Raw genomic sequence first — 115,343 nt, forward strand, 5'->3', positions numbered from 1 at the left:
ACATAAGACATAGAGTCCTTTACTAAGGAATCTTCAAACCATTTCTTACCTTGGTCATTGAATGAGAATTGTACGGTATCATTTCCAACCTCATCTTTTTCAATAACAATGATCGAATCATCTTCATTCACAAAAATTAATCCTTGATCCGAAAAATCCCATTCTTCTTCATTCTGTTTTTCATAGTTACTAATAGCCCATCCTGGAACTTCACCATCTGCTGATAGGTCATCGAAATAACGACCGATCCACCCGGACCACTCCAGATTCAGAATAGAATATAGACCCTCTCTCGCCTTATCATCAGTCGGGCTACCAAATGCATTAAACTCCGCAACAAATGTAGATCCCTGCTGTACAGCTTCAGATATCAAACTAACTTCTTCTTGCTTCATTCCTCCGTAGATTATATCTGACCGATCCCCCTCAGACTCCTTCCCAAACCATTCTTCTTCGTATACTCCATATGAATCAGCAAGATAAATTAAGTCCTGTCCCACAAGTGTTTCGGGGAAGGAATCAATCGTATAGTCTTTTTCATCTTCTGGTCGGAATCCTGTATAATCCTCTACTTCTGAGTAAGGAGTCCCATCCCCTTTCACCCACTTCTCGTGATTCAGAACCCATGTTAGACCTTTGTGTTCACGATAGGTTTCATCAGGAATAGTTTTATCAATAATAAATACATCTTTCCTAGTCTCATCCCCCATATACCAATAAAGAACAGGAAACATTAGAATAAGTCCTAAAGCTAGTAACCCCACTACAAAACTAATAATTGTTGTTCGCTTTATACTACGCACTTATTTTGAAACCCCTTTTCTGCTCATTTCACCCCAGCTTGTGTTTCCACGAATCAGCTGAATAATACCTTCGACTCTCCAAAACACGGTCAATGGCCGAAACCAGAACGCTTCAGAAAGAGAATAGAAATACAACCGTACTAAATCTTGTACTCTTGTATATCGTCTTAAGCTCCATTCTTCTAGTAGCACTGCACTCATCGATAAGAGAGAACCATAAATGACTGCGAGCAAGAACAGAAGTACAGCAAATGAAGTATAAATACCACCAACAAATGGTGAAATAACCATAATAATATAACCAAGTAATTCAATGACAGGACCTAGAAATTCGACAATTAAGAAATATGGCATTGAAACAGTACCAACAAGACCGTACTTAGGGTTCCCTAGCATTTTCTTGTTATGCCAAAGACTCTCAAAAAGACCTCTATGCCATCTACTCCTTTGCCTCCTTAAAATCTTCGAAGATTCCGGTGCTTCAGTCCAGCAAACAGGATCAGGAACATAAACAATTCTCTTCCCTGATTTCTCTTCTTTGATTAATTTATGAAGCCTGACTACTAGGTCCATATCTTCTCCAACGGTGTCCGTTCGATAGCCGTTTACCTTTACAACGCTCTCACGATGAAAGACGCCAAACGCTCCAGAGATAATTAATAAGAGATTATGTTTTGAAAGGCCAATCCTCCCCATAAGGAACGCGCGGAAGTACTCAATAACCTGCATGACAACGAGAGGACTTTTAGAAAGGGCAACCTTCATGACTTCTCCACGTTCAATTGAACAACCGTTAGCGATTCTTACGCTCCCTCCTACTGCTACAATTTCTTCTTTAGAATCAATAATCGGTTTCATTACTTTAGCAAAAGCATCTCGTTCAATAATAGAATCGCCATCCAGAGAGCAGAAGTATGGATAATGAGCAACGTTTATCCCGGCATTGAGAGCATCTGCCTTTCCGCCATTCACTTTGTCAATTGCGTATAGGTTTTCATAAATAGTGGATTGGTAGACAGAAATAATTTCACTAGATTTAATCTGTTTACGAATCACTTTCTCAACCTTTACCATTTCAAATGATTCAATAACAGATTCTAATGTTTTATCTTTAGACCCATCATTAATCACAACCACTTCGTACTCAGGATAATTGATACTAAGGAGTGAACGAACGCTTGGCACAATTCCGGCTTCCTCGTTGTAAGCAGGAACAAGAATAGATACAGGTCTCGTAAAGGAGGATTGAGCTAATTCCTCATATGGCTCAAATTGATCGAGCTTATATTCTTTGCGAAGTTGAACAGAAGAAATCAGAAAAAGGATGAAATAGAAAATGATAATTCCAACCATATAGATAGCCACAAAAATTGTAAATATAAGAAGTAATGTTGAAAAAATACTAGCGATAGACACTGTTTCTCCCCTTTCTAAGCAGCCATTCCTTCGCTGCATCACGCGCAAACCGATCGACATGAGTAGCGGCAACATCTTCTAAGATTGCCTGGCCGTTCTGCTGCACAATAATAGACTCAGCAGCAGTAGTTCTAACCCACCAGTTTTCATCAGTAAGAAGGATTAACAGATCATCTAAGAAGCGACTATCCTTTAATGGCTTTACCAATCTAGCAGCCATCATTCTCTCTTGCCAGCTTGATGCGTGCAAAGAGGGTTTGATTTTGTTCGCATTTGTAACGTACCCGTACTTAACAAGAGATTTAAGAGCACGAATTCGAAATTCTGTGTCTTTAGAGTCTATGAAAGATTCAATTGCGGGCAAATACTTGTATTCTCCACTATCCCCCATTGCTTCAATAAGCGACAGCTGAATCCATTGGGGAAACTCTTCTATTGTTCCAATAAAGCGGTCTAATAGATCTTCATCTAATCTTCCAAACAAGTCCAAATAATAAAAGTTAGGATATTCTTTTTCCTCACTTAATAGAATCGTATAGATGCGTTCATCCTGTAGGTTCCCAAGTATACGTAATACCTGAATAGACTCCAGTTCACTCGTGCGTTTTTCTTTATAAAGACCGACACATTGCTCAACTAGCGAAATCATACGAAACTTCTCAATCCGATGGAGGGTATTCATACGTATACTCCATCGGTTATGAAGTAATCTTTTCTTGTAATAATCTTCAAGGGTTGTCTCAGCAAGTTCTTCAATTCTGCGTGAGGTATCGTTATCCCCTTTCATTAGAGAATAGTAGCGGGTCAGAACATCCTCAAAAGCTTCAATCATATAAGGTTCCTTCGGTAACTGGAGTTCTCCGTGGCCTTGAATATACGGGGTAATGTGCTCTAAGTAGTAAACTTTCCAATTTCCTTTTTTCTGTTCGAAACGGTTAGATCGAACTTTTTGACCTACAAGGAAGAGAAATAAAGCCGTTAAAGCAATAAAAAGAATAATAAACACTTGAAAAATAATAAAAACTGCACTCATATCTACATTCGCCTCATTCTTTCTCTTAAAGCATTTTTTGAATTAACCTTCTAATTCTAGCTTCTAATTCGCCCATGCTAAATGGCTTTGTAATATAATCATCGGCGCCAAGCTCTAAAGCTTTAACTATATCTTTTTCTGCTTTACGACCTGTCAGCATCATAACAGTGTATTTGCTTTGACTACTCTCCTTACGTAACTTGCGCAATACCTCAATCCCATCCATTCTTGGCATAATGCCATCAAGTAGAACAAGACAAGAAGAACCGGCTTTGTGCCAGCTATCTTCAAAGAAACTTTCTCCTTCACGATAGCTTTTCACTTCAACCTCATAATTTCCTTCTGGTTGAAGCTGTTGAAGTTGAGAAGTGAGTAATGTTCTGATGATCTCGTCATCATCAACAACAGCAATTCGAATCGTCTTAATAGGCTTTGTATTAGTTAAATCACTTTCATAAATAACCATTTGATTTCGCCCGTTTGCCTTTGCACGATACAGCGCTTCATCCGCTTGATTTAATAGCTTTTTGTTGGAAGAAGAACCATCAATGTCAACGATCCCGCCAGAGAATGTAACAGAGAATCTCTCTTCTTTAACCCGAAATACTTTTGAACGAAATCCGCTTAATAAACGTTGGAGAAATTTATCAGCCTGAATAGATGTTGTATCAGGTAAAATCAAGACAAATTCTTCACCACCGTATCGAATCAATGTATCAGTACGTCTTTTTTCATCCATAATAAATTGTGATAACTTTCTTAGCACCTGATCCCCAATTAAGTGACCGAAACGGTCGTTAATAGATTTAAAATGGTCTATATCAAAAATGGCTAATGAAGCTTTTTCTCCATTACGGACAAGGTCATAGCGCATATAATTCAGTTGGCTATCAAGAAATTTCCGATTGTATGCACCCGTCAATTCGTCTGTTAATACAGAATGAACAATGTTTTTTCTTTTGGAAATTTTCCCATTTACCCTTAATAAATATTCCTCTAAGGTTATATCTACATCAAAAAAGTCATCTGCTCCAAATCGATAACCGTCGATACGATTAGAAATCGAATTTTCTGTATCTGTCATAATAAACGGAGTAAACTGTAGCTCTGCTTTTTCTCTAACTTCTTTGGCTATACCTGATTTATCTGTTTTGATTAAAAGATAATCTACGATAATACAATCAGGATGCATATCATATAATGCCGTTTGCGCCTTTTTAAGGTCCATCGCTGCAAAAACGATATATCCTTCCTTCTCGAGCTGAGCTTTCCGCTCAATTAACGTCATCGGATTTTGATTGATAAGCATAATCATCTTCTGAACATTTGCTTCTTCATCCTTACCTTTGTTCTCAACAGCCGCTTCGAGAATTTCCTCCATCACACTATTTAGTAATTGAGTTGTTTCTTCATTTGTTAGGGTTCTTTCGCTTTCTAAATCCATCTTCATCAGCAACTCTTCCGCTTTATCAGCGGATACGTTATATCCAACTGTCCCAGCAGTACCTTTAAACGTATGTAAAAACTTATATAATTCCATCTCTGTTATACTCTCATTTTCTGCTATCATCTCGTCATATTTTTCTTTCATATTAGAAACAAACTTCTTTTTATATTTCTCCAATGTAAAGCCTCCTCTTTCAAATAAGAGTGAATTTTGTCGAATTACTAAATACTCTCATCATAATTTAGTTTTAGATGTTCCACAACAAAGATTGTGTATTTTTTCCACATTTTATAAACTTCTATCTTTCGATTCATACCTTTCTACACCTTTTTTATCATCGTATATATCAAAGTGAATCTTCCATCAACTAACAGCGAGGTTATGTTAATAAATTTAATAGAGTCTTATCTCATTGCAAACGACATTTGTTTACAAAGTTTACTTCCTTAGGTACACTAGTATCTATGCGAATTATTTACCCAGGTAAATAAAAGGGGGTTAACATGATTTCAACAAGCGATATTTTCCATTCGTTACATCAACAAGTGCGACACATCACAAAAGAAGTAAACGAGCTATTGAAAGAGTATAACTTATATAGTTCACAATGGACGATTCTCTATTGTCTTGATCAATTCGGTCCTATGAAACAGACAGATATCTGGAAATACTTAAATGTTGAAGCGCCAACTACCACTCGTACTCTTGTTCGAATGGAACAAAATAACTGGATTAATCGAATGGAAGGTTCCGATAAGCGTGAACGCATTGTTAGTCTTACTCATGAGGCAGAAGGGCTTTTGCCTACCATAAAAGATTCTATTAAAGAGATGGAAGAATCCCTCCTTCAACACCTATCAACTGAAGAGCAGATTCACTTTTATCATCTTTTAAACAAAATAGGGCAACAGAAAGGAGAGAAAACACATGTCTAATAAACAACCCATTTGGACAAAAAGCTTTTTAAATATCTCAACTAGTAATCTATTTATCTTCATTGTTTTCTATGCACTTCTAACCTTACTCCCTATATACGTTACAGAGGAACTTGGCGGAAGCGAATCTCAAGCAGGTCTTATTATTACGATTTTCTTACTATCTGCTATTATTGTTCGCCCTTTCTCTGGAAAATTAATTGATCGGTTTGGCAAAAAGAAAATGCTCGTAACGAGTGCTTCTCTATTTGCTGCGGCTTCTTTTATCTATCCATTAGTAGACAACTACTATGCTTTACTCTTACTACGATTCTTTCACGGTGTATGGTTTAGTATTGTTACCACGGCAGCCGGAGCAATTGCTGCAGACACAATTCCAAGAGAACGACGTGGAGAAGGTTTAGGTTATTTCGCAATGTCTATGAACCTTGCAGTTGTTACAGGTCCCTTCCTGGCCCTAACGCTTCTTCAATATGTTTCATATATAACAATTTTCCTTGTATTAAGTACCATAATGGTGATAGGGGTTCTTTGCACACTAGGCGTAAAAGCCATAGAAAATACCGAACCTATACCTAAGAAAAAATTGTCATTTGATGACCTTTTCGAAATAAAATCATTCCCAATTGCAATCGTTGGACTCTTTGTTGCTTTCTCTTATGCAAGCGTCATTTCATTTATCTCTCTATACGCGAAATCAATCGGTCTTCTTGAAGCTGCGGGATTCTTCTTCGCAGTATTCGCTGTAGCTATGCTTGTCTCACGACCATTCACTGGCAGGATGTTTGATTTGAGAGGACCTAATACTGTTATTCTGCCTGCATTTATTTTGTTTGCTCTTGGTCTCGTAACTCTTAGCTTTACAACACAAGCATGGATGTTACTTCTTGCAGGGGCATTTATCGGGTTAGGATACGGTTCGATTGTACCAAGCTTCCAAACACTTGCTATCCAAGCAGCTCCCGAATCAAGAAGCGCGCATGCAACGGCAACTTTTTTCACCTTTTTCGATACTGGAATCGCAACGGGGTCATTCGTACTCGGCATCATTGTGACTTCTCTCGGTTATGCTAATCTCTACATGATTCTAGGGCTCTTTGTGATTGGTATTCTTTTCTTCTATCAATGGATTCAGAAACAAAAAAGCTCGAGAAAACAACTTCAATCACAAATTAATTACTAAGGAAATGTATACCATAGCGATTTAATGGGTTGAAGTATAGTGAAAAAGTAAGCTATTATGGGAGAATCTTATTTTTTCATGAGAGCGAGTTGACAACAGTGCAAGTAATAGAAGCAATTAACGCGGTTCTTTGGGGACCCATAATGATTTCCCTCCTCCTTGGAACTGGGTTGTTTTTCACGATACGTCTTGGATTTATCCAGTTTACAGGCTTAAAAGAAGGATTTCGCCAAACATTTGGGCCCCTGTTTTCAAAAAAGAAACAAAAAGGTATTTCGCCTTACCAGGCTCTCTCAACAGCCATTGCGGCTCAAGTAGGGACTGGGAATTTAGCTGGAGTAGCCACTGCTATTGCAGCAGGGGGACCAGGAGCTATTTTTTGGATGTGGATCTCTTCCTTTCTTGGTATGGCGACGATCTTTGCTGAAGCTGTTCTAGCTCAGAAATTTCGCGTAAAAGAAAATGGGGTCGTAAAAGGTGGACCCGCTTACTATATTCGCGACGGTCTAGGTAGTAAAAAATTAGCCGCCTTCTTTGCGATTGCGATCATTTGTGCGCTTGGTTTTGTTGGGAATATGGTGCAATCTAATTCAATAGCCGAGGCTTTTCAAACCGCATTTCAAATTCCACCGCTTGCGATCGGCATAGGTGTAGCGATTTTAATTAGTTTAATACTATTCGGTGGTATCAATCGAATTGCTCGATTTGCAGGCAATGTCGTTCCGATTATGGCGTTACTCTACATTATCGGAGCTCTTATCATTCTTGTCTTACATTTCGATCAAGTACTTCCAGCACTATCACTTATCGTTGAATCGGCATTCACTCCAGAATCAGCTGGAGGCGGGGTACTTGGCGCTTCCATCAAAGAAGCCATTCGTTATGGAGTTGCAAGAGGTTTATTTTCAAATGAAGCCGGTATGGGATCAACGCCACACGCTCATGCTGTAGCGGAAGTGAAACACCCTGCCCAACAAGGATTTGTAGCCATGGTAGGTGTTCTCATCGATACCGTGATTATTTGTACCGTTACAGCACTCGTGATTCTTGTAACGGACGGGGCAAGTTCTAACCTTACTGGAATTGAATTAACCCAGGCTAGTTTCACGAGTGGACTCGGTGGCTTTGGCGTTTACTTTATTGCATTTAGTCTTTTGTTCTTTAGTTTCACAACAATTTTAGGCTGGGCTTACTTTGGCGAAACAAATGTAAATTATTTATTTGGACAAAAAAGCGTCCCTTACTATCGTGGTGCTGTTCTTGTTTTCATCGTCCTAGGAACTGTTTTAAATGTGCCGTTCGTATGGCAGCTTGCCGATACATTTAATGCATTCATGGTGTTGCCCAACGTCATTGCCCTGATCGCTTTAAGTAGCGTCGTAAAAAAATCATATAAAGAGCTTTCTCAATAAAAAAAGCGATGCAGCTGCATCGCTTTTTTCTATCTATCTGCACTTAGATGAGAGTTGATATTCAGACTGCGGATCACGATTTCATCGCCAGCCACATCAAGGATATTTATTCCTGTATTATCTTGAAAGATGCGACGATAGTTGGCAAAAGGCATCCCAAGTACTCCTGCTAGAAAGAAACGAATCGTGTTGTTGTGCGCAACAACGAGCACCGTTTCACCGGAATGCTTTTCACTTATTTCCTTAAAAAAAGATGACGCTCTTTCATACATTTCACGAGCCGTTTCACCCGTTCGCCCCGCTCTTGTTTCCCATGGGTTAGCCATCCAATTATCCCATGAGTCAGGATCTTCTTTAATAAACTCCGCTTTCGATCGACCTTCCCACTCTCCAAAATCACCTTCATAGATCCGTTCATCTATTTGAATCGGCAAATCTCGTTCTCCTAAAATGAGTTCAGCTGTATGACGTGCACGTATTAATGGAGAAGCATAAGCTCGATCAAACGAAACCGAACTTAGAAAGTCGCCTGCATTCTTCGCTTGAGTGGCTCCCTCCGTAGAAAGTCCAATATCTGTTCGTCCACAATAAAGATCTCCTGCTGCATTCCATTCACTTTCACCATGTCGTACAAGATAAATACGCGTATGACTTTGTTTCGTTGCTTTATTTATACTCTTATTGGTCACTACTTGTTCACTCTCTCCTACACAAATTCTAACCTTCATTATGGCTATCGTATCGAGAGGATGCAAGTAGAAGAAAATGTTTCTTTTTCTCATTACACACGAAATCCGCTAGCTATATGCCAGCGGATAATCATCTATAAAGTGGCCTGTAAACCAGCCTGATTTAGAAAGTTCCACGGTTTATTAAAATGTGGTTGGAAAAAGAAATCGATGTATCCTAATTCATCTATAGTCATTTTGTTTTGAATACAAACAGATAGTGTATTAATTGATTGCGTTACGTCTGCTTTAGAGATGACTTGAGCACCAAGAATTCTCCTCGTATCCTCTTCATAAACCACCTTCAGTGTAATCACTTCATAATCTGGCATAAACTCTGGACGATTGTTTTCTTTTATTGTGATTGTTCTCACATGCTTACCCACACTAATAGCTGCCTTCTCAGTTAAACCAGTAGAAGCCATACTATGATCAAAAAGGTGTAAACCAGATGTCCCCTGAGTGCCCATATATCTGATCGTTGGTTTCATAATGTTCTGCCCAACGAGGGTACCCATACGCACAGCATTTGTGGCTAAAGGTATATACGCATTTTCACCAGTTGGATTATATTGTATAGCACAGCTATCGCCAGCAGCAAAAATATTTTCCTTACTCGTTCTCATATATTCATCTACAATAATGGCCCCGTTTGGCATCATCTCTACCTGACCTTTAAGAAGATCTGTATTTGGACGAAAGCCTACAGAAAGAATAACGAGATCTGCTTCATATTCTCCACGGGTTGTCACAACTTTCGAGACGTGTTCCTCTCCTTCAAAACGAGTCACTGTTTCGTTAAGCGCAAGACGAATGCCCCGAGTCTTGAAGTCCTCTTCAATTATATCTGTAAACTCTGGATCAAGATACTTACTTAAGATACGGTCTTCTCCATCAATTAAGGTTACTTCTTTTCCATATTTCTGAAAAGCCTCTACTAACTCAACTCCAATATAGCCTGCCCCAATAACGGTTACGCGCTTAGCTTCCTTTGCTCGTTCGATAATTGTATTAGCTTGAGTATAGTTTTTTGATAAAAGGATATTATTAAGTTGAATTCCTTCAATAGGCGGAATAATCGGCCATGATCCTGTCGCCATCACAAGCTTATCGTAATCATCCTCAAACACTTCTTTTGTATTCAAATTCTTAACGCGAATGCGATTGTTTATAGAATCAATATCTAATACTTCATGCTTCATTTTCATTGTGACACCCATCTCTTCTAACTTCTCAGGAGATGAATAGAATAAACCTTTTGGATCTTTTACAACTCCTCCAACATAAAGAGCAATTCCGCAAGATAAGAAAGAGACATTATCATTACGCTCATAAACCGTAATATCTGCTTCAGGATAACGTGTTGCTATATTCGTAACTGCCGCCGTTCCGGCATGTGTACATCCAACAACTGCTACTTTCATCAATAATTCCTCCTTGTATAATTGTGAAGTATTTCACATAAAAGGATGCAATCATGTGATGTGTTTCACAATTTCTATATTCTAATTATATGTCCCTTTTTTATTAATTTCAATAAGTTTGTTCAATATTTCACAATAAATATCAAATAGAAAGTCGTCTTACTATCACATGCCTTCCTATCGCGTTACGATAATGGTAGAAGGTTAATACTACTTATTAAAGCGGAAGGAGTCTGACCATGGTTACATTAAGCATTCTTGATCAAGTCCCTATACCTTCAGGGAGTGATGCCTATAAAACACTTGAGCATACGCGTGAACTCGCACGTACTGCAGAAGCTCTTGGTTACTACCGATACTGGTTTGCAGAACACCATAGTACAAAAGGACTTGCCAGCACCTCTCCAGAGATTATGATGTCTCACATCGCAGCCTCAACCTCTAATATCAAGGTAGGCTCTGGTGGTGTCCTGCTTCCACAATATAGTCCATTCAAAGTGGCAGAGAATTTCCGACAACTAGAAGCTCTTCATCCAGGACGTGTAGACCTTGGAGTCGGCCGTTCACCCGGTGGTACAGCAAAAACACGATTAGCTTTAACAGATGGCATTAATAAAAGCTTGAATGAATTCCCACGTCAATTAGAAGAGCTCTCCCACTACTTGACTGACTCTATGCCGAGAGGACACGAGTTTGCCGGCATAAAAGCAGCTCCTCAAACCGACTCACCCCCTTCTCTTTGGCTATTAGGCATGGGTGAGAATAGTGCTAAAAAAGCAGCAGAATTGGGCATTGGCTATGTCTTTGGGCATTTTATTAAACCTGATCGAGGGAAGAACGCTCTCCAAACTTACTATCAACAGTTCCAACCTACTTATTATAGTCCTTCTCCCTCAGCTATTATTGCCTTATTTGTCGTATGTGGAGAAACTGACGAAGAGGCGGAAGAACTTGCTTTAAGTCAGGATCTCTGGCTTCTGCGAGTAGAAAAAGGTCTTGATAGTCGAGTGCCATCCATTGACGAAGCTAAACAGCACCGTTATACCGTAACGGAAGAAGAACGAGTAAAAAATAATCGAAAACGAATGATAATAGGATCTAGAGAAACAGTGAAGAAGAAAATCGACGAATTAGCCGAACACTATCAAACTGAAGAATTCATGGTCCTCACAAACATACATGATTATGATGAGCGAAGAAAATCATATGAGCGTCTTGCACATATTTATTTATAAGGCGATTACTCAACATGTTTTTAGGTGTTACTCAAATAAAAGCCCCTACTTCTCAATGAAATAGGGGCTTTTACCGTTATTCAGTTAATTCGGATCGATGCCGTATTCGATAAAATTCATAGAAATTCTTAACGATGACCTTAATGACGGAGTAAAGTGGAATAGCAATCAGCATCCCAATGAACCCATATAAAGCCGCCGCTACAATTAGTAGTAAAATGATGGTTAAAGGGTGTATGTTTAACCTTTTACCTAGGACAACAGGCGCTACCAAGTTTCCTTCTAACTGTTGAACAACTATCGTAATAATAATCACATACAAGGCTAACATCGGTTCTTGTGTTAAAGCGACAACCAGAGCAGGTATAACACCAATAATCGGCCCGAAGAATGGGACAACTGCTGTGACCATCACAAATAGTCCTAATATTAATGCATAAGGTAGTCCAATGATTAAATAACCAACATACATTAGGACACCGTCTACGATTGCTACAATAATTTGTCCGATAATATAGGCCGATAAAGTTTTATCAACCTTATGAAGGATCTTTTCTCCTTCACCCTGATGTTTATTTGGAATAAATCTCAGGAGAAATGGGCTTAATTTATGATCATCTTTAAGAAAATAGAATAAGACAAAAGGTACGATTACAAGGACTGTCGTAGCACTTGTTAATGCACTCACAACCTGCATAATATGATCACCGAGGCTTTGCGTTAAATTACCTAAATAGCTCGTTGCTTTTTGTTGAAGGTTTTCTACAGAAAGCATCCCCATATCATTTTTCTCCATCATTTTCTCAGCTTCTTTTGCTGATTCTTTCAGCTTCTCAGGCAACTCCTTCGAAAACTCTGAAACCTGACTCTGAATCGGATTTGCTAGAAAAGTGAATCCAGTATAGAGGATACCCGCAATCCCTATAAACACAATTAAAATCGCGACAATATCTGATACAAATGGAATCTTTTTTAATAACTTAACAATAGGCTTGATCGCATAATACAAAAAACCAGCAATTAGTACTGGATAAAACAATGTACCAATAATTGTTTTCACTGGTTTTAATAAATCTAATTCTGTCAAAAAGAAAAAACAGATTAATAATAGAATAATACCTGTTATATACTTGAAGAAATCATGTCTAATCCACATTGGCCGTCTCCTTTGTTTTTATTCATTTCACTCTCATCCCTATACCACTCAAAACTCTTTTACTAACTTGATTTCCACAAAAAGTTTACTATTCCAAGGGATCTAAAAAGGAGCCTCTCTCGTAAATATTGTTTCTATAAGAGTGAGGGGTGATTCCCTCTCCAATCAGCTAAATGTGGTTTTAAATACAAAACAACCATCTTTTAGAAAGGAGCCAAAATAAATCGATAAAATGTCTCACAACTAACAAAAGAGAGCCGGAATACTCCGGCCCTCTTTTCGGGTTATAACAACGTTAGGATGTTCCCTAGATTCTTGCTTGTTTCTTTACGATCCAATCTTGTTTGAGCACGTTTTTGGGCTAGTTCATTAAGTTGCCTCTCCCCTTCAGTTTCCGGCTGAATTCCAGGTACTTTCATTGGTCTTCCTTCGAGCAGGGCAACAAATGAAATAAAGCACGTCGCTGCTATTCGATTGGCACCCGTTAAAAGATGTTCGGCGTTTACTTTCACAAAAACTTCCATTGAGCTTTTACCTGTCCATATGACAAATGCTTCATAATGAATCGAATCTTCTTCCGTTATAGGATGTAAAAACTCAACCGTATCCATTGACACCGTCACGCACTCTAGACGAGAATGCCTTGTCGCCGCGATTGATGCTAGCATATCCATTTCGGCAAGGAGTTTACCCCCAAATAATGTCCCATGGCTGTTAAGGTCAGGCGGAAAAATACGGCTGCTCTTATACACTCTTGATTCGCTTACATTCTTTTTCATATCATCTCTCCTTTTCTAAACAATAAAAAATGCATACTCTTTTCATAAGAGCATGCATAACAAATAGACTTTTCCCAGTCTTCTCCGTTACACCCCCCTATCGTCCGTAGGTCAATCAGTGCTTTAGAAAAGGCAGGTCTCCTGGCTTGAAGCTTTGTTGAACGAATGCCCCTTCCCTATCATTGATAAGTGGGGTAACGCACCGTCCTTACTTCTTACAGTGGCGGGACCGCATTGGATTTTCACCAATTTCCCTATTAAGTACTGGAATCAGTACACCTTTTCCATTTTATTCAATTGTACTTCTCTATTCTTCATGCCGGGGATCTAAAAGTCAATACCATTCGTTAATCAAACGTTTGTTTAACTATTTATACCTTAAACAAACGTTTATTTAATGATTTTTCCGCCGGCAGAGGAACCAATTAATTAGAATGCAACAAAAAAAAGACGCCTTCACAGCGCCTTTATTTATTCGTCGGTTGAATCCTCAACCATTTGTTTTAATTCAGATAAACTAGTTCCGTCAAAACGCTTACCATCTACAAATAAGGTAGGCGTTTCTGAAACATTCTTTTTATTTGCATAAGCAAGGTCAGATTCTACTCGTTTCTCACCTGCACCACTCTTATAGGCTTTAACAACTCTGTCCGTTTCTTCTTCACTAACTAGACCACTAAGGGTTTTCGTTAAGAAAGATTCAGTTAAAACATCTTTCGTCTCAGATCCTTTTTTATGTTTGTCATACAGAACATGATGAAATTGCCAAAATACATCATTACCTAATTCTTTATAAACAACCTCAGCAAATTCAGCAGCCCTTGTGGAATCTTTATGGAGGAATGGATAATTAACAAAGTAGAATTTTACTTTCTCAGTCGCAATTAATTCCTCTTGGATTTTTGGAAACAAAGATTCATTAAAGGATTGACATGAAGAGCATTTATAATCACCAAATTGCACAATTTCAACTGGCGCTGTTTCCTCACCCAAGTGCGGTTGAGACTCTAATTTAAATCCTTTTGTATTTGCAAATGGATGAAACAGAAAGTTAATAAACAAAAATAGAATAACGAGTCCCGCAAATAATAATAACCATTTGGCACCCGGTTTTAACTTCTTTTTTGGTTTAGCCATTCAGTCACTTCCTCTTTAATCCTATGTTTCTTTCTCCTGATCGATCTTAAACGACCAACCTTTTCTCTTAAGGTATGTTGAAAGACTATATGGTCCGCCGCCTCCTAGAAATAAAGACACTGACATAGCTAGAAAAGCAATGTCTAGTTCATAACCGCCCAGCATTCCAGTTGATCGCTTTACAAAGAGAAGAGCTCCTAATAAAATCATAGAAAACAGTACGCTGACAATTCGCGTTCCTAAGCCGAGAATCATCAAAACTCCTCCAGTTAACTCAACTATAGCCACAACATAAGCAAGAAAACCAGAAATACCGATCGTCTCAAAAAAAGCTACTGTATTCGTGATCCCTTCAGAAAACTTTAAAAAACCATGAGCAAAAAAAAGCATACCTACGACCAATCGAATTGTTAACAACCCGAGATGGGGATAGGTTTTCATTATTGATCCTCCCCAGATACTAACATTATTTGACACCGTTCGACACAGATATCCAACTAAACGTTATCATAATGAATGCCTACATTGCAAAAGGATGAAGACCTATTTCTGACCCCTTGCGAGTGTGGAATGCCGAATGATTTGATTGATCACTTCCGAAAATACTAACCCTACTGCAATGGATCCCGATATCATAAATGCTCTGGCTGCAAGGTTAATGGCACTATTGTAATCATTTTGAACGAAATTCCTCATCGCATCGTAAGCCAGACCACCAGGAACAAGCGGAATAATCCCCGCTACACTAAATATAATCACTGGTGTCCGATACACCTTTGCAAAAACCTGACTAATAACGGCGATGACAAATGAGGCTGTTACAGTGGCGATGACAGCATCAATACCTGATGCCTCCATTCCGTAATAAATCATCCAGCCACACATGCCTACAAACCCGCCTTTAATAAGGGAGGATTTAGGAGCGTTAAATAACAATCCAAACGCTGCACTTGCCACAAAGCTCGTCAAAACCTGAGCAATAATTGTCATAATTGTCCTCCCTTTCTATAAAAATGATACAACAAGGGCAATGCCTGCTCCAATCGCAAATGCGGTAAGAAAGGCTTCTGCGCCTTTAGATAGGCCTGATATTAAATGCCCCGCCATTAAATCCCTTACAGCGTTCGTGATTAATAGACCAGGAACAAGTGGCATTACTGAACCAATAATAATTCTATCAAGTTGCCCACCGATTCCAGTAGACACAAAAAAGACAGCGAGTAATCCTATGACAAATGAAGCGAGGAATTCTGCGAAGAATTTTATCGGTACAAGGCGGTTAAATAGCGAAACACTATAAAAGCCACCTCCCCCTGCAAGAACCGCTGGAAGAAAATCTCCCCACTCCCCTTGAAACATAATTAGAAAACAACCGCTTGCAATCGCAGCAGCAACTAACTGCTTAGGAAATGTATACCGCTCGGTCATTTTATCCAATCGGTCAAGCTCTTCATAAGCTTCCTTAATCGAAAGACCACCACTGCTAATTCTCCTCGATATACTATTTACCTTCGTTACTTTATCTAAATCCGTCGTGCGTTCTGAAATGCGCATCAACTGTGTTTTGGAAGGTTCAGGACCTTCTAAAGAAAAAATAATCCCAGTAGGGGTTACGTAACTATTCGAATGCGTTGCCCCATAAGCGTCCGCAATTCTAGTCATCGTATCTTCTACACGGTAAGTTTCACCGCCATTTTGCAGCATTACCTTTCCAGCCAAAAGGCATACTTGAATAATGTCATAGGCATAACTCGTTTGATTTTCCATACGTCGCTCCTGACAACCGTGAAGTATTCATTGTTCGTTGTTTCTTAGTTTATATGAACCTACTTATGTTTATCAAATGTAATATAAAAAAAAGACGATCATTTTGAATGTCACTTTAACAAAAAGGCTATGTTAGCTTATACTGTTGATTCCCGATTTTTGGCTCATTAATATAGCCTAAAAAAATAGCGCTGGCATAAGCCAGCGCTATTGTTGAGACACTCTTTGCATTTTAGAATAAATCGACATATAGGTATTCGATTCTTCCACTTTACCCATCTCACGATAAACCTTCGTCAACCACTGAACAGGGGTTGGGTCCGTTGGATGCAGCTCCATCTCCCAATCGAAGCAGGTAATTGCTTCATCATATTGTTTAAGTTTATGGTAGAGCTTACCTAGCTGAAATTGCTTATCTGGATCATCTTGAATATCCGCCATTGTTTGTAGCGTTGATAGGATAGAGAGATCTTGGTTTCTCTCGAATAAAGGCTTCACCCAGCTATAGACGTATCCCAATCCAAATTCATGCAGCATCCTAGGGATGAGTGCTTGAAGTAAACCATCTAGATAAGGACGATTTTCTTTACGTTCCAAACAGCTTTGAAGGGAAGGATAATCAAAGGTTTTGAAATTTGTAGTCTCATCTTGAAATGCACTTAGAAGAAGGTCATATTCACTTTGGGTGATTTCACCTTTTCGTTCTGTCATTAATTGAATGGCTTCACTTGTTTTATTTAAATACATTAGAGCTTGAAAAGCATTGTTTCTTAGAGTTTTATGGTGAGGTGCTTCTGCATACATCAATGATAGCAGACGGGCTCGCTCAGATTCAGAGAGCGTAACATCGATGAGAGATAGTGGGTCCAGATCAACCTCTTCAGGTGATTGGAGATAGAGGTAAAGGCGTAAAGCGGATCGTTCAATAACACGTTTTTCCTTACGAAGGATTGATTCAAGGTAGGCTTGATGTGCTTCAAGGTCATCATAAGCCTGAATTTCAGCAAAAAGCGGATCCACTTCTTTAAGACCATCATGATCTCCTTCATAGAAGCTTCTAACTTTTTGATATTCTAATTTCCGCGATAGTTCGATCGCCCATTTATTTGTTGGATCGAAATAAAGCATCACAGCTAAAATTTGAAACGCCATCCGTAATTGGCCATTTCTGCGGTAGTCATAAAAATGCTTTCGCATTAATTTAATAATGGTTTCGGTTGAGAGAAATGAATCAAAATAAGAAAAGATAAAGGATGTTTCTTGAGGGGTGTACCGTTTCTGTACAGATTGAAAGACTTGCTTTGTAGATTTAAGATGAAGTGTTCGATCAGATAGAAAGTGATCAATAAGCGGGTGAGGTGCTTGGAGTACGATCCCTTTCTGGAAAGCTTTCTCAATAAGAGATCCATTTTTAACTTCTGCCGTTTTTCCAGTAATGAAATCATCTTTATAAAAGAAAAGGTAGAAGTTACTTCCATCTGTCTTCTTAGCTTCTACAATCTTCATTCTTTGATGAATTACGAGTCGCTCAACACGTAATTGGACTTGTCGTTGATTCGAGATAACAGTAACACGTTGTGGTTGCTCGATCATTAAAATCCCTCCCGGGCAGAGCTGATTTTTAATACTTCCATCTTTATTTTACCACTCCATTCATCAGGAAGAAAGTGATCATTCTTGAGCCTACAGAAGCTGCTAATATAAACGAATAGTTGAACCTCCTTTAGGTAATTTAAAGATGAAGCTAAAAATTCATTTGTTGAGGTTTTTTCTCCATATGCCTATCGCTTTTTTAACCATTCCGATACAAGTTTCATTAGCTCTGAATCTATAGGATGCTTTACCTGCTTCTTGTAATCATTGATGATACTCGAGAAACGATGTTCTACTTTCGTTTTTCGTAAAACATGAGTTAAGTCATCGACAATATAATGTTCACATTCACCTTTAACAAGAAGACAAACGTCTTTCACCTGCTCCTTCTTTACCTGAACATCTTTTGAGCCAGTGATTGCAATAACTGGACACTCTACCTTCTTTAAATATTCTCGCACGTCAAACTTCTCATGTTCACGATTCCATTTAGCATTTATTTTTTGACCATTGTATCGTATGGTTGGCGCATCAGTACTTTTAATTTTTCGGGTCATTTTATCATTCATCTTATCTAGCTTTTTATCTGCTTTAATGAATCGAAGCAACCACCCCTGGAAGCCACTTAGCGTTTGCATATCTTCTTTCATTTGACTTCTTTGCCAAGCTGTCGTTTCTGCAAGCGGCTCAGCTGAGGGAGATAATAGAATCATTCCTTGCACAGTGGTCCTAGTGTGGACGACAGGTGACACAAGACAGCCCTCACTATGCGCTAGAAGATAAATTCGCTCTTCATCAATACTTTCATGTGATTTAGCGAAATTCACAGCGTCTACAGCATCATCAATTAGATCATAGTACCCTGTTTTATAATAATCTCCTTTACTTTCACCAATTCCCCTCTTGTCATACCGAAGAGTGGCGTACCCTTCTCCTGTCAAAAAAGTAGCGAATTCCTTAAACGCATTTATTTTTAGCCTTTTGGCATTCTCATCACGATCTACAGGACCGCTTCCATGTATCATCACGATTACAGGATACTTATCTTCTGAATTGGAAGGAAGAGTAAGGGTTGCGCTTAAATCATATCCATTCTTAATCATAATATCGATCTCTCTCATGCTCATCGCTCCTTATCTCTGATTAAGTTAGAATTCACTTTTCATTTTCCCCAAGGGTTTTTCTATGTTATATCGAATATCAAAACATAGAGGAGAATAAATAAGATGGTTTATTTTACAATGTGAGGTTATCTTACATCAAGTATCCTTTTCAACCAATACTACCTGTATAATAAACAATTGTGTTGCTGCGTCTAACATCATTTATTTTCTGAAAATACGATTTATTTTCCATTTTTATTAAAACACTAATAAAGTAAGTTAGATTCAGTTGAATTAAGGGAAGTGTGATCATATCTTACATTCTTCTTTCCTAAATTATATATAGAAGGGGCCTACATATGGATATTTTAAAAACTATTGTTGATGCTGGTAATGAGCTTATTTGGTCAAATGTTCTAATCGTCATTCTAATTGGTGTCGGACTTTATTTTACAATTCGTTCTCGATTCGTTCAATTTCGCTTATTCGGTGAGATGTTCCATGTCCTTTCTGAAAAGGACACAATGAAAGGAAGAAAGAACTCTGTTTCAAGTTTACAAGCTTTCTTCATTAGTACGGCTTCACGTGTTGGAACCGGAAACCTTGCCGGCGTTGCCTCAGCAGTTAGTATCGGTGGTCCCGGTGCTGTATTTTGGATGTGGGTTATTGCCCTACTCGGTGCAGCAAGTGGATTTGTTGAAAGCACACTAGCTCAAATTTATAAAGTGCGCGATGGAGACGATTTCCGTGGTGGACCTGCTTACTATATGCAGCGTGCACTAAATGCTAGATGGTTAGGTATTATCTTCGCCGTCTTAATTACATTCAGCTTTGGTCTTGTATTTAACTCTGTACAATCCAATACAATCGCACTTGCTTTCGAAAATTCATTTGATGTGAATCGCTGGGTATTAGGTGCAATCTTAACTGTTGCAACGGCGATCATTATTTTCGGTGGCGTTCGTCGAATTGCTGTTGTTTCTCAAATCATTGTACCAATTATGGCAGGGATTTATATCATTGTTGCTGGTTTTGTTTTAATCGTTAATTTCACTGAAATTCCAGCTATGATCGCTCTTATTTTCCAACATGCTTTTGGTTTAAAAGAAGTGACAGGAGGCGGTGTTGGTGCCGCAATGCTTCTAGGAATCAAACGTGGTCTTTTCTCTAACGAAGCTGGTATGGGTAGTGCTCCCAATGCTGCTGCAACTGCAGACGTATCACACCCAGTAAAGCAGGGACTTATTCAGGCGCTTGGTGTGTTCGTGGATACTCTACTTATCGCTACAGCAACAGCATTTATGATCCTAATGTCAGATGGCTATGTTGATTCAAAGCTAGATGGTGTACAGCTTACTCAGGAAGCGATGAATCAACACTTAGGAAGTGGCGCAGGTATATTCGTAGCAGTTGCCGTTCTCCTCTTTGCTTTTAGTTCAATTATTGGTAACTATTACTACGGTGAAACAAATATCGAATTTATTAAATCAAGCAAAACCGCTCTTCTTCTTTACAGACTTGCCGTTCTTGCCATGGTTATGTTCGGTGCTAAAGCCGGATTCGGTATCGTTTGGGGCATGGCCGACCTTTCCATGGGTCTTATGGCACTCTTGAACTTAATCGTCATCTCCATTATTGGTAAAGTGGCGTTTGTAGCATTGAAAGACTATCGCGATCAGCGAAAAGCAGGTAAAGATCCTCAATTCTACGCCGATACGATAAAAGGCTTGAAATCAGATATTTGGACAGATAAGCCTGTAAAAGACAAATCAAACTAATGTACTATTTTCTGCCCCTTGAAGCAAAATGCCGTTTGGCATCCGCCTTCAGGGGGTATTTTCATTACTAGATAAAAGTAAGAGAAAGGAGCGTTTTTGCAATGAGTGATCGCAAAGGACTAAGTGATAAAGTGAAAGGCGCTGTTTCCAAAACTAAAGGTGAAGTAAAAGATCAAATTGGTAATGCAAAGGATGACCAACACCTTCAAGAAGAAGGCAAACGTGATAAGTCGAAAGGCGAATATCAGGAACGAACTGGTAACCTCAAGGATAAAAACTAAATAAAACTCAATTATAAATAAAAGGAGAGCGGGAACCCGCTCTCCTTTTATTTATGAACGTTTAGCATTATTACCGATTTGCTTCATGTTATCTTGAAGTTCAAGAATTCGCTTCGTACCTTCATCTCGCAGACGTTTATTCTCGTCCTCAATGGCTCTCGTTTCTTCCATACCTTTAACGATTGTATTCCAAGATTCTTCAATCGTCTCAATCTTAACACTCGGTCTACCAGATAATTTAGCTATCTCAACGCTTTGATTCGAGATGTTCTGCGCATTGTTTTTTAACATTTCGTTTGTACGACGGTCCAGCTCGTTCATTGAATCAGCAACAAGCTTCTGACGCTTCGCGGTCACAGCTTGAATGACACCGTTCTTAAAAACAGGAATGGTAATAATAAAGGCTGAATTGATCTTACCTATTAGCTTTGTGTTTCCGCGCTGCAACAGTCGAATTTGTGGAGCTGTTTGAATTGCAACCATTCTCGCCATCTCAAGATCGTAGATGCGCTCCTCTAGCGTCTGAATAGCATTATTCAAAGTATCTAGCTCCATTTGCGCCATTTGATCGCCAGCACTAACTTTTTGTTGGATCGCAGGAACCTTATCTTGAAGTTCTTCTAACTTTATTTGACCTGCAACGACGTACTTCTCAAGTTCTACATAATAGTTCAGATTATGTTGGTACATTTCATCCAACGTCCCAGTAGAACGAGACATTTCATCTTTGTACTTGGAGATTTCAACGTGTACCTTCTCAATTTCTCCACCGAGCGTCTGATATTTACCAAAAATCTTTTCTACCATATCATTGCTTTTTTTGAAAAACTTAGAGAGAAAGCCCGTTTTCGGCTCTTCAAAATCTTTTTTATCAAAACGATCCATGATTTTCCCAAGTTGTTTCAGCATCTCACCTGAGTCCGTGACGCTAGTTGTACGCATCATAGATAAGATTTTATCTGAGAACTTCGAAATCTCTACCGCTGGTTCTTTACCAAATTCGAGTAATGCCATTTGGTCTTTTACATCAATTTCACCGGCAAGCTTTTGAACTTCTTGCTCTTCGCGAAGTTTTAAACGTACATCTTCAGCCTTCGCTTCTGTAATCTCTTCATTCTTATCGAGCGTAGTTAGGCCTGTCTCATTCGTCATGGACGATCACTCCCTGATTATAATTTAATCGATTTAAATAGCTTACGAAATACAGAAGGTTCTTTAAAATCCTGCCGAAATGCCATTTCCTCTAACCAATGCGTATCAAACTGATTCGAATCAAGGTAGCGCTCAATACATTGATGACCAGGAGGATTATATAGAATGATATCAATACCGAACTCATTTAGCAGGTGTAACACTGCTGCATCTGATCGTGATAATGTACCGTTCATTTCTGTATTATATAGCACTACTTTCGGCACTTCCTGAGAATAATCAAACGTTTGCATTAAATGAACAAACTCCTCAGGGATTTTTGTAGTTTGAGAGAATAAATAAAGCTTAATATCTTCTTCCGTTTCATTACCTTCCGGAAGCAGCTTCGGATTTGCACACATTCTTGAGATAGCTTGTCCAATCGCTTTCTGTGTCTCATTGGGAAGGTGTTTATACTGCCACCAATTCCCCTGCATCATCAATTCAGGATCTAACATTCCTTCCCGATTCATCGTATGCTGGTAGTGAAATTTCTGATTCGCTCTCGTCTCTTGTGTGAAAGGAAACTGACGAATCATCGTAGTCGATTTCGCTTCACTTATATCTTGAAGTCGGTTCCAGTATTCCTTTTTATTCTCAGATACTCCCATGATCTTAGCAAATAAAGAGGGGATATGGACCGTGCCATCCTCTACTTTAAAATTAGGTCTAATAAATGCTTTTTCCTTTGCAATCAGAAATAATTCATCATAAGTCGTTTTTAGAGTAACAGACTTAGGGGAATAATTTCGTAACTGCCAAGGCTTAAAAAGTTGCGATCCTTCATGATGAAGCACCGTATCCATTTCCTTTGTTGCTCGATAAGCAACCGTAGAGCGTCTCTCTGGTTTTTCAATCGGAAATGGTTCAATTGCGACGGTAGTAGGTAATTTCCTTTTCTCCATCAATTCCCCATCGGGATCGAGTTCGTCAAACGAATCAACTCCTTCAGGATGAAAATAAAGGACATCGCATCCAAGCTGAACAAGATATAGTAAAAAGTATTGCTGACTTGTTGAAGCTTCACCGTACCATACAATACCGGGCATCTTTATTTCAAACTCCACATCCTCTAACCATGGAGCGAGATGATTCCAAGTCCATTTCATTAAATCAACAAGTACTCTGCGAAATTCCGGGTGACTAAATCCATCATTATGCTGTTTCTCAAACAGTTCAAGAATGGAGATTAATGATTTTCGCATATGACGATGTAAGGCAGGATTTTTGTGTGAAGGAATCAGTTTGGCACCTTCCAAAAAGGCTACGAATCGATTCGCAGAAAGTCCGTTTTCTTTTTGGTTAATAGAATGAATCGATTGAATCGCCTGAAGTCGTTCAGGACTTATCACCTTATTTAATTCTTCACTTAATACATGAAAATAGTTAGAATTCGATAGCTCATGCAGCTGAAGAAAATATTCATTCTCATCATAATAGCTCCCCAAAAACCTCCCCACGATTTGCGTTATAATTAATTCGTTCCCGTTCTCATAAGGAGTTCGTTCAGGAAACGGCTTGAATAATAGTTCATTTAAATTCTCATCATCAAGTGGTGTTTTCTTGATAAGAATTTGATCATAGTGACTCATGATGTTCTCCCCGCTTTCTCATTCCTTTCCGGAGGATGGTCAGTTCCGATCAAGCCTCCCTACATTCATAATTTTATTATACTTTTACAAGTAAGAAGTAACCCTTTTTATTTCTAGCCATTCTTTCATCAATATAACATCTTCTATCTTTCAGAATAACATACTATTTCTTCCATACTTAACTCTTTTGTTCTACTGATTCTTTTTTTAAAGATAAGTCGACGACAATGGAGTCTAGAATTTCTTCAGAGGCCTTCATTCCATGGGCTGTCGTTTTGGGAAGATCGGGATAACTTTCGAGAACTTCACCATGTGCAGGTACATAGCCACAATCACCTTGGTAAATAAGTTCATAATCAAGAAGGGAGTCTCCTGCTGTATACACGTAAGATAATCCAATCTCTTTCTTCAAATAGTCGACGGCTTTCCATTTGTTCACCGGATTTGGAACAAAATAAAGCTTCCTCCCCTGAAGACTAGGTTGCCATCCCTGCTCACGTGACCACTCAAATAAATGATAGAGTTCTTCGGACGATACATGATCTCGTTTAATAATTAGGTAAACAAAAAGGTAGTCTGCATGACGAATTCGCTCAACCCAGTTTCCTTTGATAAGGTTCTCCAGTTGCCGAACAAAGGCATCCAGCGACAAGCACTCTTCTAACGAAGCATTGATTCGATTCGACCAGTCACTCAATACTTTTCCGTTCTTTAAAATTCGACCGCCATTACTTGTTATGGCGTATTCGGGTTGAATCGTTGTTTGAAAAAATGTGATACGACGGTATTGTTCAACTGTTCTTGTTGTAACAGGGATAAAATAAATCTCTTTATTTACCTTCTGTAATAACTCACTAGCATAGTTGGAAATATACGAAATTTCCTTTCCATCAAGTGTTTCAATTAATTCATAGTTTTGCTGGGTATCTTGCTCGATCATTCTACTCGAATAAATTAACGTGCGATCTAAGTCACTAGCAAATGCTCTCATGATTCTTTCTCCATAGGCTTAATCAGTCCACAGCATGAATAAGACATGTTTGCGTACTCTTCAATTGGAACACCTCGGTCTCTTGCTAGAATAAGAATATGTTCTAAGTTCATTTCCGCATCTGGATGCACAAGAATTTTCCATGGAACACGCCGTAACAATACTCTCGTAGTTTCTCCAACACCAGGTTTGATGAGGTTACTGTTTGCTATTCCATAATCCCTCTGGATGTTTTCGATGGATTCAAGTCCTTTCCACTTCGGCTTGCGATCTTCCTTTGAGATATCTTGCAATCCATCTTCAACCTCTGTAGCGATCAAAGGATACTGTGTACAAATTGTATCGACGAATAAGTTGGAGACATCTTCTGCAGCAAGCTCCGAGTAGTATTTGCCTCCGTGGAAATCTCCCTCATGAATCCAATTATTATTAAGCACAGTACGACTGACAAGCCCTGATACGGTTGAATTTAAACAAGCACTTGGAATCAGAAAATCTTCACGAGTTCCAAAAAGAGAAGAACAGTCACCTGGGTCTGCTAAAACGGCTAATTCGCTTGATAGATTCTTGCCAGTACTAGCATTAAATTCTGCTACTGACTTTGTTAACTCCTTTGTAATCGCTCCTTTTCCAGTCCATCCGTCAATAAACGTAATAGACGAATCAGGATGCTGATTTAAAATAAATTGAAGAGCATTCTCATCAATGCCTCTGTCCCTAATAATAGAAATGCTGTAATGGGGAAGTTCTCGATCATACTTATAAGAAAGGTAACGCTTGATTAATACACCTATTGGCGTGCCTGCTCTAGCAAGCGAAACAAGTACTGTTTGAAAGCCTCTTTCCGCCACAAGCTGTTCAGCAACAATCCCTACTGCTACAGCCACTTTGTGCTTCGCCTCTTCGAGTGAAGTATAGAACAATTTCATATATTCATCTGTCGGCTTATACTCAATAGGAAGCATCTCAGAATAGTGTGTACCTTTCTGAATTGCCTGTTCTCTCTCCATCGTACTTTTTTCCATTGTGATGTCTGATAAATCTTTTAGAAGGAAAGTTACATCTTGATCAGGATAACTTCCCATTTTGGTAGTCTGTACAGTCAATTTGTTCATCCCTCTCTTCAAGAACACGTTACAATATGAATCGTTTTTATATCCCGTTCTTCTAATATTGCTATAATTTCTTTAAGGTCAGCATCTGGGACACTTTTTTCAAAAAAGAGAAAAGCTTGCTCATATTCACCTTTAAGAATGTTGTAGACGTAATGCTGAATTTGTTGATCTTCTGGATTCTGAAATGTGAATCCATTTGATATCGCATATCCTTCAATATCTACCGGCTGTATCGGACTTCTTGTCGTGGAATGATAATACACCTCACCATTTAGATAAGAGGCAATTTTCATTGGGATATACATAAACTCCCCAGTGCCAAGGCATAGAGTCTTCCCTTCGAGTGATTCTTTCTTTAAGAGATTCGATGCTTTCTGACATGAATCCTCTATCTTCGCCTTATCCGCTCCATTAATTCCAAACCTACCGCTATAAGTTAAATAGTCATTTTCATTACGTGAATCGAAACAAGATGATAAATCAATGCGATTAATCTCGGCTACATCACTAAGATATCGACTTGATTGAAAGTCATGAATCGGATGCTCAAGAGGCTTTCCTTCGAATTTAATAGTTCCTTTAAGCAAAGAAACAACGCTAATTGTAATCCCGAGTTCCATTTCTAATGCTTTATATTGTTCCATATGTTCAACAGATCGCCAGTCTAATAGAGAAAGAACAGCATAATGTTTGCGAGGATAGTTGGCGTGGAGTTCCCTGATGATATTTAGACAAGTCTTCCCAGTTGTTATTTCATCATCTACTAATACAACAGGATTAGACTTCATTAGAATAGACCGATCTGCATAACACCGTTGATCCACAGCATGAGAATGCTCTTCTTTAAAGTTAAATTCTGGATCTAAATCACTTACATTTTCTCTTGTTGTATGAATATAGTATCCTTCTTGAAAGCTATCAAATACAGCATGTCCGAGAGCTGTAGCCGTTTCAGCAAATCCAATTACTATTGGTGGTTCCTCAAGATAGAGAGGATTGTTTAGCAATTGCTCGTACGATTTCTTAACTTCTTCCAGGTGGTCGCTTAAAAACCCATCTCTTACTTCTGATAAATAATCGATGGACTCTCCTGTCACGCTCTCATAATAAGTGATTGCTAAGAGTCCTGAGGCAAGTAGCGATTTATGAGGATGAACCGGAATATGCTTGCCAAGCATTTTGCTAACAAACAAAAAACCTCTTTTTTTATTAATTCTAGCTGCCATTTGAAAAAATTCCTCAACCGGTATGTTCAATTTATTTTGAGTAACCTCTAAGTTAACGCTCATATCCGACAGGATCTGAAAATGGTACTGTTTCGGTAAGCATTTTGATGAAATTGTACTTGTCATGATACACCCCGTATATATTCGATTTCGTAATGATCTTCATCGCCCACTTATAATGCGGTTTAATCTCATTCATCTTATTATGTGATTCGCTTTTTAGCACGCCTACATCCCCACTTACGTGATCCAAAATGCTAAGTGCATCAAGATATTCTTCTTTCGATACAATATTTACACACTGTACGACTTTCATATGAGTAGGGTGGATGACAGTTTTACCAATTAGCCCATTCGTCAAATCAAGCAGCGTCTCGTTCAACAGTCCTGTGTTATAGTCCAGTATGGTTTCATTCGCATGGGCACTTACTTCTCTTCTGCTATTAAAATACTCCCATACAGGACCCGAGATAACAAAGGTTCTACCAAAATAATTGACGACATCAGATATAAAGTCTCTCATTATCGATATATCGTATATTGTTGATTGGGCACTGCGGCGGATTCCATAAAGTCCACATAGATCAGTTGCTCCTATACGGACGTTAAGAATAGAGGATTCGTATTCTTTTAACAGCAAAGATATGCGTTGGAATTCTGTATAGCGTGATTCCTTATAGAAAAGCTCTGGTGACTCTAAAATCGGCATGCCATATAGAAGAGCACCTGCCGTTCGTTCTACTTTTTTGAGAGTATGTAAATACTCTCCACCATTCTTAGAGGAGAATTTAGGAAACACAAAACCTGTCAAATAGTGAATAGAAGCACCTAATTTATTTGCCACTTCGTTTAACTGCTCAGCTGACCGGACACGAATGAACAGTAGGGGCAGTGTCTCCCAACACAATTGACGATCATTCATAGCTTGCGCGATAGAGGAAAGGTGCTCTACCGTCTGATCGATCGCCTCATCCACACAGTTGTCCCCAATTGCATCTTCAAGATCAAGCACAATCGTAGTCAATTCTTGGTACTTGCCTTGGATCACGATCTCAGCAATATCTTTTCGAATCGCAGGCATATACAAAGCAGCACCAACCGCATACGATAGCTGTTCACGATCTATATGTTTATTAATAGGTGTTGGTTTTTTATAGAAAATTTGCTCCTTTTGCATTTCTGATAGATATTTAAAATATTCCAGCGTCTTCACCCCCTAAGTCCTAATTATTAGGTTATATTAGCTTCTATTTTTACTAAATTGAAAGTTTCATTGTATAAAAAAGAAGGAGAGCACCCGCGTCTCCTCCTCTTTATATTATTCGTTCTCTTTTGCTGATGCTGTTTCTTCAGCGTATTGTCGATTTTTATTGTTAATGTAATGAACAACAAACGTTCCAAGGAAGGCAAGCACGATAATACCAAAGAAAGCAACGTGCGGGATTTCAATATGGAACACGCTTAAGAACATTTTTAATGAAATTATCGCGATCAATACAAATGCTGTATTTTCCATTTCAGGTACTTTTTCGATTAACTTAAGGAAAACTCCAGCTACCGTTCTCATAAGAAGAATACCAATCATTCCTCCAAGTAACAGGACCCAAACTTCTTCGGAAATGGCTAGAGCAGCTAGGATACTATCAGCTGAGAACGCAATGTCCATTAACTCTACTGAAATAACAGTAGCCCAGAATATACCGAAAGTACGAACGAGCCAGCTGTCCTTTTTCATTCCATCTGAACCTTCTTCTTCACCTTTACTTCTGAAGTGTTGAATAACAATCCAGGCAAGGTAAGCAGCACCAAAGACCTTAATCCACCAGAACTTAATCAGATATAACCCAATTCCGATAAATAAGAAACGGAAGAAATAGGCTCCTATTAAACCGTAAGTAAGAGCTTTTCTTCGCTTTTCGGGTGGAAGGTGTTTAACCATAACGGCAAGTACTAGTGCGTTATCAGCTGATAGCAGCCCTTCTAAAAGTACCAGCGTACCGATAAGTCCCCATGAAACAGGGTCAGTTAAAACTTCTCCCCACATTTCCCAATCAAAGAAAGAGGCATATGTGTTTAGAATTTCTTGTAAGATTTCCACTTGATGTTTCCTCCTAATGTCAACTAGCTAAGCCTTAAACCTCAAGGCCATAATTTTTACAAAGGGATGCAAGTCCACCTGAGAACCCGCTACCTATTGCATTGAATTTCCATTCGTTACCGTGTCGATATAGTTCACAAACGACGACGGCTGTTTCAATTGAAAAATCTTCGCCAAGGTCAAATCGCAATAGCTCTTCTCCAGAAGATTCATCCGCAAGACGAACAAATGCGTTTGATACTTGTCCAAAGTTTTGGTGACGTGCTTCAGCATCATGTATGGTGACGGTGATCCCAATTTTATCAACATGCGCAGGAATTTTTGAGAAGTCGACGATCAGCTGTTCATCATCTCCATCACCTTCACCTGTTCGGTTATCACCTGTATGAATGACTGATTTACTTGGATGCTCTAAGTTGTTATAAAAAATAAAATCCAGATCGTCCTGACAACGATTATTTGCATCAACTAAAAATGCCGATGCATCTAGATCAAAGTCAGAGCCTCCCTGGTATTTGTTCGTGTCCCAACCAAGTCCAATAAGTCCTTTAACGAGTCCTGGATTTGTCTTTGTTAAATCAATTCTCTGTCCTTTAGATAGTTGAATTCCCAATGTGATCCCCCAATTCGCGTTTATATTGGAATGGCAAGAGGGAGGCATCCCTCTTGCCAAAAAAGAAGAGTTTATCCGACTTGTAAACCAAAATCAGTTGCGATTCTAGCAAGTCCTCCCTGATAACCAGATCCTACTGCAGAGAATTTCCATTCGCCGTTATGACGGTAAAGTTCTCCAACAATAATCGCTGTTTCAATTGAGAAATCTTCTCCAAGATCATAACGAATGAGCTCTTCGTTTGAATCTTCATTTAGGATGCGTACAAATGCATTAGATACTTGTCCGAAATTCTGATTACGCGCTTCAGCATCATGTATCGTAATGACGAAAGAAATTTTCTCAATTTCAGCTGGAACATCATGAAGATGAACTTTTACTTGTTCGTCATCTCCTTCTCCTTCACCAGTACGGTTATCGCCTGTATGAACAACCGAACCGCCGCCACCTTCTGTTTGATTATAGAAAACAAAATCTTTATCAGAAGAACACTTACCAGTGCTGTCTAATAGGAAGATACTTGCGTCAAGGTCAAAGTCATTTCCGCCATCGTATTTATTTGTGTCCCATCCAAGTCCTACAATAACCTTTGATAGACCTGGATTTGTTTTTGTTAAATCTACTTTTTGTCCTTTAGATAATGATACAGCCATGCTCGTCAACCCCTTTAGAATTTTAGTAGTTTAATATTTTTTTGCAATGTCGCTTAAGCCCGCATCGTTCGTTCCATTACCAATCGCGGCAAATTTCCATTCACTGCCGTGGCGATAGATTTCTGCTACAAAGAGGCTTGTCTTACCAGAATAGTTATCTGTTAGATTAAATTTAATCATTTCTTCTTGATTCGACTGGTTTACTACGCGAATAAACGCATTTTGAATCATACCAAAATCCTGTTTGCGTTTCACAGCATCATAGATATTTACTACAAAAACGAGTTTCGTAATGCGCTGTGGCACCTTCCCGAGATCAACCATAATTTGCTCGTCATCACCGTCTCCAGCACCAGTCAGGTTATCACCAGTATGATTGATACTTCCACATGCGCTTTTTAAGTTACCGAAGTAAATTAAATCTTTTTTAGAAGTTAATTTGTCGTCCTCAAGCATAAGGAGAGAAGCATCACAGTCAACGTTAGCGCCGCCGCTTCCGCCTCCAAAAAGACCGCCTAGAAGACCACCTTTCTTTTGCTCAACTGGATCCCAACCAAGGCCAACCATAATTTTCGATAAGCCGGCATTTCCTTTTGTTAAGTCAATTCGTTGACCTTTCTGCAAAGAAATTGTCAAATCGTTTCACTCCTGTTAGTAGATTTAAGTTAAATATGAGATGGTGCGTGTTAAGTTTAATAGTTAACTGCCTATTCTGTAATACGTGCCTAGATTCAGAAAGTTTCATGTTTCAACAAAAAAATTGTTTTTAACAAGAAAAATTGATTCTTTCTATTTAAAACTAACATATTTTCAGCTAAAATGAATCCTTTAACCATTGAGCAACGATGATAATATGAAAGAATTTTGTCGATTCTGTTAACATAGGGAACTAGCTACTTACTGAATAACTCTTTTATCTTTTGCTTCCTTCAACCAATCAGGAAATTCATTTAGAAGATTATTGTACAACACTTCATCACTTGTCCGGTCAATATCTTCTATATGGAAGAAGTTGGCGTTATCAATGAACCGTCCCGTCATTGTGTCCAAATTCTCTAATACATCGAAGTTTGAATCTCCTATACCAATAAACTGCCAAAAAAGAGGTTGGTTTGAAGATTCGACAATGGCTTTCTTAATTCCACGTTTACAGCCCCCATCATTAATAAACACAATGAACACCGGTTCTTTCGATGGATCTTCTTCGACGTATTTACTAATGACATCTTCCATAACAAGAGGTTCATCATTTCGGCCAAATTTATGAACGAGATCGTTCGAAAGAATTTGACGATCCACGTATCCTTCGAAATCAAATTCTGTTACAGGCTTTAATCGACTAAACTCATTATCGTATACCCATACATCTAGTGAACCATCATCATCGAATTGACTTGCGACTGCAAGAACACGCTCGACGACTTTTTGAACGACACCTTCTTTGTATAATTTCCGCATTGAACCGCTAATATCAAGGACAAGACCTACTCTAGCTACAACTTGATCTAAATTCTTTTTCTTTAAAACAATACCAGCGTTTTTCTTCATTAATGTAATACTCATCAGAGTACCTCCCATAAATTAAGAAAGAACAACTTCTTTTTCTATATGGCTAGCGCGAATACCCATTTCTGGATTTAAATTAAGGAACGGATTACCACCATTTTGCAACAGTTTAATCGCTTCGTACGGGATGTTTACGCCCGATAAGCAGCTAATATTTAATCCCCCAGCCATCCTTGGGTTAATTTCAAGAAGCTTTGGAATTCCATTGCTGAACTTAACTTGAATATTTGAGATGTAATCAATGTTATATTCCTTGTGTATAGCTCGTGCAATCTCTAGTAGCTCTTCATTGTTCTCAAGTTCTCTTACTCTTCCCCCAACTTTCTTACGAGGGATAGCAAGATGCAGCTCTCCATCATACGCAAGACAGTCGATGCTATACTCATAACCATCTAAGTACTCTAAGACCATTAATTCTGGGAACGAATCTTTTTGACTTAAAATAGAGCAAGCATGCTCAATTGAAATTCTTCTAGATATCCCACCCGTAAGAAGTTCTTCAATCGTTTCCTGCCCTTCACTAATAACCCGAAAGCCATTGGCGCCTTCACCTATCACAGGTTTAAAACAGACAGTATGACCTTTTTTACGAAGATGATGATAAGTTTTTTTGAATTCTTCTACATTGGTAACAACTGCGTAATCTGGAATAGGAACGAGCGATGTCTTTTTCTCTGCTTCCTTTGTAAGAATGGATTGGTACATAGCCGCTTTATTATCCATAAGAGCCATTAATTCTGCGTCACATACGAGAACTTTTACACCGATGCTGTGGAATTTCGAAAGATTTTTCGAGATGAGGACATTTTCTTTACGAGGTATGAACAAATCGATGTTCTTTTCAGCACAAACTTGTAGACAATACGCAACGTACGCATCGCCACTAATATCAGGTTCAACAAAAGAATGATCGCAATACTGTAAATACAAAGCATCTTCGTTCGGGTGTGAACCATACACTTCAAATTCTGCTCCATCTTCGTTTTGTCGAATTAACTCTATGTAATGTGCCACAGTAGTAAACCATCTATTAAACCAAATCTTTGTCATGTTTGACTCCTTCTTTGCTGTGAAAGTTGTTTCTTAATTCAGCTAATACAGTTAGCTTAACATGAATACTTATCTCGAGATTTCACTCTCCCCGTTTATCATTTCATTCCAAATTTAAACATTCGACAGGTTTCGAAATTCTCCTCTATCTAGCAAAAAATAAAGTGCGAACCTTTATTAGGTTCACACTCTATTCTTAATTAAACGTTTATTTAATTTGTTCTAATAGTTGATAAGCTTCTTTCGTTGATTGAACTGTTAGAAGCTTTTCTCTAAATTGATCATCCATTAATTGTCGTGAAAGCATTTGGAGAATCTTTAAGTGAGCATCCCCTTCGCTCTCTTTAGGGACAGCAATCATAAAGATTAATCGAGCTTCTGTGCCATCTAAACTGTTCCAATCAATTCCTTCTTGTTTCAATCCAAAGACCACGCTTGGCTTACGTACAGCGGAAGATTTTCCATGTGGAATCGCGATATTCATTCCGATGCCAGTTGAACTTTCATTCTCACGGCTAAGGATTGCTTCTCTAAATTCCTTGCTTGAATTAAGAACGCCATCTTCTTCTAATTTCGCAATCATCTCATCGATCACAGCATCTCGATTTGACCCTTTTAAATCAATATCGATAAGTCTTTCATTTGTAATATCTGTAAGCTTTGAAATCTCCTCGGTAGTAGATTGAGTCGCTCCCATACTTTGAACAGGCTCCTCCTCCACTAGTTCTTCACTACTGATTTCCATCCCAACTCCAGCTACCTCTACAACGGCATCTTTTTTCAAAAGGTTAACGAGAATAGCTGTTACGAATGCCCCTACAATAACCGCTATGAAAAACATCAATACGTTATCAACTGCTCCTAAGACGGCTACGATCGGCCCACCATGAGCAACGCGATCTCCCACATTACCTATCATCGCTATAACGGATCCCGTAATTGACCCTGCCATAATACTCGGAATCACTCGAATCGGATCCTGAGCAGCAAACGGAATGGCTCCCTCCGTAATACCGAATAATCCCATAGTAAAAGATGCTTTACCAGTTTCTCTCTCAGCTTCTTCATATTTTTTCTTCTTAAGAAATGTTGCCAGTCCCATCCCGATTGGAGGGATACAGATAGCGGCCGCGATAGGCCCCATAATTTCATAATTTCCTTCTCCAATCATTGCAGCTCCGAATAAGAAAGCAACTTTATTAACAGGTCCTCCCATATCAAAGGAGATCATCGCTCCAAGGATGACCGCAAGAAGAATCGAACTTGTTCCTTGCATACCTGCTAACCAGTTCGTTAATGATTCAAATACTTGCGCAACTGGCGCACCTACAATATAAACGAATACTAATCCCACAATGAGCGATGAAAAAACAGGTATAATAATAATCGGCATGATTGGTTGTACTGCCTTAGGTACTTTAATTCGCTTAATAGCAAGTGCTACATAACCCGCTAAAAAACCAGCGATCATACCACCAATGAAACCAGCTCCAGCCTCGCTTCCATAAAAGCTTCCGTTAGCAGCAATGTAACCACCAATGACACCAGGCGCAAGTCCAGGTCTGTCAGCAATACTATAGGCAATAAAACCTGCAAGGATAGGGATCATGAATGTGAACGATGCTCCCCCTAATTGTTCAATCGTTTTCCAAAATGAATCTTCAGGAATAACAAGACCACTCTCTGTCGGCTTTCCTCCTATGGTTAAGGCAATTGCAATTAATAATCCTCCTACAACGATAAAAGGAATCATGTAAGATACACCATTCATAAGGTGGCGATAAATGGGATTTTGCTTATCCTTCTTTTCCTTCTTAAACTCATTAGCTGCTTTACCGTCTGAATGAAAAACAGGCACCTCTCCATTTTGGTGCTTGTTAATTAACTGCTCCGGCCTACGTATCCCATCTTGAACCCCAACTATGAGAACTTTTTTACCAATAAAACGTCCTTTCTCAACCGTTTTATCTGCCGCAATAATAATGCCATCGGCTTCCTCGATGTCTTTCTCAGAAAACTCATTCTCTACTCCAATTGATCCTTGAGTTTCAACTTTCATTTCAACACCTAACTTATCGGCTGCTTTTTGAAGATTTTCAGCTGCCATATAAGTGTGCGCAATCCCATTTGGACACGATGTAATCGCTAACAGTTTCATTTCTTATTCCCCCTCTTCAATCGTAATCGCTTACATAAATAGTAACGTAAGATTAGAAAGAAAAAGGAGCTATATTTTACCGGAGCTTTCGGTAAAGTTGATTTTATTTTTCGATTGCATTCGTTTCCAAACAATTAATAAAAGCATTTGCACTTGTTTGTTCTGTTAACTTTTTTAAGAAAAGAGGTTGCTCACTAATTGAAGAAATCTCCCTGAATAATTCGCGAGTAACTCCGCCCCCTTGATTTCCAAGGGCTAATAAAAATACTAAATTAACTCGTTCTTCGCCCCATTCAATCGGCTCTTTCAAGACAGCCACTGCTATACCTGGTGTATGTATAAAGTTAGGGTTACCATGTGGAATCGCGATACCAGAACCAATTGCGGTAGAAGATGTTCGTTCTCTTATAAGAGCTTGATGCACGTATTCCTTTTCTACAAATCCCTTCTCATACAATGCATTCGAGAGAACTTCAATTACTTTATATCGATGATTTCCATCGTGCTGAACGAACACAAGATCCGACTGAAGGTAATTAGAAAATACGGCATTCCGCCTTTCTTCACGGTTCGCTTGATCCATTTCTCCTAAAAAGGATTCTAACTTACTTTCCTCCTCAGTATTAAGTAGTGGTGAAATGACAATATGCGGTATAGACTGAGGCTCCATCTCGACTGTAGAAATGATAAAATCCACCTGATGTTGAGTAAGAAAATCATGTAAAGCCGTACGTCCGATACAGTTTAAAATTATTAAAGAAGAGAATTTCCGTTCAAGCTTTGTTTGTAGCAACTGAGACATTCCAACACCTAAATGACAAACAATCACCACACTCTTCTTTTCTCCACGATTTGATTGTAATCGCTCAACTGCGGCTTCAAAATGAAGGGTTAAATAAGCTATTTCATCTTCTGGAATCGATAATTTCCACTTATCCTGCATTTCTACTGTTATTTGGATTAATAAATCAAACAAATAGGGATACATCCTCTTAATTTCTTGAAGCATGGGATTAGACACAGACAGCCCATACTGTATGCGGTTTAGAGCAGCATACAGATGCACGCGAAGGCCTTCCATAAGGTTAGCGTCAGCATTAAAAGACAGATTCGTCATTTCAGTCATTTCATTGATTAACGCTAATCCAATTCTCTCCACCTCTGGCTCTCGTATGATCGAAACACCAGTGCGTTTAGCCCCTATCAAATGAAGGGCAAGGTAAGCAACTTCACCTACCGGGAAATGGGCGACAAAGACGATGCCCAGCTTTTTAAGAAGTGCTTTTGACCACTCATACTCTTCATACTCTTTAATTTGTTTTTCTTCCTTATCCGTAACTTGAATCGATTGACGCAGTTTTGTTCTTTTAATAATAAAAAGGGTATGATAAAGAAGATTTTCGAAAGATTCATCGGTATAAGTAATCGAGTGCTCGTTTTGCAGATTTCTTAATTCCTTCTCAACAAGCTCTATTTCATATAACGTGAACTGCTTCTTCAAGAACGGACGAATAAGTGCCTCATTTTGTACAAGCTTACCTAGATTAACAAGCGCGCTTCGACGCAACCGCTCTTTCCCTTCGATCATTACTCCTACTTTTTGTCTTGAATGTAATGTTAAATTCATGGTCTTTAACCACTGATTGATTTGTTCAAGATCTTTCTTAAGAACAGAGCGAGTAATAAAATGACTGGTGGAAAGGTTTTGTAATGTCATCGGTCCTTTAACTGTTAATAGCTTATATGCAAGTTCAAGCAACCTTTCACTTTGGGACAACTCGTCAGCATGGCTACTTTCATACGAAAACTTCTGATAAAGCCAATCACGTTCTTCATTCTCTATCACTAGTTGAATTCCAAGTCCTGTTTTCCGAATCAGTGAGCCACCTGTTTCTTTTCTTATATAAGGTTGTATGACATCAAGATCATTCCTTATCGTTTTATCTGAGCAACTCAGACGCACAGACAAATCTTTAACAAGGGAAAATTCTCCACTAGTCTCCAAAAGAATACACATTAACTTTTTTTGTCTTTCATTCATGTTCTCACCTACTTTAGATGGTCGACTTAGTACCTATAAGAATTATAGCAAAAGAAAAGTAAGAGGAGAAAATCACTACAATAAAGAACCCTCCATACACATTAGTATATAAAGGGTTGTATAATCACTCCTATTCTTTTATAAAATCGGACATCGAATGAACTTTTATTCCCTCCGCAATCCCTTTTGTAAAACCTTGATCTTTTGATCGAGTTAGAAATTCAATTCTTTTTTGCTCTCCAGGTATGAGATCAAAGTAATTATCCGTAAAGATTCCTTCCAAATCACTTGTTACATATACCTGCTTAGCAAGTGTATTTGTTTCCAAAGTGTAGTGCTTCCCTGAAGATGTGGAAACCTCTTCTATTTTTAAATTAGGTTTACAAAGTGAAAGGTTTTTCACTGATGTAAAATAATGATATTTTGCATCTATGATTTCACCTTCTAATTCAAGTTCAGCTTTGAACACTATGTTATTAGGGTCACGATTCTCAATTACTTCTTCAGTCTCTAATGTAACAAAATTAGTTGCAGAGTTGCTTTTTAATGCGAATGACTCATTCCATTCACGAAGCAACGTTCCATCGAAAGTCGACAAACTCATGCGAATCGAACCCTTCATTTCACTTAATATATCTGAAATAATATGAATATCTATTTTGGTGCGATTAGTACCATCTATTGAGAGCGTTATATCCTGGAAACTTCGCTTCACATAATATTGAAGAGCTTTCCAGTTACCGTAATAATCCATGCTTGACCATGATGCCACTGGCCAGCAATCATTCATTTGCCAGTACAGAGTTCCCATACAGTAAGGTTTCTTTCTTCGGTGAGCTTCAATTGCTGTCTTGATTCCTTCTGCTTGAAGAACATGACTCATATAAAGAAATGAGGGGAAATCTTTAGGCTCTGGGAGATAGGTCTCCATGTATTCTTTGATTAAATAATTTCCTCGCCCATTTTTCTGATGGTGCAGCATGACCTTAGAATCGAGAGCCATATCTCCTTCTCCAGCGTATGATTCCACAGTCTTCAGTTCCGGAAACGATTGAAAACCGTATTCACTCATAAAACGACCAACATGGTGATTATACTCTTCGAAAGGCTTTAAACCATGCCAGACATCCCAATAATGAATATCTCCACTAGTAGATGTATTGCTAGTATGCTGACGACTATCACCTGTCCAATCACTCATCGGTGAAGATGGCCAGTAGTAGACACCTGGCATATGGTTCTCTACCGCTTCAGGTAGAATGGTATGAAAAACATCTTCATACGCTTGCCAGATTTCATCCTGGATCGGTTTAGAATACTGCTGTTTCCATCCCCAACCACCATCTTCATCATAGGCAGACCAGGCAGTATCGATCTCGTTATTCCCACACCAGAGTGCGATACTCGGATGATTGCGAAGTCGCTTCACGTTCTCTATCGCTTCAGCTTTCACATTCTTTAGAAATGCTTCATCACCCGGGTACATGCTGCAAGCAAACATGAAATCCTGCCAGACAAGAATTCCATATTCATCGCATAGCTCATAAAACGCATCGTATTCGTAAATACCTCCGCCCCAGATCCGAAGCATATTCATATTACTTTCAACTGCACTTTGGATTTCATGTCGGTATCGTTCAAGCGTAACTTCAGTTACAAAACTATCATTCGGAATATGGTTTGCACCTTTCGCAAATACCGGAACACCATTTAACTCGATATAGAATGATTTTCCTTCATCGTCTTTTTCTCTAATCACCTTAATCGATCGTAAACCAGTTCGCGTTGTTTTCCCAGCAACAAGAGATCCGTCTTTTCTAATTTCAGCTATGAACTCATACATATTCTGATCGCCAAGTCCCCGTGACCACCATAGCTTCGGATCCTGAACTTTCATATCTAAACTTACTTCATTCATGCCACTCTGTAATTGTACGGTTTGAATCAGCTCGATTTCTTCAGTTTGAATTCTTAGTTCTCGTTCTCCTTCTTCCTCAGCCTCAATCTCTACAAGAGCAGTCAAATCAGCCTCTGAAGCGGTTACATTTTTCTGAAAAATCGACAAGTCTTCTATTCTAGCTTCAGACCATCCGCGAAGATGAACGTCCTTCCAGATTCCGCTCGTAACAAAGCGAGGACCCCAATCCCATCCATAGTGATACGGCGCTTTTCTAGCAAACACACTTAAGTTCTTATCGCCTACACCGCCATCTTCAGAATGGTCATTAACGGCCGGAAAGTTATACCCCTGTTTTTCGAGCTTTTCAAGATCCGTTTGGATCGGAGATTTGAAATGAATCCGAAGTACGTTTCCCTTTTCTTTGACGAACGGCTTTACATTTGCTTTCCATGAACGAAACATATTGTCGGCAGATAGTAGATGTTCATCATTAAGAAAGACCTCCGCATAAGTATCCAGACCATCGAACACGATTTCGATCTGATTTTTATTCAGCAGTTCTGCAGGTACGTCGAAGGAAGTCTCATATTCCCAATCTTTTTTATCGATCCACTGCAGATCCAGTTCATTTTCACCGTAAAAAGGATCTGAAATAAGATTGTTCTTTAATAGATCGGTATGGACACATCCTGGAACTTTTGCTGGAAGCCATTCCTCTCCTTCAGTCTGTCTGAATTTCCAATCTGACAATACCGCCTTTTCTTCTTTTACAGTTGAATGATGCGAAACTTTAATCATCAGAAACTCTCCCTTTTTTATATTTTTGATTCAATCATAATGACACCGAATAAAAATTCGAAACGAATGTTCAAAAAAAAGAGGACTTTATTATTGTCTCTCCCTCCATGTGAAATAAGCGGTATGATGTTTGAATTTTTTAGCTACTTTGTATGCAAGCCTCTCCATCTATTTTGTTGTAAATAAATTTCATTTCTCTTTTAAACTCGGAATACGGTTTAATGAATCCCAAACTCCAAGCAAATACATGATTCCAAGTGCTCGGTCATATAAACCATAACCAGGGCGACAAACTTCATCCCATATATGTCTCCCATGATCCGGACGCACGTACCCTTTATAGCCACTCTCATGAAGAGCCTTTACTACATCATAAATATCAATAGATCCATCTTGAGTTCGATGGGAAGCCTCTATAAAGTCTCCGTTGTCCTCGGTTTTCACATTGCGGATATGTGCGAACGCAATTCGATCAGCAAACTCTCTCACTATTTTGCCGGGATGATTCTTTGGATTCGCTCCAAGAGAGCCACTACAAAATGTCAGGCAGTTCGAGGCACTGTCGACCATCTTCAGCATGCGAGATATATTTTCTCGATTCGTGATAATCCTCGGCAAACCGAAGATAGACCAAGGCGGATCATCCGGATGAATCGCCATTTTCACGCCATTTGCTTCTGCCGTAGGAATAATCGCATTAAGAAAATAATGCAAATTGCTAAAAAGATCTTCCTCTGTAATGCCCTGATAGGAATCAAGCAGAGTGGATAATTCTCCTAAGCGCTCGGGTTCCCAACCGGGCATGTGAAAATCAAGATCATCCGCATTCTGCTTAACGATCTGCCTTACATTCATATTAGTTACTTTCTCATGCTCATAGAAAAGAGCCGTCGACCCATCCTTTAACCGTTTTTTTAAATCGGTTCGAAACCAGTCAAACACAGGCATGAAATTGTAGCAAATCACTTTCACCCCAACGCTTGCTAACTTTTCTATCGTCTTTTTATAGTTTTCAATATAGTAGTCTCGATCGGAATGACCTAATTTGATCGCCTCATGTACATTGACACTTTCTACAACTTCATTAGATAATCCGCTATCAACGGCCTGTTTTCTCACTGCCTCTATCTTTTCCATAGGCCATTCTTCTCCAGCAGGGAGATCATGCAGTGCCCAAACGATTCCTTCAGTACCAGGGATTTGTTTGATATAGCGCAATGGCACCGTATCATTTCCTTCACCGAACCATCTGAACATCATTTTCAACCTGTCCCACCTCTTTCATTAGTAGAAAAGCGCTTCAATGCTCCCAAGTTTTCTACAAGACTATCATATGGGTTCCCGTCGAATTTCTCTTGTTCTACAGTGAACCAATCGATGTTGACCTTATCCGCTTCACGCATCAGCCCAGGATAATCAATCATTCCTTTACCTACTTCAGTTGACCTTTTCGTGCCATCTCCTATCATATCTTTAATATGCAACGAGACGATTCGATCTTGGTAAGTCTGAATGATTTGAAGAGGATCATGACTCGAATAGGCTGCCCAATAACAATCCAATTCCATTTTCACTAGATCTTTGGATGTTTCTTTAAACAAAAGATCGAAGCCAGTACCTTCGCCCATATCCGTAAACTCAAAAGCGTGGTTATGATAACCAAATTCAAATCCTGCATTCTTACAGCTTTCGCCTATACGGTTTAGCTTTTCAGCCGAACGCTTATAGTCATCGGCTGTTTTCCTCATTTCTTCCGGTAAGGCAGGACAAATCAGTAAATGCTCACCGATCGCTTCATGATAGGAGAAGAGTTCCTCAAGTCGCTCTTCTCCTAGCTGATGAATGCCCACATGTGAACCGGCACGCTTTAATCCCTTCTTATCTAAGCTTTCACGAACTTGTTCTGCTGAGGCATCAAAAAAACCCGCAAATTGGACGCCATCGTATCCCATATCACCAACACGTTCGATCATGCCAAGAAAATTTTTTTCGGCTTCTTCTTTCAGTGAATAAAGCTGAAGAGTGATGTTTGCCAACTTCTCTCTCTCCTCTCGTATTAAAAGAACCTCACCCGACCTGTTAGTTCTAGGGGGGAGTCAATACATTATCTCTGAAGTTCTTTAACGGGTATTGTCTTTCTGCTATTCATAGAACTCACGGAAATCCCTTCAAACTGAATCGCCTCTCCATTCAATTGACGGAGATTGATCGTTTTGGATTCCCCAGGTAGAAGATCAAAAAAGTTATCTGAGCACGTTACGCCGCTTTGATTAAAGTCCACTTTCACGAACCTCGCTAGCTCTCGTGAGCTTAGCGTTAGCGTGTTCTCGGCCTCGTTATTTTCAATCTCCACTACAGCAGCAGGATAGTTCATGTCTTTATAATCTCTTAAATAGTAACGATTTTCTTCGAAAGAGCCAGTCGCTGCATACGCTCTAACAATTACTTCAGAAGCAGATGCACCATTTAGCACTTCTTCTTCAGTTAAGACAGCTAATTCTGTTACCGAATTGCTTTCCACTGAAAAGTCGAGTGATCTTGAGAAAACCACTTCCCCATTAAATCCTACTACGTCAACGTTAAGTGAATCTTTAATAGAAGTCAGCCGATCATTTATAACAGAGAGTTTTAATGACTCTCCTGGATCATGATCAATTACCGCCATAACAGGAGCAAAGAATTTCTTAGCATAATAATAGGAAGCCTTCGGTAGGAGCTCATAATCGATCATCGACCAGCTTGTACCTGGCCAGCAATCATTAAGCTGCCAGATTAATGCGCCAGCTGTAAATGGTTTCTGCCTTCTATAGTGCTCGATTCCATACTTTAGTCCTTCTGCCTGAGTCAACATAGAGTAATTCATATACTCATCGATCGTTTCCGGTACGCCAGTATAACCTTCCATAAGGAGTATTCCTTTTTCATGAAAATGGTCCTTATTTCGATAAGACATTTCATCACTTTTCCAATAAAATTCACCTTCAGGAATGTAGCTTTTTAATGTGAACTGGTTAGAAGATGCATGCATTCCAAATTCGCTCGAAAAACGAGTGTAGTCTTTCTTATAATTCTTAAATGAAACACCTTCAAGAGAAATGTCCTGAACAACAGCCTCCCCTTTTTTTCTTGGTTCAACATTTCCATGCCAGACTTGCCAGTTATGACGATCTCCCATTTCCTCAGCGTCCAGATCATTTCCTCCAAATGGTGAACTCGGCCAATAAAGACGGGTGTTATCCAGCTTCTTCAGTATTTCCGGGATAAGGCTATGATAAATTTGTTCACCATAGAAAGGAGTCTTGATCTCACCATCGGAATGTTTACGATCATAGATCCAATCAATTTCATTATTTCCGCACCATAGAGCTAGACACGTATGCTTTCTTAAACGCTTCACAACCTTACTTACTTCATTTCGTACATTCTCCATGAAGTTTTCGTTATAATCTGGATAAAGCGCATTAGCGAACATAAAGTCCTGCCAGACTAAGAGCCCCAATTGATCACACTCTTCGTAGAAGATATCTTTTTCATAAATACCCCCACCCCATACTCGCATCATGTTCATGTGAGCGTCTTTCGCTAATTCCAACTGGTTCGAATATCGATCATTCCGCGCTGCACCTATGAAACTATGAACCGGTATCCAGTTCGCACCTTTAGCAAATAAGCGAACACCATTCAAATTAAAAACAAAGAGGTTCTCCCCATTTTCATGTTTTTGCTCAACAGTAACCGTTCTAATGCCAAACTGCTGAGAATGTTCATCCACCACGGTACCGTCTTCATCTTTCAACTTCACGTTCAATTCATAAAGATATGGTTCACCAAGATCATGCGTCCACCATAGCGTAGGATGATCGATTTCAAGGTGTAGTGTCGTCAGATTTGACTTAACAAAACATACCTCTGCACCATCAGCTGTAAGCAGCTCTGCTTCAATTCGTAAGTTTTCTGTATGAAATGGATAAAAGGACTTGATGTCTGTTTTAATTTCAACCAGAGCCTTTTCCTCATTCGCCTTAATGGTTTTAGCGAACACACCGTCAAACTTCCCTTTCGTTCGCTTGTGAAGATGAACAGCTTTCCAGATACCAGTCGTAACGAGTCGCGGCCCCCAGTCCCATCCGAAGTTCATTGCAGCTTTTCGAGCCCAAATCCTTTCCTTACCATAGCTACACCAATAATCACGCTCTTTCCCTTCCACCTCTTCAGTCACTGGATCGAATCGAACAGCAAGCGTATTCTTCCCCTGTTTAATCGCTCTACTCACGTCAAAGGAGTGCTCGATAAACATATTCTCGGTACTTCCTATTTCCAGTCCGTTCAGATAGACAGTTGCGAAAGTATCCAGACCTTCAAATTCCAGTTCAAGCTTCTCACTTTTAGACAAAGACTCGTCCCAGCTAAAAGATGTACGATACCACCATTCTTTCTCCTCTACCCAGCGACAATCCAGGTCATTATGACCGATAAAAGGATCTTTAATTAACTTCTTATCGATAAGAGTAGAATGAACATCTCCCGGTACAGCTGTCGTCATCCAAAAATGATCGATATAGTAAGGAGCTGCTAATTCGAGCGGATTCTTTTCTCCCGCTTCAAACCACTGTAATTTCCATTCGCTACTAAGTTTCATAATCCATTCCTTTCTCCATGCGCCTTACTCTTTTGAAAAATAATACTTCTATATTGAGTAGGCGTCATGGACGAGACTTTTTTGAAGTTATGAACAAAATACTTATAGTCGCGGTATCCTACCATCTGAGCGATTTCAAATACACGATAAGGCGTTTCCTTCAAGAGCACTTTTGCCTCTCCAATTCGAATTTCATGTAGGTAATCATTAAAGTGAAGATCCGTCTCCTGTTTAAACAGCTGGCTAAAATAATTAGGAGAAACATTGATCACATCCGCTACCTCAGAAGCTTTCAAATCATGGCCATAATTTTCTTCGATATAAGAAAGCGCTTTCCTGATCAACCAGCGTGAACCTTCATTTGCCGTCGTCTCCTGGTAGGCTCCATACGCGATAAGATCTTGATAAAAGAGCTTTCCCAGCTGCTCATACGAGTTATGAACTCCAACATTCAATTTGCCATGTAGATTCACATTGATCTCCGGATAAAATTCTTTGAATATTTTTTTCTCGAAATCTTCTAAAGATCGCACGATATTTTCAAGATACCAGCGATTTTGTTTAAACGTTTGTAAAAGACGCACACTAAAATCCTCGTACTCTTCTTCACTATGTAGTTGTTTCACATCCTTCTCAAAGGGTTCTAGTGAAAAAGGGATGTTTACTTGATGAAGAACAGCTTCCACTTCAAGCACCTCACCACTATGAAAAGCCTGAGCTTTCATCGCTTCGTTTAATAAGTAATACTGTCGTTGAAGAGTATCAGCTGTTTTTGCCTCATGAGAGATCGTTAGGTTTAGCGAGAATCCCAACTTTCGAGACGTTTGCTCAAGGAGACTCTTATGCTCACTGAAGGAAGCTCCTCCACAGCATGTAAGAAGACTGTTTTCTCCCACTACGATCGAAACGTTTCTTATCCCTCTTTCACTCATCGCCTTGCTTAACTCTTTCATCCATTGTTTCTTAAGTTCGATTTCTTCCATCGATGAACAGTTACTTACAACATTCGAGAAGTGTTGAATCTCACTTCCAACTAACTGAATCCCTCCAGAAATTGCTGTTTTCACACTTCCTGGTAAATAACTCAGCTCCTGACCTGTAGCAAGTGAAGAGAGAATCTGCTTGGCGCCACTTTCCCACTCTTGTTTTTTAAAGTGTTCGGTCTCGTTTCTAATGGAGATGATCAATTCCATCAGCTCATCGATATCAACAGGCTTAAGTAAATAATCTTTAATCCCAAGTTTCATAGCCTGCTTCGCATACTCGAATTCATCATATCCACTGATTATGATCATCCGAATCGATGGATAGCGCTTGTACACCTCACCCGCTAGTTCAAGTCCGTCCATAATGGGCATCTTCACATCGGATAAAACGACATCCACATCATTTGCTTCAATCACCTCAAGTGCTTCTTCACCGTCATAGGCCTCTCCAATCACTTCAGCCCCCATTTCATCCCAGGGCACAGTATTTTTTAAACCTTCGCAAATAATTGGTTCATCATCAACGATCAACACTTTGAGATTCATATCATTCACCTGCACTTTTCCAGACTTCAATTTCTTCTTCTGTTTCAAGATAGGGGAATCTCACTCTGACCCAGGCTCCAGGCGAAGGTTTGTCTTCAATCGTCAGAGAAGCTCTTGATCCGAACGCAATGAGTAGCCGATCTTGTATATTTTTCAGCGCATATCCAGATTGAATGCTTTCCATCGTAGTTCCTTCTCCGAAGCCTTTACCATTATCCAGTACATCGATCACCAGATCCTGGTCGTCCCGAAAACAACGAATATAGATTTTCCTCTCCGTCCTCATATTTTCAAATCCATGATGAAGGCTGTTCTCTATTAATGGCTGGATCGTTTGCTTTAGCATGATGGACCCCATCGCGGCATGATCACAATAAAGGGTGTACTGAAGTTTTTTCCCAAGACGTCTTTTTTGTAAATCTAAATACCCCTGACTGTAGGTAAGCTCGTCTTTTAATGTGATCCATGGTTTCCCCCGATTCAAACTAATTCTGAACATCTTCGATAATTGTTCAATTAGTTTACTAGTCTCCATCGCTTTCTCTAAGCGTGCCGTCCAGCGAATCATATCCAATGTATTGTAGAGAAAATGGGGGTTGATCTGACTTTGCAGAAGCTTGAGTTCTGACTCACGATTTCTTAGCTCCATCTTGTACTCGTTGTCGATCAAATAGCGTAAACGCTCAACCATTTTGTTAAACCTCATTCCTAATAACCCAATTTCATCACTTGATCCTACAGATACATTCGCAGAAAAGTCCCCACGCTCTAACTGTCGAGTTTCCCTCGTTAAATCACGGATTCTTCGGATATTAAAGTAGTAAAAACCAAAGATCGCGAGTAATCCAAAAAGTGTCAACGCGATCATCATGATTAAAATCGACTGTTGTATACTAGTGATCCCCTCGGCAACACTCTTCTCATTAACTGCCCCAAGGATGACAAGATCCGCCCCAGCAACTGGCTGCGTAACAATAGTATAGTTCACATCGTCTCTCTCATATTGGAGTGTGCTATTTTTATCACCGTTACGAATAATAGCTTTTACAATATTCTCATCAGGATAAGGTTTACCGATCATGTCCTCATCTGGATGCATCACGACTTGCCCATGGTGATTTAAAACGAACATCGTCTCTAAATTCTTAAAGTCAGTATCGATCAGTTCATAGAATTTTAATGCATCAAAGCGAATCGTAACCATTCCAAGCGGAAGCGACACGTTATTAACATCATTGATAACACGAAATAAACTCACGACCTTTCGATCACGCCCCCACGCGTCACGAATCTTATAAGCATCGCTCCAGTAAGGTTTGCCAGCAAACTCCTCCGCCTTCACTTTCCAGACGTCCTCCTGATTTTCTTTAAGAGGGGTGCCCATATCCAGGTGATGGCCGTTAACAGATGACAATGAAATCGAATGTAAATAAAATTTAGACGTAAGATGAAACGTAGTAAAACCAGTAATTCTGCGTTCCAAATCGTTTAAATACGTACGGTTACCGGGCGACTCTTCCGTTCTTAGGAAGGAGCGGATATCTTCGCTATAAATCATGTAAGATGAGATATCTTCAATATCACTAGTGAATGCAGAAATATTCTGGTCTATTTTCTCGAGATGTCCTCTTGTATTATTAACAGCTTGAAGCTGAATCGCCTGATTCGCTTCCGAATAAATATAGAGACTGAAAGCAAGAATCGGAACTAATACAAGGGTGAAAAAGATGAAAAAGAACTTCCAATGAAGTTTCCAACCGGAAAAGGACAGCAATCGCTTCATGTCATCTACCTCTCATGTTGACGTTTACTTTAAAGCTTATCCTTTCACTGCGCCAGCTGTCATCCCTTTTACAAGATGCTCTTCTAAAATCATATAAATAATGATGGTCGGTATAATCGCGAGCGTTAGCCCTGCCATCTGTGCTCCGTAATTTGTAGTATATTGACCTGCAAAATTCGCTAATCCTAATGGCAGCGTCTTAAGCGCATCTTCGTTAATCAATACGAGCGCAAAGGAGAACTCGTTCCAGTTATTGATAAAATTCAAAATAACCACTGTGGCCAGTGCTGGTTTTGTCATCGGTAGAATAATAGACCAGAAGATTCGAAACACACCACAGCCATCCATGATCGCTGATTCTTCGATGTCCTTTGGAAAAGCCTTCATGAAGCTTACGAGTATAAATATCGTGATCGGAAGATTGAAAGCGATGTAAGGCAATATGAGACCCGCGTGTGTATTTAACAATCCAAGGTTTTTCATTAGAAGAAACATCGGTACAAGTGTGGCGTGAATGGGAATAAGCATCCCAAATACAAAGAACGCATACATGTATTTGCCCCATTTATACGCAAAGCGTGAAAGAAAATAAGAAGCAAGCGCACCCGCAAGTACGGTTACAGCGACCGCGATAACAGAAACGATGATACTGTTTAGAAAATAAGTATCTAACCTAGCTGTTTCCCATGCTGTCTTATAGTTTTCAAATAACCACGTTGCCGGGAAAGAGATAGGGTTCTCTGCGAATTCAGTATTGCTTTTGAATGAATTCAGTACCATCCAGAGAATAGGATAAGCATTCATCAACGCATACATCAGTAATAAAATATAAATCAATGTCTTTTTCGAGACCTTTCTAGCTTTTAATCTACTATCCTGATAATTAACATTTGTCTGCTTTCGATAAGCTGTCTCAGCCATGTCTTGATTCCTCCCATCCGATCAAACTGACTTTCTTCGTAGAATTCTCGTAGACAGATAGACGAGTGCCAGGCTAAAGAAGAAGATAAACAAAGAAAGCGCACTCCCATACCCGTAGCGAGTAGAAGAAAATGTCTGTTCAAACATATACATCGCCATAACTTCAGTAGAATGTCCTGGTCCCCCAGAAGTCATAACGTAAATTAAATCAAACGTTCGTAGGCTTCCGCTTATACATAGAATGACTGCAACAATGATCGAGTCCCACATCATCGGCAGCGTAATATAGAACGTTTGCTTTAAACCAGAAGCTCCATCAATTCTAGCTGCTTCATATATTTCCTCCGGGATGTTCTGAAGTGCAGCGAGAAAGATAATGAGATAAAGACCTACGAACTGCCAGATGATCGTAATACAAACCGATATCATTGACCACTTCGGGTCACCTAGCCAGTTCTGAGTAAGAGATTCAAGGCCAATAGATTCGAGCAGTTGATTGAATAACCCTATTCTTGAGTTGTACATCATTCCCCACACTAACGAGATGATGACCGTAGAAATAACGACTGGCATAAAGCCAACAGTTCTGAAAAATTTCCCACCTTTGATCTTTCTATTCAATAAGAGGGCAATAAATAAGGCGATCGGAATCTGTCCAAATACAGATGCTCCGACAACGTATAGATTATTTTTGAGAGATTGCCAAAAAATCGGATCCGTAAGGGCTTCCTGGAAGTTCGCCAGGCCAACAAATTCCATTTCGGTGAACCCGTCCCACCTCATGACAGAGTAGTAGAACGAGATGAGTATCGGAACGATTGCAAACAATATATAGATAAGAAACGCCGGGGCTAACCCCACAAATGCAGGCCATTTACTTCTGCTTAACAGATGCATAACTCTCCTCCTTTGAAAAAAAGAAGGAAACCAAGTTTCTAAAGACCTGATTTCCTTCTAACCGTTACTTACTCTTCTCAACAGCTTTCTGAAGCTGTTTCGCTAGTTCCTCAGGTGTCATCGTGCCAAGTGTTACTTCCTGTAAACCAGAGTTAATAGTATCTGTCACGTCAGTTGGAAGGGTCGCATCATATACAGGCGCGATTTGACCATTTGTCAGCTTAGAAACTTCTCTAAGGAGTGGACTGATGTCAGAAGGCGGTTCAATATCCGCTGCAACTAGAATGTCTGCTTTCATAAGATTTTGATAGTATTCTTCAGAATAGAAGCTTTTCAAAAATTCCTGTGCCGCTTCAAGATCTTCGCCTTCAAGTTCACTATTCAATGCGATACCAGTACCCGTTACAGCAGAAACTGCTGAGGGATCTCCTTCCCCACCATCAATTTGAGGGAACAGGGCGATACCGATATTCTTATCCGGTACAGATTCAAGAAGTGGTCCAAGAGACCATGCTCCATCGATCATCATAGCTGCGTCACCCATAGCAAATAAATCTCGATGCTGGATGTTATCGATCGAGTTGAAGTCTTCATTGAATGCTTCCATGTCGGAAAGCTCCTTGATCACGTTTACTGCATCAATAAACTTTTCATCCGTAAACTTCTTATCCCCATTTAGTACTTCTGACAGGAATTCACTGCCTGTCATGCGGTCTCCAATCGTACTGATATATGAAGACTGTAATACCCACTGCGCTTTGTTACCAAGTGCAATCGGAATTGTATCATTTGATTTAAGTGTTTTTATTAACTTTTTAAACTCATCATACGTTTGTGGAAACTCATCATAACCAGCTTCCTTAAGCATATCCTTGTCATAATACACAAGGCTTGTTGGTGTGATATTTGCTGGGAGTGCGTACTGCTTACCATCAACGCGGTAATCACCAAGCTGCCCTTCTTTGATAAGGTCGTCCCAGTTACTTAAAATATTATCAATTGGTTGAACGAGTTTCCCATCTACTAGAGGCTTAAGTTCTGCTCCAGGAAAAACCTGAACTAGATCTGGTAACTGCTTACCTGCAGCTTGTGTTTTAACTTTGACTTTAAATTGGTCATGTGGAATACTCTGTTGATTAATGACAATATTAGGGTGTTCCTTATTGAACTTTTCTATCTGCTTAAGACTCGCTTCATTTTGTGGTGAAGGCTCGGTCCAAATGTTCCAGAACGTTAATTCGACCTTATCTCCGTCTCCCCCAGATGAACCGCTTGAAGTATCATCACCTGAACATGCCGAAAGCATCAGTACAAGGACCAGCATAGCGATAAATAAACTATGAGATCTTATCTTTTTCAACATTCCCCATCCCCCTTATCGTTTTAAAAGCGCTTACAAGTAAATTGTAAACGGATTCAACAAAACTGATAATCCGAAAAAATTAAGATACTATCCTAAAAATTATTTAGTTTTCAGATTATTCCACACATTTCAAAAGATTACTTCCCGATTATTATTATAATATTAGATAAATAAAACAAATAAAAAAGCTAAGGACTTATAATCCTTAACTTTCTCTTTAAACGATATCCCATTATCCTACTCGACAAAATTTGAGCTTAATCGGGTGGTGACAGGCACTAATAAACAATAACTAATTTAAACCTCCAATAAATTCATCAACGACCTGATTAAATCTATCAGCTTCTTCTATAAATGGACAGTGACAGCTTTCTTCAAACAATTCAAGTTTCGAGTTAGGGATCGCTCGATTTAAGTGCTCCCCTGCTGCTACTGGAATAAGCTTCTCCTCTTTCCCAAAACATAGTAATGTTGGTTTCGTTATTTGGTTTAAATAAGGGCGGCAGTCAATGATGGATTGATCGAAAAGAATCGCGCTTGCAATGGCAGCAGGCATTTTGGTTGTCTCTGCTAACATCCACTCGAGCTCAGATTCAGACAAATCTTTTTTAAACATCAATGGAATGAATCCTTGAAGCAATCCTTTTTGATCCGATTGAATCTCTCTCATCATTCCGGTGAGTGCCGGTAGATCAAATGCGCCTATTTCAAAATCTGGCCACTTAAAATCCGATGCTAGCTCATCAACAATAACTGTCCCCTTCACGTTATCCTCACCGAACTGCTGCAAGTATTCCCATATTACAAATGCCCCCATTGACCATCCAACTAGCATTACGTCCTTCAGATGAAGCTGGTCAATAAATTTCTTCAGATCACGAGCATAGTTTGCCACTGTGTGCCCTGTTTGAACGTGTGAGGATTGGCCATGACCTCTTAAATCTAGAGAAATCGCACGATACTTTTGTCTGAAGTACGGAAGCTGCTTTTTGAAAAAGCGGCTACTCATCCAAACGCCATGAATGAAAATCACAGGCTGCCCCATACCAACATCTTCATAATAAAGCTCTACATCATCTTTAATATTCAAAAATGGCATTGTTACCCCTCCTATAAATAATAAATAATTGCCGTTAATCCTCATCGTATAGCTAACTCAAGTTTATCACGAGCATCATACGATACGTATGCAAGAACCTCTTCTTTTATCCATATATTGCTCGACAGCATTCGAGCCCGTTCGGGTGGTGACAGGCACTACCTATGCTAGAATATGAGGGAGAACATAATACAAATGTGAAGGAGGAGTTACAATGGGTATTTTAAGTGGATTTATGGGGAACGCTTCAACGATGAAGAAAGAAGATGTGCAAAAAGAGCTATCTACCATTCTTTCAGAAACAGAAGAGGTGAATGCCGCATTTAAGCTTGTGAGGGATTTAATCGTCTTTACAGACAAACGCCTTTTGTTTGTGGACAAGCAAGGCATGACAGGTAAGAAAGTGGAATATCATTCTGTTCTATACAAGAGCATTTCTCACTTCAGCATTGAAACAGCAGGACACTTTGATCTTGATGCAGAGCTTAAAATCTGGATTTCCAGTTCACAGGCTCCTACCTTCTCGAAGCAGTTTAAGAAGGATGATAGCATCTACACGATTCAAAAGATCCTTACTGAACTTTGTGGATGAGTCCCAAAAAGATAGAAAAGCAGAATCCCATCCATACGGGATTCTGCTTTTCATATTTTCCTTAAAATACCTAACCTATTATCCAACATCCTCTACCTTATCTTCATCCTCTACCCAGTTCATTCTCTCTTCTTTCGTCATATAAGCAATTGTTATACCACTCCATGCAAAGGCAATCGAAAGAAGAGGAACAAGGTAATTTAAGATCGCATATGGTGCATAGTCAATCACAGACACTCCCAACGTACCAAATATAAATACAGCACATGTATTCCATGGAACAAACACAGAAGTTAATGTCCCACCATCTTCAATCGCACGTGATAAATTTTTGGGATGAAGATTTAGTTCTCTATATCTTTTTACATACATCCTGCCTGGGAGTACGACTGAAATATACTGCTCTGCTGTTAGAACATTTGTCGCAAATGCTGACATCACCGTCGTCGTTAATAAGCCCTTCGCTGTCTTCGCTATTTTAATAATTTGAGTTACGATTGCATTAAGCATTCCCGTATTCTCCAGTATTCCACCAAACGTCATCGCACAAATAACGAGTGATACGGTGTACATCATGTCGTCAATACCACCACGATTAAAAAGTTCATCGATTGTTGCGTTTCCCGTCTCGATGGAAAAGCCGCTTTGTAATGTATTCACAGCTGTTCCAACATCGCCACCCTGTACAAAAATGTCTGCTAGAAATCCTAGTATAATACCAGCCATTAGGGACGGAATTACGGGTACCTTTTTGGATACCAATACGATGACGAGTGCAGGCGCTAAAAGCAACCATGGCGAAATAACGAAAGAATCTTGTAGCACTTTCATAATGGATTCGATTTTCTCAAAATCAATTTTATTAGAGGAAAACTTTGTACCTAGATACCAGTACACGCTAAGCGCAATGATAAACGCCGGAACGGTGGTATACGTCATATGCTTGATATGCTCGAATAAATTCGCTCCAACCGTTCCAGAAGCTAGATTCGTTGTGTCTGATAGAGGAGACATCTTATCTCCAAAATAGGCTCCTGAAATAATCGCCCCAGCGACCATACCTGAAGGAATCCCCATACTCATTCCGATTCCCATTCCCGCAATGCCGATTGTTCCCATCGTTGACCACGAACTTCCAGTCGCAATTGAGACAATCGCACAAATGACGGCAATAGAAACTAAGAAAAAAGCAGGCGAAATGAGCTTTAAGCCATAATAAAACATCGTTGCAACAATTCCCCCGCCAATCCATGCTCCTATGACAATCCCGACAAGAATGATGATAACCACCGCTGGCAATGAAAGACGGATACCTTTATAAATACTAGATTCAATTTCACCCCAGCTATAACCAACAAACCACGCTATGAAAGCGGATACAAAAGCACCTAAAATAAGAGGGATGTGCGCGCTTCCTTCAAACACGACAATGGTAAAACCCATCACAATAATCATGGCTATAAACGGTATAATTGCTAAACCAAAAGTCATCTCTTTGCCGCTTTTCCTCATTCGCTTACCTCCAATTTGACTGCCCACGGTCTACTTATGTACCCTTTCCGCTTATACAGAAAAGGGTGTTGCGTTTCTATCACTTCAATCGCTCCCGGTTATTAACAAATCATCTCTCAATGTTCCTAGCACTGTAACAGGTGTAATCTCTTCTCCCTGACTCACTTCTATTGAAAGGAGATGTCCACTCGCCCCAACATTAACTTGTTCAAGTTTACCTTCTACTGTCTTAACTAAAAACAATGTTTCCCACTCATATACGTGATCCAATGGCTGTGTAACGACTTGCTCAATTGTTCCAGAGTAAGGACTGTTGATTGTATGAACGATCTCATTCATTTTTTTCATCCTCCCTTTCGTTACAGTCATTTAAAAGCCGCTCGACCTAAACCCAACCTCGAAACTTTGAAGCTTCTGCCATCTTTCGAATTCCTGCCATATAAGCTGCTAACCTTGTATCAACGTGGTAAGTTTTTGAGATTTCATAAACTTTCGCAAAAGACTCAACGATCACTTTTCGCAACCTTGCTCCTACTTCTTCCTCTGTCCAATAATATCCCTGATTGTTTTGAACCCATTCAAAATAGGAGACTGTCACACCCCCTGAACTTGCAAGCACATCGGGAACAAGTAAAATGCCCCGCTTTGTTAAAATTTTAGTGGCCTCGATTGTTGTCGGTCCATTCGCAGCTTCCACTACTATGGAAGCTTTAATAGCTGAAGCATTGTCGATGGTGATTTGATTGGAAATCGCCGCCGGAACTAGGATATCGCAGTCTAGCTCAAGCAGTTCCTTGTTCGTAATCGTATTCTTAAACAACGTTGTCACCGTTCCAAAACTATCGCGGCGATCTAGCAAGTCATCAATATCTAATCCATCGGCATCATAGATCGCACCATAGGCATCGGAGATCCCAATAATTTTAGCTCCTGCATCATGCATGAATTTCGCTAAAAAACTACCAGCATTTCCAAACCCTTGAATTACGACGCGCGCTCCCTGTAGCTTGATTCCTTTCTTTCTAGCAGCCTCTTCAATACAAATCGTTACGCCACGAGCTGTTGCTGTTTCCCTTCCATGAGAGCCACCAAGCACAACTGGTTTACCCGTAATGAACCCAGGAGAATCAAATTCACGAATCCGACTGTATTCATCCATCATCCAGGCCATAATTTGAGAATTTGTGAAAACATCTGGAGCAGGTATATCTTTTGTTGGACCAACGATCTGGCTGATCGCGCGAACGTAACCACGACTCAACCGTTCCAATTCTCGGAATGACATCTCACGAGGATCACAAATGATCCCGCCCTTTCCTCCGCCGTAAGGTAAATTGGCGATTCCACACTTTAAACTCATCCATAAAGATAAAGCCTTCACTTCATCTTCATTCACCTCTGGATGAAATCGCACCCCACCTTTTGTCGGTCCCACCGCATCATTATGTTGGGACCGATATCCGGTAAAAATTCGAACCTTGTCATTATCCATTCGAACGGGAATGCGGACAGTTAGCATTCTCATTGGTTCTTTTAAAAGTTCATACACCTCATCTGAATAGCCAAGTTGATCCAGTGCTTCCTTCACAACGATTTGAGTGGAGTAAAATAAATTCAGTGATTCCGTATCTTGTTTTTCAGCCTGCTTTAAATGTTGGCTAACTGCCGCTTCCATGTAGACACCTCATCTTATTTATTGTTCTTACTTGGACAACACATTTACGATTTTAGCTAAGGCCCAATCAAGATCTTCTCTTGAAATGATAAGCGGTGGCGCAAATCGGATCACCGTATCATGCGTTTCCTTACATAAAAGCCCTTCTTCTTTTAACTTTTCGCAGTAAGGTCTTGCTGGCTTTGTTAATTCAACTCCGATAAATAATCCTTTACCGCGTACTTCTTTAATTAGAGGGTTATCGATTTCCTTTAATTTTTCTTGAAAATAGTTTCCAAGCTCGAGTGACCGCTGAGCTAACTGTTCGTCTTCTAAAACTTCAAGAGCAGCAACGGAAACGGCACAGCCAAGCGGATTCCCACCAAATGTGGATCCGTGTGAGCCAGGATTAAAGACACCAAGAATCTCTTCATTAGCAGCAATACATGAGATTGGGAAGACGCCTCCGCCTAGCGCTTTTCCAAGAATGTAAATATCCGGTTCAACATTTTCCCAATCGCACGCAAATGTTTTACCCGAGCGCCCAAGACCAGCTTGAATTTCATCTGCAACGTAAAGCACATTATTTTCTTTACAAACATCATAAGCTTCCTTTAAAAAGCCTTCTGGAGGAATGACAATCCCTGCTTCTCCTTGAATCGGTTCAAATAGGAAAGCAGCTGTATTTGGTGTAATGGCATTTCGTAGCGCATCAATATCACCGTATGGAATCAATTTAATTCCCGGTAACATTGGACCAAATCCTCTCTGGTATTCCGCCTCAGAAGAGAGAGATACAGCCGTCATTGTACGTCCATGGAAATTTCCGACGCATGCAATAATTTCAGCCTGATTTTCTGAAACGCCTTTCACATCATAAGCCCAGCGTCGCACCGTTTTAATAGCGGTTTCCACTGCTTCTGCCCCAGTGTTCATTGGAAGAACTTTTGCTTTATTCGTTAACTTTGCGACCTTCTCATAAAACGGAGCCAATTGGTCGTTATGAAAAGCCCGGGATGTTAATGTAATGCGGTCTGCCTGGTCCTTTAAGGCTTGAATAATTTTCGGATGACGGTGTCCTTGATTAACTGCTGAATAAGCACTCAACATATCCATATATCGGTTACCTTCAGGGTCTTTCACCCACACCCCTTCTGCATCCGTAATAACAATTGGAAGCGGGTTATAGTTATTCGCTCCAAATTGGGTTGTTTTTTCAATCACATTCTCAGTCGTTGTGTGTGTCTTCATGTTCTTCCTCCTTTAAAAGTTCGCCTCACCTAGAGGAGCAAAAAAAACTTCGCTCTCCCTCTCCTTAGTAATTAGCAAGTTTTATGCCAACTTTTTAAAACGATTAAATCTTAGGAAGGACGGGGATTATTCACTTTCGCCATGCAAAACCTCTTTGCATGCAATTGATTTATTTTGCATGTGTGTGCAAAATAATATTGCAATCCATGTACGTTCATACATACAATAGCGGTAGCAACAAAGGAGGTACGTAACTTGGATAATGAAACGGAGAACGATTGGAAAGCACTTAAAACGATGAATCATGTATACAAAAAAATCATCGATGAAATCGACGTCGGCGTTCATGTGATTGATGAAAAAGGTAAAACGATCATTTATAATCCTAAAATGATGCAAATTGAAGCCATGGATCGCCAGGATGTTGTTGATAAGTATTTATTAGATGTCTTTATGTTCTCAGCGAATGAGAGCAGCACGCTTGTTAAGGCACTTCAAAAAGGCATAGAAACGTTGAATGTGAAGCAAACGTATTTCAATAATAAAGGGAAAGAAATTACAACAATTAACAACTCATTTCCAATTTTAGAAAATGGGACGATTAAAGGCGCTGTCGAGATCTCGAATGACGTGACAAAGCTTGAACGGTTAATTCGTGACAATATGAATCGAAAAGGAAACACTCGATTCACATTCGATAGCATTATTGGAAATAGTCTTGCCATTCAAGAAGTAATTGAGAATACAAAACGAAGCACGAGGACATCGTCGTCTGTTTTGATCGTTGGGGAAACCGGAACAGGGAAAGAATTATTTGCTCAAAGCATCCACAATGGTAGCCACCGTTCTTCCGCTCCGTTTATTTCGCAAAACTGTGCTGCCTTACCTGATAATTTGATTGAAAGCCTTCTATTCGGTACGAAGCGAGGCGCATTTACAGGGGCAACTGAACGACCGGGCTTATTTGAACAAGCAGAAGGCGGGACGTTATTACTTGATGAAATCAATTCATTAAGTATGAATTTGCAAGCGAAACTATTGAGAGTCCTACAGGAAAAAACAATTCGGCGCATTGGTGACACAGAAGATAAGGCCATTGACGTTAGAATCATCGCTACAATGAACGAAGATCCCATTGAAGCCATTGCGAAGGAACGAATGCGTAAAGACTTGTATTACCGACTTGGGGTTGTGACACTATTTATCCCTCCACTTATAGAAAGGAAAGAGGACATCTCTTTATTAGTGGATTCGTTTATCTCAAAATATAACGATCTCTTTCAAATGGATGTTAAAGGAGTAGATACCGAAGTCTCTGAATCATTTCAGGCTTACAATTGGCCAGGGAATGTACGAGAATTAGAGCATATTATTGAAGGAGCAATGAATTTAATGATGAGCGAAGACATCATACACTATTCCCATTTGCCCATTCAGTATCGAAATAAATCGCCATTACAAAAAGAAAGGCATTTGATTGAGGCTGATCATCTTACCATTCATGATTCCAATCAAATTATCCCGTTGAAAGAACAAATGGAGAAAGCTGAAAAAGTTTATATCCAAAAGGTACTACAAGAAAACAAAAACAATATCTCGCAAACCGCAAAAGTATTAGGGCTAAGTAGACAAAGCTTGCAGTACCGGTTAAGGAAATTTGATATTCAAACGTAAAAATAAGAGGTTAGATGAAATCGTGGCATATGTGTGATTAATTCATCTTCTCACTTTCATACATTTTATCTCTTCATTAAAACACGTATAATAAGAAGTAACCGCTTTACCATTCGACAGAATTTGACTTAAACCGGGTGGTGACAGGCACCAGGAAGGAGCTTCCCCCTCATGTTCGAACTCTTGCTTACGATGCTAGAGCGACTTGGCATTATTGTTACAATTGCATTTGTGCTAACCCGCTTTCGCTTCTTCCGAGATATGATCTACAGCGATCAGCTTGCTCGTAAGCAGCAGTATGTTGCGATTGGCTTCTTTGGTTTCTTTGGGATCATCGGAACATATACAGGATTAACATTTAGTACAGATTCACTCCAATTTAATTCATGGCCACTTGAAGTTTCTTCTGACGAAGCCATCGCAAATTCCAGAGTAATCGGAGTCGTTCTTGCTGGACTTCTTGGTGGAAAGAGGGTTGGATTTGGTGCAGGGCTAATTGCAGGGATTCATCGCTATATGCTTGGTGGATTTACAGCAGTAGCTTGTGGACTTGCCTCCATTATTGCTGGACTTATCGCTGGCTCTCTACACAAACGAAACCGTCATGTAAAACTTCGATCAGCCTTTATGATCGGTGCAGGTGCAGAGACCGTTCAAATGCTCATTATCTTGCTTCTTTCAAAACCGTTCCAAAATGCCATGGCTCTTGTAGAAGTGATCGGAATTCCAATGATTCTCGCAAACGGAATTGGCTGTGCTCTCTTCCTCCTTATCATAAAAAATGTTGTAAACGAGGAAGAAAAAGCTGGTGCTCTTCAGGCACAGAAAACCCTTCGTATCGCGGATCAAACACTTGGTTATCTAAGACAAGGGCTTTCTGAGACTTCAGCTCATGAGGTCTGTCAGATTCTTCATAGAGAAATTGAAGGTAGCGCAGTAGCGATAACGGATCGTACACACATTTTAAGTCACGTCGGCCTTGCGAACGACCATCATCAATCAGGACACGAGATTCAAACGACCATTACAAAAGACGTGATTCATAAAGGTGAAATTGTTATAGCAAACGATCAAACCATTCACTGTGCTGAGAAAAATTGTCCGCTCGGAGCAGCCATTATTGCTCCCCTTAAACAGCGGGGTAAAACAATCGGCACGCTAAAATTCTATTTCCGATCGGAAAAAGAGATCACCCATATTATTACTGAGCTCGTTCTCGGTCTCAGCAATCTTCTTAGTAATCAGTTAGAAATAGCTGAAGCGGATAAAGCCTATCAGCTTGCAAAAGAAGCCGAAATCAAAGCATTACAAGCACAAATCAGTCCGCACTTTCTTTTTAATTCACTGAATACAATTATTTCGTTAATTCGTATTGAACCTGATAAAGCACGTAAATTACTCGTTTCCCTTTCACACTTTTTAAGACAAAATTTATCTGGTACTACAGCGAACATGACCTCGCTTAACCAGGAGTTAAAACACGTGAAAGCCTACCTTGAAGTGGAAGAAGCACGATTTGTAGACAGACTAACCGTTAAATATACAATCGATGAAAGTGTATTATCCGTCCAATTACCTCCACTCACGTTACAGCCGATTGTTGAGAATGCTATTAAACATGGTATCAAAAATAAGGAAAACGATTGTCTTGTTGAAATTACAATTGCTCAAAATCCAAACGGGGTTACTGTTTGCGTAACTGATAACGGTGAAGGGATTTCCCCTGATCGCTTACCAGAGCTTGGTAGAGCACACGTGTCGTCAGAAATTGGTACAGGACTCGGCCTCTATAACGTTAATCGTCGCCTAACAATGCTATTTGGAAATGAAGCAAGTCTTTCCATTCATAGCGAGCCTTGTAACGGTACAACCATTTGCTTTTTGATTCCACTAATGGAGGACGAATAGATGAACGTAATTAAATGTTTAATCGTGGATGATGAACGATACAGCCGTCAGGAACTCGTTCATTTACTCTCACATTGTAAGACGATAAATGTGATCGGTGAAGCTGATTCAGGTGAAACAGCTGTGATCAAATCCCTTCAACTTCAACCAGATGTAGTTTTTCTTGATGTTGAGATGCCCAAAATGAATGGGATGGAAGCAGCAAAAGCCTTATTGGAACTTAAGAAATCTCCTCTAATCGTTTTTGCGACTGCTTATCCTGAATTTGCTGCAGAAGCTTTTCGATATGAAGCGATTGACTATCTTCTGAAACCCTATGATGAAGAACAGCTTCATCAAACCGTACAACGTCTAGAGAAGTTGATGCAAGTATCTACTAAAGAAGAACCTCCGCCAAAGAAAGGCAAGCTCTCAGTTGAACTAGAAGGTGAGATTCATTACCTCGATCCCAATGATATCCTCTTTATTTTTCGCGATGAAAAAGTCTCACGGATCGTTGTAAAAAATGGCGAGTACGAAGTGAAGATGGCGCTAAAAGAACTTGAAAGCCGACTATCCTCCTTTTCGTTTTTTAGAATTCATAAAGGATATCTTGTTAATCTTCACTACGTGACGCGCCTGACCCCATGGTTTAATGGTGCTTATCAGCTTGAATTAGAAGGTGTTCGAGAAAAGCTTTCTGTAAGTCGTAATTATGTAAAAGCACTACGTACAGAACTTGAATTGTAATTCCGAGTGCATTTCAGTCTTTCATACAAACATCTCAATCCAACTTTCAGACATGTTAGAGCGGAATTAATCCATTCCTCCCTCTCATCTCTTATACTTTATGTAAACGCATACATTGTACGGAAAGGGATGATTTCATGTATACATTTCTAGCAGGAATTGCACTTCTTATAATTGGTTATTTTACTTACGGAAAATTTGTTGAGAAAATTTTCGGCATTAAGGAAGCACGTCAAACCCCCGCCTATACGCATCAGGATGGCGTCGATTACCTTCCAATGAACACGAAGAAGAACTCCTTGATTCAATTATTGAACATTGCAGGAGTTGGTCCAATCTTCGGCCCGATTCTTGGTGCACTCTACGGGCCAGTCGCTTTTCTCTGGATCGTATTTGGCTGTATTTTCGCAGGAGCTGTTCACGATTACCTTACAGGAATGATCTCCATTCGTAACAGGGGCGCTCACTTACCTGAACTTGCAGGAAAGTTTCTTGGAAAAGTGATGAAGCATGTTGTGAATGCATTCGCTGTGCTACTTCTCCTTCTAACAGGAACGGTGTTTGTCACAGCACCAGCTGGACTATTGAACAACTTAATGAACGGCTGGGCAACAATGGGTCTTATTCTAGGAGCGATTTTTGTTTACTACATCCTAGCTACATTGCTACCGATTGATAAAATCATTGGACGCTTTTATCCGATTTTTGGTGCGCTTCTTCTTATTAGCGCACTCGGCGTTGGTGCTGGACTTGTGTTCACTGGCGCACCGATTCCTGAAATCACGCTAAGTAATTTCCACCCTGACAACGCACCAGTCTTTCCATTACTATTCTTAACAATCTCTTGCGGCGCACTTTCTGGATTTCACGCTACACAAACGCCAATCATTTCGCGTACAACGCAAAATGAAAAACAAGGTCGCAACATTTTCTACGGAATGATGATTGCAGAAGGTGTCATTGCGATGATTTGGGCTGCTGCTGCTATGAGCTTATTCAATGGACCTGTTGGGTTAAATGAACTGCTTGCTAATGGTGGACCGGCTGCGATTGTAAGTGAAGCTTCTACTCTCATGCTAGGTGCGATCGGTGGAACGCTTGCCATTCTTGGTGTCATCGTCCTTCCAATCACGTCCGGCGATACAGCCTTCAGAAGTGCTCGTATGATTATTGCAGATTACTTTAATTACTCTCAGCGTAAAGTAACAAATCGCCTCTGGATCGCACTACCGCTTTTCGTTGTCGCATTTGGGCTTACGAAAATTGATTTTACCCTTCTGTGGAGATACTTCTCATGGGCTAACCAGTCTACAGCGATGATTGCCTTATGGGTTGGCGCGATGTACTTGTTTATTGCGAAGAAAAACTACTGGATTGCCATGATCCCAGCAATTTTTATCACAATGGCAACGACAACTTACATTCTTAATGCACCAATCGGCTTTCGCTTACCAATGAATGTCGCCTACATCGGCGCAACCATCATTACGATCGGCGTTATTGTAGCTTTCTTCTACTCTGCTCGTAAGCAACGCGCTGCCAACATTCCACTAGAAATCGACATTTCCGGTTGGGATAAGGATAGCGTCGCTTAAAGGGATATATTGAACAGAGAATCCCCTTTGACGGATAGCGTATTAAACCCAAAAGGTGTGATGATATGGGCTGCTGCCAATCGAAATATAAAACGACTCTTGATGAAGAAGAAGAACGAATTAATGAGAAGGGAAAAGAACAGCTCCCTCTCTTTGGAAAAGTGATTCTTAGCGTTTTGTTTCTTTGCGGAATTGCGCTAATCACCTATTTATGAAATTTTAAAAAGGGAGCGAGATCAATTCCATGATCTCGCTCCCTTTTTACTACTCAATCGATAGATGGCGAACTCTTTCAGGGTTATACTTATTTAGCCAATCATTCGCTTCTTGAATAAGCCGTCCCCCATACTGATCCAAAAAGTGAGTAATCTCTTCTCTCTGGGCTGAAGGGAATACCGCATAAGTTAAAGCTTGTTTCATATAAGGCTCTTTATGAGGATAGAAGTTACTAAACAGCTTATAAGCTGGATAAAGATCTCTCGTATATGTTCGTCTTTGTTCCATCACAAGCGCGAGACCGCTCCGGACAATGATTTTCATAATCCATCCGCAGCAATCCGCTATATCTTCACTATCTTCATTTCCAACAAGATCGCTTTTTGCCTGAACGATGTGGTTTTCTAGCTGAATCAGATGATCATTTGCAAGAGCTCTATCTGGCTTGAACCTAGGAATAGCTTTTGCCACATCTTTTCCATAAACACAGAGACTGGACGTTTTCAGCATGAATGGAATGATTGAAAAGGAAGTTAAACCCTCTAACTCTTTAGCTGAATGGAAACTTATCTCACACCCATTTAACCATGGAAATTCATCAACTAATTGTTGATTCAATAATTCTGCTACTTGCTCATTCCCGTTCTCTGTTAAAACAATGAGATCGAGATCAGACACACCTTCTATTCCTTTCCCCTTTGGCACTGATCCTCTTAAATAAATGCTGCTTAAAGGCATAGCTATAGTTAAATTCTCCACAGCACGATCGATCGCGTTTCGATAGTTTCTATTGATTTTCTCCCAAGACGTATCATTTACAAGGTACCCCTCATGATCGACTTGATAGAAAGACCCAATTTGTTTAATACCGTCCATTTCACCCCTCCTTCGTTCTATCCTTATCATAGCTACTTTATTTCTTTTATAAAAGAGCTGTTATTTTGTTTTAGCTCCATTCCTGTCCAAACCTCACCTATCCGAATTTCATAAAGTAATAATGCACGATCTAAGAGTTTCCCGACTCTTACATTTAACAAGAAAAGAGGAATAACATGTCTTATCACGACGAATTCACTAAAAACGCTGGTAGGTGTGTAGCCATTCGCTGTCATGATGGCAAAACGCATTACGGTTACATCGATCACTGTGACCGCGACAATGTCTACCTTCGCCCGATGGATGGCGAAAACGATGGGCCAGGCTTTGGTAGCTACTTCTTTTTCGGAGCGGCTCTCATTGCAGTCGGTCTTGCCTCCATCGCCGCTTATAGCTGGTCACCTTTCTTTTTCTGGTAAAAAACAAAACGCTCAGATTTTGAGCGTTTTTTTACATAGACTCCTCAAGTAATCATGTTTATTTTACCTTTTAAAATTAATTTTATATGTAAACCTTTTCATGTGATCTTTGTCACATATAAGCAATTTAATCCACGTTATATTATGTATGTGAAAGACATCACATACAATAGATTGGTGGAATGAATATGAAAAACGAACGATATACAACGAGAGTTGCTGTCATTGGAACGGGATTTGTTGGGACAAGCTATGCTTTTGCCTTATTAAATCAAGAAGTTGTAAATGAAATGGTGCTCATTGACTTAAATAAAGAAAAAGCTGAAGGAGAAGCAAGAGATTTAAATCACGGGATGCCGTTTGGATCAGCTATGAGAATTTGGGCAGGGGATTATGAAGACTGTCGAGATGCTGACATTGTCGTGATTACAGCCGGCGCAAATCAGAAACCTGGGGAAACGAGACTTGATCTTGTTGAGAAGAATGTAAACATCTTCAGGGGAATTGTCACTGCCGTTATGGAGAGTGGTTTTGACGGACTATTCATCGTTGCAACGAATCCAGTAGATATCCTCTCTTATGCTACATGGAAATTCTCTGGTCTACCGATGGAACGCGTTATTGGTTCTGGTACGATTCTTGATACCGCAAGACTTCGTTACTTAATCGGCGATCATTTCCTGGTCGATTCTAGAAATGTACATGCTTATATACTCGGCGAGCATGGCGATACGGAGCTTCCAGTATGGAGCCACGCTACCATTAGTAGCCGCCCAGTAACGAAAATGATATCAGAAGAAGAGTTGCCAGTACTTGACGAGATTTTTACGAACGTCCGCGATGCAGCTTACCACATTATTAATCGGAAAGGCGCAACTTATTACGGTATTGCAATGGGACTTGTTCGTCTGACCAAAGCGATTCTAAGAAACGAAAGCTCTATCCTAACGATTTCAACATTGATGCAAGGTGAATATGGTCTTAATGACATCTATATTGGCGCACCTGCCATTATCGACAGAAACGGTATTCGAGAAATTGTAGAGCTTGATCTCACAGAGACCGAGATGAAACAACTGCAGCATTCTGCAAGGACGTTACGCGAAGCAATGAAACCCTGTTTTGAGACGGTTAAATGAATACCTACTATAACGCTTAAGAGGTGATCCCCATGGAAACATGGACACAAGTATATGACCCATTTAATAACATCTGGCTATCCGCTTTTATTGCTCTTATTCCGATTATCTTTTTTTTTCTTGCTCTTACCGCTTTTCGAATGAAAGGGCATATCGCTGCTACTGTTACAGTGATGCTCGCTATAGTGATTGCGATCCTCTTCTATGATATGCCTATTACGATGGTTGCAGCGACTACTGGTTACGGATTTGCATTTGGCTTATGGCCAATCTCTTACATCGTTATTGGTGCTGTCTATCTTTATAAACTTTCTGTAAAAAGTGGGCAATTCGATATTATCAGGAGTTCCATTGTATCCATTACAGATGACAAACGAATCCAAATGTTGCTCGTCGCCTTTTCATTTAATGCGTTTCTTGAAGGCGCAGCTGGTTTTGGAGCACCGATTGCGATTACAGCCGCTCTTCTTGTAGGACTTGGGTTCGAACCACTTAAAGCAGCGGGCCTTTGTTTAATCGCCAATACAGCTAGTGGAGCATTTGGAGCAATGGGCATCCCTGTCATTGTTGCCGGTCAAGTGAGCGGGCTCGCTCCACTGGAAATTGGTCAATTTCTTGGCACGTCTCTTCCATTTATCTCTTTCACAATTCCATTCCTACTCGTCGTCATTATTGATGGTATGAAAGGCTTGAAAGAAGTATGGCCAGCAGCTCTTGTAGCCGGTAGTACTTATGCCATTACACAATGGGCGACAGTAACTTTTATTGGACCAGAGCTGCCTAATATTACGTCTTCTATCGTTAGTTTAGTAGCCGTAGCTGTATTCGTGAAGATTTGGCATCCAAAAATGCAGCAAAACCATACGATTGACCCAGTTGAAGCACAGCTTGCTGTTTCTCTTGATCCAGAAGCTCAGCTAACAGCTGGACGAATTTTAAAAGCATGGTCTCCGTTCATTGCTTTAACAGCAATGGTCACAATTTGGAGTCTAAAACCTTTCAAGAATTTATTTGTAGAAGGGGGATTACTTGAAACAACGATCCTTCAGATTCCTGTACCCGGACTCCATAATCTCGTTATTAAAACAGCACCAATTGTAAGTGAACAAACACCCTACGGTGCGATGTTGAAACTTGATCTTCTTTCAGCAACAGGAACGGCTATCTTCATCGCTGCGATCCTATCCATCTTCATTCTTAGAATGAGTCCTAAAGCAGCGCTAGAAGCTTTTGTTGAAACAGTAAAAGAACTTCAAAAGCCCGTACTTACAATTATGATGGTGCTAGGATTTGCCTTCATTGCAAATTATAGTGGCATGAGCTCTACATTAGGTCTAGCTCTTGCTGCAAGCGGAGGTGTCTTCCCATTCCTGTCTCCACTTCTAGGATGGATTGGCGTATTCTTAACTGGTTCTGTTACGTCTAACAATGCTTTATTCGGAAACTTGCAACAAATTACTGCTCAACAAATTGCCGTTCTTCCGATGGTCCTCGTTGCTGCGAATACAGCAGGCGGTGTTATGGCTAAGATGCTCTCTCCACAGTCTATCGCTGTTGCAACAGGTGCGGTTGGCCTAGTAGGACGAGAAGGAGATCTCTTCCGTTTCACTCTCAAATATAGCTTCGTCTTTTTACTCATCACCGGGGGCATCACTTTTGCGCAAGCGATTTTCATAAGTTAACCATTTATTTTAGGAGTCAGGAAACTGACTTCTATTTTTTTGCTTAACTAAATTTAGACGCTAATTTTAAAGACATGTCCACACCATTCAATCAGTTTGTCCATATACTGCTATCAGAAGATGGCTTTTGAGGAGTGAAATAAATGGGTTGTTTTATTAGAGGACCAGTGATCATTACAAATAATAGCGGAACGGTAGTCCAATGTGCACACACGATCTCCCCAATCTCCGTAAGTAATACGGTTAGCGGATCCGGTGGGGGCAATACAGGATCATTTATGATTGTAAATAATTTTTATAGCGTTGCAAAAGGAATAAAGTCCGGACAATAGGCATCATTATCCTTTTTATGAAGTAAAGCCAATCGATTAACGATTGGTTTTTTCAATTCCTAACGTAATGAAAGTTTCAGGAGATATGCGATAATGAAGAGGACTCTAATCCAATCAGAGAGGTGGTAAGTAACATGGAGAAATTTTTCTACGGAGAGAACGAAAATCAATTTGGCGAACTACGACTTCCAGAAGGAGAAGGACCTTTCCCCGTGGCAATCGTTATTCACGGCGGCTTTTGGAGGAAACCGTTCACACTCGAAATTATGAGAGAAGTGGCGGAAGATTTAACAGCGAGTGGATTTGCCACGTGGAACATTGAATACCGTCGAACGGGACAAGAAGGCGGAGGTTATCCAGGAACACTTACAGATGTTGCAGAAGCAACTGACTACATAAGGACACTTGCAGAATCCTATCCGCTCGATCTAAACAAAGTGGTTACGATTGGACATTCAGCTGGGGGCCATCTTGCTACATGGATTGCTGCCCGTCACCGTATAGATAAGAATAGTGAGTTATTCATTACGGACACCCCTCTTCCTATTCACGGAGTGGTTAGCCTTGCAGGTGTGAACGACCTTGAGATGATGCATGGTGTGCATGAGTACAGAGATCAAGTCCTCTCTCTTGAACCAAATAATCCTACTGCAGAACTATTAGGCGGTTCGCCTGAAGAATATCCAGAGCGCTACAAAAATGCTTCCCCTGTGGAACTTCTTCCACTTGGTGTGCAACAAATTCTCGTTCATGGTGCGCTAGACATTAATGTTCCGATCGGGATTAGTGATTACTACCAGCGCGAAGCTGAAGGCGAAGGCGATTTTGTTAAACTTATCGAACTCCCCTCAGCAGAACACTTTGTGCTGACCGATACGAATTCATTTGCATGGGAAACAATTAAGGAAGAACTTTCACTTTTAGTCGAATATTAAAATAAGCGAAAAGCCGGGGAGCGCCCCGGCTTTTCGTTTATTTCTATACAGACTCTTTCGTCTCAATCGGTTTGCCAAGGACGTTCTGATTGTAATTCTTCCCCCACTCATACATGGAGTCGAGTATAGGCATTAATGTTTCACCTTGCTCGGTAAGGGAATACTCTACTTTCGGAGGGACAACAGGGTATACTTCTCGATGTACGATTTGGTCGTCTTCTAATTCTCGTAGCTGGTTCACTAGCATACGCTGTGTAATTCCCGGCATTAGTGACTTTAGCTCACCAAATCGCTTCGTTCCCTGCTTGCCTAAATGCCATAAGATAAGCATTTTCCATTTGCCTCCGATAACCGCAAGCGTTAATTCTTTTTCACAGTAAAATGTTTTGTCCTGGGTACGTGACATACGCATCACCTCCGTTTAAGCCCAGTATAACTCATAGTATACTTTTTGACACTATGTAAGTTTAATGTGCGTACTTACATTAATAGGTTGTAAGCAGTATACTTGCTACTACACCAACAGATCGATTATATTGGTGTCGGACAAGAGAGAGAAAGAAAAAATATGGACTGGGAGTGAAAGCATTATGAAATTACAGCTAGCATTAGATTTGGTAAACACAGAAGAAGGTATTGAACTAGTGAAAGAAGTTCAGGAGCATATTGATATCGTTGAAATCGGTACGCCGATCGTCATCAATGAAGGTCTTCGTGCTGTCAAAGATATGAAAGCAGCATTCCCTAACCTTGAAGTTCTTGCAGACCTTAAAATTATGGATGCTGCAGGTTATGAAGTTATGAAAGCATCTGAATCTAACGCAGATATCATCACAATTCTTGGTGCTGCTGAAGATGAATCAATCAAAGGTGCTGTTGAAGAAGCGAAGAAACAAGGTAAGGAAATCCTTGTTGACATGATGGCAGTGAAAGATCTCGCAACTCGTGCGAAAGAAGTAGACGCACTTGGCGTTGACTATATTTGTGTCCACACTGGATACGATCTTCAAGCAAAAGGCCAGAATTCTTTCGAAGACCTTGAAACAATTAAAGGCGTCGTAAAGAACGCGAAAACAGCAATCGCTGGTGGCATTAAGCTTGATTCTCTTGAAGAAGTTGTAAAAGTACAACCAGACCTTGTCATCGTAGGTGGCGGTATTACTGGTGAAGACGATAAAAAAGCCGTTGCATCAAAAATGCAAGAGCTTATTAAAGGATAATCAATCATGCAGACTACTCACTATTTAGCTGAAATCATTGATGAGCTAAATCGTTCAGTAGATCTCATTGCTGACGAAGAAGCGGAACAGCTCGCTAATGAAATTCTCGAAGCGAACAAGGTTTTCGTTGCTGGCGGTGGTCGATCTGGCTTTATGGCAAAGTCTTTTGCGATGCGCATGATGCACATGGGAATTGATGCTTACGTTGTTGGCGAAACGGTCACACCAAACTTTGAAGAAGGTGATCTGATCATCATCGGATCAGGTTCTGGTGAAACGAAACAGCTCGTTTCCATTGCGAATAAGGCCGCCAATATCGGCGGAAAGATCGCTGCTGTAACAATTAATCCTGACTCAACAATTGGCGAGCTAGCAGACATCATCGTAACATTACCAGGTTCACCAAAGGATCAGTCAGGTGATTATGAAACGATTCAGCCTATGGGCTCTTTATTTGAACAGACTCTTTTACTTTTCTATGATGCGATAATTTTACGCTTTATGGATAAGAAAGGGTTGGATACGAATAAGATGTATGGAAAGCATGCGAACTTAGAATAGTGTTAAAAAGCCTGTGAAACCTCTACTTTAGAGGTTTCACAGGCTTTTTTGTATGATAATCCACTCCACCTTCCTTTTATCCCCAACAAACCCATGACATTTATCATGGTTATGTCCTGACGTTTGTGTCTTACACCATGACACCAAATCCTCTATCATTAGGCTTAACGTTATTTCAACTATGCCTAACAAAGGGGTAACCATATGAATGAACAAAAACAAAAACAAAAAGAATTGAAAAAAAGTGTATCAACTTTCGCCAAACCCGACACGGTCGTAGGGGTACGACAGCTCTTGAACACCCTTCTTCCATTCTTATTGCTATGGTTTCTGGCTTATCAGAGCTTAAGCGTGTCTGCCTGGTTAGCCGTTCCACTTGCGATGATCGCAGGAGGATTTGTCGTTCGAATCTTTATTATTTTTCACGATTGCACACACGGCTCTTTCTTCAAGAGTCAAAAAGCAAACCGGATAGTTGGTACGATCTCTGGGATCATTACTCTCTTCCCGTTTGAAAAATGGAAACGCGAGCATAATATTCATCACGCAACAAGTGGAAACTTAGATAAGCGTGGAACAGGCGATATCTGGGTGATGACAGTTGAAGAGTATGCTGCAGCTACATTCTGGGGTAGGCTCGCTTATCGTCTCTACCGTAACCCGATTGTGATGTTCGGGCTTGGTCCGATCTACCTTTTCCTTATCGCTAACCGTTTTAATCGCAAAGACGCGAAACGTAAAGAGCGTATGAGCACATACATTACCAACGCATCAATCGTTGCGATCTATTCCCTATTGATCCTGGCTATTGGATGGGAAGCGTTTCTAATCATTCAACTTCCAATTCTTTATGTTGCTGGGTCACTTGGAATCTGGTTGTTCTATGTTCAGCACCAATTCGAAGACTCTTATTATGAAGATGAAACAGAGTGGGACTTTGTAAAAGCAGCCGTGGATGGCAGTTCTTACTATAAACTTCCTAAACTTCTTCAGTGGGTATCCGGAAGCATCGGGTATCATCACGTGCATCACTTAAGTCCAAGAGTGCCAAACTATCATCTTGAAAAGGCGCATGAATCAACGCCTCCATTGCATAAGGCGACGACGATTACGTTATTATCAAGCCTTGAATCCATTCGATTCCGTCTATATGATACAAAGAATAAAACGTTCGTTACATTTAAAGAAGTAAAACCACTTCTTAAAAACCCTGCAAAGCTTGCGATGATGACTACGAAAAGACCAAGCTTCCAGGAAAAATAACATTACTGAAAAACCCATTCAGCCTGGATGGGTTTTTCAATATCTTTAAAGAGATTATACTAATGGTAGATAAGTGACAGGCGAATACTGATGGTATATCCTGTAATTATAGCACCTCGAAAGGAGATCCCTATGCAAAGCTGGTATCATATCATTCCTAAGAACACTGGGATCAGTTCTTACGTTTGGATTATTTTTTGTTTCCTACCCTTCTTTTTTATATTCCGATCTTCATCGGTTATAGAAATAACAATTGGTATCTTCGTCATTCTTTTATTTTTCTTATCCTATCGATTATCTTTCATATCAAATAGTAAATTAGTCTATTTATGGGTCAGCATTGAAATGGCCATAAGTATTGTGATGACGATCTTATTCGGTTATGTCTACTTCGCTCTGTTTTTAGCGTTTTTCATTGGTAGCATCGAAAATAAAGCAGGTTTTCTAACACTCTATATTGTTCATCTCACAACGACGATAGCTGCAACAGTCATTATATTCTTCACTCACGATGATACATTACTACCACAGCTCCCATTTATTTTCATCTGTGTGCTTGGAGTGGCTCTGCTTCCTTTTACCATTCGCTATCGAAACAAACAGCACCGCTTGGAGCAACAACTCCAAAACGCGAATGAGAAAATTTCGCAGCTGATGGTGATTGAAGAAAGAGAACGGATTGCGAGAGATTTACATGATACACTCGGGCAAAAACTATCGATGATCGGACTTAAAAGTGATTTAGCTAGAAAGCTAATTCCTGTTAAGCCTGATGCTGCTATTAATGAAATTCATGATATTCGACAAACAGCCAGAACCGCTCTAAAAGAAGTACGTGAAATGGTATCGAATATGCGTGGAGCCAGAGTTGAAGACGAGCTTTTACGCGTACAACAAATTTTACAGGCCGCAGAGATGGAATTTCATTTTGAAGGTAATCAACAACTTGAGAATACACCGTTACTCGTAGAAAATGTCTTAAGCATGTGTCTCAAAGAAGCTGTGACGAATATCGTCAAGCACAGTAACGCTTCATGGTGCAGAGTTCTGATTGAACAATCTCCAACAGATGTCCTCATTCAAGTCGAAGATAACGGTGATGGCATCCCAGAAGGAACAACTTCATTCAAAGGACACGGACTACAGGGAATGAGGGAGCGACTAGAATTCGTAAACGGCTCTCTTGATATTAATTCTTCAACAGGAACAACTTTAAATATTCGTGTACCAAATGTGATTCAACAAAAAGAACAGGAGGGATCGGTGTGATACGCATCGTGCTTGCGGAGGATCAGCGTATGCTACTTGGGGCGCTTGGCTCCTTACTCGATCTAGAAGAAGGAATGGAAGTTGTCGGTCAGGCGACGAATGGTGAAGAAGCGATTTCTTTAGTAAAAGAATTACAGCCAGACATTTGTATTATGGACATTGAAATGCCACTTAAAAGCGGACTTGATGCAGCTGAAGAATTAAGCAGTCATTCATGTAAAATCATTATACTAACAACCTTTGCTCGTGCTGGTTATTTCGAACGTGCTCGTAAAGCTGGCGTTAGTGGCTATCTTCTGAAGGATAGTCCGAGTGATGAGCTCGCAAGCTCGATTCGAAAGATCATTGAGGGTCAGAGGATTTTCTCGCCTGAGTTAGTGGATCTAGCTTTCGGTAATGAAAATCCGCTAACAGAACGTGAGAAGCAAGTCATTCAGTTAATGGCTGATGGTAAAAACACAAAAGACATTTCAAGTGAACTTTACATTACCCCTGGAACGGTTCGTAATTATATTTCTGTCATTCTGGATAAATTAGAAGTAACAAATCGAATTGAAGCGATATCGCGATTTAAGGAAAAGGGCTGGTTCAAGTAATGAACCGGTCCTTTTTTTAGAAATGTTTTTTTATGTTAGTTACAAACTCTTTTCCTACTCGAGTTGCTTGTCCTTCTCGATGACGAACAAGGGCAAGATACACCCTTTCATACTCCCCTTCTTCGATCTCTACCATGACGATATCACGTTCTCTTAGTTGCTGATTGCTAAAAGAATAATCAATCCCAAGAGTAACAGCCATCCCACGCTTTACTGCATTTTTTATCGCATCCGTATTGTTTGTAGTAAATAAGATATCAGGCGATCCATATTTTGATAGCGTTTCCGTGACGTATTGATCAATGTAATCATCATCATAAAGCACAAGCGTTTCATAAATAAGATCTTCTGGCTTAACTGTTCTTTTTTTAGCTAAAGGGGATTCCTTTCTCACACCTACTACCATTTTTCCGTCCCTTATTTTTTCAAAAGAAAGCATCTTGTGGTTTTGAATAAGTCGATCTGATATTAAAATGAGTCCTAGATCAAGATGTTGCTCATACACATCCTCCATTATTTTCACTGGCCCGTTTTCATATATCTCAAGCTTCACATTTGGGTACGATCTTTTAAAAACAGACACTACCTCTACCAACAGATGAATTGGGCCTGGGATGGTAGCAATTTTTAATTCCCCACTCAGCGTATCTAATTGACGGTTTACTTCTTCCTTCAGTTCATCTACCTTAGTTAGTACTTCCCTTGCCTTCAATACAATCTTCTCCCCTTCTGAAGTTAGTACCGCTCCCGCTCGATTACGAATGAATACTTTTAGTCCAATTTCATTCTCTACCTTACTAATCGACTGACTTATGGCTGATAAGCTCACATGCAGTTCATTCGCTGCCTTTGATAGTGATCCCGTGTTTGCGACTGTTACAATATACTCCATTTGCTCTACATTCATTTCCTCTACCACCTTAAGCATTGCTTAACTAAGTATAACGATAACTAAATTTTTATTAAACCTCAGCAATGATAAACTGAAAATAAGAAATACGATTAGGGAAGAGGTATTATTTATGACAGCAAAAAGAGTAGTAGTCATTACTGGTGGTGCAAGTGGAATTGGAAGACAAACATGTTTGAAGTTCGCTCGAAAAGGAGATCAAGTCGTTGTCGCGGATTTTGATGAAGCAAGAGGAACAGAAACTGTTGATTTAATCGAAGCAGAAGGTGGCGTTGCTCTCTTCGTTAAGACAGACGTTTCTCGTTATGAAGAAGTCGAAGCGCTTATTGAAAAAACCGTTGATCAGTTTGGAACTATTGACGTGATGTTCAACAACGCTGGAATTGGTCGTCCTACACCACTTCCAGAGTTTTCTTTAGAAGATTATCATAAAGTGATCGATATTAACCAGCACGGCGTCGCTTATGGAATCATGGCTACCGCTAAAAAGATGAAAGAATTGAATGTGAAAGGCGTCATCATCAATACAACCTCAGTCTTTGGTGTTCTCGCCTCTCCTGCTACTTTCGCATATCATGCAACTAAAGGGGCCGTTAACATGATGACAAAATCAGCTGCTCTTGATTTGGCGCCATATGGCATTCGCGTTGTAGGTGTTGCTCCAGGTGTTGTCGATACGCCAATCGTCCAAGGATATCGTGATAAAGGGTTAATTGATGGAATGAAAGCAAAAGTAATCGGCAATAAACTAACAGATCCAGAGCAATTAGCTGATGCTGTTTATCTTCTTTCATTAAAAGAAGCAAGTGCGATTAACGGCAGTGTCGTAATGGCTGATGAAGGGTATGCTTCATTTAAATAGCGCTATTTAAAGCCTGCTTAAGAAAAGCAGAGTTTTTCTTAAGCGGGCTTTCTAACGATTTACCTAACTTTTTTAAAACTAGTCCAACACCTAATCACTATCTCCTTCTCCTTCATACACTAAAGAAGATCCTATGAAAGGAGATGATTTCATGAGTTATGGTTACGGATGTGGAAACCAGGTTGGCGGCGCTGGATACGGCGGTTGCGGAAACCAGGTTGGTGGTGCTCGTTACGGGAATGGCTTTGCGCTAATCGTTGTTTTGTTCATTCTTCTTATCATCGTTGGCGCTGCGTTTGTTAACGGAAAAGATTGCTAATACTTCATCAAAACCATCGGGGAGACTCCCTGATGGTTTTTTTCTCTCTTCCTTTAATAAAAAGAGTCAAACAAAGCCCCTTGCGTGTGAACAAGGGGCTTTGTTTCATACAACTTCTATTCAAAGATTACATTTCACTTAAAGTGAATTGATGCTTTCTTTAATTAGCTGATTTCCCGTCACGACTTGAAATTCCTTACCAATCGTCGCATCATTTTCGAGTGTCGCTACGATAACACTCGCAACATCTTCACGAGGAATTTCATTTCTTTCTACTCTAGTAGCGGCATTGACCTTACCGATTCCCTGATCATTCGTTAGGGCACCCGGGTGGATGATCGTATAGTCTAAATCCGTTGCTCGCAACCATTCATCTGCATAGTGCTTCGCTGCTACATAAGGTGAAAATGAAGATGGGGCAGACTGAATCGCTTCTCGCGTTGTATCATAAGAACTGATCATCACAAAACGTTTTACCCCAGCTTCTTTCGCTGCTTCAATTGTTTTTACAGCTCCATCTAGATCAACTAACATCGTTTTATCAGCACCAGTATTTGGACCAGAACCTGCCGTAAAGACGATCGCATCGACACCTTCAGCCGCTTTCGCAATAGCGTTAACGTCTTCTTCTAAATCAACTACAGCGGTTTCTGCCCCTAAATCTTTAAAGTAAGAGGCCTGCTCTTCTTTACGAATCATCACTTTCGCTTCTAGATCATCATGCTCTTTAATAATGGAAGTTATATGCTTCCCAATCTGACCGTTTGCTCCAACAATAAGTACTTTCATTCTAGACACCCTTTCTACGTATAGTAACCTATTAAACAAAACTGCTAATGTTATCTACTTACGTCATATACCCTTTATGAAGTGTCATAAAGCATGAGAATATGCTTTTTTATTTATTCGAGCGTTTCAAAATGCTCTTAAAGTGTGTGAACGTATCAAAGCTTGCCTGCCCATGATAAGCTCCCATACCACTATTCCCTACTCCGCCAAATGGAAGATAGTGAGATGTCATATGATTAATCGTATCGTTAATCGCCCCACCACCAAATGAAATAGTGTTTAACACTTCATCTTGTACAGCTTCCTCATCAGAAAAAAGATATAAAGCAAGTGGTTTTGGACGATCTACAATAGCATTGATCGCTTCTGATAATTCATCGTATACGATGACAGGTAGAATTGGTCCAAAGATTTCATCTTGCATCACAGGATCTTCCCAAGAAATATTGTCTAAGATTGTAGGCTCAATAAAGAGGCGAGATTTGTCTGACTTGCCTCCAATTACTAAATCACCATTATCCAAAAACTTTTGTAGACGATCAAAATGACGTTCACTCACGACATGTGGAAAATCATGATTTTCTGAGACGTTCTCTCCATATGTGTTTGTAATCGTTTCTTGCATCTTAGCAATCAATTGATCTTTGACTTTACGGTTTACAAGAAGATAATCTGGCGCTACACATGTTTGTCCCGCATTTGCGAATTTCCCGCGCGCAATACGTGCTGCAGCTTCGTCTAAGTTAGCATCCTCATGCACAATCGCTGGACTTTTACCACCTAACTCAAGGGTAACAGGCGTTAAGTGCTTCGCCGCTGCCTCTGCTACAATTTTCCCGACTCCTGTACTACCAGTGAAGAAGATGTAATCAAACTTCTCTTTTAGAAGAGCCGTGCTCGTTTCCACTTCCCCTTCAACGACACGCAAATATTCTTTAGGGAAATTCTCATTAATCATCTTGGCTAAAAGACTAGAAGTGTGGGGTGTTAACTCAGAAGGCTTTAATACAGCGCAGTTCCCAGCCGCAATGGCTCCTGCTAATGGCGCAACGGCAAGTTGAACCGGATAGTTCCATGGTGCTATCACAAGTGCTGATCCATAAGGTTCAGCAACAATAAAACTTGTGGCGCCTGCATGGGTTGATGGTGTCTCCACTTCTTTTGGAGCGGACCAAGAAGATAAATTCTCAATCATAAAGTTAATTTCGCCCAACACAAGTCCAATCTCTGCACGCTTTGTTTCTACTTCAGGTTTATTCAGATCAGCTTTTAAAGCGGCAATAATATCCTGTTCATGCGACGTCATAAGCTCTTTTAATTTCGTTAATGTATCGATACGAAACGACACGTCTTTTGTTTTTCCACTTTGGAAAAATGACTGTTGCTTCGCTGTAAGTTCTTGATAGTTTTCCAATGTATATTCTCCTTTGATTCGTTTAAACATTTTAAAATATATAAATCAGCTTGCGAATAATCTTTAAGCTGAATGATGTGATCAAAGATACTCCTCAATAAGAAGATGGTCAATTGATTTGCTTCGAAACCCTTTTACTACAAATGAACTACTAATCTGCAAATTCATTACTTTTTTCCATTTTACGAACCCTTCCCCCTTTTCACCTGAATTCTAGTAAAATGGTAAAGGAAACTAGTAAGGAGATGAAAATCACATATGTCATATAAAATGATTGTATTAGATTTAGACGATACATTGCTCAATGCTGATCAAATGATTTCTGCTCGAAGTAAAGAGGCTCTTATGCAAGCTCAGCAAGAAGGAAACAAAGTCGTGCTTGCGTCTGGACGCCCAACATTCGGAATGGTCCCATATGCCGAGGAGCTTCTTCTCGCAGACTATGGGAGTTATATTCTTTCTTTTAATGGCGGAAAGATTATTAACTGTCATTCCAAAAAAGATTTCTTCAGTCAGACATTATCTGTCGAGGCTGTTCAACGACTTTATGAAATCAGTCTTCGAGAGAACGTCTATATTCACACGTACGTCGGGAATGAAATTATTACCGCCGAAGAAAATCCCTACACAACAATTGAGTCTGATCTAACAGGTCTACCTATCACTGTCGTCGATTCGTTTATTGATAGTGTCACAGAACCGGTTGTAAAAGTTCTGATGGTTGGTGAACCGGAGCACCTGAAGAAAGTGGAAACCAAACTTCAAGCCGAGTTAGGTGAAGAATTCAGCGTGATGCGTTCCAAGCCTTACTTTCTCGAGTTTACTGATAAAGGGATTACGAAAGGCACGAGCATCGAGAAGCTTATTAACGAGCTCGATGTTAAACGAGAAGAAGTCATTGCAGTTGGTGACAGCTACAATGATCAAGAAATGATTGAATTTGCGGGCCTCGGTGTTGCAATGGGTAATGCTCCCGATGACATCAAAAAGATTTCCGACTATATTGCAGATACGAACGAGAATGATGGTGTCGCAAAAGTGGTTGAAAAGTTTCTTTTGAAGGGTCAGCTTATAACAAAATAAGTTACTAAAAAGAGAGGCGGGGATTACCGCCTCTCTTTTCTGTTATTTGATGTGCCATAAACTGTTTTTTGAAAGAGGTAAACTCGTAATGGAATCGAAAATATATAGTAAGTGGATAAATAAACCCGAAACAAGGGTGGCTCCTTCATTTTCATTAATTGTAACCGCTTTATAATACGTGGTATTAAAATTATTTTGTGAAAATTAGTGCATAACTCTTCCAAAATGATTATTAATTTATTATAATTATAATCTAATAGAGGTTATAATTAATTTTCTTAAATTCGGAAGGAGATTGAAATATGGATAAAAACGAAATGCATGACAGCCAAGCTGGGAAGTGCCCTGTCTCTCACGGCCAAACAAAGGAAGATAGCGCCATCACCACAACTAAAGTGAAGACTACAAATAAAGACTGGTGGCCGAACCAGTTAAACTTGCAACTACTTCAACAGCACGACCGCAAAAGCAACCCAATGGGGGAAGACTTTGACTATGCTGAAGAATTTAAAAAGCTGGACTATTACGCACTGAAGCAGGATCTTCGTGACTTAATGACAGACAGCCAGGACTGGTGGCCAGCTGATTACGGCCATTACGGCCCTCTCTTTATCCGTATGTCATGGCACGCAGCCGGTACATATCGTACTGGTGACGGACGTGGCGGCGGCGCTACAGGTTCACAGCGCTTTGCACCACTGAACAGCTGGCCAGATAACGCGAGCCTTGATAAAGCACGTCGTCTCCTTTGGCCAATTAAGCAAAAGTACGGAAATAAGATTTCTTGGGCTGACCTACTCGTCATCACTGGTAACGTTGCGCTTGAATCAATGGGCTTGAACACATTTGGTTTTGCAGGCGGACGCGAAGACGTGTGGCATCCAGAAGAGGATATCTATTGGGGTACCGAGAAAGAGTGGCTCGGTGACAACCGTTATTCAGGCGACCGCGAGCTCGAAAGTCCGCTAGCTGCTGTTCAAATGGGACTTATCTATGTAAATCCAGAAGGACCAAATGGCGAACCAGATCCGCTAGGAAGTGCACGTGACATTCGTGAAACATTTGCCCGCATGGGAATGAATGATGAAGAAACAGTTGCCTTGATTGCTGGTGGTCACACGTTTGGTAAAGGGCACGGAGCAGGAGACGCTGAAGCTAACGTTGGAGCGGCACCGGAAGCTGCTGATATTGAAGAACAGGGACTCGGTTGGAAGAACTCTTACGGAAGTGGTAAAGGTCGCGACACAATTACAAGTGGTGTAGACGGCGCATGGACTGCTAATCCAACAAAATGGGATAACGGATACTATGACTTACTATTCGGATATGAGTGGGAATTAACGAAAAGCCCTGCAGGTGCACACCAATGGAAGCCAGTTAATCCTAAACCAGAGGACCTTGCACCTGATGCTGAAGATCCTTCAATCAAAGTGAATACTATGATGACAACAGCAGATATGGCGCTTCGTGAAGATGAAATTTATGAAAAGATTTCACGTCGCTTCCACGAGGATATCGAATATTTCGCTGATCAATTTGCACGTGCATGGTTCAAATTGCTTCACCGTGACATGGGACCGAAAGAAAGATACCTTGGCCCTGAAGTACCACAGGAAGATTTGATCTGGCAGGACCCGATCCCGAATGTGGATTACGAATTGACTGCTGCTGAAGTTGAAAACCTGAAAGCTAAAATCCTCGACTCCGGATTAAGTGTCAGCGAGCTTGTGACAACAGCTTGGGCTTCTGCAAGTACGTATCGCGGCTCTGATTATCGCGGTGGTGCTAATGGTGCGCGTATCCGCTTAGAACCACAAAAGAACTGGGATGTAAATGAACCAGAACAATTATCAAAAGTCCTATCCGTATATGAGAAAATCCAAAGCAAACTTGATAAAAAAGTTAGCCTTGCTGACTTGATTGTTCTTGGAGGTAGTGCAGCTGTAGAAAGAGCGGCAAAAGATGCTGGTGTTGACGTTACTGTTCCATTCGCACCAGGACGCGGGGATGCAACGCAAGAGCAAACAGATGTTGAAAGCTTTGACGTATTAGAGCCAATGGCTGACGGATTCCGCAACTATCAGAAGAAGGAATACACGTTAAGTCCTGAGGAACTTCTAGTCGACAAGTCACAGCTGCTCGGTCTAACTGCTCCTGAAATGACCGTTCTTATTGGTGGTATGCGCGTACTCGGGACAAACCACAAGGGTATGAAGCATGGCGTGTTCACTGATCGCGTTGGTACACTAACAAACGACTTCTTTGTAAACCTACTCGACATGGGAATTGAATGGAAGCCAGCTGACTTCAATGAATACGAAGGACGCGACCGTAAAACAGGCGAACTTGTCCGCACTGCTTCACGCGTTGACCTCGTCTTCGGTTCAAACTCCATCCTCCGTGCTTACGCAGAAGTCTATGCACAAGAGGACAATAAAGAGAAATTCGTGCGCGACTTTGTGTCGGCATGGGTGAAGATTATGAATGCCGATCGTTTTGATCTGAAAACGAGTAAGGATAAGATGGCGTCTAACGCATAATAAATCATAAAAGCACCATCTCAAACGCTTAGAAGTGTTTGAGATGGTGCTTTTTTCGGTCATCTTTCAATTCCTGATGTTTTCACTCGTAAATCTAACTTATTTTTCTAATGGCAAACGAGAACTGAGAATCTCACTTTTGCTTTTTAACATATATGCATTTCTTTTACTAGAGTAGTCAATGATCATATCTTCTTTGAAAAAGGATTCGTGCTTAACTCCTAAAACCACAGGCTTATAATTAGTCTCTACCAACTTCTCACCTGTCTGTGTTTCCTTGGAAGACAAAACTTTAAATGTGATCCAATCCGCACCAATACTACATCCACCTAAACTAGGATTAAGCTGAAAAGCTACGTAATCCTCTGTATTTAACTGTTCAATTGCAGCGTCCGTAAACGTAATAGTCAAGATCCTCACTCCTTCAAGAATACAATAATGCTTCACGCCTAAACCATATCACACCACTATATGCGATTCAATTTAATTGCACTCTATTCGATTGCACAAAATACATTCTCAACAGTCATTACAATTATAAAGACGTATCTTCCTATAAATCGACCTCTTTATTGCAACTAATTAAAACCCCACCTTAACTCTGGAGTTAAGGTGGGGTTTAGTGAAGTTTATTATAGCTCCAGTACGGCTACGCACTCGACGTGCGTGGAGTACTGAAGGTAGATAAGAGAATAATAATTAGATGATGTAGTTTTGTTCACCTTAAAAAAATATAATTTCGTTTTCTAATTCAATCTTTTTGGTATAAGGAAACCCAGTCGTTTATTACGTCAGCATGTTGCAAATCATAAAACTCAACTATATCTTTCTTTTTTTTACGCCCTTCTTCTGTGATTTTTTTACTTGCTTGGTTGATAGACTCTATTAAATCACTTAAAGGAATTACCTCATATTTTCTGGAGAAGAAGTTTTCAACTAAAGTATTAGTTAAGTTTAGTCTAGGAGATTCAATAGAATAAACTTTCTCAATCACTGTATACATATCCTTAATATAAGAGTTAACGTCTTCCTCAATATTATTAAGGATACTGTCGCTACTCATAACCATGTTTATTAATATATTATCAGCAGTTAATTGTGGTAAAATTTCCTTTTCGAAAAACTCCATATGAAAAATTTCATAAATTTCATTGAAATAAGTAAATGCTTCAACTTCTTTAACGACATCATTTATATAGTATGACTTTTTTTCATTATTAATATTGTTAAAAAAGACACTCCATAAATCTTTGATGTCTGGTCCATTATTGGAAATGCATTGTACTTTTAATTCACTAAACAAATAATCACTTAAACAATTGTCCTTATATGATATGATGTTCTCCCATACTTCTAAAACTTGAATTCTTTGTTCATCTCTGAAAGCACCATTAATAAACCGATCAACAAAATTTGATAAGGCGACTTTGAAACTCGGATGTTCTGGTATTTCAAGAAGACGTAATAACATTTCAGGCCATCTTGTACCTCTAGGGTGATGATATCCGAGCCACCACAAAGGTTGTGGATTACCAATAAATACTCTCAAACAATCAGTGAGTAACTCTACTGGAAAATAATCAATAACTTTAATGATTTCTTCTTCGAATATCTTTTCTTTGCCTAAAACAATAGAAGAAATTATTTCTGGAACCTTGGTTCTAGTTAAGCATACAGCCTTTAACCATCTAACATCTTCTCTATTACTTTGTAATAATGAGATTATTTTTTGTTTTTCTCCATCACTTAAAGTAGTCCACTTGTCGACAAATTCAGATAGTGCAACAGTAATAAAATTAGTATCCTCTTGGCTTAGAATTCTCTCCGAAATTCGTTGTCTTTCACTGGGCTCTGTTTTTTTTAATAAAAAATCAGAAACTGCATAACCAGACTCATGTAATAACCTATTGGGTAAATTTTTCTCTATCCAATATAACCAAGACTCTGCAATTTTTACAACGGCGCTAGAATCTATATACTCTACCGACTTGATAACTGTATTAAATAAGTCGGATTCATTTAAAGATACAAAATTGTTGGGAACTGTCTGCAAAAATATAGGGAATAATTCACTCCACACACTCCACAACTCTTTTGTTTGATCTTCATTTAAACTGCTCCGATCAATATAATCTCTACCGAAATCATCACCAAAATCTATCAAGAATCTACTAGTGTTAGCAGCTACAATCTTATTGGACATTGCCTGAGTCATATAATTCATTAAATAAGCCTTATGTTCACAATTAAAGCTATTCCAACCTCTCATTGCTCCCCTAATAGCTTGGTACACCACGTTCGGATGTTCATCACTAAAAACTATATCAATATGCTGCTTGCTATCACTGAAATACCTAGCTACCGTGAAAGCAATTTTCGATCTAATAAAGGATTCTTTATATGAAAGTAATTGTGCTATTAATCTTAAATTTTTATCTTCTTCTTCGAATAAAAATTCATTTGATGCAATCTTCCACGCTTCTTCAGAACTTACGTTTTTTGATTCGTGAGGCTGTATTAATTTATTAGCTATATTTTCAACATCATTATTATCGTGATTTCTTAGCAAATCATCCAGATAATCGACAAAACTAGTTGAGTTTGAAACCTCTAACCAGGGCTCACCTTCTTGCCAGAACACCCTGCTGTTTTTTATATCATTGTGTTTTATAAAGTCATATACAACTTTTTGCAAATCATTACTTTGGTTGTCGATAATTGAAAGAAGAAAAATAAGTCCCGAATCTCTAATAGAAGGAAAGATAGAATTTAATGACTTAATCGCCAAAGATATTAGCTCATCCTTAAACACCTGGTTTGATGAATAATTAGAGAACAATTTTTCTATTTGCTTAGTATACATAAATGCCGTTTTAGGCTCTAAACATCCTATCCCCTTAGATAGAATATGAACTATTTGACCCAGTTGTGATCTTCTCTGATGTTTGATTACATATTTTGATGCCTCATAGTAAGTTGGATGTGTGAATAATATATTGTCATCAACAACAGTTACGTATCCATTTATTTCCATATCTTCTAAATGCTCTAATATCCAGTCTGGTAGTTTTGCATCAGAAGTATACTCAGGAAAAGAGGGACTGCTTTTTTTACCAGGAAAATCCATCATTTGGTAATCTTCTTTTAGTATCACTAAGCTTGGTTGATCTTCTGAATTAGATAATACATGGGTAAGTTCTTTAAATTTAATCGCTTGTGTAGTATCAGAGCCTAAGCCCAATGCCATGAGTACTTTATTAAATTCATTTGATTTTGTGTTGAAGTACATTCCCAGCGTATGTGCATCAACTGTAGCTAACTGAACCAAATCTTCAAAGTCTTTTTGTATTAACTCTGATTTATCCCGAAATGCTAAATGCCTTAGTTGCCCAGGTTGTAATAGATTGTTAGAATGTAACTCATTAAGATTTTTTTTCACTAGCTCAGCTACTTCAGTAGAAATATTTTTTTCCAAACAATATGCATTCCATACATTTTGTATAAATTGGTGATCTTGGACCGTTAAATCTGTCCATTCATTCCCTTCTAACATCCATTCATGAGGATTATCTGTATTTTTGAGTCTCCTAAGCAACTCTTTTTTACTTGTAACGATAATTTTTCTGTTTGGTCCCAAATTTTCAATCAATTGGGATAGTGTACTCCATACTTCATAAAAGTTGTCTTCTAATTCTACCTGACCAAATGGATCTTCAATAACACATAATCTCTCTTCTAAAGAATTTTGCATGAGAAAACGCCGCGCTTCTTTAATATCCGACTCTATTAAACAATTATACCCTGAGTATTGTAATTCCTTTGCAATTCTTCTAGCCAAATGAGTTTTTCCACAAAATGAAATGCCCGTAAGAAGGAGTACATTTCTTTCTTCTAAAAGTTTTATTGCTTCTTCTATTCCTTCTCTGTCTACGTTAACTGGATTTAAGTAAATTTGATTACCCTTGTATCTATCAAGGAGTTGTAAAATTGACGGAATTACATCTTCACGCAAATCTCTTGCGACTTTAACTAGATCTATTAGCTCTATTAAAACACTTTTCGCTTTATTTAGTGGTACAAAGTATTTCTTGTTCATTAATTCAATACATTTATTAGTAAGTGTTTCTTCGCTTAGCATCTCCCAGACCAAAATTCTTTTACAAATACTACGCAAAACACCACTATGGTTTCTAAAGTAATTCGCCTGTATAGAAGAATACATAGCACGTTTTTCTCTTAAAGGAGTACTTTTATCATTATTTTCTTCTAAATAATCAGGGATACTATTTAAAAGTCCATTGTTGATTGAACCTCTGTTCAAGTAAATATTGTCTGTTAAAAAGGGCCGAACTATATCTGTGCCTCTCGCTCTTGTTATAAATAAAACAGACCTAGAGACATCAGTCTTTAATCTATCAATAAGGTTGTTTTCTGATAATCTGTCGGGAAAATGATTTAACCACGAAGTAAGCTCTTTAAGAGTTAGATCCGCTTGTGTACTCTTTACTTGGATCTCAACTGTATTTTTCTGCCCATCTTCAACAATAATTAGCTCAGCATCTTCACCACCCTTTTTCTCTACAATTAGTTCAATATTATCTTTTTCGAGATTAGATAGTGCAATATACACTGTTGCTAAATATTGATATTCATATCCTTGTACACCTGATATTTCAACTGACAATCAATTACCTCCTTAATCGCCGGAAACATTGATTATTGGCTAAACCTCCTCAGGTTGAACCTAAAGGTGAAAAACCCAATTCTGCTAAGACTTGGGTTATCTTCCTCACAAAGTATCCGGCTGACACGCTAGCCTTCGTTTAGTTTTATTATACTTTTCTGCCTTAATAAGTGTCCTTCTTTCTTGTCCATATTCCTATAAAACCAATAAGGAAACAAAAGGGATACCAACACTATTTATTGTACCAATAAATTCTTTATGATCCATAAAATTCATATAAAGTCTTCGAATTATACTATTTAAATATTATAAACAAAACTTATGATAAAGGCAGATTTCTAAAAATGTCCGTCTTTTACATAACATAGTGATTGAAGAAACAGAGTCTACTACTATTTTCATAAATCCTCGCTGCTTCTTATAAAACACTTGTCTCCTCTACTTTTTAAATCGGTATTTATGTATTCTAATGGAAGTGATAAGTTTTTAAACTTTCAATTTTTAACTCAAAGAGACTCTGAGGTTCATAGCACTTTACTCTTAGAAACTTTTATGAGCAAAACTCTTTATTCAGTTAGTTTTTCTATTTGCATTTTCCCGAATAATACATACTCTGCCTTAACAGATATAATCTGTTCCTTTCCAAACCGAAAACAAGCTACCTCAATACAAGTTTTCTCTATATTTTTTACTACACCTTGCCTTTCTGTGAAATTTATTAAATATATTTTTACCAAGTCACCTACCTTTAAAAAATCCTGTTTAAATTTATAAAATGTTCTTACTGGATATTCCTTAAATTCATTCATCCTTAAATTCGACTTTGTTACTACGTCACTATATGCTAGAGGTTCAATCTCTATTAACCCTTCTGTAACTTCATTTACAGCAATAGGGCTAGTGGTAATTTCTCCATCTTCTTTGACAAATACAACTTTTATAGAATTATTTCTATAATCACAAATTAAACAATCCCTATATTCAGAACCATATCTTACTCTAATGGGCATCCTTATATATAAGTATCTGTAATCAAATATATGAAATTTCTCCAACATATAATTGCTTCACTTCTCTTCATGAAAGTAGTGTTATGACTTTAAATCTTTCAAGATTTATTTAGCGATTTTCTAGCTGCATTGTGTGCTGCTTTATAAAAAGGGTTATATCTTTTTAAATCCCCACTCATCGTTTCTATCTGTAAGCTAATACTTTTGTGTTTCTGTTCGAAATCCTCCCACAAGAATAAAACTTCTGTTGCAACCTCATTAATCATGTCAATACTAGTAAGTTTATTATCTACCTTTAACCTATCTACGATTACGCAATCACTATATACCTCTATTTTAACGGGGGTGATTTTTTTATTTATCACTAACTTATCGAGTTCTTTTATTGCTAAAGCAATTGACTGAAGTTCGGCATAAACAATGTGTGTTTTCATAATCTTATTATAATGCTTTTTGGATCTCACTTTTACATCGCCTTGCCCCACTATACAAATGCCAAGGCCAAACACTCCTTGAAAATTAAGCTCTGATGCATCAACAAAAACTTTAATAACAGTTTCATCATCAACCATATTCTTTGCCCTTATTTTTGCTTCCTCTGGTGGCTTTATCGAATCGTTAATTAAGTATTGCTTCGTATTAATTTTCTTATGTCCTCTCATATCCACACCTCCTATTATCACCTTCCAATATTTACAATAAAGTAGTAATGCATTACATTCTAGTGATATTTGAAGAAATTTAACGGAATAACGAACAATTTTTAACTATAGAAGAAATTCAATTTGGTTACCATCCCATATAACCTCGAAATCACCCAGACCAATTATGGCCGTCCTGTACTCTTTAGAACACTAAAAGGTACAATAAATGCATGGTAATTACCTGAAGCAAAAGGGGTTTATAGCAGTTCATTTTAAATCAATTGATTTAAATAAACTTGATAAATAGTGATTAATTTGACGAAATTCAGTCACCTCAAATCTGAAAGGACATGAACATGAAATCTTCTTACTCAAAAGCAATCATTAGCAACAACTTTGTAGAAGTCATTCAACAAGCATATTCACCTAACATTAAAAGAACTTCTTTAGGAGGACGTAAGCCTACCTCAAAGCAATCCATGGAAAATTTTGAAGCAAATATCAAGGTAAGCATTAACCGTGCAAGGAAGAGAATTCGTAGATTGTTAGAGTGTAACTTTACCGAGCAATATGCTTTTATCACACTTACATTTAAACCTACAAATGAGTTTGACCTTACCGATATTAACACTTGTAACAAGCTATTTAGAGTTTTCAAGAAACGTCTCACTTACTACCTTAAAAAAAATAGGCACAGCAAATTTACTTACTTAGGCGTTACTGAGTTTCACAATGAACAGGGCAACATCCATTATCATCTAGTTTGCAATCTAATTGAGATTTCAACTAAAACTCTAGAAAACATTTGGTCATATGGTTTTGTTAGTAAAATGGTATCTGATTCTCGTCCTACTGATAATGAGAAGATTGCTTCTTATTTAAACAAGGGCATAGCTGACAAGAGACTTAACGGACACGATAGATATTTGAAATCACATAAACTTAAACAGCCAGATATTTACGAGCTCGAAAATATAGCTGATTTTTATGCTCACCTTGATAAATGCATACCAAGTTTTAAACATGGTGACACATATTACTCCCCATATACAGGTGAGACAAAATACGAGCAATACTATTTAGAAAACGCAAAGGAGCTAATCGACTATGTACAGGATGCTGGATAATTACCCAGATGTTTTAAATGTTTCAGACGTCCAAAGAGTTCTAGGGATAGGGAGAAAGCAGGCATATGAGCTAGTACACTCTGGAAACTTTCATGTAATAAACATTGGGAAACGAATTAAAGTCTCAAAAAGCGTTCTAATTAAATGGATTGAAGGGGAGAAAAACAATCATGCCAACTAAAACAAAGCTAATTGATTGTGGAAGTAAAATATTTGTTTATGATTATCAAACTAAAAGAACTTTGAAGAACTCAAGAATTGAATCTAAGAGTGAGGATAAAGAGGTGATTAACTTAAAGCATTTGTTATTAAGAAATTTTGTTGATGATAGATTGCTCACAACATTCGATTTAAAACTATCAATAAATCACTATAATGACATTGAAAATAGATTGGAGACCTTCTGTGACCACATAAGAAGTTTAAGTGGTCATTCTAAAATTAAATACCTAGCTACAGTTGAACTTCCTTCTAATAATTTTGAAACAGATGCTTATGTAAAACTAATAACTGACGTAGAAATATATGAGTTAGAACAAGGTGATAATATGGGTGAAGAGGATAATGAAGAACATTTCGAAGAATACTTCGATGACCTATGGGGCGATGAGGTTTTAGTAGATGTGCACAATTTCAATGAACTAGTAGATATATTCACTACAGCTTACAAAACCTCTATTTCATCTCCATACTTCAAGGAGACTTACAATGTAATCTTCCGTAATAAACTTAAAAAGCCTAAAATATATCTCGATGAAAATGCTGAGAAATATATTGCAAAACATAATGTACTTAGTTACCCAACTGTGCATTCAACAGAAATTTATAATGATAGAGATGGGTTCGTTACTATCAATGAATACTCACTTGAGACCATGTCTGCTGCGGACGACATTGATCTTGATTGGTTCTAGAAACTAAGCAATATTACCCAAGGTTTTATCAAAGAAATTCTATATCCTCTTAAAGAAAACCTTAACTACTCCAAATACTTTATTTGCAAAAAAAAAAATATATATCTAAGAGTAGAGAACCTCTGTTATGTAATGTATAAACTTTTTATTCAAAAAGCCACATCTCAATCCTTAGTGGATCAAGTTGTGGCTTTTTTATACTGTACTTAATCCGCTAATTTTCTGATAAGTACTTTTTTTATTTCTTGGTACACTTTTTTATTAACAACATTCAACCAAGAACCTATTTCTATTTTGTATAAGGAGCAGTTAATATTAACGTGATGTTAGTGCTCTTTTTTTAATCTCTAATACTATATCTAAATCTGTTTTGTTATTTTCTAAACTAACGTCCATAAAAACTTCCTTGCCGGTAGTTAAGAAATTGTTATAACCTTCTAGTAAAAGCCTATAGTATTTATTAATTTCTTCATTACTGAGTTCAACACCAACATATCCAGTTCCAGCTATAAAGCTCTCTAATCTTACAGCCGACTTATATAACTTCCTATCTTTGAACGGAATTAATTTTAGGGATGGCTTCAATTCATCTGTTAAAATTATGCAGGTATTGTGGACATCTTTTCCCTTTTTAAAAACCTCTTTAATCATACTCTTATTTAAAAAGTCTAATTCATCATACGGAGTAACGTTTTCTGACAAAAACTCCAATGATTGAATAATCCTATAATCCCCTTGTGGTTGCTGTTTTAAATAACTTAAAAACTTATTTCTATCTTGATCATCCATAAAAAGTTGTTTACAACCTAGAAAGTTTCTAGACCAAGTAGTACCGTCATCTAGAAAATCACGTACTTCATTGGAAAACACCTCATCAGGATTTAATGAGCAAGTAACTAGGATATTGTGATGTTGATAAATTGACAAAAAGGTTTTCAGATTTTCTTTCTGATCTTCATTTAAATTGACACTTTCAAACAGACCATCTAAAACAAATATATTCTTTTTTTCAAGATAATATGAAGGTTGGTTTATTATATCACTAATATGTATGTATTCAGTTTGAAGTCCTCTTGCATTTAATGCTGTTAAAAAATCTTCTGATAGACGTGTTAGTTCTTTCGGTTTGCTTCCAAAGAGGATAACTCTTTCAGGTTTTTCAAAAAAAACCAAGTTCTCAAGAAAAGTTAAAGCACGATTATTTTTATTGTTTTTTTTAATTCCTAAGAACATTTTCATCTCCTCCTTTTAATGAAAAACACAATATTTTAATATCGAGCTACTAAATAACCTACCTTACATTTATTACAGTGATACTTTGGTATTGATTTATTATATATACGTCTGGTTATCATATCAAAGCTAGGAGTATTACTGTCATAATTCTCAAAAGCTTCGTCCCATTCGCTATTGTATTCTAGTTTCCCCTCACATAGAGAGCATTGATTATTCAAGTTATCGGTTTCAACTTTAATCATATTCATTTCAGTTCCTCCCTCAGATTTAAAATACACACGTATTATACCACATTATTCCAAATGATATTTCCGATTTTATTCTGCTGAGTAACTAATATAGTCATAAAGTTTGGGTGAACTTTATATCAAAACTCTAAAAGAATAATAAATTAATAAAAACGCCTACCTCTTTTGAGATAAGCGTTAAACTTAGATGAAATTATTTTTTGTCCTGCTCATTTAAATACATAACTACTTCCTTAATATGATTTCTAAAAGCTTCCGGTGACATTGTACTATGTCGACCATCATATGTCCTTGAATTTTTATTATATAAAGAAGCCTTAGAAAAAATTGCCAACGATCCACTTAAATACCTTCCAATTAATCTCGCTTCTTTTGGAAGACGTTCGCCATCGAAATAGCCCTCATCCCAATAAGCCCTCTCGATATATTCTCCAGGTGATATTTCAACAAGTTCCTCTTCGTCATAAAATAATTCTTCATAAACACCAGATGACTTTAGTGTCTCTGACTCTAGTAAAAAATATGCCCATTCATAATCAGCGTTAGGAAACCATTGAAAAGTTAGCTTCTTAGGTTTTAAAACGTGAGCAATTCCTCCTAAGTCTAGCTCAATACATTGACTTTCATTTGAAAAAGAACAACCATGCAAATCCAATCCTCCACCATTTGGTAAAAAGGTATGGTTTAGAGCCTCATACTCACCTACAAAATTTAATACTTTTACAATTGAAGCTTTATCATACCACTCCTTACTAACTGGTACTTCACCTTCAAATAAGTTTTGAATCATGTCTTTCCATTTAGGTAATTGCTCGTCTCTAAACTCATCCTTCATAATAATCCTCCTAAAAATAATTTCGTTATCTTTCAGAACTGATTACTCTAGTAGTCATAATCATATGGTTTATTGTTCATCGTGTAATCTATGCCATTGTTTAATATCCCATGTTTAATTCCTTTATATATTCTAAAGAAACTTGGAATTTCATAAAAACCTTTAGTACCTTTATATGGAGTCACTTTACACAACTTAATTAATTCATCTTTATCAATATTAAAGGGGAAATTATGAGAAACACTGGTAATATTTTTATCTATAAATAATTTTTCTCTTAATTTCAAAGAATTATAGACAGTAGATACTAACCAACCATCTAATTCTTTTAATTGTTCGACGTCATCAATTAGGGGATAAAAACTCATAATACCTTTGAATCGAATTCTATTATACTTGCCATTCATAAAACTTTTTAATTTTGGTTCTGTTAGGTTACCGTACAAATACCTTCTTATTTGCCACATAGCTGTTACGAAGGCTGGATCTGTATTATTACTCGGTACAATAATTGATTTTAATTTGTACTCTTTTACTGGTTTAATCAAGTTCTTGTATAGCAAGTAACTGATTTGTTTTTTGATTTTGTTTACTGAATCAGCTTTAATGCTAATTTTATCAATTGAAAGTTTATAACCTAAAAATTCAATGAATTCTTTGGTTGCCTTTAATTCAGAAGGGAGTCCTGGTTTCACCATCAAATTAATACCATCCGATTTGTTAGCATTAATCTCAATTCCAGCTTCGTTTGAAAAAGCACTAATTATATCAAATGACTTACATATCTTTGTGTAATCCGAAGACCAAATAACAGTATCATCCGCATATCTAGCAAACCTTAAACCTTCTGATTCTAGCATTCTATCTAGTTTCCAACAGACTATATTAGCCAAGAATAAAGAGATGGACGTCCCTTGTGGTATTCCCCTCTCCAATCTATCTAAAAACGATTTGATTAATTGCTTTTCAAAATCACTAACCATAAATCCATTCTTGTTCAATTGATTATACAAATACTGATGATTAATTGCACCAAAAAAATCACTAAAATCAAATTCAGAAATAAACAACCTTGAGTAAGATTGTAACTCTAGTCCTATATCTTGAATTGCAAAATGTACATTTCTATCGTTCCTATAAGCATAAGATAAAGAGCTAAGCCTATGTTTATTTTTACTTAGAAGTCTTTTATAAAGATAATTTGATACAGCTGCATCTGGAATTTGGTATACAGTAATAGTACGTGTTTTTCCATCTTTCTTTGGTATTTTTTGAATATAGGGATCATTGGGCATATATGTCCCATCTTTTATTTTTTTTGCTATTGCATCAGAAATTTTGTCTAAGTGTTTTAAAACGTAAAAAGGATTATATTTTTTATTAACAGACCATACATAAGGTTTTTTTACAACCTTTTTATTATAGTTTTCCCCAAACCTCTTTTTGTTCCTCTCGTGCTCAATGTGTAATGCGTTATGGTATGTATGATATCTTTCTGAATGTTTCTTTGCCTCTGCTTCTATGTATTTCCTAATCATCTCTTTCACGTTTAAGACACCCTTTCATAACAATACAGGCTCCCAAAAACCAAAGGTTTTTTGAGAGCCTGAACCACGGATGTAACCGAATTAAAAGTAAGTTCTCAAGTAAAAGCATCTTTGAGTAGACCCTTTTGCAATACTGCAAGCTAATGCAGTCAGAAGGACATCCGTTCGTCCTCAGAGATTCAATCTCTAGACATACATTAATAATACTACATAATAGATAAAAAGTACATATAATGGTATATTAACCACTTTTATCCTTAGAAAGACCACACTACTTTAAACTTATTGATATCAAAACTTCTTCTAACAATATTTGCAAAGCATATCCCATACTTGATACATCACCAACAAGCTCGACAAATTTATACACTTTTCTATTAACCAAGGGGGGGGGCGCAAAACTCCGGTTGCCGAAGGCATGATAATACCTACTACCTCTCTAGAATTTTTTCAAAATTTATTTTACCTAATAGGATTTTTTAAGCTATTTAAAATAAACGCAAGAAATTTAAAGGAATTGAAAGCAATCTATCAAATCATATTACCTACATCTTTGTTAATTAGGTAGAGCAGCTCATATGGAATGCTTACCAAGATAGTGGAACTGGAGGATAGGAAGGTATAATAAATACATAGAAATCAGCTGAGATCACTATAATTCATTATCAAACTATATTATTCAAACCGGGTCTAGACCCCATCTATTTAAAGAAGGGGAAATATATATGAACGTTGAGAGAATTTTCAACTCTAATGCTAAGGTGACAATCAAGGAGATTTTCCACTCTATTATTGAGGAAAAAATTGACTCTTTAATTGAAGAGCATTACTATCAAAATAAGGTGAGCACTACTACATCTCATGTAGAAGGGAAAAATATATCATGAGATGCGCAGTATACGTTAGAGTTTCAACAGATAAAGAAGAGCAAAAAGCTTCACTATTAAATCAAAAAAACCTATTTGCAAAGTATGTATCTGAAAATAATTGGGACATTCACCAGTTTTATGTTGATGTAGAAAGTGGAACGACAGACAAACGTGAGCAACTACAGCAGCTAATCGCCGATGCAAAAGCAAAAAAGTTTGATGTTATTTTAGCAAAAGAGCTTTCCCGGTTGGCCCGTAATGGGGGATTATCATACCAAATTCGTGACATCGCTCAACAACATAAAATTCATATTATTACGCTGGATAATGCCATTAACACATTAGAAGGAAATAGTCACATGTTTGGTATTTATGCATGGATGTACGAAGAAGAGTCTCAACGAACAAGCAATCGAGTCAAGACATCGTTAAAAACTAGAGCAGAACAAGGACTCTTTAAAGGATCAAATGCTCCCTATGGTTATAACCTAACTGGAAGTAAATTATATATTCGTAACGATTACACTCCTGCCATAGTACGACGAATATATAATGACTATATTTTTGGTAAAGGTTTTGATCGTATTGCTAAAGAACTGTACAACGAGGGTTTACCAACACCTGCTCAGCTAGCAAGTAAAAAAAATGCTAGTGATAAGTGGCAAGGATCTTCAATTAGGGTGATCTTGACTAATCCTCATTATACTGGTGATTTAGTGCAGGGTCGGACTACGACTCGGAGTGTCACGAATAAAATGAGAGATCAAAAAAGTCCAAAAGATTATATTATCATTCCAAATACTCACGAAGCTATTATTTCTAAAAGGGATTTTGAAACAGTACAACAATTAATTAAAAGTCGAAAGAAAACTAGGCCACAGGTCGAAAAGCATTTATTCACAAATACAGCCTATTGTGCGGATTGTGGCCGAGGTATGCACTACAAATCCAACTGTAAGGGTTATATGTGCGGAAACTATAATAAACACGGGATAAAGGCCTGTACAGATCATTTAGTAAGAGAAACAGACTTACAGCTTGTAATATTAAATGATATCAAAAACCTGATAGATTCAATACATGATAAGGCTATTGTTAAGTCACTGGATAGCAAGTTAAAGAAGCAAAGACAAATTGCTTTAAAGAATATTGATTCCCAAACTAAAGAAATTGAAGCTTTGAATATGAGAAAGAAAAAAACACTTAGCTTATTAGTTGACGAAGTAATCTCAAAAGAGGCTTATGATGACTTCATAAAAGATATTAATGAGAGCATTAATAAATTAGTTACAAACCAAAATCAAAGTAAAATTTCTTTAGAATCAACAGATAATAAGATTGCTATAAATGAAATAAAGCAAGCACTAGAAGAATTTATAGATCTTAAAGAGTTAACTCCTGAAATTCTCCACAGATTGATTGATCGCATTGAAATAAAAGCAGATGGAAGTCCGAGAATCTTTTATCGATTCTCGAACCCATCTGCTTATTCTTTACTTCGTTCTATCAACGCACAGCATTCAACGTGCGTCGTATGCGGGAACATATCAACCGGCTGAACTTCTTTCGTTTTAAAACCACCATCTTCTAAGATGCGTAGATCACGAGCGAGCGTAGCTGGGTTACATGATACATAAACGACTTTCTCAGGTTTCATATCAATAATCGTTTGAAGGAGTGCTTCATCGCAGCCTTTACGTGGTGGGTCAACGACAATCACGTCAGGCTTGATGCCCTGCTCTTTCCAGGCTGGAATGACGTTCTCTGCTTCACCTACCGCAAACTCTGCGTTTGTAATGCCGTTTAAATCAGCATTTCGCTTCGCATCTTCAATCGCTTCTGGTACGATTTCAACGCCGTATACCTGCTTTGCTTTTTGCGCGAGGAAAAGAGAAATCGTTCCGATGCCGCAATAAGCGTCGATGACCGTTTCATTCCCAGTAAGTCCAGCGTATTCAAGCGCCTGATCGTAAAGCACCTTTGTTTGATCAGGATTCACCTGATAAAACGAGCGAGCTGAGATGGCGAATTTAATGTCGCCGATCGTATCGTAAATGTATGGTGAGCCCCACAGGACGCGGGTTTCGTCACCGAAGATCACGTTCGTGCGCTTTGGATTTACGTTTTGAACGATTGATTTCACTTTCGGAAGTTGCTCAGTGATGTCTTTGATGATGTTCTTGCGATTTGGTAAGTCTTTGTTTTTTGTAACGATGACGACCATGATGTCGTCCGTTTGCTTTCCGTATTTTGCAACAACGTGTCTGAGCGTTCCGCGATGTGAACGCTCGTCGTATGCACGGATGCCGTACTTCTCAGCAATTCCTTTTACAACTCGTAAAACTTCATCGTTTTCCTGCTCCTGAATGAGGCACTGATCCATGTCGATAATCTGGTGGCTGCGCTGCTGGTAGAAGCCAGCGACGATTTTACCGTTCTGTTCACCAACAGGAACCTGTGCTTTGTTACGATAGCGCCATGGGTCTTCCATACCCATCACAGGATGAACGGGCACATCGATCTTCGCGATGCGTTCCATCACGTCTTGAACTTGCTTGTGCTTGAATCTTAGCTGACTATCATACGTAATATGCTGGGTCTGACAGCCGCCGCATTGATAGAAAATCGGACACGGCGGCGTGTTACGGTCTTCGCTCTCAACTTTCACATCAAGAATCTTTCCGAAGCCGTAACCTTTCTTCGTTTTGATCACTTTCACGTTCGCTGTTTCGCCAGGGATACCGTACGGGACGAAAAGCGTGTAACCGTCTATTTTCGCAACGCCTGCTCCGTCATGGGAAAGGTCTCTGAACTCTACTTCAACAACGTCATTCTTTTTTACAGGTACTTCTTGATTACTCATTTGGTTTCCGTCCTTTTCCGTTCAATTTCATGTACAAAAATTGTACCACAGTGTGAATGGATCGCGAAATGTAACAGCGCGGTGCTTTTTGCACGTGAGGCGAGCTCGATTTCATGGTTTATTGGCCAAAATGGAATTATATTGGCTAAACCCACGATATATTGGCCAAATCTGAAATATATTAGCCAAAATCAATTTTTATTGGCCAAACCCAAATTTCCTCCTCCACTCCCAGATCCTCCACTACAACAGAAAAAGCCAGAGCTCTCAGTCTCTGACTTCTCCCATTCACTTCTACTCACCTGAAATCGCGCGCTTGTGCGCGGCTTCTTCTTCATTTGTATGTTTTTCGCTCGTTTCTTTCGGGACGATCATTGTGATGTGACGATATAAGTTCGTAAACTCTGCTGGAAGTGGGCCGCCGTACTCTCCGTCCAGGTTGAGCTGCATTTTATCGACTGATTCTACTTTGATGTGACTTGCTTTTTTGTAGACCACATTCGGATCATTAATATGATCACCACGTAGCGCACTGCTTGCGATCCGAATGAATTCTGCGATGTTCGTCTTTTTCAAAATCATGAGATCGAACAGTCCATCATTCAATGACGCATGAGGGGCTAGCTTTTCAAATCCGCCGATGGAGTTTGAGTTAGAGACTAGAAAAAGCATAATTTCATCTTCAAAGAGCTTTCCATCATATTCAATCCGAGTCCTCGCCGGGCGAATGGATGGAAGCATTTCGATGCCTTTCATATAATAAGCTAGCTGGCCAAGCATTGTTTTAAGCTTACTAGGCACTTCATACGTTAATTCAGTCAGGCGTCCGCCACCTGCGATGTTGATAAAGTAATGTTCGTTTACACGACCAATATCAATTGGCATTTCAAGGCCGTTGCATAGGACATCCATAGCACCTTCAACTGTGCGAGGAACGCCAATCGCTCGTGCGAAATCGTTCGTTGTACCAACTGGAATAATCCCCATTTTTGGACGATACGGCTGCTCAGCGATGCCATTGATTACTTCATAAATCGTTCCGTCTCCACCTGCAGCAATGACAAGATCAAATCGTCTTTCTACAGCGATGCGCGCTGCTTCCGTTGCATCCCCTTCACAAGTGGTAGCATGGGCAGACGTCTCGTACCCATTTACTTCAAGGCGTTCTAAAATGTATGGCAGCGAGCGCTTCACTTGTTCTCTACCGGACGTTGGATTATAAATTAGTCTTGCACGTTTCATCCTTCATCATCCTATCTTCTCTATCTTAATTCTTTCATTCTGATTTGCATGTATGGTTACTTTTTTGAATTGGTTTGGACAATAATCGTACGCGTTCTCTTAAGTGATGTCTTCTTTTATTTATATGATAGTCGCAAACAAAAAACGCCCACATTCTCGTGACCGTTTTCCGCCGCTTAACCTTCTGTTCTGATTATAGGCTTTTCCCTAAAAAAAAGCAAAGCCGAATAAATGCGGATGAGGTGAACAAGCTTGCACTTCTATATAGACAATAAAAAAACCCTCCGCAATGGGAGGGTTTCACAATTTATCGCTTATCCATTTCTTCAACAATGAGTTTGTTTACCATTGGAGGATTTGCTTTTCCTTTGGTTGCCTTCATCACTTGACCAACGAGGAAGCCGAGTGCGCGGTCTTTCCCGTTTTTGTAGTCTTCGATGGATTGTTCGTTCTCGTCAAGAATACCTGAAACGATTGAACGAAGCTCGCCTTCGTCAGAAATCTGAACAAGGCCTTTGTCTTTAACGATCTGTTCAGGATCGCCGCCTTTTTCGATAAGATCTTTGAATACTTTCTTCGCGATCTTAGAAGAAATTGTTCCTTTCTCGATTAGAGAAATCAGTTTGCCTAATCCTTCCGGAGTTAGGGCCACTTCATCAATTTCTTTATAGTTCGCATTTAAGTATGCCGATACTTCACCCATCAACCAGTTTGAGGCTTGTTTAGGATCAGCCCCCTGGTCAATCGCTACTTCGAAGAAATCAGACATTTTCTTAGACTGAGTGAGTACCATCGCATCGTACTCTGGAAGATCATATTTCTGCACATAGCGCTCACGACGAGCATCTGGAAGTTCAGGAATATCTTCGCGCACGCGGTCCATCCACTCTTTATTAATAGCAAGACGAACAAGGTCAGGCTCTGGGAAGTAACGGTAGTCGTCAGATCCTTCTTTCACACGCATCAGAATTGTTTTCTTGCCAGCTTCGTCATAGCGACGTGTTTCCTGGCCGATCACATTTCCTGCTAGAAGTTCTTTCTCCTGACGTACTTCTTCGAATTGAAGACCTTTTTGTACGTTAGCAAATGAGTTCAAGTTCTTAAGCTCAGTTTTTGTACCAAACTCTTCTTGTCCATATGGGCGAAGAGAAAGGTTCGCATCACAGCGAAGAGATCCTTCTTCCATTTTACAGTCAGACACTTCCGTATATTGAAGAATCGCTTTTAGCTTCTCAAGGTAAGCATACGCTTCTTCAGGTGTACGAATATCCGGTTCAGATACGATCTCAACAAGAGGTGTACCCTGACGGTTGAAGTCAACAAGAGAATGGTTCTCTCCATCAACGTGCGTGAGCTTACCAGCATCTTCTTCAAGGTGAAGACGCGTAATACCGATACGCTTTGTTTTGCCGTTTACTTCAATATCAATCCATCCGTTTTCACCGATTGGCTTATCATATTGTGAGATCTGATAAGCTTTGGGGTTATCTGGATAGAAATAGTTTTTACGGTCAAACTTCGTATCTTCTGCGATTTCACAGTTCAATGCCATTGCCGCACGCATCGCAAAATCAACAGCTTGTTCGTTCATCACTGGAAGAACACCAGGATGACCTAGACAGATCGGGCAAACGTTCGTGTTAGGCGGCGCACCGAAATTTGTTGAACAATTACAGAAAATCTTTGTGTTTGTCTTCAGTTCTGAGTGAACTTCCAGACCAATAATAGTTTCAAAATTCATTTTCAGTCGTCACCCCTTACAGCTCTGGTTTAGCCTTATGATGATCCGTTGCTTGCTCAAATGCATGAGCAACGCGGTAAACGGTCTTCTCATCAAAGTGCTTTCCGATTATTTGAAGTCCAACAGGTAGGCCATTTGATAAACCACATGGTACGGAAATCGCAGGGACACCTGCAAGGTTAACCGGGATTGTGAGAATATCATTCGCATACATCGTTAGTGGGTTATCAATCTTCTCGCCTACTTTAAAGGCTGGTGTCGGCGTTGTAGGTCCGATAATCACATCGTAGTCCTCGAATACTTTTTCAAAGTCATTCTTGATGAGCGTACGAACTTTTTGTGCTTTCTTATAATAAGCATCGTAATAGCCAGAGCTAAGTGCAAACGTCCCTAGCATAATACGTCGCTTCACTTCGTCACCAAAGCCTTCGCTTCTTGTTTTCTTATAAAGATCAAGAAGGTTCTCAGCTTCAGCACGAACGCCATAGCGGACGCCGTCAAAGCGAGCAAGGTTAGCTGATGCTTCTGAAGAAGAAAGAAGATAGTATGTCGCTACAGCATATTTAGAGTGCGGTAGAGATACTTCCTCCCAAGTTGCGCCAAGCTCTTCAAGCTTTTTAAGTGATTGAAGGACGCTGTTCTTCACGTCTTCATCTACACCTTCAGCAAGGTATTCTTTCGGTACCGCAATACGAAGACCTTTCACATCACCTGTTAGGCTAGAAAGGTAATCTGGAACGTCAACATTCGCTGAAGTTGAGTCCATCTTATCGTGACCTGCAATCGATTGAAGAAGATAGGCGTTATCTTCTACGGTGTTTGTGATTGGTCCAATTTGATCGAGTGATGATGCGAACGCGATCAAGCCAAATCGAGAAACGAGTCCGTAAGTAGGTTTTAATCCTACAACACCACAAAAAGCAGCTGGCTGACGGATTGAGCCACCTGTATCAGAGCCAAGTGAGAAGAAAACTTCTCCAGCAGCAACAGATGCAGCTGAGCCGCCGCTTGAGCCACCAGGTACATAATCGGTGTTCCATGGGTTACGCGTGCCAAAGAAGCCAGAGTTCTCATTAGAAGAACCCATCGCGAACTCGTCCATATTCAATTTGCCCACAGTGATGGTTTCCGCTGCATTTAAACGTTCAACCACTGTTGCATTATGTAATGGGTCAAAGTTGCTTAGAAGCTGGCTTGACGCTGTTGTACGAAGTCCTTTTGTAACAATGTTATCTTTCACACCTACAGGGAGACCAAAAAGAAGCCCTCTTGCATCTTCTGTACCGAGCTTTTCATCAAGCGCTTTTGCTGCTTGCATTGCTCCTTCTTCATTTAACGTCATGAATGCTTTTACCTTTTCGTCGACCGTATGAATACGATCAAACGAGGTTTGAACAAGTTCACTGACGGATAATTCTTTCTTATGAAGCAAGCTGTGAAGCTCACTTATGCTTTTATCAAACAAGGACGTTGCCTCCCTTACTCAAATATTGATGGAACTTTTACTTGACCATTCTCTTTATCAGGTGCATTCTTCAATGCTTCCTCACGAGATAACCACGGCTGTACTTTGTCTTCACGAAGTACATTTTTTAAATCGAGAACATGCGTTGTAGGCTCAACGTTCTCTGTATCTAATTCATTCAGCTGCTCCGCCATTGAAATAATGTCATCAAGCTGAGTTGTAAATTTCTCGACCTCTCCCTCATCCATTTCTAGTCTAGCGAGGTTCGCTACATGCTTAACCTCTTCTTTGGTAATTCTGGACATCACTTTCACCTCCACAAATTTCGAACAACCTGCAATATATAGATGATACCAAAAACAAGCTTCATTAAGCAACAGAACGCCGTCTGTTCCAATTTTAAACAAACGTTTAATTAAGTCGGATTAATCAAACGTTTGTTTAACTTCTGTTTTAGGGCTTGCGTCTATAGATTGTCCCATTCTTATTTCAAAAAAAGACTCACCCCCTATTGGGATGAGCCTCCTGAGTAAAGCTGATTAAAATTCAGATGTCTTAGCTGCTTCAAATTCATCTTCAATCTCTTTACCAGGTTCTTTACCTACAAAGCTGAATGCCATAACAGCGATCCATGCAAGAATAAAGCCTGGAATCAATTCGTAAAGGTCGAATAGTCCGCCTGATAATTGAGCCCATAGAATAACGACTACTGCACCCGTGATGATACCAGCAAGGGCACCATTACGCGTCATACGTTTCCAGAATAGACTCAGTATAATAACAGGTCCAAATGCGGCACCAAACCCGGCCCAGGCATAACTTACAAGATCAAGAACACTGCTATCAGGGTTGTAGGCAAGTAGAATAGCTAGTAACGCAATCGCAAGAACCGCGATACGACCTACCCATACAAGCTCAGTCTGACTAGCGTTCTTACGAAGGATCGCTTTATAGAAGTCCTCCGCAACAGCACTTGAAGATACAAGAAGCTGAGAGTCAATTGTACTCATAATCGCAGATAGGATTGCAGCAAGCAAGAAGCCGGAAACCCATGGATTAAAGAGCACTTGCGTAAATTCAATAAAGACTGTTTCCGAGTTCGGAAGTCCCGCATCGAAATAGGCAATACCGATGAAACCAGTAAAGATTGCACCAAACAGTGAAAGAACCATCCATGACATACCAACAAGGCGTGCTTTAGGAATTTCTTTCGAAGATTTAACTGCCATAAAACGAGTGATGATATGAGGTTGGCCAAAGTAACCAAGTCCCCAACCAAGCAGAGAAATAATCCCCATAAAGCTCATACCAGTAAAGATATCGAGATAAGTTGTATCCGTTGCACCGACTTGATTAACTGTTTCGCTCCAGCCACCCATTTCATTTAGGGCAACAATTGGCACGACAACAAGTGCAAGGAACATAAGTATTCCCTGGAAGAAATCTGTCCAGCTTACCGCTAAGAAACCACCGAGGAACGTATAAGAAATAATAACAAGTGCACCGATCCACAATGCGCTTTCATAGCTCATTCCGAACGAGCTTTCAAACAGGATTGCGCCCCCAACAAGACCTGAAGACGTATAGAACGTAAAGAATACAAGAATGACAATTGCTGAAATCACGCGAAGTGCTTTCGAACCATCACGAAAACGGTTTTCAAGGTAATCAGGAACCGTAATCGAATCATTCGCCACTTCTGTATAACGGCGAAGACGCGATGCAACAAACTGCCAGTTCAGGTAAGCTCCGATTGCGAGCCCAATCCCAATCCAAATTTGACTCATACCACCTGCATACATTGCACCAGGTAGGCCTAGTAAGAGCCAGCTACTCATATCTGATGCTCCGGCACTAAGTGCGGCAACAGATCCACCTAATCTTCTTCCTCCAAGAACATAATCAGATAAGTTACTTGTCATTTTGTAAGCAATTAATCCAATTGCGAGCATACCGACAAGGTACACTATAAATGTGACTAACGTTGGCGTCTCAATACTCATCGAGTACTATTCTCTCCTTTCGGTAAAAAAAGTTATTATTGATAATACGACTAATAAAGGCATTGGTATAAGTAGCCAGAACCATGTTGCGGTAGTTAAGGTATATTCCACACTTTCACCCCCTCCAAAGTCAATATTCACAACTATACATTTTTGCTGTGAATTCAAATTATTCCAGTAGACCATTAGTCCTTTACAAACCAATGATTACTATATCACAAAATATTTTTCTGAACAATGCAAATATTATAAGATAAACTTTTCAATGAATAAAAATACACGATGAAAGAGATTTCCCTTCTTTTAGCAACTTTTAGGTCATAAGTATTCATGAAAATTTATTTAAATTAATTGACCAATATTTCCCTCATCTACATACTCTAGTAACATTTACCCACTATTTTGTAATGTTAATCTTCAAATTGAAATATTTTTTATAGATTGCCGCGTTCCCCTTCTTTTCATACCTCCATAATGCTAATTATCATAACTATTTTTTCCATGTAATTTTCACCCTTCCCACTCCCAAACCTTTTTATGACTTTTTACTATAATGAACAAAACAAATCGGAAAGATTACTGTTTGCAAAACGTAATCATTACGATATAATGAGTGGCAGAGAAACTTACGGAAGGGAAAATCACTTATGAATAATCGCTTTTTTAAATTAGCGTTATTATTATCTATTTCTACGTTTATCCTTGTCGCTTGTGGTCAAGATAAGTCAGACTCTAAAGCGGGTGGAAAGCTTACCATTTATACAACACTTTATCCTCTTGAATACTTTGCCGAACGGATTGGAGGAGAAGATGTAACGGCTGAGTCAATCATTCCTCCAGGTAGCGATGCACATAGCTTCGAGCCAACAACTAGAACAATGGCCGAATTAGCTGAAGCGGATTTGTTTATTTATAATGGTGCAGGTATGGAAGGATTTGCAGATGCTGCCCAGGACACGCTTAACAATGAAGATGTTATGGTTCTTGAGTCAGCTAAAGACATCCATCTAGATGAATCTGAAGAAGAGCATGAAGAGCATGAAGAGCACGCCGACCATGATCATGGTGATATGAATCCCCATATCTGGATCGATCCCATCCTTGCAATCGAGCAGGCTGAAAATATTAAAGATGCTCTTATCACGCTCGATCCTGATCAGAAAGAAACATTCGAAACTAATTTTAGTTCTTTGCAAGAAGAATTATTAGCCTTGGATCAATCCTTCCAAGAAATGGCTGATCGTGCAGATAAGAAAGAATTTCTCATCTCTCATGATGCTTATAGCTACTGGGAAAGTCGTTATGGCCTTGAACAATTAAGCGTCTCGGGTCTTTCTCCTTCTCAAGAGCCTACTCAAAAACAATTAGAAGAAATTATCGAAACAGCAAAAAGCCACAATTTGAAGTATATGCTTTTCGAACAAAATGCTACCCCCAAGCCTGCTAAAGCAGTTCAAAAAGAGCTTGGACTCAATACGCTTCGCATCCATAATCTATCTGTTTTAACCGAAGAAGATATCGAAAATAACGAAACATACTTCACATTAATGGAAAAAAACATTCAAACACTCCAAAAAGCCTTGTCTGAATAACAAAACCCTCCCAGTGTAAAAACACTGGGAGGGTTTTTATTTATTGATAAATATGAACAAACGGTTCTTCTTCGTTAGGATCTTTCACAATCATACTTTCTGTTTCTCCGTTATTTGTGATGTAGATGGAGACCGGAAGCTCCTGAGGAAATGTATCATTCCGTTTCTTGACAAGACCGTTTACGAACTGTGTAAACGAAATGACCTCCGCTTTGCTATAAAATTGGATTGGTATTTCAACCTTCAACTGTGTAAGCTCATCCTGTTTATAGAACCCTGTGCCAATGACACCTACAAAGTTTGGAAAGAAATCCTGGATTTCACGCGTGAAATCATCAAACTTCTCTGCTTCAGCAGGGTACTCGTCGGAGGCTGCAGAGGAAGGAAAAGCAACGTACTTCTCATTTAAATCCTTCCAAGAATCTGGGCTGGATTTCCCTTCTCCTACAATCGTGCTCGCCACAAAGTTTCCTGGGACTACTGATTGTCTTGGTTGCTCTAAAAACAGAGTGAACATGATAGGTACGTCATGCTCGGCACGAATTTTCTTCACAATTGGTTCAATCGATTCCTTCGCCTTAGAAATCACTTCTTCTTTCCCTAGTTTCACTGAACCAGTATATTTCAGGCCATTCTCATCAAGAACAGAATAAGGATATTCAGAATAAAGCGATAAGGCAATCGAGATTCCGCCTAGTTGTAACTCGTCATCTTTGTTTTGAACATAGTAATCTTGTTCATGTATATAAGATAAGAATTTAGGGTTTTTCTTCTCTGCTTCAATTACTTGCTCATACTTAGCAGGATCTTCTTTTACCCCAAGAGCTGGATTGAGGCCCTGATTTTCTTTATCATCAGGATTATCTCTATACAGCCAGCTATGAATTTGCTCTGTATCAAAAAGCTGCCCTTCTTTAAAGAAATATTTCTCAGGATCAAATTGCTCTTGAGAAAGTCTGATTAAACCCATCTCAAGCGCATCAACATCGAGACGGTTATCAACGCCAGCCGTGATTAATCCCCTAACTTGTGAAGTATCAAGAGAATTTTTATCCCCATCCTTCTCAAGTACTGAACGATAATACGTTTCAGATGTTTTGATATCTTCACTAACAATCATTTCTTCGCTATCTTCACCTTCTGAATCATTCACTTTCACTGTATCGTCCTGATCGCCCTTCATAAAACTTGGAACGCAACCGGATAATACGAGCGAAAGGGCCATGATACTAACGATGAACGTTTGCTTCTTTGGCATTACTTCCCTCTCCTCATTCGTTTAACTCTTCAAGGAACCTGTTCTCACTCCACACGTCAATGCCAAGAGACTCTGCCTTTTCAAGCTTAGAACCAGCATCTTCCCCTGCAATGACAAGATCTGTGCTCTTACTTACACTACCTGTCACCTTTGCGCCTTGTTCTTCAAGCTTCTTCTTTGCTTCCCCGCGACTCAACTGTTCTAACTTACCAGTGAGTACAATTGTTTTCCCCGCAAACACGGAATCAATGTCTTCTACAGCAACTGGCTTTGGTCCTTTATAGGTCATATTAACGCCAGCTTCTTTTAATTCTTCAATTAGTTCATGCACTTCTTCATTTTGAAAATATCGCACAACAGAATCAGCCATTTTCTGTCCCACTTCATTAATTGCTTCAAGATCTTCTATATTTGCTTGAACAATACTGTCCATAGAGCCAAATTGTTGTGCAAGAGTTTTCGCAGCTTTTGCACCGACATGGCGTATCCCAAGACCAAACAACAGTTTTTCTAATGAATTATTCCTTGAGACGCTTATCGCCTCAAGAAGGTTGGAGACTGACTTCTCACCCATTCGCTCTAACTCAATAAGTTGATCGTGTGTCAGCTGATAGATATCTGCTACATCATGAATTAATTCCTCTCGAAACAGCTGAGTAATCACCCGTTCACCTAGTCCATCAATATTCATTGCATTGCGTGAAACGAAATGAATGAGTCCTTCACGGAGCTGAGCTGGACATTTTGGATTAATGCATCGAAGTGCGACCTCTTCTTCTAATCGAACGAGATCACTATCACATTCAGGACACTTTTCAGGCATAGAAAATGCTTTTTCTTCACCTGAACGACGATCTTCAAGAACTGAAACGACTTCAGGAATAATGTCTCCTGCTTTTTTCACAACGACATAGTCTCCAATTTTAATATCCTTCTCACGAATCAAATCCTCATTATGAAGAGATGCTCGCTGCACGGTTGTCCCAGCAACGAGTACTGGTTCTAAAACAGCAGTGGGAGTGACGACACCAGTTCTGCCCACATTAAGCTGAATATCCAAGAGCTGCGTTACAACCTCTTCAGCAGGAAACTTGTATGCAATGGCCCATCGTGGACTTTTCGCAGTAAATCCTAGCTCCTCTTGTTGATTGAGGGCATCTACTTTCACAACAATCCCATCGATCTCGTATGAGAGATCAGGACGTTTCTCTGACCAACCACCGATGTAATCAATAACATCATCAATCGTGTTACATCGCTTCCATTCTGGATTGGTTTTGAATCCTAGCCCTTTGAGAAAATCAAGGCCATTTGAATGTGAACTAATTTCCCTGCCTTCAACCGTACCTACACCGTATACAAAAATAGACAAGTTGCGGCTAGCAGCAATCTTTGGATCAAGCTGGCGAAGAGAACCAGCCGCTGCATTTCGAGGATTTGCAAATAAATCCTGATCGTTCTTCTCACGTGTTTCATTTAATTTCATGAAGGATGGCTTTGGCATGAACGCCTCACCACGCACCTCCATGCTAACATTCTCGCTTAAACGAAGTGGGATAGCTGGAATGGTTTTTAAATTCTGAGTAATGTCCTCTCCTACCGTGCCATCCCCACGTGTGGCTCCACGCACAAAAACTCCATCTTCATAAATAAGTGAAACGGCAAGACCGTCTATTTTTAACTCGCATACATACGAAAAGTTTTCGCCAATTCGATCACGTACACGTCGGTCGAAGTCCTTCAAGTCCTCTTCGCCAAAAGCATTACCAAGACTTAGCATAGGTACTCTGTGTTCAACTTTTTGAAAGCCTTCAAGAGGCGGGCCACCGACGCGCTGAGTTGGAGAATCTTCCGTTTTAAGTTCAGGATTCTCTTCTTCCAGGTTAATTAATTCATTCATCATCCGATCATACTCGGCATCAGGAACGGTCGGCTGATCTAGAACGTGGTACTCGTAATTGTACTGATTTAAGAGCTGACGAAGCTCTTCGATGCGCTTTTGCTTTTCTTCCATCGTCAAACCTCACCTTCTAAAATGACTATTGCTTTTCAATAGGCGCAAACTTCGCTAACAAACGCTTAATTCCTACCGGGTTAGGGAAAGCAATATCAAGCTCAGTCGAGTCACCCTCACCCTTAACGCTAACGACCGTACCAACGCCCCATTTGCGGTGACTTGCTTTATCTCCTACTTTCCAATCGAGTGAATCTCCACCCGTTGAAGTAAGTTGAGGACGTCTAGGCGTCTTTGGAGTAGCAGGTCTTGAAGAAGGTCGGGAACTAGTTCCACCAAACGGTGTAGCTGGCTTTTCTTGACCTTGCTTCTCAAGTAATTCTTCTGGTATCTCTCCTATGAAGCGGGACACAGGATTCGCGTTTGTTTTTCCGTAAAGTGTTCTAAGACGAGAATTTGTTAAGAAAAGCTCTTCTTCTGCTCTTGTAATACCAACATATGCTAGACGACGCTCTTCTTCCATCTCTTCTTCCTCAAATAGGGAACGACTATGCGGGAATACTCCTTCTTCCATCCCAATGAGGAAAACAACGGGAAATTCCAAACCTTTAGCTGAATGGAGCGTCATAAGTGTAACAGCTTCCCTCTGCTCACCTTCATCCTCATCTAACTTATCGATATCCGCAACGAGCGCAAGGTCTGTTAGAAAAGCGATTAGGCTTTTATCTTCACTTGCTTTCTCAAATTCTTGTGTAACAGAAAGAAATTCATCAATGTTTTCAAGTCGTGTTTGTGATTCGATTGTATTCTCATTTCTTAACGCATCACGATACCCTGACTTATCAATTACTTCCTCAACAAGTTCAGATACGGCTAGATATTCCTGCATTTGTGACCAGTTTGCCATTTGATTACCAAATGATTTAAGAGTCTTAGTGAAACGAGCGCTTAACCCGATCTGCTCGACTTCTTGAAGAGCTGTAAAGATAGAAATATCCTGATTAGCCGCATATTGTGCTACCTTGTCCATTGTCGATGCACCAACACCACGCTTTGGAACATTTACAATTCGAAGTAAGCTAATATCATCATCTGGATTAGCAATGAGACGGAGGTATGCTAGAACATCTTTAATCTCTTTACGGTCGTAGAACTTTGTACCGCCGACAATGTTGTAATGGATGTTCGACTTATTTAAAATTTCCTCAATCACACGCGACTGGGCATTCGTACGATAAAGAATCGCTATTTGTGAATTCGTTCTCTGTCCGCTATTCACCATATCAAGGATTTTCCCTGTTACGAAACGACTCTCATCATGTTCATCGTTTGCCTGATAATAAGTAATATGTTGCCCATCATCATTATCCGTCCAAAGCTTTTTAGGCTTTCTGTTCGTATTATTTTCAATAACCACATTGGCCGCTTGTAGAATTTTCTTAGTTGAACGATAGTTTTGCTCAAGGAATATCGCACGTGCACTTGGATAGTCCTTCTCAAAGGAAAGAATGTTCTGTATATCTGCACCACGCCAGCGGTAGATCGACTGATCAGAATCACCAACTACGCAAAGGTTCTGATATTTCTCAGCCATGAGTTTAACAAGGATATATTGTGCCTTGTTTGTATCTTGATACTCATCAACATGAATATACTGAAATTTACGCTGATAAAACTCGAGTACTTCCGGCACCTTTTTGAACAAAGTGATGGTCCGCATAATCAAATCATCAAAATCAAGCGCCTGGTTTTTACGAAGCTGCTTCTGATATTGCTCATATGCATCAGCAACAACACTTTCGTATGGCCCCTTTGCATTAGCTTTATAATCTTCAGGGGTTTCGAGTTCATTTTTTGCAGAGCTAATACTGCCAAGAATCCCTCTAGGCTCAAATTTCTTTGGATCTACGTTCTGCTCTTTCAAGATCTTCTTAATAACAGTCAGCTGGTCCCCAGAATCAAGAATGGTGAAGTTGCGGTTAATTCCAATCCGATCACCGTCTCTTCTTAAAATACGTACGCACATAGAGTGGAATGTCGAGATCCAAATATCTTCCGAGACTGGTCCCGTAATCGAGTTTACTCGTTCTCTCATTTCTCGCGCCGCTTTATTCGTAAACGTAATCGCAAGAATATTCCAAGGAGATACCTGTTTCTCCACAAGAAGATACGCAATACGATGCGTCAGCACTCTCGTTTTTCCACTACCTGCTCCAGCCATAATTAAAAGCGGTCCATCCGTGTGCTTGACCGCTTCTTGTTGTTCGGGATTTAGCCCGTTTAGTAACTTATCAACTATTCGTTGCATGTTTTCGCACTCCTCACAAACGTATGTTCTTACTTCTTATTTTACCTGATCGACAGGAGAGAATCAATTTCCTTTCACAGCAGCAACAGTTTTTATCGCCTGCTTCATATTATCGTATATGACGTTCCCGACAATAATCGTATCTGCAGAAGCAGCCATTTCTTTCGCTTTCTCAGGTGAGTCAATTCCGCCACCATAAAAAAGGTGCGTATCGTCAAGAACCTGGCTCACTTTCCGAACAAGCTCTGCATCTCCATATGTTCCGCTATATTCCACATAAAAAATGGGCAGTTTGAACATTTTCTCTGCCATACGAGCATAAGCAAGAACATCAGCTTCATCTAGATTAGTATGAGCAGAAGTTAACTGAGCAACCTTAGAATCCTGGTTTAAAATACAATACCCTTCCATCACAATTTCATCCCAGTTCATGATTTCGCCAAAATCTTTTACAGCCTCATGATGTAATCCGGTCACCCATCGGCTATCTTCCGTATTCAACACTGTCGGAATAAAATAAAAATCAAATCCTGGTGTCACTGCCTCAACAGTGGATACCTCAAGAGCACATGGTACCGCGTAACGGCGAATTCTAGCAAGTAGATCTAAAGTCCGATCAAGCGTTACGCCATCACTACCACCAACAATCACCGCATCCGTCCCAGACTCACAAATCGCCTCAAGATCATAATCCTCTATCTCCTTATTCGGATCCAGCTTAAACACATGCTTCCACTCTCGAAAATCAAACATCCTAACCCTTCCTCCCACTTTTCCTCATAAATTGGATTATATCAAAGAATACATGAAAAGCGGAAGCCTCCGTTTAGACCCGGCAGGCACTGGAGCCCTCCAAATTGAACACGGTCTTTATGTTCGAGTTGGAGGGTGAAGTGACAGAGGGTCTGGAGGCTGCAGCTGGATCACGAAAAGCGGAAGTGGGCGTTTAGGTCCGACAAGCGCTGGAGGCATTTCATTTGAACACGTCCTTTGTGTTCGGATGAAATGGTGAAGCGATCGAGGACCTGCCCACTGCAGCTGGATCACCTAAAAGCGGAAGCGCCCGTTTAGCCTCGACAAGCGCTGGAGCCTTTCAAATTGAACACGCCCTTTGTGTTCGAGTTGAAAGGTGAAGTGACCGAGAGTCTGCCCACTGCAGCTGGATCTACGAAAAGCGGAAGCGCTCGTTTAGCCTCCACAAACACCTGCAACCATTTAAAATCCATAATTCCGCGATAATCTAATACTATCCGCGAAATCGATCATTATTTCCGCGATTTCTCAAATATATCCGCGAAAAGGCAAATATCCACCTACACGCCAACCAAAACAAAAATGAGCCGGAAGCCGGCTCATTTTCTACTCTTTATTGTGAACACGATCAAGCGTCATTTGATAGCCATCGTTTCCATAGTTTAAGCTGCGCTTTACTCTGGAAATAGTAGCGGTGCTTGCGCCTGTTTCTGTTTCAATTTTATGATACGTAAACCCTTCACGTAGCATTCTTGCTACTTCCAAACGCTGAGCAAGCGATTGTATCTCATTTACAGTCGCTAGATCATCAAAGAACAAATAGCATTCTTCAAGATCTTTCAATGAAAGAATCGCTTCAAAAAGTTGGTCAAGTGTCTTACCTCGAAGTTTATCAATTTGCATTCTAAATCCACTCTCCTTACTTAAGTATGTTTCGTCTATATGTTGCATTCTGTAACGTTCATCTTGATGTGCTATTTTTACAGCTTTATATTCATTTTAACAATTCAACCGAATAAAATCATGCACTTCACTCCGTTAAGAGGTTACTTTGTTATAGTTTAACGCATTATCGAAGGAAAAAGTACCATTTTCCTTTTCACATCATAAATTCCTTGCTGCGTCAATCGAATAAAAGGTAAATGTGTTGAAGAAAAGAACAACAAGCTATAAACGGGATCTTTATATAAGTAGCCTCTATCTTCTAGTTCTTGTATCATTCTCTTTTCAACTTTGATTAGTTCTTCAAGTGGAAGATCAGACATTTTGCCCATGAGAGGAAGTTTAATTTCGGATATAACTTCTCCATCTTCTACAAGAGAGATCCCCCCACCAATTTCATTTATTCGATTAAAAGCTGTCATCATATCCGCTTTATTTTTCCCAATGATAATAAAATCACCCGTATTTGAAAAGCTGCTTGCAAACCCTTTCACTTGATTAGCGAAGCCTTTAATGATCGTATTTACACGCCATTTCCCTTCACGACTGAGAAGCATCATAAAGCTTTCATCAGAACCTGACGGTAGCTCTTCAACGGACGTTTCGACAGATAGATTATAAGGCTTTGTAATAACAGCATTCACCATTTCAATTCCTGCCGGACCAGAGAAAGTTAAATCGTTTGATTGAATTTCCCACGAATTATCAAGTGGAGAAAGTCCATGACCTTCCCAATCAAAAGACCAATCCTGTTCTACTTCATCACGATCACGCTTTAACCATTTTCCACGCGCTAGAACAGAGACCGGAAGCGGATCTTCTTTTGATGCAAGAATATTAATGTGAGCCACTCTACCCGGTGCTATCATACCATGCGTATCGCTTATACCGTAATGGTTTGCGACATTATATGACACCATAGAATACGCATCTTCTGAAGGGACTCCTTTCTCAAGTGCTATTGCAATTAACTTGTCCGTTGTGCCATTTTCCAGGAATGAAGGCGTTGATCCATCTGTATTCATCATCACGCGGTCAAAGGAAGTAACTCCTTTTTTCAGCAATGATTCGAGAATGACAGGTAGATCAGGTCTTATCGAAGAATAACGGAGTGACGTCATCATACCCATCTCTAAGCGACGCAGCGCCTCCTCTCCTGTCATCGCTTCATGATCACACGAAACGCCAAGAAGCCCCATCTTCGTTAATGTTGCGAGAGAAGCACCAGGGAGATGTCCTTCCACTGGTTTACCGAGTCTTCTTGTCTCCTGCATCCATTCTAAAATTTCATCATCTCCCCCGAGAACATCAGGCCATGCGGTAAGCTCTCCACCCTGTATCACAAGTGGGTGTGCCAGCCATTCCTTCATATTTTTATTCGTAATGGCCTCCTCATCGAGAAGCTGTGTTTGTGAATCATATCGCGCCCACCAATACATCGAAACGGGATACTGATCTAAATCCTCAATCAATGTAAGCGCTTTCTCTTTTGTCAAACCTAGAAGGAATAAAAGGTTATCATTCATCATTGTTGTTGTTCCCCGCTGAGATGCATATCGCGCAAGCGTAAGGGGATTATATAGTTGAAATGGATGTGCATGTGGTTCAATATAACCTGGCACGAGATATTTCCCGTAACAATCAATCCACTCAGTTGACGGGTGCTTTTCAGGAAGATCATCGCCTACGTACACAATACGATCTTCATATACCCATATATTCGATGTAACCCATTTTTTAAGTCCATTATTTAAATATGTTGCATTGTAAAAAACGATCGATGGAGGCAGTTCTCCAGACACTACTTGAACGTGTTGCCGTAATTGCTGCTTTGTCCATAAATTTTTTCGTTTTGCCAAAACCATCACCCGCTTCAAGAAGTTTTCTTTATTTTAACATAATTTCGACACGTTGCTACTTTAGATTTGTGAATGAAGAAAGGAGTTTTTCAATTGAAGCCAAACATTAGTATGATGAATGCCTTTGTTCGACTAGCTACCGGATTCACACTTCTTGCTTATTCAACCGCAAAGCTTTCTAAAGAAGAATCCAAATCAGCCTGGATAATCGCCGCAATCGGTGCCATGAAAGTAGCTGAAGGACATACGAGGTATTGCCCCATCGTTGACCTCATGACCCCCGATGAAAAACTTGATCCAGATGAAACGGCACTTGAAAGAGTGATTAATCCTTCTTAACGTTTTCATAAAAAAACTTCCCTGCATTCAGGGAAGTTTCATCTACCTTATCAAAAGGAGGTCTATTTATGCTCGAGTATATAACAGATACATGGTTAATTTATACGATGATTATTGGAAGTATCGTTGCGATT

98 protein-coding genes, 2 pseudogenes and 1 riboswitch (1 of these 101 running past the window's edge) are annotated in these 115,343 nt (G+C 39.3%); of the genes and pseudogenes, 34 read left to right on the forward strand and 66 right to left on the reverse strand.

Going from position 1 to position 115,343, the window contains the following annotated elements; all coding sequences use genetic code 11:
• The 4 genes and pseudogenes from IQ283_RS22190 to IQ283_RS22205 form a co-directional block, all read right to left on the reverse strand.
• Positions 1–803 (reverse strand): annotated as a pseudogene (locus IQ283_RS22190) (hypothetical protein); the annotation flags it as partial.
• Positions 804–2,156 carry a glycosyltransferase family 2 protein gene (locus IQ283_RS22195; RefSeq protein ID WP_242057447.1) on the reverse strand — a complete coding sequence of 451 codons (1,353 nt, stop codon included), beginning with the start codon at positions 2,154–2,156 and terminating at the stop codon, positions 804–806.
• Positions 2,157–2,205: 49 nt separating this feature from the next.
• Positions 2,206–3,252, reverse strand: a complete 1,047-nt coding sequence (locus IQ283_RS22200) for a HEAT repeat domain-containing protein (RefSeq protein WP_194222345.1) — start codon at positions 3,250–3,252, stop codon at positions 2,206–2,208.
• Positions 3,253–3,277: 25 nt separating this feature from the next.
• Positions 3,278–4,876 (reverse strand): GGDEF domain-containing response regulator, encoded by a 1,599-nt coding sequence (locus tag IQ283_RS22205; RefSeq protein WP_194222346.1) that lies wholly within the window; start codon positions 4,874–4,876, stop codon positions 3,278–3,280.
• Between the two features lie 326 nt (positions 4,877–5,202).
• On the opposite strand from IQ283_RS22205, the gene IQ283_RS22210 reads away from it, so the two are divergent.
• The 3 genes from IQ283_RS22210 to IQ283_RS22220 all read left to right on the forward strand — a co-directional run bounded on the left by IQ283_RS22210 (position 5,203) and on the right by IQ283_RS22220 (position 8,229).
• Positions 5,203–5,634 (forward strand): MarR family winged helix-turn-helix transcriptional regulator, encoded by a 432-nt coding sequence (locus IQ283_RS22210; protein WP_194222347.1) that lies wholly within the window; start codon positions 5,203–5,205, stop codon positions 5,632–5,634.
• Positions 5,627–6,817, forward strand: coding sequence for an MFS transporter (locus IQ283_RS22215; protein ID WP_194222348.1), 1,191 nt, complete (start codon positions 5,627–5,629; stop codon positions 6,815–6,817). The genes IQ283_RS22210 and IQ283_RS22215 overlap by 8 nt, the downstream gene beginning before the upstream one ends.
• A gap of 98 nt (positions 6,818–6,915) precedes the next feature.
• Positions 6,916–8,229, forward strand: coding sequence for an alanine/glycine:cation symporter family protein (locus IQ283_RS22220; protein WP_242057448.1), 1,314 nt, complete (start codon positions 6,916–6,918; stop codon positions 8,227–8,229).
• Between the two features lie 29 nt (positions 8,230–8,258).
• Here IQ283_RS22220 and IQ283_RS22225 read toward each other — a convergent pair whose 3' ends face one another.
• Positions 8,259–9,011: a histidine phosphatase family protein gene (locus IQ283_RS22225; protein ID WP_198427153.1), complete on the reverse strand. Its 753-nt coding sequence runs from the start codon at positions 9,009–9,011 to the stop codon at positions 8,259–8,261.
• Between the two features lie 41 nt (positions 9,012–9,052).
• Positions 9,053–10,381, reverse strand: a complete 1,329-nt coding sequence (locus tag IQ283_RS22230) for a CoA-disulfide reductase (RefSeq protein ID WP_194222349.1) — start codon at positions 10,379–10,381, stop codon at positions 9,053–9,055.
• Positions 10,382–10,620: 239 nt separating this feature from the next.
• Between IQ283_RS22230 and IQ283_RS22235 the strand changes: the two genes are divergently transcribed.
• Positions 10,621–11,616 carry an LLM class flavin-dependent oxidoreductase gene (locus IQ283_RS22235; protein WP_194222350.1) on the forward strand — a complete coding sequence of 332 codons (996 nt, stop codon included), beginning with the start codon at positions 10,621–10,623 and terminating at the stop codon, positions 11,614–11,616.
• A 76-nt stretch (positions 11,617–11,692) separates the two neighbouring features.
• Here the strand turns inward: IQ283_RS22235 and IQ283_RS22240 are convergent, their stop codons facing one another.
• From IQ283_RS22240 to IQ283_RS22275, 8 genes are all read right to left on the reverse strand, one after another.
• Positions 11,693–12,772 (reverse strand): AI-2E family transporter, encoded by a 1,080-nt coding sequence (locus tag IQ283_RS22240; RefSeq protein WP_194222351.1) that lies wholly within the window; start codon positions 12,770–12,772, stop codon positions 11,693–11,695.
• A 284-nt stretch (positions 12,773–13,056) separates the two neighbouring features.
• Positions 13,057–13,551 carry an acyl-CoA thioesterase gene (locus IQ283_RS22245; RefSeq protein WP_194222352.1) on the reverse strand — a complete coding sequence of 165 codons (495 nt, stop codon included), beginning with the start codon at positions 13,549–13,551 and terminating at the stop codon, positions 13,057–13,059.
• A gap of 114 nt (positions 13,552–13,665) precedes the next feature.
• Positions 13,666–13,849, reverse strand: a riboswitch (cobalamin riboswitch).
• A gap of 173 nt (positions 13,850–14,022) precedes the next feature.
• Entirely contained in the window at positions 14,023–14,688 is a 666-nt protein-coding gene (locus tag IQ283_RS22250; protein ID WP_194222353.1) for a DsbA family protein, read from the reverse strand.
• 21 nt (positions 14,689–14,709) lie between these two features.
• A complete protein-coding gene (locus tag IQ283_RS22255) occupies positions 14,710–15,129 on the reverse strand; it encodes a DoxX family protein (protein WP_194222354.1) in 420 nt (139 codons plus the stop codon).
• 102 nt (positions 15,130–15,231) lie between these two features.
• Positions 15,232–15,678 (reverse strand): threonine/serine exporter family protein, encoded by a 447-nt coding sequence (locus tag IQ283_RS22260; protein ID WP_194222355.1) that lies wholly within the window; start codon positions 15,676–15,678, stop codon positions 15,232–15,234.
• A 15-nt stretch (positions 15,679–15,693) separates the two neighbouring features.
• Positions 15,694–16,455, reverse strand: a complete 762-nt coding sequence (locus IQ283_RS22265) for a threonine/serine exporter family protein (protein WP_194222356.1) — start codon at positions 16,453–16,455, stop codon at positions 15,694–15,696.
• Between the two features lie 207 nt (positions 16,456–16,662).
• Positions 16,663–18,048 carry a tetratricopeptide repeat protein gene (locus IQ283_RS22270; protein ID WP_194222357.1) on the reverse strand — a complete coding sequence of 462 codons (1,386 nt, stop codon included), beginning with the start codon at positions 18,046–18,048 and terminating at the stop codon, positions 16,663–16,665.
• 188 nt (positions 18,049–18,236) lie between these two features.
• Positions 18,237–19,169, reverse strand: a complete 933-nt coding sequence (locus tag IQ283_RS22275; RefSeq protein WP_242057446.1) for an alpha/beta hydrolase family protein — start codon at positions 19,167–19,169, stop codon at positions 18,237–18,239.
• 341 nt (positions 19,170–19,510) lie between these two features.
• Between IQ283_RS22275 and IQ283_RS22280 the strand changes: the two genes are divergently transcribed.
• Complete coding sequence (locus IQ283_RS22280; protein ID WP_194222359.1) at positions 19,511–20,929, forward strand: alanine/glycine:cation symporter family protein; 1,419 nt, start codon at positions 19,511–19,513, stop codon at positions 20,927–20,929.
• Positions 20,930–21,030: 101 nt separating this feature from the next.
• Entirely contained in the window at positions 21,031–21,210 is a 180-nt protein-coding gene (locus IQ283_RS22285; RefSeq protein ID WP_194222360.1) for a CsbD family protein, read from the forward strand.
• 51 nt (positions 21,211–21,261) lie between these two features.
• Here IQ283_RS22285 and IQ283_RS22290 read toward each other — a convergent pair whose 3' ends face one another.
• From IQ283_RS22290 to IQ283_RS22405, 24 genes are all read right to left on the reverse strand, one after another.
• Positions 21,262–22,362 carry a toxic anion resistance protein gene (locus IQ283_RS22290; protein ID WP_194222361.1) on the reverse strand — a complete coding sequence of 367 codons (1,101 nt, stop codon included), beginning with the start codon at positions 22,360–22,362 and terminating at the stop codon, positions 21,262–21,264.
• Between the two features lie 17 nt (positions 22,363–22,379).
• On the reverse strand, positions 22,380–23,993 hold the full coding sequence (locus IQ283_RS22295; RefSeq protein ID WP_194222362.1) for a YceG family protein: 1,614 nt from the start codon (positions 23,991–23,993) through the stop codon (positions 22,380–22,382).
• A 178-nt stretch (positions 23,994–24,171) separates the two neighbouring features.
• Positions 24,172–24,984, reverse strand: a complete 813-nt coding sequence (locus IQ283_RS22300) for an HAD family hydrolase (RefSeq protein WP_194222363.1) — start codon at positions 24,982–24,984, stop codon at positions 24,172–24,174.
• Positions 24,981–26,099, reverse strand: coding sequence for a cysteine protease StiP family protein (locus IQ283_RS22305; protein WP_194222364.1), 1,119 nt, complete (start codon positions 26,097–26,099; stop codon positions 24,981–24,983). Before IQ283_RS22305 ends, IQ283_RS22300 begins: the two co-directional genes overlap by 4 nt.
• Before the next feature lie 8 nt (positions 26,100–26,107).
• Positions 26,108–27,325 carry a phosphoribosyltransferase family protein gene (locus IQ283_RS22310; RefSeq protein WP_322098511.1) on the reverse strand — a complete coding sequence of 406 codons (1,218 nt, stop codon included), beginning with the start codon at positions 27,323–27,325 and terminating at the stop codon, positions 26,108–26,110.
• Positions 27,326–27,377: 52 nt separating this feature from the next.
• Complete coding sequence (locus IQ283_RS22315; protein WP_194222460.1) at positions 27,378–28,529, reverse strand: HpcH/HpaI aldolase/citrate lyase family protein; 1,152 nt, start codon at positions 28,527–28,529, stop codon at positions 27,378–27,380.
• A gap of 114 nt (positions 28,530–28,643) precedes the next feature.
• A complete protein-coding gene (locus IQ283_RS22320) occupies positions 28,644–29,369 on the reverse strand; it encodes a TerC family protein (RefSeq protein ID WP_408962624.1) in 726 nt (241 codons plus the stop codon).
• 88 nt (positions 29,370–29,457) lie between these two features.
• On the reverse strand, positions 29,458–30,036 hold the full coding sequence (locus IQ283_RS22325) for a TerD family protein (RefSeq protein ID WP_194222366.1): 579 nt from the start codon (positions 30,034–30,036) through the stop codon (positions 29,458–29,460).
• Positions 30,037–30,107: 71 nt separating this feature from the next.
• The gene (locus IQ283_RS22330) at positions 30,108–30,689 is read right to left on the reverse strand and encodes a TerD family protein (RefSeq protein ID WP_194222367.1); all 582 of its coding nucleotides are present in this window, start codon (positions 30,687–30,689) and stop codon (positions 30,108–30,110) included.
• 30 nt (positions 30,690–30,719) lie between these two features.
• Positions 30,720–31,325, reverse strand: coding sequence for a TerD family protein (locus IQ283_RS22335; RefSeq protein ID WP_194222368.1), 606 nt, complete (start codon positions 31,323–31,325; stop codon positions 30,720–30,722).
• Positions 31,326–31,586: 261 nt separating this feature from the next.
• A complete protein-coding gene (locus tag IQ283_RS22340) occupies positions 31,587–32,255 on the reverse strand; it encodes a vWA domain-containing protein (protein WP_194222462.1) in 669 nt (222 codons plus the stop codon).
• Between the two features lie 15 nt (positions 32,256–32,270).
• Positions 32,271–33,305, reverse strand: coding sequence for an ATP-grasp domain-containing protein (locus tag IQ283_RS22345; protein ID WP_194222369.1), 1,035 nt, complete (start codon positions 33,303–33,305; stop codon positions 32,271–32,273).
• 208 nt (positions 33,306–33,513) lie between these two features.
• Positions 33,514–35,463, reverse strand: a complete 1,950-nt coding sequence (locus tag IQ283_RS22350) for a PTS fructose transporter subunit IIABC (protein WP_194222370.1) — start codon at positions 35,461–35,463, stop codon at positions 33,514–33,516.
• Positions 35,464–35,566: 103 nt separating this feature from the next.
• On the reverse strand, positions 35,567–37,504 hold the full coding sequence (locus IQ283_RS22355; protein ID WP_194222371.1) for a BglG family transcription antiterminator: 1,938 nt from the start codon (positions 37,502–37,504) through the stop codon (positions 35,567–35,569).
• A gap of 130 nt (positions 37,505–37,634) precedes the next feature.
• Positions 37,635–40,202: a beta-mannosidase gene (locus IQ283_RS22360; protein ID WP_194222372.1), complete on the reverse strand. Its 2,568-nt coding sequence runs from the start codon at positions 40,200–40,202 to the stop codon at positions 37,635–37,637.
• Between the two features lie 189 nt (positions 40,203–40,391).
• A complete protein-coding gene (gene uxuA / locus IQ283_RS22365) occupies positions 40,392–41,468 on the reverse strand; it encodes a mannonate dehydratase (RefSeq protein WP_194222373.1) in 1,077 nt (358 codons plus the stop codon).
• Positions 41,465–42,238 carry a sugar phosphate isomerase/epimerase family protein gene (locus IQ283_RS22370; protein WP_194222374.1) on the reverse strand — a complete coding sequence of 258 codons (774 nt, stop codon included), beginning with the start codon at positions 42,236–42,238 and terminating at the stop codon, positions 41,465–41,467. The genes uxuA and IQ283_RS22370 overlap by 4 nt, the downstream gene beginning before the upstream one ends.
• A gap of 68 nt (positions 42,239–42,306) precedes the next feature.
• The gene (locus tag IQ283_RS22375) at positions 42,307–44,841 is read right to left on the reverse strand and encodes a beta-mannosidase (RefSeq protein ID WP_194222375.1); all 2,535 of its coding nucleotides are present in this window, start codon (positions 44,839–44,841) and stop codon (positions 42,307–42,309) included.
• Complete coding sequence (locus tag IQ283_RS22380) at positions 44,838–46,373, reverse strand: response regulator transcription factor (protein WP_194222376.1); 1,536 nt, start codon at positions 46,371–46,373, stop codon at positions 44,838–44,840. Before IQ283_RS22380 ends, IQ283_RS22375 begins: the two co-directional genes overlap by 4 nt.
• A gap of 1 nt (position 46,374) precedes the next feature.
• The gene (locus IQ283_RS22385) at positions 46,375–48,156 is read right to left on the reverse strand and encodes a sensor histidine kinase (protein WP_194222377.1); all 1,782 of its coding nucleotides are present in this window, start codon (positions 48,154–48,156) and stop codon (positions 46,375–46,377) included.
• 36 nt (positions 48,157–48,192) lie between these two features.
• A complete protein-coding gene (locus IQ283_RS22390) occupies positions 48,193–49,077 on the reverse strand; it encodes a carbohydrate ABC transporter permease (protein WP_194222378.1) in 885 nt (294 codons plus the stop codon).
• 21 nt (positions 49,078–49,098) lie between these two features.
• Entirely contained in the window at positions 49,099–49,974 is an 876-nt protein-coding gene (locus IQ283_RS22395) for a carbohydrate ABC transporter permease (RefSeq protein ID WP_194222379.1), read from the reverse strand.
• A 64-nt stretch (positions 49,975–50,038) separates the two neighbouring features.
• The gene (locus tag IQ283_RS22400; protein WP_194222380.1) at positions 50,039–51,337 is read right to left on the reverse strand and encodes an extracellular solute-binding protein; all 1,299 of its coding nucleotides are present in this window, start codon (positions 51,335–51,337) and stop codon (positions 50,039–50,041) included.
• 292 nt (positions 51,338–51,629) lie between these two features.
• Positions 51,630–52,436, reverse strand: a complete 807-nt coding sequence (locus IQ283_RS22405) for an alpha/beta fold hydrolase (RefSeq protein WP_194222381.1) — start codon at positions 52,434–52,436, stop codon at positions 51,630–51,632.
• A 214-nt stretch (positions 52,437–52,650) separates the two neighbouring features.
• Here IQ283_RS22405 and IQ283_RS22410 point away from each other — a divergent pair, with 214 nt between their 5' ends.
• The gene (locus IQ283_RS22410; protein ID WP_194222382.1) at positions 52,651–53,028 is read left to right on the forward strand and encodes a PH domain-containing protein; all 378 of its coding nucleotides are present in this window, start codon (positions 52,651–52,653) and stop codon (positions 53,026–53,028) included.
• Positions 53,029–53,106: 78 nt separating this feature from the next.
• Here IQ283_RS22410 and nhaC read toward each other — a convergent pair whose 3' ends face one another.
• The 4 genes from nhaC to IQ283_RS22430 form a co-directional block, all read right to left on the reverse strand.
• Entirely contained in the window at positions 53,107–54,540 is a 1,434-nt protein-coding gene (gene nhaC, locus IQ283_RS22415; RefSeq protein ID WP_194222383.1) for a Na+/H+ antiporter NhaC, read from the reverse strand.
• Between the two features lie 84 nt (positions 54,541–54,624).
• On the reverse strand, positions 54,625–54,879 hold the full coding sequence (locus tag IQ283_RS22420; protein WP_194222384.1) for a hypothetical protein: 255 nt from the start codon (positions 54,877–54,879) through the stop codon (positions 54,625–54,627).
• A 46-nt stretch (positions 54,880–54,925) separates the two neighbouring features.
• The gene (locus IQ283_RS22425; RefSeq protein WP_194222385.1) at positions 54,926–56,215 is read right to left on the reverse strand and encodes a Glu/Leu/Phe/Val family dehydrogenase; all 1,290 of its coding nucleotides are present in this window, start codon (positions 56,213–56,215) and stop codon (positions 54,926–54,928) included.
• A gap of 27 nt (positions 56,216–56,242) precedes the next feature.
• Positions 56,243–57,445, reverse strand: coding sequence for an ornithine--oxo-acid transaminase (locus tag IQ283_RS22430; protein ID WP_194222386.1), 1,203 nt, complete (start codon positions 57,443–57,445; stop codon positions 56,243–56,245).
• Positions 57,446–57,742: 297 nt separating this feature from the next.
• Between IQ283_RS22430 and IQ283_RS22435 the strand changes: the two genes are divergently transcribed.
• The 5 genes from IQ283_RS22435 to IQ283_RS22455 all read left to right on the forward strand — a co-directional run bounded on the left by IQ283_RS22435 (position 57,743) and on the right by IQ283_RS22455 (position 63,566).
• A complete protein-coding gene (locus IQ283_RS22435) occupies positions 57,743–59,119 on the forward strand; it encodes a sigma-54 interaction domain-containing protein (RefSeq protein ID WP_194222463.1) in 1,377 nt (458 codons plus the stop codon).
• Between the two features lie 171 nt (positions 59,120–59,290).
• Complete coding sequence (locus IQ283_RS22440; RefSeq protein WP_194222387.1) at positions 59,291–61,027, forward strand: sensor histidine kinase; 1,737 nt, start codon at positions 59,291–59,293, stop codon at positions 61,025–61,027.
• Positions 61,028–61,756 carry a LytR/AlgR family response regulator transcription factor gene (locus tag IQ283_RS22445; RefSeq protein WP_194222388.1) on the forward strand — a complete coding sequence of 243 codons (729 nt, stop codon included), beginning with the start codon at positions 61,028–61,030 and terminating at the stop codon, positions 61,754–61,756.
• Between the two features lie 137 nt (positions 61,757–61,893).
• A complete protein-coding gene (locus IQ283_RS22450; RefSeq protein WP_194222389.1) occupies positions 61,894–63,351 on the forward strand; it encodes a carbon starvation CstA family protein in 1,458 nt (485 codons plus the stop codon).
• A gap of 65 nt (positions 63,352–63,416) precedes the next feature.
• A complete protein-coding gene (locus IQ283_RS22455; protein ID WP_194222390.1) occupies positions 63,417–63,566 on the forward strand; it encodes a hypothetical protein in 150 nt (49 codons plus the stop codon).
• Between the two features lie 49 nt (positions 63,567–63,615).
• Here the strand turns inward: IQ283_RS22455 and IQ283_RS22460 are convergent, their stop codons facing one another.
• Entirely contained in the window at positions 63,616–64,443 is an 828-nt protein-coding gene (locus tag IQ283_RS22460; protein WP_194222391.1) for a nucleotidyltransferase, read from the reverse strand.
• Positions 64,444–64,619: 176 nt separating this feature from the next.
• On the opposite strand from IQ283_RS22460, the gene IQ283_RS22465 reads away from it, so the two are divergent.
• The 5 genes from IQ283_RS22465 (at position 64,620) to IQ283_RS22485 (ending at position 68,950) form a co-directional block, all read left to right on the forward strand.
• Positions 64,620–64,862, forward strand: coding sequence for a hypothetical protein (locus tag IQ283_RS22465; protein ID WP_194222392.1), 243 nt, complete (start codon positions 64,620–64,622; stop codon positions 64,860–64,862).
• A 188-nt stretch (positions 64,863–65,050) separates the two neighbouring features.
• Entirely contained in the window at positions 65,051–66,001 is a 951-nt protein-coding gene (locus IQ283_RS22470) for an L-lactate dehydrogenase (protein ID WP_408962623.1), read from the forward strand.
• A gap of 32 nt (positions 66,002–66,033) precedes the next feature.
• Positions 66,034–67,683: a lactate permease LctP family transporter gene (locus IQ283_RS22475; protein ID WP_194222394.1), complete on the forward strand. Its 1,650-nt coding sequence runs from the start codon at positions 66,034–66,036 to the stop codon at positions 67,681–67,683.
• A gap of 143 nt (positions 67,684–67,826) precedes the next feature.
• Positions 67,827–68,015 carry a spore germination protein gene (locus tag IQ283_RS22480; protein WP_194222395.1) on the forward strand — a complete coding sequence of 63 codons (189 nt, stop codon included), beginning with the start codon at positions 67,827–67,829 and terminating at the stop codon, positions 68,013–68,015.
• A 134-nt stretch (positions 68,016–68,149) separates the two neighbouring features.
• The gene (locus IQ283_RS22485; protein WP_194222396.1) at positions 68,150–68,950 is read left to right on the forward strand and encodes an alpha/beta hydrolase family protein; all 801 of its coding nucleotides are present in this window, start codon (positions 68,150–68,152) and stop codon (positions 68,948–68,950) included.
• Between the two features lie 43 nt (positions 68,951–68,993).
• Here IQ283_RS22485 and IQ283_RS22490 read toward each other — a convergent pair whose 3' ends face one another.
• Positions 68,994–69,356, reverse strand: a complete 363-nt coding sequence (locus IQ283_RS22490) for a winged helix-turn-helix transcriptional regulator (RefSeq protein ID WP_098446173.1) — start codon at positions 69,354–69,356, stop codon at positions 68,994–68,996.
• A 184-nt stretch (positions 69,357–69,540) separates the two neighbouring features.
• Here IQ283_RS22490 and hxlA point away from each other — a divergent pair, with 184 nt between their 5' ends.
• The 5 genes from hxlA to IQ283_RS22515 all read left to right on the forward strand — a co-directional run bounded on the left by hxlA (position 69,541) and on the right by IQ283_RS22515 (position 73,859).
• Positions 69,541–70,170 (forward strand): 3-hexulose-6-phosphate synthase, encoded by a 630-nt coding sequence (gene hxlA, locus IQ283_RS22495; RefSeq protein ID WP_194222397.1) that lies wholly within the window; start codon positions 69,541–69,543, stop codon positions 70,168–70,170.
• Positions 70,171–70,176: 6 nt separating this feature from the next.
• Positions 70,177–70,731: a 6-phospho-3-hexuloisomerase gene (gene hxlB / locus IQ283_RS22500; protein ID WP_194222398.1), complete on the forward strand. Its 555-nt coding sequence runs from the start codon at positions 70,177–70,179 to the stop codon at positions 70,729–70,731.
• Positions 70,732–70,935: 204 nt separating this feature from the next.
• A complete protein-coding gene (locus IQ283_RS22505; RefSeq protein ID WP_194222399.1) occupies positions 70,936–71,994 on the forward strand; it encodes a fatty acid desaturase in 1,059 nt (352 codons plus the stop codon).
• A gap of 132 nt (positions 71,995–72,126) precedes the next feature.
• Positions 72,127–73,263 (forward strand): sensor histidine kinase, encoded by a 1,137-nt coding sequence (locus IQ283_RS22510; RefSeq protein WP_194222400.1) that lies wholly within the window; start codon positions 72,127–72,129, stop codon positions 73,261–73,263.
• Positions 73,260–73,859, forward strand: a complete 600-nt coding sequence (locus tag IQ283_RS22515; RefSeq protein WP_194222401.1) for a response regulator transcription factor — start codon at positions 73,260–73,262, stop codon at positions 73,857–73,859. The genes IQ283_RS22510 and IQ283_RS22515 overlap by 4 nt, the downstream gene beginning before the upstream one ends.
• A gap of 16 nt (positions 73,860–73,875) precedes the next feature.
• Here the strand turns inward: IQ283_RS22515 and IQ283_RS22520 are convergent, their stop codons facing one another.
• Complete coding sequence (locus IQ283_RS22520; RefSeq protein WP_194222402.1) at positions 73,876–74,766, reverse strand: LysR family transcriptional regulator; 891 nt, start codon at positions 74,764–74,766, stop codon at positions 73,876–73,878.
• A 115-nt stretch (positions 74,767–74,881) separates the two neighbouring features.
• On the opposite strand from IQ283_RS22520, the gene IQ283_RS22525 reads away from it, so the two are divergent.
• Positions 74,882–75,631 (forward strand): SDR family NAD(P)-dependent oxidoreductase, encoded by a 750-nt coding sequence (locus tag IQ283_RS22525; protein ID WP_194222403.1) that lies wholly within the window; start codon positions 74,882–74,884, stop codon positions 75,629–75,631.
• 232 nt (positions 75,632–75,863) lie between these two features.
• Positions 75,864–75,950, forward strand: a pseudogene (locus IQ283_RS24450) (YjcZ family sporulation protein); the annotation flags it as partial.
• Between the two features lie 138 nt (positions 75,951–76,088).
• Here the strand turns inward: IQ283_RS24450 and IQ283_RS22535 are convergent.
• Complete coding sequence (locus IQ283_RS22535) at positions 76,089–76,739, reverse strand: SDR family oxidoreductase (RefSeq protein WP_194222404.1); 651 nt, start codon at positions 76,737–76,739, stop codon at positions 76,089–76,091.
• 109 nt (positions 76,740–76,848) lie between these two features.
• On the reverse strand, positions 76,849–78,153 hold the full coding sequence (locus IQ283_RS22540) for an aldehyde dehydrogenase (protein WP_194222405.1): 1,305 nt from the start codon (positions 78,151–78,153) through the stop codon (positions 76,849–76,851).
• Between the two features lie 258 nt (positions 78,154–78,411).
• Here IQ283_RS22540 and IQ283_RS22545 point away from each other — a divergent pair, with 258 nt between their 5' ends.
• On the forward strand, positions 78,412–79,236 hold the full coding sequence (locus IQ283_RS22545; protein WP_194222406.1) for a Cof-type HAD-IIB family hydrolase: 825 nt from the start codon (positions 78,412–78,414) through the stop codon (positions 79,234–79,236).
• A 302-nt stretch (positions 79,237–79,538) separates the two neighbouring features.
• Positions 79,539–81,776 carry a catalase/peroxidase HPI gene (gene katG, locus IQ283_RS22550; RefSeq protein WP_194222407.1) on the forward strand — a complete coding sequence of 746 codons (2,238 nt, stop codon included), beginning with the start codon at positions 79,539–79,541 and terminating at the stop codon, positions 81,774–81,776.
• A gap of 99 nt (positions 81,777–81,875) precedes the next feature.
• Here katG and IQ283_RS22555 read toward each other — a convergent pair whose 3' ends face one another.
• The 4 genes from IQ283_RS22555 to IQ283_RS22570 form a co-directional block, all read right to left on the reverse strand.
• Positions 81,876–82,187: an iron-sulfur cluster biosynthesis family protein gene (locus IQ283_RS22555; protein WP_194222408.1), complete on the reverse strand. Its 312-nt coding sequence runs from the start codon at positions 82,185–82,187 to the stop codon at positions 81,876–81,878.
• A gap of 340 nt (positions 82,188–82,527) precedes the next feature.
• Positions 82,528–86,460: an ATP-binding protein gene (locus IQ283_RS22560; RefSeq protein WP_194222409.1), complete on the reverse strand. Its 3,933-nt coding sequence runs from the start codon at positions 86,458–86,460 to the stop codon at positions 82,528–82,530.
• 566 nt (positions 86,461–87,026) lie between these two features.
• Positions 87,027–87,518, reverse strand: a complete 492-nt coding sequence (locus IQ283_RS22565; RefSeq protein WP_194222410.1) for a hypothetical protein — start codon at positions 87,516–87,518, stop codon at positions 87,027–87,029.
• 50 nt (positions 87,519–87,568) lie between these two features.
• Complete coding sequence (locus IQ283_RS22570; RefSeq protein WP_194222411.1) at positions 87,569–88,132, reverse strand: hypothetical protein; 564 nt, start codon at positions 88,130–88,132, stop codon at positions 87,569–87,571.
• A gap of 338 nt (positions 88,133–88,470) precedes the next feature.
• Here IQ283_RS22570 and IQ283_RS22575 point away from each other — a divergent pair, with 338 nt between their 5' ends.
• Genes IQ283_RS22575 through IQ283_RS22585 form a run of 3 tightly spaced genes read left to right on the forward strand, consistent with a single transcriptional unit; the run spans position 88,471 to position 90,155 of the window.
• Entirely contained in the window at positions 88,471–89,241 is a 771-nt protein-coding gene (locus IQ283_RS22575) for a rolling circle replication-associated protein (protein ID WP_194222412.1), read from the forward strand.
• Positions 89,231–89,422, forward strand: coding sequence for a helix-turn-helix domain-containing protein (locus IQ283_RS22580; RefSeq protein WP_322098516.1), 192 nt, complete (start codon positions 89,231–89,233; stop codon positions 89,420–89,422). Before IQ283_RS22575 ends, IQ283_RS22580 begins: the two co-directional genes overlap by 11 nt.
• Positions 89,412–90,155: a hypothetical protein gene (locus IQ283_RS22585; protein ID WP_194222414.1), complete on the forward strand. Its 744-nt coding sequence runs from the start codon at positions 89,412–89,414 to the stop codon at positions 90,153–90,155. The genes IQ283_RS22580 and IQ283_RS22585 overlap by 11 nt, the downstream gene beginning before the upstream one ends.
• A gap of 315 nt (positions 90,156–90,470) precedes the next feature.
• Here the strand turns inward: IQ283_RS22585 and IQ283_RS22590 are convergent, their stop codons facing one another.
• The 3 genes from IQ283_RS22590 to IQ283_RS22600 form a co-directional block, all read right to left on the reverse strand.
• Positions 90,471–91,388: a hypothetical protein gene (locus IQ283_RS22590; RefSeq protein ID WP_194222415.1), complete on the reverse strand. Its 918-nt coding sequence runs from the start codon at positions 91,386–91,388 to the stop codon at positions 90,471–90,473.
• Between the two features lie 444 nt (positions 91,389–91,832).
• A complete protein-coding gene (locus IQ283_RS22595) occupies positions 91,833–92,474 on the reverse strand; it encodes a serine/threonine protein kinase (RefSeq protein ID WP_194222416.1) in 642 nt (213 codons plus the stop codon).
• A 47-nt stretch (positions 92,475–92,521) separates the two neighbouring features.
• Entirely contained in the window at positions 92,522–94,012 is a 1,491-nt protein-coding gene (locus IQ283_RS22600) for a reverse transcriptase domain-containing protein (protein WP_194222464.1), read from the reverse strand.
• Positions 94,013–94,746: 734 nt separating this feature from the next.
• On the opposite strand from IQ283_RS22600, the gene IQ283_RS22605 reads away from it, so the two are divergent.
• Positions 94,747–94,908 (forward strand): hypothetical protein, encoded by a 162-nt coding sequence (locus IQ283_RS22605; RefSeq protein ID WP_194222417.1) that lies wholly within the window; start codon positions 94,747–94,749, stop codon positions 94,906–94,908.
• Positions 94,905–96,449 carry a recombinase family protein gene (locus IQ283_RS22610; protein ID WP_194222418.1) on the forward strand — a complete coding sequence of 515 codons (1,545 nt, stop codon included), beginning with the start codon at positions 94,905–94,907 and terminating at the stop codon, positions 96,447–96,449. Before IQ283_RS22605 ends, IQ283_RS22610 begins: the two co-directional genes overlap by 4 nt.
• Here the strand turns inward: IQ283_RS22610 and rlmD are convergent.
• From rlmD to putP, 6 genes are all read right to left on the reverse strand, one after another.
• Positions 96,377–97,753 (reverse strand): 23S rRNA (uracil(1939)-C(5))-methyltransferase RlmD, encoded by a 1,377-nt coding sequence (rlmD, locus tag IQ283_RS22615; RefSeq protein ID WP_194222419.1) that lies wholly within the window; start codon positions 97,751–97,753, stop codon positions 96,377–96,379. The two genes, IQ283_RS22610 and rlmD, sit on opposite strands and share 73 nt — an antisense overlap.
• A 294-nt stretch (positions 97,754–98,047) precedes the next feature.
• On the reverse strand, positions 98,048–98,995 hold the full coding sequence (locus tag IQ283_RS22620; protein WP_194222420.1) for a diacylglycerol kinase: 948 nt from the start codon (positions 98,993–98,995) through the stop codon (positions 98,048–98,050).
• A 307-nt stretch (positions 98,996–99,302) separates the two neighbouring features.
• On the reverse strand, positions 99,303–100,736 hold the full coding sequence (gene gatB, locus IQ283_RS22625; RefSeq protein ID WP_194222421.1) for an Asp-tRNA(Asn)/Glu-tRNA(Gln) amidotransferase subunit GatB: 1,434 nt from the start codon (positions 100,734–100,736) through the stop codon (positions 99,303–99,305).
• A 16-nt stretch (positions 100,737–100,752) separates the two neighbouring features.
• On the reverse strand, positions 100,753–102,201 hold the full coding sequence (gene gatA / locus IQ283_RS22630; RefSeq protein ID WP_194222422.1) for an Asp-tRNA(Asn)/Glu-tRNA(Gln) amidotransferase subunit GatA: 1,449 nt from the start codon (positions 102,199–102,201) through the stop codon (positions 100,753–100,755).
• A 14-nt stretch (positions 102,202–102,215) separates the two neighbouring features.
• Positions 102,216–102,506: an Asp-tRNA(Asn)/Glu-tRNA(Gln) amidotransferase subunit GatC gene (gene gatC, locus IQ283_RS22635; RefSeq protein ID WP_194222423.1), complete on the reverse strand. Its 291-nt coding sequence runs from the start codon at positions 102,504–102,506 to the stop codon at positions 102,216–102,218.
• Positions 102,507–102,740: 234 nt separating this feature from the next.
• Complete coding sequence (gene putP / locus IQ283_RS22640) at positions 102,741–104,204, reverse strand: sodium/proline symporter PutP (RefSeq protein ID WP_194222424.1); 1,464 nt, start codon at positions 104,202–104,204, stop codon at positions 102,741–102,743.
• A 647-nt stretch (positions 104,205–104,851) separates the two neighbouring features.
• Here putP and IQ283_RS22645 point away from each other — a divergent pair.
• A complete protein-coding gene (locus IQ283_RS22645) occupies positions 104,852–105,796 on the forward strand; it encodes a metal ABC transporter substrate-binding protein (RefSeq protein WP_194222425.1) in 945 nt (314 codons plus the stop codon).
• 40 nt (positions 105,797–105,836) lie between these two features.
• On the opposite strand, the gene IQ283_RS22650 is transcribed toward IQ283_RS22645, so the two are convergent.
• From IQ283_RS22650 to IQ283_RS22675, 6 genes are all read right to left on the reverse strand, one after another.
• Positions 105,837–107,054 carry a CamS family sex pheromone protein gene (locus tag IQ283_RS22650; RefSeq protein ID WP_194222426.1) on the reverse strand — a complete coding sequence of 406 codons (1,218 nt, stop codon included), beginning with the start codon at positions 107,052–107,054 and terminating at the stop codon, positions 105,837–105,839.
• 13 nt (positions 107,055–107,067) lie between these two features.
• A complete protein-coding gene (gene ligA / locus IQ283_RS22655; protein ID WP_194222427.1) occupies positions 107,068–109,068 on the reverse strand; it encodes an NAD-dependent DNA ligase LigA in 2,001 nt (666 codons plus the stop codon).
• Positions 109,069–109,093: 25 nt separating this feature from the next.
• Entirely contained in the window at positions 109,094–111,316 is a 2,223-nt protein-coding gene (gene pcrA, locus IQ283_RS22660) for a DNA helicase PcrA (protein ID WP_194222428.1), read from the reverse strand.
• A gap of 63 nt (positions 111,317–111,379) precedes the next feature.
• Positions 111,380–112,069, reverse strand: coding sequence for a heptaprenylglyceryl phosphate synthase (locus IQ283_RS22665; protein WP_194222429.1), 690 nt, complete (start codon positions 112,067–112,069; stop codon positions 111,380–111,382).
• A 606-nt stretch (positions 112,070–112,675) separates the two neighbouring features.
• Entirely contained in the window at positions 112,676–112,972 is a 297-nt protein-coding gene (locus IQ283_RS22670; protein ID WP_136948324.1) for a YerC/YecD family TrpR-related protein, read from the reverse strand.
• A gap of 158 nt (positions 112,973–113,130) precedes the next feature.
• Positions 113,131–114,876: an adenine deaminase C-terminal domain-containing protein gene (locus IQ283_RS22675; RefSeq protein ID WP_194222430.1), complete on the reverse strand. Its 1,746-nt coding sequence runs from the start codon at positions 114,874–114,876 to the stop codon at positions 113,131–113,133.
• Positions 114,877–114,963: 87 nt separating this feature from the next.
• Between IQ283_RS22675 and IQ283_RS22680 the strand changes: the two genes are divergently transcribed.
• Together IQ283_RS22680 and IQ283_RS24455 are read left to right on the forward strand one after the other, a co-directional pair.
• Positions 114,964–115,209, forward strand: coding sequence for a YgaP family membrane protein (locus IQ283_RS22680; protein ID WP_226616410.1), 246 nt, complete (start codon positions 114,964–114,966; stop codon positions 115,207–115,209).
• Between the two features lie 68 nt (positions 115,210–115,277).
• A protein-coding gene (locus tag IQ283_RS24455) for an EYxxD motif small membrane protein (protein ID WP_337957775.1) crosses the window boundary here: on the forward strand, positions 115,278–115,343 show its 5' portion. The gene runs 36 nt beyond the window's last position; 66 of the gene's 102 nt are visible here — the first part of the coding sequence; the start codon lies at positions 115,278–115,280; its stop codon lies beyond the right edge, outside the window.

The organism is Pseudalkalibacillus hwajinpoensis (assembly GCF_015234585.1).
GTDB lineage: Bacteria > Bacillota > Bacilli > Bacillales > Guptibacillaceae > Guptibacillus > Guptibacillus hwajinpoensis_B.

Excerpts from the sequence above, each read along its gene's own strand:
- IQ283_RS22485 (WP_194222396.1), top strand. The coding sequence starts at position 68,150 with ATGGAGAAATTTTTCTACGGAGAGAACGAAAATCAATTTGGCGAACTA.
- IQ283_RS22200 (WP_194222345.1), bottom strand. The coding sequence starts at position 3,252 with ATGAGTGCAGTTTTTATTATTTTTCAAGTGTTTATTATTCTTTTTATT.
- IQ283_RS22400 (WP_194222380.1), bottom strand. The coding sequence starts at position 51,337 with ATGTTGAAAAAGATAAGATCTCATAGTTTATTTATCGCTATGCTGGTC.
- IQ283_RS22380 (WP_194222376.1), bottom strand. The coding sequence starts at position 46,373 with ATGAATCTCAAAGTGTTGATCGTTGATGATGAACCAATTATTTGCGAA.
- IQ283_RS22310 (WP_322098511.1), bottom strand. The coding sequence starts at position 27,325 with ATGGCAGCTAGAATTAATAAAAAAAGAGGTTTTTTGTTTGTTAGCAAA.
- IQ283_RS22590 (WP_194222415.1), bottom strand. The coding sequence starts at position 91,388 with ATGTTCTTAGGAATTAAAAAAAACAATAAAAATAATCGTGCTTTAACT.
- IQ283_RS22305 (WP_194222364.1), bottom strand. The coding sequence starts at position 26,099 with ATGAACAAATTGACTGTACAGACTACCAAAATGGGAAGTTATCCTGAT.
- IQ283_RS22345 (WP_194222369.1), bottom strand. The coding sequence starts at position 33,305 with ATGACAAAGATTTGGTTTAATAGATGGTTTACTACTGTGGCACATTAC.
- IQ283_RS22210 (WP_194222347.1), top strand. The coding sequence starts at position 5,203 with ATGATTTCAACAAGCGATATTTTCCATTCGTTACATCAACAAGTGCGA.
- IQ283_RS22580 (WP_322098516.1), top strand. The coding sequence starts at position 89,231 with ATGCTGGATAATTACCCAGATGTTTTAAATGTTTCAGACGTCCAAAGA.
- IQ283_RS22300 (WP_194222363.1), bottom strand. The coding sequence starts at position 24,984 with ATGAGAGCATTTGCTAGTGACTTAGATCGCACGTTAATTTATTCGAGT.
- IQ283_RS22455 (WP_194222390.1), top strand. The coding sequence starts at position 63,417 with ATGGGCTGCTGCCAATCGAAATATAAAACGACTCTTGATGAAGAAGAA.
- IQ283_RS22570 (WP_194222411.1), bottom strand. The coding sequence starts at position 88,132 with ATGAGAGGACATAAGAAAATTAATACGAAGCAATACTTAATTAACGAT.
- pcrA (WP_194222428.1), bottom strand. The coding sequence starts at position 111,316 with ATGCAACGAATAGTTGATAAGTTACTAAACGGGCTAAATCCCGAACAA.
- gatB (WP_194222421.1), bottom strand. The coding sequence starts at position 100,736 with ATGAATTTTGAAACTATTATTGGTCTGGAAGTTCACTCAGAACTGAAG.
- IQ283_RS22600 (WP_194222464.1), bottom strand. The coding sequence starts at position 94,012 with ATGATTAGGAAATACATAGAAGCAGAGGCAAAGAAACATTCAGAAAGA.
- IQ283_RS22385 (WP_194222377.1), bottom strand. The coding sequence starts at position 48,156 with ATGAAGCGATTGCTGTCCTTTTCCGGTTGGAAACTTCATTGGAAGTTC.
- IQ283_RS22665 (WP_194222429.1), bottom strand. The coding sequence starts at position 112,069 with ATGTTTGATTTTCGAGAGTGGAAGCATGTGTTTAAGCTGGATCCGAAT.
- IQ283_RS22435 (WP_194222463.1), top strand. The coding sequence starts at position 57,743 with ATGAATCATGTATACAAAAAAATCATCGATGAAATCGACGTCGGCGTT.
- gatC (WP_194222423.1), bottom strand. The coding sequence starts at position 102,506 with ATGTCCAGAATTACCAAAGAAGAGGTTAAGCATGTAGCGAACCTCGCT.
- katG (WP_194222407.1), top strand. The coding sequence starts at position 79,539 with ATGGATAAAAACGAAATGCATGACAGCCAAGCTGGGAAGTGCCCTGTC.
- IQ283_RS22215 (WP_194222348.1), top strand. The coding sequence starts at position 5,627 with ATGTCTAATAAACAACCCATTTGGACAAAAAGCTTTTTAAATATCTCA.
- IQ283_RS22525 (WP_194222403.1), top strand. The coding sequence starts at position 74,882 with ATGACAGCAAAAAGAGTAGTAGTCATTACTGGTGGTGCAAGTGGAATT.
- IQ283_RS22295 (WP_194222362.1), bottom strand. The coding sequence starts at position 23,993 with ATGAGTCACTATGATCAAATTCTTATCAAGAAAACACCACTTGATGAT.
- hxlA (WP_194222397.1), top strand. The coding sequence starts at position 69,541 with ATGAAATTACAGCTAGCATTAGATTTGGTAAACACAGAAGAAGGTATT.
- IQ283_RS22240 (WP_194222351.1), bottom strand. The coding sequence starts at position 12,772 with ATGTGGATTAGACATGATTTCTTCAAGTATATAACAGGTATTATTCTA.
- IQ283_RS22245 (WP_194222352.1), bottom strand. The coding sequence starts at position 13,551 with ATGAAAAAGAATGTAAGCGAATCAAGAGTGTATAAGAGCAGCCGTATT.
- IQ283_RS22510 (WP_194222400.1), top strand. The coding sequence starts at position 72,127 with ATGCAAAGCTGGTATCATATCATTCCTAAGAACACTGGGATCAGTTCT.
- ligA (WP_194222427.1), bottom strand. The coding sequence starts at position 109,068 with ATGGAAGAAAAGCAAAAGCGCATCGAAGAGCTTCGTCAGCTCTTAAAT.
- IQ283_RS22420 (WP_194222384.1), bottom strand. The coding sequence starts at position 54,879 with ATGAATGAGATCGTTCATACAATCAACAGTCCTTACTCTGGAACAATT.
- IQ283_RS22565 (WP_194222410.1), bottom strand. The coding sequence starts at position 87,518 with ATGTTGGAGAAATTTCATATATTTGATTACAGATACTTATATATAAGG.
- IQ283_RS22575 (WP_194222412.1), top strand. The coding sequence starts at position 88,471 with ATGAAATCTTCTTACTCAAAAGCAATCATTAGCAACAACTTTGTAGAA.
- IQ283_RS22545 (WP_194222406.1), top strand. The coding sequence starts at position 78,412 with ATGTCATATAAAATGATTGTATTAGATTTAGACGATACATTGCTCAAT.
- rlmD (WP_194222419.1), bottom strand. The coding sequence starts at position 97,753 with ATGAGTAATCAAGAAGTACCTGTAAAAAAGAATGACGTTGTTGAAGTA.
- IQ283_RS22480 (WP_194222395.1), top strand. The coding sequence starts at position 67,827 with ATGGGTTGTTTTATTAGAGGACCAGTGATCATTACAAATAATAGCGGA.
- IQ283_RS22265 (WP_194222356.1), bottom strand. The coding sequence starts at position 16,455 with ATGGAAAATCAAACGAGTTATGCCTATGACATTATTCAAGTATGCCTT.
- IQ283_RS22425 (WP_194222385.1), bottom strand. The coding sequence starts at position 56,215 with ATGGAAGCGGCAGTTAGCCAACATTTAAAGCAGGCTGAAAAACAAGAT.
- IQ283_RS22470 (WP_408962623.1), top strand. The coding sequence starts at position 65,051 with ATGAAAAACGAACGATATACAACGAGAGTTGCTGTCATTGGAACGGGA.
- IQ283_RS22505 (WP_194222399.1), top strand. The coding sequence starts at position 70,936 with ATGAATGAACAAAAACAAAAACAAAAAGAATTGAAAAAAAGTGTATCA.
- IQ283_RS22490 (WP_098446173.1), bottom strand. The coding sequence starts at position 69,356 with ATGTCACGTACCCAGGACAAAACATTTTACTGTGAAAAAGAATTAACG.
- IQ283_RS22440 (WP_194222387.1), top strand. The coding sequence starts at position 59,291 with ATGTTCGAACTCTTGCTTACGATGCTAGAGCGACTTGGCATTATTGTT.
- IQ283_RS22360 (WP_194222372.1), bottom strand. The coding sequence starts at position 40,202 with ATGATTAAAGTTTCGCATCATTCAACTGTAAAAGAAGAAAAGGCGGTA.
- nhaC (WP_194222383.1), bottom strand. The coding sequence starts at position 54,540 with ATGAGGAAAAGCGGCAAAGAGATGACTTTTGGTTTAGCAATTATACCG.
- IQ283_RS22395 (WP_194222379.1), bottom strand. The coding sequence starts at position 49,974 with ATGCATCTGTTAAGCAGAAGTAAATGGCCTGCATTTGTGGGGTTAGCC.
- IQ283_RS22405 (WP_194222381.1), bottom strand. The coding sequence starts at position 52,436 with ATGCCATTTTTGAATATTAAAGATGATGTAGAGCTTTATTATGAAGAT.
- IQ283_RS22675 (WP_194222430.1), bottom strand. The coding sequence starts at position 114,876 with ATGGTTTTGGCAAAACGAAAAAATTTATGGACAAAGCAGCAATTACGG.
- IQ283_RS22650 (WP_194222426.1), bottom strand. The coding sequence starts at position 107,054 with ATGCCAAAGAAGCAAACGTTCATCGTTAGTATCATGGCCCTTTCGCTC.
- IQ283_RS22290 (WP_194222361.1), bottom strand. The coding sequence starts at position 22,362 with ATGACGAATGAGACAGGCCTAACTACGCTCGATAAGAATGAAGAGATT.
- IQ283_RS22355 (WP_194222371.1), bottom strand. The coding sequence starts at position 37,504 with ATGAATGAAAGACAAAAAAAGTTAATGTGTATTCTTTTGGAGACTAGT.
- IQ283_RS22585 (WP_194222414.1), top strand. The coding sequence starts at position 89,412 with ATGCCAACTAAAACAAAGCTAATTGATTGTGGAAGTAAAATATTTGTT.
- IQ283_RS22270 (WP_194222357.1), bottom strand. The coding sequence starts at position 18,048 with ATGATCGAGCAACCACAACGTGTTACTGTTATCTCGAATCAACGACAA.
- IQ283_RS22430 (WP_194222386.1), bottom strand. The coding sequence starts at position 57,445 with ATGAAGACACACACAACGACTGAGAATGTGATTGAAAAAACAACCCAA.
- IQ283_RS22460 (WP_194222391.1), bottom strand. The coding sequence starts at position 64,443 with ATGGACGGTATTAAACAAATTGGGTCTTTCTATCAAGTCGATCATGAG.
- IQ283_RS22255 (WP_194222354.1), bottom strand. The coding sequence starts at position 15,129 with ATGAAAACCTATCCCCATCTCGGGTTGTTAACAATTCGATTGGTCGTA.
- IQ283_RS22375 (WP_194222375.1), bottom strand. The coding sequence starts at position 44,841 with ATGAAACTTAGTAGCGAATGGAAATTACAGTGGTTTGAAGCGGGAGAA.
- IQ283_RS22225 (WP_198427153.1), bottom strand. The coding sequence starts at position 9,011 with ATGAGAAAAAGAAACATTTTCTTCTACTTGCATCCTCTCGATACGATA.
- IQ283_RS22595 (WP_194222416.1), bottom strand. The coding sequence starts at position 92,474 with ATGAAGGATGAGTTTAGAGACGAGCAATTACCTAAATGGAAAGACATG.
- IQ283_RS22330 (WP_194222367.1), bottom strand. The coding sequence starts at position 30,689 with ATGGCTGTATCATTATCTAAAGGACAAAAAGTAGATTTAACAAAAACA.
- IQ283_RS22450 (WP_194222389.1), top strand. The coding sequence starts at position 61,894 with ATGTATACATTTCTAGCAGGAATTGCACTTCTTATAATTGGTTATTTT.
- IQ283_RS22280 (WP_194222359.1), top strand. The coding sequence starts at position 19,511 with ATGGATATTTTAAAAACTATTGTTGATGCTGGTAATGAGCTTATTTGG.
- IQ283_RS22535 (WP_194222404.1), bottom strand. The coding sequence starts at position 76,739 with ATGAAAGTACTTATTGTTGGAGCAAACGGTCAGATTGGGAAGCATATA.
- IQ283_RS22260 (WP_194222355.1), bottom strand. The coding sequence starts at position 15,678 with ATGACAATTATTGCTCAGGTTTTGACGAGCTTTGTGGCAAGTGCAGCG.
- IQ283_RS22350 (WP_194222370.1), bottom strand. The coding sequence starts at position 35,463 with ATGAAACTGTTAGCGATTACATCGTGTCCAAATGGGATTGCGCACACT.
- IQ283_RS22610 (WP_194222418.1), top strand. The coding sequence starts at position 94,905 with ATGAGATGCGCAGTATACGTTAGAGTTTCAACAGATAAAGAAGAGCAA.
- IQ283_RS22195 (WP_242057447.1), bottom strand. The coding sequence starts at position 2,156 with ATGGTTGGAATTATCATTTTCTATTTCATCCTTTTTCTGATTTCTTCT.
- IQ283_RS22605 (WP_194222417.1), top strand. The coding sequence starts at position 94,747 with ATGAACGTTGAGAGAATTTTCAACTCTAATGCTAAGGTGACAATCAAG.
- IQ283_RS22275 (WP_242057446.1), bottom strand. The coding sequence starts at position 19,169 with ATGAGAGAGATCGATATTATGATTAAGAATGGATATGATTTAAGCGCA.
- IQ283_RS22410 (WP_194222382.1), top strand. The coding sequence starts at position 52,651 with ATGGGTATTTTAAGTGGATTTATGGGGAACGCTTCAACGATGAAGAAA.
- IQ283_RS22390 (WP_194222378.1), bottom strand. The coding sequence starts at position 49,077 with ATGGCTGAGACAGCTTATCGAAAGCAGACAAATGTTAATTATCAGGAT.
- putP (WP_194222424.1), bottom strand. The coding sequence starts at position 104,204 with ATGAGTATTGAGACGCCAACGTTAGTCACATTTATAGTGTACCTTGTC.
- hxlB (WP_194222398.1), top strand. The coding sequence starts at position 70,177 with ATGCAGACTACTCACTATTTAGCTGAAATCATTGATGAGCTAAATCGT.
- IQ283_RS22465 (WP_194222392.1), top strand. The coding sequence starts at position 64,620 with ATGTCTTATCACGACGAATTCACTAAAAACGCTGGTAGGTGTGTAGCC.
- IQ283_RS22475 (WP_194222394.1), top strand. The coding sequence starts at position 66,034 with ATGGAAACATGGACACAAGTATATGACCCATTTAATAACATCTGGCTA.
- IQ283_RS22250 (WP_194222353.1), bottom strand. The coding sequence starts at position 14,688 with ATGGCTAAACCAAAAAAGAAGTTAAAACCGGGTGCCAAATGGTTATTA.
- IQ283_RS22620 (WP_194222420.1), bottom strand. The coding sequence starts at position 98,995 with ATGAAACGTGCAAGACTAATTTATAATCCAACGTCCGGTAGAGAACAA.
- IQ283_RS22520 (WP_194222402.1), bottom strand. The coding sequence starts at position 74,766 with ATGAATGTAGAGCAAATGGAGTATATTGTAACAGTCGCAAACACGGGA.
- IQ283_RS22645 (WP_194222425.1), top strand. The coding sequence starts at position 104,852 with ATGAATAATCGCTTTTTTAAATTAGCGTTATTATTATCTATTTCTACG.
- IQ283_RS22445 (WP_194222388.1), top strand. The coding sequence starts at position 61,028 with ATGAACGTAATTAAATGTTTAATCGTGGATGATGAACGATACAGCCGT.
- IQ283_RS22230 (WP_194222349.1), bottom strand. The coding sequence starts at position 10,381 with ATGAAAGTAGCAGTTGTTGGATGTACACATGCCGGAACGGCGGCAGTT.
- IQ283_RS22285 (WP_194222360.1), top strand. The coding sequence starts at position 21,031 with ATGAGTGATCGCAAAGGACTAAGTGATAAAGTGAAAGGCGCTGTTTCC.
- IQ283_RS22320 (WP_408962624.1), bottom strand. The coding sequence starts at position 29,369 with ATGTGGGGAGAAGTTTTAACTGACCCTGTTTCATGGGGACTTATCGGT.
- IQ283_RS22235 (WP_194222350.1), top strand. The coding sequence starts at position 10,621 with ATGGTTACATTAAGCATTCTTGATCAAGTCCCTATACCTTCAGGGAGT.
- IQ283_RS22670 (WP_136948324.1), bottom strand. The coding sequence starts at position 112,972 with ATGCAAATTGATAAACTTCGAGGTAAGACACTTGACCAACTTTTTGAA.